This window comes from Arsenicibacter sp. R0_47 (assembly GCF_057652235.1).
In genome coordinates this window covers 1-112,298 of the sequence record NZ_JBYFCJ010000016.1, presented here as the reverse complement: position 1 = coordinate 112,298, position 112,298 = coordinate 1, and the positions used below count along the sequence as shown (strand labels likewise).

Sequence of the window (112,298 nt, the reverse complement as noted above, 5' to 3'; positions counted from 1 at the left end):
ACAAATACGGCTTCAGAAATAAATTTCATATAGTTTAGATAACAATCTTGTTAGTCTATCTAAAAGTAACTTTAAATGAACGCAGGTTGTAATAAATTTTACCCGTGCTTGTCTGGGTCTTCCGGTTTCCTACTCCAAATAACTCCAGTTTACGGCCTTCATAGAGAACGACTAACAAATCATAGTTTTCCGTCGTCGCTGTAAACCACTGCTTACCCTCAGGGTTCACTTCCGTTGGCTGGTGAAAACCAATCGCACAAAAATCGAACGTTACAAAGGGCGTTTTCCCTGCTGGTTCGACCAGTTTAATTGAAGAGGCTTTCCCAACGAACCCCTTCAGGTTCAAGGCGTCCAGGTTCTCTGTTACATACTCTTTGACTGGGGTTGCAGTAGGGGCAGTGCGATAGGTTTCTGTCGTTTCCATGATTGTAGGGGTGGGACTTGACGGCATCCCGGGCCGATGTTTGTGTCTCGATTACCTCATAAAGATAGTGGTTCTATGCTCCCTCTGCAATAGTAATACATTGACTATCAATATTTTATTGCCCAGTTGATTCGATCCGTTCGTTTTGGCATCTTCTGCTTTCCTCCCTGGGTCAGGTAATCGTCCCGGACAGCCTTTCGCTCATAAAAACCAACCAAGGCGTGAAAATGCCGGTTACAGTTCTACACAAATAAACAATTTGCTTTATTTTGGATTAAAAATTCATGTGTGATGGGAAAGCCATTGATTTCATTCGTCGCCAGTAATGACGGAACCCTCTGGCGGGGTAGTCCTGCTCTGATCGTAGGACTACCTATCGTCATCAGAGGTGGGCTGCTGCTGCTGGGCATATTTAAAGCCTGGAATTACCTGCTGCGACTCACGTATTTTGACTATCCTGACCTATTCCTGTCGATCCGGAAATGGGATGGCTACATCAATGGGTTATACGGGGTGGTTGCCCTGGTTTCTATTTATCAGCTAACGGCACTCATGTTAACTGAATACGAGGTATCATCAGAGCGGCTGATGTATGGCCGGGGTGTTTTTTCCAGAGTGACGGATCAACTTGAATTGTACAGGGTTCGTGATTACACGCTCGTAGAGCCGTTTCACCTCCGTATCTTCGGTTTAAGTAATATTATCCTGGTAAGCTCTGACCGGACGAACCCCCGGATGGTGCTGATAGGTATACGCTACGGGCGGGAAGTGCTGCAACTGATCCGGGATCGGGTCGAGTACCAACGACGAGTCAACCCGGCCACTGATTTTGACGTTGTTGGCTGGTAGCCTTATCAAAACAGGCCCTTATGAATCGAAATCAAATAAGCCGGATGTTTACGTTTCCGGCTTATTCGCGTTTCCTGCCTGAAAAAAAAGAACCCTGCATAGCCCTTTTGATTTGGCCCATTGACTCCCCTTGATAGGCATTTTGAAAATCGGCAGGGGTCGGGTATCCACACGCCCTGCCGTTGGATCGGGGCCGTACTCTTCACTGATCTATTAATAGAATTCATGGTCATCACCGGCCAGACGGGACAGGTAGTTTTGATACTGTATCGCCCATTGCCAGTCAATCCGGCTATGAATAGCCCGGTACACCGCCTGGATGTTCCGTACTGCCGCAATCGCGTAGGGTTCATCGGGTGTATTGAAGTGCAACATTTGAAAGCCACCTCCTTCGGACACAAACACATCAAAAATCTGGTTGAATGGAATAAAACTGCGGCAACCGCATACTTCAACCCAAACGCCCTGATGGGTAATAAATCCAAAGTCAATCTCTGGCTGTGACTCCCGAATATACCGAGGGTCAAGATCAATCGCCAACGCTCCGGCAGGAACGACCGAGGCTACGCGAACGGGGGCTTTTTTCTCGAATATACCAAACATAATCTACCTCACTTTCTGGCTTTTCTGGCCTTTTAAACTGTAATAAAGATACACCAATCGGGCAACAATAAAAAACTAACACACTGTAATACAAACCTTTATACTCCCTATTGAATCCCCCGGCGGGGGCTGCAAGGCCCCGCACCCACAGCTATTGAACGAATAGCCCCTATTTCCAACCCCGGGGGGTTGGCCACTTTTCATCTGATTCCTGAACGGGCACAAAAAAAGGGCGGGTAGCTGATGCCCCGCCCGTGTTCCTTTTTGCTGTCTGTACTGAAAAAATCGTTCGCGCCGGTCTGAGCCGACACGGTATCTAACTCTTGGCACTCTTTAGTTTGGAAATCTGTTCGATCACCTTTTTACTTTGCTTGGGATCGCCCAGATTAAAAGTCCCGGCGGCAATATCATTCATCAGCTTGCTGTAAGCCAGTTCGGTTACTGAAGTTGGCTTGGTGATGCCGGTTTTGTTTTTGCTGACAACGGTCTGTGCCAGGATTACCAGTTCCTTTGTCGTTTCGTTAAAGGTCCGCATCCGGGCCGTAATCTGATTGGCCAGATCCATCGGATTCTTGGAAGAAGGAATCGCTTTCAGATTCGTCATGTAGGCTTTATTGAGCACCTGTTCTCCCTGTGGGTCAAACTTAGCCAGAGCGGCTTTTAGTTTCAGGTACTCGATATTCTCCACATCTGCGGCCATCCGGGCCTCCTTCAGGGGTTCGCTGGGGGCGGCTGTCTGTGCCATTGTTGCTCCTCCCAGGCAGAGGATAAAGCAAACTAAAAGAAATCGTTTTAACATAGTAAAAAAGGCTTTTGATAATGTGTAATGGATGATACGATCCCAATAAACAGGTATTGAACTGTCTCAAAGGTATAACACCCAAAGGTAAATAAATAGTTTGATTTATATTAAAAAAAATGGTGTATTTTTCGTCAATTACCGGACTGGTCAACGCCGTTCCCGGCAAGCCGACAAAATATGAATGCAAGGAAACTCATTGCCCCCAACCAGAGTCAGTTAAGCCTCTTCGATCCCGTAGAAGATACAGCCGGTCCACTGGGCGGTGCTGTACTTTCCTCCTGCGGACTGTATCGGTATGCCTTATGGCGGTTTTGGGAAGGCTCTCACCAGGCTGATGCCCACCGGGCCGTTGTGTTTATTGGCCTGAATCCATCGACAGCGGACGCCAGTCAGGATGATCCAACGATTCGGCGCTGTCGTCGGTTCGCCCGGGAGTGGGGGTATCCAGGCATGATTATGCTTAATCTGTTTGCCTACCGGGCTACTGATCCTGGTGTGATGAAGGCCTTCGCCCGGGGTGGCGGGGATGCCGTTGGCCCGGATAACGATCAGATATTGCAGCATTATAATCAGCAGATTCTTTGCAGTACAAAACCCTTCACCCAGAATGAACCCGGAAGGTCAGGTTTGGTCGTGTTTGCCTGGGGTGTTGATGGTGAATTTATGAGCCGTGGTGCCGCTGTTGCAGCCATGTTTAATGAAGGGCATTGTCTGGGCAAAACCAAGATGGGACTTCCCCGGCATCCGCTTTTTGTGCCTGCCCGTCAACGACCCGAACGGGTTTAAATGGGTTTGAAATAAACAGATTAAAGGGGGGGCAAAAGATCATAATGATCTTTTGCCCCCCCTTTACGATGAGATGCCTCAGTCATTCGCCCTTTAATCGGTCGATAACAAGGGACAGTTTGTTCAAAGACTCTTTAGACAGCGGTTTTTCCTCATCAAGTTGCTTCAGTAGGTGTTCCAATTGCTGCCGGAATGAATGGAGGAGCGCAGTATCTATGTTCATTAGCTCATTCTGGGTCAATGGGCGATCAGGAATTTCCTTAAGTTCCTCCCCTTGTTGTGAGACAGGGGCCTCTGGAATTGCCGTTTCCGGGAGTGATGCAGGAGAAACGACCAACGTCTCCAGGTCTTCCAGGCGTTCAATAGGCGTTGCTGGCTTTGTTTTAGCCAGTTGTTGAACCTGCTTTTTAGAAACTTTGACCTTTCCCGTTAGAACCGCTTGCTGAAGCGGAGGAGTCATTTGTTGCAGTCCTTCCGCAAATTCAGCATCCCGTTTGATGGTCGCTTCTCCTACTCTATACTCATGGGCTAATTTTTGGGCGGTATTCACAGGGGGAGGGCCTTCGGGGGGCTGATTACGATCTCCTCCTTGTCGCCCTCTTTCGTTTAGATACCGTAGCCCTCTGAAGTACTGAATTTGCTGAGGGGTTAAGTTGCGCCGTCCAAGCTGCAAATCAATCATGAAATCCTTTACCGCCTTGAGGTCTGAGAAGCTCATAAGCTGTATGCGGAAGTCGATACCTTTCTTCTTGCAGATCCGGTGTCGGTTATGACCATCAACCAGCACATAGGCCGGTTGATCCGGGGTTTGGGTGTCGGGGTAGATAACGCCATGCGTCGTTTCCCAGACGATGAGCGCATCCCGGCATCCATTGACGACCAGGTTTGTTTCCAACTGTTTAACTTCTTCCTCGGTCGGGGACGGTATCCAGCTTCGCAGTTCATCCAGCTCGATCAACTGGGCCTTCTGTTCCTCCGTTGTCAGAAACGTCGTATTGGCGCTTTTTAGCTGGCTCGTAGCCAGGGCAAACAAATTAGGTTTCTTGGCCATTGGCTATTTCACGATTTGAAGATAGGCGATGTATTCATTGCAGAAATCCTCGTAGTTTTTGGCAGCAGGTGAATGGGGCGAAAAGTCGAAAATCGACTGCTGGGTGATCTGTGACTTCTGGTAGTCGATGAGTTCCCTGATTTCCGTGTTGTAGATATGGAGCATTCCCATCGTCGTGTGAATGACGTTTTTCATGGCATCATGCACCGTATTCTTTTTCACCATCGTAAACACAATCCCATCAATCGTCAGTGTCTCATTTTCGGTATTGCGAATCATGTGATAGCGGTTCAGCAAGGTATTGAGTCCCTTTACCGCCGAAATTTCGGGTTGAAGCGGGATGAGTACCCCATTGGCAGCAAACAGGGCCGACAGGGTGAGTTTACCCAGGGAAGGGGGGCAGTCGATCAGCACATAGTCATATTCGGAGAGCAGCGGGCTTAATTTTCGCCGTAACCGAAGGTCTCCTGCCGGTGCGTTATTCAGGTCCATTTCCTTGTCCGCCAGTTCGAGACTGGACGGAACCAGGTCCAGATTATCCACGATCCGAAGAACGGGTAGGGGATCGTTCGACAGAATCGTATCAGCAACACTCGTTTCGGGTTCCTCGATGCCCAGGATCTGGCTCAGGTTACTTTGCGGGTCAAGGTCAATCAGCAGGACCCGGAAGTTTTGCCGGGCAAGGGCGGCACCCAGGCAGGCCGTCGTAGTTGTTTTTCCTACGCCCCCTTTGTGATTGACGACCGCTGTTACCCGGGCTTTGTTGTAGAGGCCCTCGTTATACCCATACTTGTTGAGGATCGGTGTGAGCTTGAGCAGGTGGGTTGCGTTCAGCGTTCGGGAACCGGCCACGGCCTGGGTCAGGGTATTCTTGGATAAGCCTGCCTCTTTTTCAAGTGTACCAATCGTTAACGCCGGGTTGTGTTTGATGAACTGGAGGACTCGTTGATGTGTCAGCATGGTTAAGTTAAGAAATAACAACAATTTTGAGCAAATGAACGAACATTTGTTATCAAAACCAAACACTCCTAAAAAAGAACTGCTCGGTTAAATTTCCTCCAAATCCGGTTAAGTCCATGATAATGAGTGTAAAGTAGAGGGTAAGTGAACGATTCGCTGGCATTTCTGATCAGATCGCCGAAGGGATGGCCGGTATTACTTTGTTAAGAAAAGGCAACAAAAGGCAAAGATCGGATCGGTTAAGTCATTCTGAAGAGAAGCGGATGATTCCAGGTTAAGTAAAGAAACCCCTTCAGTACATGATCTTTTTTCAGGATAAGGAAGTGATGTAAAGCTAAGTCAAGAAGAAGGTAAGTCAAGAAGATGTACAGAAAAGGATAAGTCATACCTTCCAGGATAAGTCATCAAAAAGTTGAACGGATAAGTGAAGTACGGATAAGTGTAGTGAAGTGAAGTTAAGTCAGTCTGAAAAGAACGTTGAAGGTCTAAACGGATCATTCCAGGTTCAGTAAAATCAATGGTTCAGTAAATGATTGCTTTCCAGGATAAGGAAGTGAAATGAGATTATCGGATAAGTACCTGTGAAAAGGAAAGGATAAGTCTATCCCTCAACGATACGTTATGGCTATTCTAAACCCGGATAAGTGGTTGAAGTTAAGTCCTACGGAATGGTGATGTCCAGGTTAAGGAAGGGTCGGTATACCCGTTGAGTCAACAAGGGCTTAGGACACTGGATGACTACGGAATGGGTAAGTCCCAGACGGTCCTCCGCTGTGGTTGAGAAAGGAGAGGGTTGAGCAGGAATCGGGGGTTAAGGGGAATCGGTGATTGGGGAGGTTCCCGGAAGGCTGGGGTGGGAAAACACAACCACCTCGCCCGGGCCGGCAAAGCCCCCCCGTGGTGGCACCGGAGGTGCCTCACCGCCAAGCGGGGAGGGCGGAGCGGCCCTATCAAGACATACCCGCAGGGACCTGCCGGAGGCAGGGGGCGGCTGGCTGACGCCAGGAGGGCAGCGCCCAATAAAGCCATGCCGTCAGGCACCAGCGGAGCTGGTGGGCCGTAGGCCTAACGGTAATTGCCGCTATCGTTTCTCAGGGCGAAGACCTGAGAAACACACTCAGTCGCCGGGGGCGACTGAGTGTGTTCTATTAATTGTTTAATGTAAAATATGCGCTAAAAAAACGCGGTATTCCCGCCGGGTAACAAGGTGGGGTTAAGATACCCCGATGACCTCATCCAGAATCTCCCGGAGCTGGTTGATGTACACAAAACCGACCCTATCGACGCCGGATTCAAAGTAGCGGCCTTCCCGGGCCTCCGTCAGTATCCGCTCAATAATGGCTGGTTCGGCTTCAGTAGCAGGGTGGGGTAGTAGGACCTCCCGGCAGATTTCCTCCAATTGGCTCAGATACAAAAAGCCCTCGGTATCGACCCCGCTGGTGAACCGGCGGTTTGCTTCCGCCCGGGCCAGAATATCGTTTTTTAATTGAGAAAAGGTCATCGTTGGGAAAAAGGATCAGAAGGGGAGATCATCGGTTGGCTCCTCCACGATCAGGGGTTTCGGTTTAACGAGAATGTCTTTTAGCCAACGCCATCGTAGCGGATTAATCTGGAAAAGGGGTGGCACGTAAAAAGTGGGGGAGCTGCTGCGATAAATAACCCGGTTCAACAAAAAATGGTACAGTCGCAGGCAGGTCCATCTTATCCGCTTGTACACAAAGACAGGGGTTGCCAATAGCCCGTTGGGGCGGGTCCCCCAGCCGTGAATTTCGGCCACGATCAGCCCGAAATGATCTCGCCTGAACAGCAGAAATAACCAGAGCCGGGCTTCGTGGGAAAAACGTGTCTTCTGCTTTTTTAAAATACCCATGATGGGTGTTTGGGCCTGCAACAGGGATTTGAACGGCTGGGGAATCTGTTCTTCCCGGTAGCGGCCCTCGGGACGGTGAAACACAAACCGACCTAAGCGGAACCGGACCAGAATAACGTAAGCCCGGGGTAGGTAGATACCCGTTCCGCAGCATTCGGGACAGTCTTCATTCTCCTCCTCGTAGTCATTATTCTGGTCAACCCCCGTGCCTTTACAGGTGTAGCATATCTTGGCCGGCAATATCTGAACGTCATGGCCGTCCGCCACACCGTAGCGATTCAGCAACGTTTCTTTGAGGTCGTAAAACAACTCCTTCGCTTTACCCTGACCGGGATAGCGGTTGGCGTGAAAGAGCCAGAACCCCAGCCGGGTCAAGGCCCACTGTCTTAGTCGGGGGATCATTGGCCGTCGGTTTTGTTCGGAGAAATCATAAATCCGGTCCCCGGCTTATAATCCGCTGTGTAGCCATTCCGGCGAATCATCGTCAGTAACAACCCTTCAATGGTTTGCTGATCGGCACGGTCTTCGGCGGTCTGGTTAAATGACACGGTTCGACCCAGTGTATGCAAGGTCGCTACGTACACGTCAACGGCTCTGGGTTCGGTCTTGGGTGCTGCTAAATAGCCCATGAAAAGGATGCCAGATTACGCCCTGACAAGGCATTGGTGAATGATGAACCTATCCTAAAGATACCACAATTGTCCCCGTTAAACCAGTGTGTTCAGGCATTGCCGCCCCTTTTATCTCCCGCTTGATTTTTTCGTTTGTCGGGTGGGTCGATCCCGATACCGGAGGAGTTCGTTAGCCGTATAGAGCCGACACCACAACCCGTCGATAAAGGCCATTGCCTCCCTGAAGGGATCATCGGACCGGTGACTGATAGTCGCTGTGGCCATTGCCCAGGCCCGGAGTTCAGCGGCAATACGACGGCTGATCCGCCTTTTACGCGTACCGGCCTGGGGGGTTAGCGTTGCTTCCAGATACTGCATGGCCGACAGAAACCGATCCAGGCCGGCAGCGTCACCGGCATAGCGGAGGGCCGTCATTTCCTTGTCGGCCCGGATGAGTTGCAGGAGCATGGCCCGGGCTTGGGGCGAAAGGGTTTGACGCATTAGTATTAGTGAGGTTGGCTGGGCGTTTCTTCGACTCGCTGGGCAATCCGGTTCAGACACGTTTTACACAAGAACACCTGTACCGTCATTCCATTGGGATGCTTTTCGGAACAAGGATCGTTGAGCAACGCATACGGATGCACATTGTTAAGAATCGAGTTGCCCTTGTAGGGCAAAAACTGATGCGACATATAGTTGCGGAAATAGGCCGGTAGCTGCATCCGGTCGGTGATCCCCAGTAGCAACATGAGTTGCCGGTAATGCTTGACATCAAAAATCAGTTTAGGCTTTGTATCCAGCTTATGCACATTGCAGACCCCGCAAACAGCTTTTGGTGTCGTCCCGTACCGGACACGGGGTTGATGGTATCCGATGGCAAAGGCCGTCCAGGAATATCGTCCGCTGTGCAGCGGTTGCTGACCGGGCCGGGTATGCAGCTTCGATTCCGGAGTCCACATAATCCAGTTGACACTCGTCGGCTCGGGCTTGTCAGTAAACGTCTGGTGCCCGTAAGCCTCCTCAATAATCATTTCCGGTGGCTCGGTTAGGGCCAGCGTAACCAGTCTGTCCAACTGTCCCGTGAGCATGACTTTCAGTGTGGCGGTGTCTTCGTCGCATCGCTCCTGGAGCGTTTTAAGGTTTTCCTTGATGACCTTGGCTTCGTCATTTAATACGGTCCATTTCATCAGCGTATCCAAAGCCTCGGGTGTGGCCAGCCAGTTGGCATCGTATTGGGAGGCCTGTCTGACCATTCCGTAGTTTTTGGGGACCAACGCGGTCGATTCCCCGTTCACGGACTCAATAATTTCACTCGCCCGGTGTTGATGCACCTTTTTCCAGCCCGTGAACTCGCCCTCATTTTCGCCCGTCGCCGTATTGGCCATCGGGTCAAAATTGGCACCCTCCAGCAGTTTTTGATCCAGATACCGGGTAGCCAGCATGAGTCGATGGGAGGGGGGCTGGTACATGATCTCTTCCAGTAAGCGCTCAGCCAGCATCATCAGGTAAAGCCGTTCACCAACACTCATGCGGGTAACCGGAACCGGGAGAATGTCCGGAAAATAGATCAGGGAGACGACGATGGAATCGTCATCATAGACGGCCCAGCCAACGGTCATGCCGTCCCGCTGAAAGACGTATTCAGCCCTGGACGTGTTGATCAGCCGCTCGGGATAGGTCAGCCGGGCATGAGTGAAGGGGAGATTCTTTTCTCCAAGCGTCTGTCGGCCAATTTCCAACAGGGTATCCTCCCGATTCTGGTCCACCTCACCGACCCGGGCCTTGATTTCAGCTGCCGACCGGACAATCTGTTCGGTGGCATTATTGCGCAGAATGCCGCCGAACTCCTGTTTCAACTGGGGAAGCTGTTCGACCCACTCATACGGCAGACCGATATGTTCATAGTGGCTTTCCTTGTTGCGCTGCGGGTTTCGGGACGTGGCCCGGTTCTGAGGATTGTAAAACTTCAACTGATCGGTCGCCATCCAGATCGTTCCCTTGTAGTGAATACTGATGACAAAGCTCGCATAATGAGTGCTGACCGGATCAAGTTTGATAAACAGGGAGACAATGACCTCTTCCCGTTGGGCTAACCAGTTCGACTGCCTATCCAGAAAACCAAACCAGGCTTCCAGCGAATGGCTGATGCCAACGGTGGGATAAATCCGGTAGGGAACTTCCGGGTTGAGTGAATCGCCCCCCGCCTTGTACTGGTACAGCTTGAACAGGCGTTTGCTAAGGGCATCTTCAATGTCCATCATCAGGTAAGGGTAGAACGCCTTGGGATCGGCCAGTTCTTCCGCCGAAAACATCCAGCTCCTGCCGAATCGCTCCTGGTTTTCCTGTAGGGTCTGATCCCGGTAACGGACTCCCCGTTGCGCGATTTCCCGCAGTAACGGGAGGTAGGTCAACAGCTTGGGGGGATCATTGGTAAGCAGGTCCGCCCGGCTGAACGAATTGAGCCACGGCATCCAGGTCTCAATAACGCTCTCCATGTGGATCATGGCCATTTCCGGCTTGCCCAGCCCGAGTAATTCGTAAGCACGACGTAGTTCATGGTCGCCCGTATAGACTTTGGTAACGCCCGTTCTGGCCCCTTCCTGCCGCCTTTCGGTGAAGCCCGAAAGTCGCGCCATTTCGTCAATTAACTCTTCATCGGATGCTTCCTTATGCTGCATAATGTGTATTGATACCTGTAATTACGCTGTCTATTCTCATCTACTAAAATACTATATACTCAACTGTAAATCAAGAAGTTAAAACCAAAACCTATCCTTTTTCTACCCTTTTGATTCGTCAATTTCTTACCATTTCTCTGTGAAAAAAGAGGGAAAAACACACAGCTACAGGTAAGGAAAAAGCGGAAAAAACACACAGCTACAGGTAAGGAAAAAGAGGAAAAAACACACAGCTACAGATAAGGTAAAAGCGGGAAAAACACACAGCTACAGGTAAGGAAAAAGCGGAATAAACACACAGCTACAGGTAAGGTAAAAGAGGAAAGGAAAAACATACAGCTACAGGTAAGGTAAAAGAGGAAAAATACACAGCTACAGGTAAGGTAAAAGCGGGAAAAACACACAGCTACAGGTAAAGAAAAAGAGGGAAAAACACACAGCTACAGGTAAGGAAAAAGAGGAATAAACACATAAAGGCTAATTGACCAGGAGCATAGGTCCTCTCCATTGAAAAATCTGGCTCCGTTGATAGCAGGCGTTATGTGGCAAGAGTGTATAAGGTTATAGAGGGCATTTTTGTGGCTTCTGAGCAACGTTCGGACAGCCGATGATTGGTGTCATCAAATCAGAAAATAGCCTGTTTTTGAGCATTTTGGAGGGCAAATAATAAAGTTTCAAAAAACTCAAAACAGTGACTTGCCCCCCCCGCCTCCTTTTTTTTGGGGACTGCCCTTGCTTGGGCGCTACGAATGGGAACGATTTCGGCAATCAGAGTAGTACATTCGGGGTTTTCAGTCGGGATAATTTGATTCCGGCCAGGAACAGTATTGAAGCGGTGACTGATCTGCGATTTGAGTTTATGATCGAACGCCTGGCAAAGCAGGCAGGCGGACCGTAACGGGGGATTACCTCCATAACATTCGTTACAATCTGGAAGCGGCCATCCAATGTTTAGAAGCCAGTGGCATTCCGGCTCATGAAGTGTTTACCCGCTCGTCGGTTTTCCATTATTTTTATCTGGAAGCGCGTCAGCTTTAGCCTGAATATACTGGCTTTTCAACGGTCATCGAAATAGAAGATGTACTCTCACGGATCGACAGTCGGACTCGGGAAATTGAAGCTGAAATAGGTTTGCAAATAGGTGCCGAAAAAAAATAGAAAAAAACCGGAAAATATTTTGAACTGAGAAAAATAAAGTAGAATTTTGCCTCACTGAAATAACAGCAGTTTTATTCATGAAAGCGCAGCATACATATTGTTCCTTCTTTTTTTATTCGTCGTTCTACGATGATGGGGGAGGAGCGTTTGTATCATAAATGATATTTCTGACGCACAAAGGGCCTCCCGGATTTTTCGGTGAGGCCCTTTTTTTTGTCGTGTAGTTTTTGTCCCGCAGCTCATGCGGTTTGGGGCTTGTCTGCAAAACAAGTACTGCCGAGTTCGACTCTCGGGCGGGACTCTAAGTAGAATGAAAGTGATTGATAAGGAACTGTAGCTCAGTTAGGTAGAGCGCTGGTCTGAAGAGCCAGGCGTCGCGCGTTCGATCCGCGCCGGTTCCACCAATGAGATTGTAGACCGTAGATGGTAGCGGGCTGGACTGTAAATCCAGTGCTTTTTGCTCCGGTGGTTCGAGTCCACCCAGTCCCACTTTTTTTGATATGGAATAAGAAATCTGGAGGTAGTCTGAATGGACGAAGGAGCAGTCTTGAAAACTGTCGCTCGCGTCATGTGAGTTGGGGGTTCGATTCCCTCTGCCTCCGCTAAAATTTATCTCAAATGAATTGAATAGATGACAGAAAATAGTACATGATAAATTCGCTTTTTTTTAGAAAAATCACTCGAAGAAATACCCTTTAAATCTGGGTTTTCTTTTGAAAATTTATTGCCAAATTTTTTTAATTAATTTATCTACTTATAGAAAGAAAAAACTGCTGTTCCAATCGCTCTGAAGGGATGGAACAGCGGTTTTTTCTTTGGACCTGATCCACAATCTCAGCAGGCATTTCACTAAACCGTCTATGATGATTTCTCCATCGCCTTCCGCAGGGCATTCCAAATATAAAATTCGGTCTCTCCGGCGGTCATGAGTTGAGCCGGAGAGGCCAGAAACGGGGCGATAGGCAGGGTATATAGCCAGGCATCACGCGTTGGCTGTACAAGGGACGATTTGCTGAGGGTAGGAAGCTGGGCACAGAAACTGGTGACCATGCCCATTAATGCCGCTTTGTTTTCAGGGCTGAAACAGCAAACATTCATGAACAGCAGAGAATCGGTGTCCTGAAGAAACAGATCGAATATGGCACCTTCCGGGGCAAGGGTCACCCGGCAGGTGAACGGTGTTTTTTCGATGACAAGGGAATGCTGGCCCAATCCCAGCCGGGAAAAAGGCCGGAAATGGCGTTCCGTGACGGGGAGAATGGTCGATGTATCCCGGTCCTGACTATCTTGACTAAGTGCGGTAATGTGTTGAACAATCATTTGGTATTGTTTCGGTAAAGATAAAAAGAGAATAGGAGTCAATTTTCGGTTGCATTGGGATTAGTGTGGTTTAAGGGTTAGAGATTATCGTGCTGTTCCTGCCATGTCAACCCGCCGTACAGTTCTCGTTCTGCGGCATCGGACTCCGCTACGGCTCGTGATACTCCAAGTGCATCCTTTCGATTCCAGAACTCCTCAATACCTCCTCCTTTCCAGTCGTTCACCTCTACCGCTTGATAGGTGCATAGGCTAAGAAAGGCTTCTTGGAGCCTATACCGCTCCTGCTGGGTGAAGGTGGAAGTAATTTCCCGGGGTAGCTCTTCCCCAGCCTGGTAGGAAACCTTGCTCAAGAATATTTCGAGGTAAGTCCATGTGGGTTCGGTCATTTGAACAAAGTATAGTAGACTTTGGCCTTTACCGGCAGAGATCAAAAGCCAGATACTGGTTGGGGAAACGTTTTGCGGAAAATTCTTCGATACACCATACAGCTCGACCGTATAGATTTGGCCAGCATGTTCAAAGATTTTCGGCCAGTCAACTGCGACGTATGAATTGTTTGTGTACTCATCGCGGTTTTCGTAGTGAGAGATTTTACGCACATGAAAGGCTTGCATAGGATATTGGGGTTTTATTTACGATCCATCACGAATATGCCTCGTGGTGTAGTCCTTCCAGAAAAGCGTATTCAGTCGCAAGCCTGAATTTAACAGATTTTTCTTCTTCTACGTCCCGGAGCAGTACGGCGGCTCCTAATTCCATCAACAGTCCCTGGATAGAATCCTCTTTGGTTTTCCTCAGTTTCGTGATGTCAATTTCTTTATCCGGCTTTCGAATCCCCATCAGCGTTTCATGGCCCATTCGAAAATGTCTGTCGTAGGCATTCTGGCCTATTATAGCCAGAATGTCGTCTTTATTCATTAATGGTTTCATTTCAAAAGCGTAGAAAGGTTATCAATATTCTCTTTGCCTGCGATAGCCGAAAGGGGAACCCGCAGGTAAAGAACAGGCGAGGAATGGGTATCAAAATCCCCTCCAACACCGATCCCTATTGTTCCCTGGGAAAATAACTCATACCCATCAATGAGTACTCCGTTGGTAATGTATTCTGAACGGTGCAGGTGAATTTCGCTCAGTACAAAGCCTTTCGTACAGAAGGTCTGCCGAATATAAAGCCCATCGAATGTTGTTGTATCATTGCGGACTGTATCCCGAACCATTACCCGGACGGCGTTGGCCCAGCGATTCAGGAACGCAGCACTTATTGTCTCCAGATAAACCGACGAATTCTCATTACGGGAATAAGCCACTGGTGAATACGGCTCATATAGGTCCTCGTACCCGTAAAACTCCCTTTCACTGATTTTTTCAATGAACGCGGGTAACCCCGGGATTTCCCGGCTAATATAGTAAATCGGCGGGATCTCAGCCAGTTTGGCAAAACCATTGATACGCCCGATCCGCACAAAGTAGCCTATTTCGTCCGGAGCATAAGGATTGTGGTTAATGATTTCGCCCCGGTACTGCTTCCCGTCAGGCATGGATACCGTACAGTAAATGTCGGTGTCCTGGAGGGAAAAGTCCATCAGCGTTAGCTGATGCTCTTTTCCTGCTTTAATTGGTTCCATGTTATAAAGGTTTTTTGACTGTTGCGTTGCAACCCTCCTTTCTGTGGATCAAATAACCTTTCGGTCCCTACTGTGTGTTTAATGCGCTCGGTTAGTCCTGATACCGATACACTGGCTGGGATTCGACGGGAACCTGCGGGGCCATTTCGGACATGGCCTTCAGAGAAACCGCCGTATGATACGTTCCGTCAAGTGTGAGCAGATACCGAAGCTGCCGGTAATACTGGATGGTCTGACCCTGGCCGGGAGTCGATTGGCGAACGGAAAACAGAACCTCCACCGGGCAGGGACGGTTCGCTTTCAGATCGACGGCGCAATAGGACTGCCCCCGCTGGCTCAGCAAGGCATACGCGCCCACAACCGTTTGGGTTGGTTCTCCCGTTGCTACGCCAGACCCCGGCGCAAAGCTATTCAGCGACAGCTTCACACCCTTGACCATAGCCGCCCCGAATTGGGCTGCCGTTGCTGGTTCGGGTTGCATTTCGGCTTCCTCCAGACTTTGGTAAAACTCAAAAACCGGGGACCACTGATAATGGGAGCCACCTGATTCCGTCCGGTATTCCCATTCAATTTCAAAGCCCATATACCGCAGGCATTCAACCGGCGTAGTCAGACAACACGGCGAACCGGTGCCCAGACAGGAGGTAGGGGTTAGCCGGGCCTGAGCATTGAAATGAAGGGGCAGCACGTCACCCTCCCGGTAGAATCGTCGGGTGTCTCCGGCCAGAACGCCAAGGCTGAATTCAGGTAAGCCATCCCAATGCCACTTCCCGGGATCTGCCAGCACGACCACCGCTCCCCCACAAACCCGGGGGGGCTTCTGTCGTCCTGTTTTACGAATTAAATATAGCTCCTGAAGGAATTTATAGGTTGTGTAGGTAGTCTGTTTCAAGATGGCTGATATTAATTAATGTTCCATTTTTATACAGTAAATATAGCGCCAATCATATTAACACAAAAGTATAAAACACTGTATATCAAACTTTTATGTCCCATTTGATTCTTATTTACAATAAGGCATACCTTCACAAGCATAAATCAATCATTTAATTTCATAACACCTGGTAGACATTCCAGACAAATAAATCTTAAAACCCGTGTTAGAATGTCCAGTCAAATGTAGCAACTCCAGAATGTACAAAGAAGGCTATTTAGATGACTAATTAAGATTCCGCAAAATGGGAAAAAGATGGTCAGGCAGTGGGGTGATACTCCCCAATATACCGGTCAGTTCGTCTTCCAGTACAGCCTTCAGGGTTTTCTCCGTCAAACTATCCCAACGAGTCTGCCGATCTGCATGATCTACCGGCAAATCCCGGATCAGCGTCAGCGACAAGGCACTTGCTTCTCCTTCAAGTTTTAGGAATCGGTATCCGGTCGAGGTATTTAGTTCGACCACTAATGCCTTATGAACATTATCGGCATACAGACAGAGTAAGGGAAGCCGGGGCAGTCCCCGGGGGCGTAGCACCCGGTTAAGCAGCCAAAGCAGTTGCCAGATAACCGGTTCGACTGAATCGGTTTTCGCCTGATAGGAAAAGGTAGTTCGTTTTTTGGACATGATGGTTAAGCGGTTTGAAGGCACTGTTGACGGTACTCCATAGCTGCCGTTTCCATTTCGGTAACGGTGAGTGTTTCCAGAGCCATTAGTTTGCTCCGGATCGTGGCCGAATGCAGATTCCAGGGTCGGGCCTCTTCGAGCATTTTCTGGTATTGACGCTGGATGAACTGACCCAGCCCCTTGTGGGAGAAATGTTGGATTTTTTCGGGAATTGACCAATACACCGCAGGGTCGCTCCGGCGCAGGAATTCGGCTTCCGTTTTTGGCTGATCTGATCCCCCGTCAAAAACCCGGGTGAAACCTTTCCCGATCTGCCGGAACAGCGTAAAGCGGTAGCCATATTGTTTCACCAGCAAATGGTCACCCTCAATCCGCAGGATGCAGGAGGGGTCTACCGTAGCCCGTAACCAAGCATATTCTTTGGCATACCAGTTTATAAATTGTTCCTGTAGGGTCATCGTCTTGTGAGGTTGGTTAAATCGCTTACCAAAGATACCCAAACACGGCCCCTAAAAAAAGCACAACTCATTCGCAATCAATCCTTTACCTCCCTATTGATTCGTATCTTAATCACCCTGACAGACCTCTTAGGACAGGCATTGATGTGAACAGGTAGTTACCAGGTTCATGAGTCGGGCATGGACAGCAGTTCTTTTAAGCCCTCATTTAAGCCCCTAAATCTGGCCGTGGTGCCACGATCCTGGCATTTGCCTACCCTTGTATCGAAAAGGGCGCTAATCGCTTCTGTGGCCCTCTTTTTCGCTTTTTTAGTGGCTTTACCCAAACAAGCAAGCTCGTGTGGCCCGATGCAACGTTTTATCACTAAAATACTTAATTTAGTGACATCGGCTACAGGCTCAACAAAAAAGGGTGGTCGTTGAGAAAATGTTCCCTTGAAGCGAACGATCTTTTTTTTGTAGGGGCTTATCAACCCTTTTCTGCACAAAAAAAAGAGAAAATAAAGAAACAACAACAGCCTAACGCAGTACATTTTAATTGTTGTTGTCTTTTCTTATTAATTAAAAAAAATTTTACATAAGGCATTTACTAATATTAGAAGGCGCGTAAGTTACTGACTATCAGTAATTTATAAAGAGAAAAGTGGGAAATTTCCCCCCTTTAATGGGAAATTTCCCCCCCCTCGATGGAATATGTTACCTACAAAAATGGAATATGTTACCTATAAAAGTGGGTTTTGTTACCTACAAAAATGGAATATGTTACCTATAAAAGTGGGAAATTTCCCCTGCCTTTTATTGCCTATGTGGATAACATTGTCTACTTTTCGACTCAAAAACCGGCATGAAGTAGAGAATACGGGGGGAAATTGGCCTGTCAGGGTAGAAAAGTGGGAAATTTCCCCTGCTTTAATGGGAGATTTCCCCCGGGTAATAAGGTGCGCGAAAGGTGGGTGCAAAATGTGTTAAATGGGATATTTCACCCCCTTGGAATAAACACTTGTAACGTACTTTAGTGTCATAATAAATAGTTCGATTTATATTATAAAACTTTAAAAATGGCTGCTCAACTGGGACTAAAGTGGGAAAAAAGCCCCGTTTTTGTACGGACTGAAATCACGCATAAATTGCTGAATTACAAGAATATACAATCAAAAGCCAACACGTTTGTACAACATGGAAAAACAATTGACATTCATTAAGAAGTCAGGTGAGGTTGTGGGGGGCGCAACGAACTTAATGTATGGCCAGGGCGGCTCCTTCGGGAGGTGATCCGTATTCTGGTCTCTCTGGTGTTTGGGCAAATCTCCAAACCCTTAGATGATCCTGGTTACGTTCTGTTGACCTTCAACAAGGGATTGAGCAAGGAACTCTTCTATCTGACGCAGCAAATGGCCGAAAGTCATCAAAACGGGGCGCACTAACGTCTCGAAGCCCAACCTAAACAAACCAAGCGAATGGCAACTCCAAAAGACTCTAAACGGCAGGCTGTGAGTGCGGTAAAGGCCGCAAAAGTGTCCAGAAATACCAAATCGACCCGAAGCCAGAAGAAGAAGGATAAGTATAAGCAGCCGATGGTTATCAAGAAGTCCAATCGGATCATTGAGGCACGGTACTATCTGAGTTTGTGGGAGATGCGAATATTTCAGGAGATGATTGAACGTGTCCAGCCCAATGCTGAATCATTTGAACCGGCAGTTATTCCCATTAAACAGTTTTCGAAAAAGTTTGGCGTTACCGGTGGCAAGGCCTATGAACTGGTGAGGCTGGCTGCGATTGATCTGGCCAGGCGAGTAGTTCACCTGGTCGAAGAAGGTGAACATGGGCGACGGTTAGTAATGCGACCTCTGGCTGTACGGGTAGATATACCGGCAGACGCGTTTCCGCAAGGGGATGCCAACTCGTATGTCGTACTTAAATTCAATGATGAATTAAAGCCCGAACTCCTTCAACTCTCCAAGCACTACACCCAGTACATCGGCGAATGGACCACGCTGCTTAAGACCTCTTATGCCATTCGTATTTATGAGATAATGTGTATGATCCGTTTCCGCCGGGAGCGGGAATATACCCTGACTGAGTTTCGGGAAATGATTGGGGCGCTTTCCTATAAGGACAGTGGGATGAAATACAAGGATAAGGATGTTGCCAAAACCTATGCCGAACTTAATAGGAGTATTCTAAGACCATCCCATGCCCAGATTGTCGAAAAAACGGATATTCTCTTTGATTATGAACCAGTCTATGACTCATCGGGTCCTCATCTGAATAAGCCCGGAATTTCAGGTATCCGTTTTTTTAACATCCGACTGAAAACCGAAGGCAGTGGTATTGTTCTGCCTCCATCGAATGAAGAGGTAACGGAAATAGAAGAAACGAACCTGACACTCGAAGATATTATGTTTGGAGGGGGACGATCAGCCGCTGAACCGGCCTTGATAGAGGGGACGGAAGCTGAGATACGTCCCACGAATCTGTTTGGTGAGTACCAGCCGGAAGGCAAAAAGAAACCCGGTCGTAAAGCGAAAGTCAAATCCGATGATGAGGAGGTGAATCAACTCGGCGAAAGGGCTATAAAACTCGGCGTCACCCGGACGTATATGAACATCGCTCTGGAAACTCATCCTTTGGAACGGATTCGGGTGGCCCTGGAAATTCTGGCCGGAAAAAGTTCACAGACAGGTAAGGAAAAAATCGGCAATCCAACGGGCTATTTCTACAAACTCGTCAATACGGAAGGGCTGGAAGATCAGTATGGTGATTTGTTGAAGGCTCAGGAGGTAGCTCAGGAAAATATTGAGGAACAGAAACGCAAAGCCCAGGAGGTGGCCGAACTCAAGAAAGAGCTAAAACGACGGGAAGCGGAACGGGATCAGGCAAACTGGGATATTAATCAGGATCAGATCAATGCCCTGACGGAAATATTTTCGAACGATCCCGGTTTTCACCGGACGATCTATGATACAGTTACAGCACTGCCGTTCCTTCAAAAAGTGATTCCTCCTTTGCTCCAGAAATGCAAAAGCGAATATCTCTATGCGACCCAGTTGAGTACTTACTTCTTCAATGAGGCCTATAAACAACGGCCAATGGACCCTGTTTTTACTCCAGTACTGCTGTCGATGGAGCAAATGAACATCATCGAGCAACGGATTCAGGAAATCAATCGACTCCTGAGCCGGTAGCGGAACAGAGGGCACTGATTCGCAATTCGCGAATTGCGAATCAGTGCCGTGGCATCAAAAAAAGATGGAGTCAATTAGATTCTCACTCTGTCTTTAGGGCACGGCCTGAGTGATTCGGTTTTTTAAGTGTTCGACCAGACCTGTCCGGCAACAGGTTGGCTTTTCGGAATCAAATGTGCAACCCCTGTACTACTCCGTCAGGCATGGAAACGGTACAGCAAATGTCATATCATGGAGGTCAAAGTCAGTCAGTGTTAGCTGCCCCTTCCTGCTGTTATTGTGCTCAAAATGACAGTATTGGTTCTTGTTGTTGCACTATGCAACCCTGCTTAAAATGGATCGGGACAACACTCTCGCTACCTCAATCCTGATCCTGATGCCGATATACCGGTCTGGATTCAACCACTGAACAGGTAGCTGTTCAGGCTATTGCGTTTAGGGAACGAGCTGTATGAAACATTCAATCAGGGTTGAGTTAATACCGAAACTACCTGAAATACAATCCTGTCAGCTTCCCCTGGACCGGTACTGATTGTTGAACAGCATACAGAACCTCAACGGGATAGGGATGGTCAGTCTTCAAATCGTAAGCACAGCGCGAACGCAATCGCTTACCAGGCATGGCGTAGGCTCTGACTACAGTTTGAGTGATTTCACCGTCAACGTCTCCGGATGACGCTTCTGTTTAGTAGAAATATATCCGGAAGACTGCCTTTAGTCAATATCCCACTCAAAGTACTGCGAATTTTCATCGAACACAGACCGGGGATGAATCTTGGGAATATATGATTTTTTGTTCCTTTTCCTACGGTATTCCTCTTCGACTTGCTCATCTGTCTCAATGCCACTTTCATACCGTAAACTGTTAAACTCAAGAATTTCAAGTGTTTTATCCTGAAGTGCCTGCCCGGTCAAATTTTCAGAATTACGAATAATATCCCTCCTTAATCGAATTAACTGCCCGTAGCGAAATTTTCTCCTCGCATCCATTTCTTTTCCATTTGCAAGTAAAACCCGGTTTACTCTACAAAGTAAAAAAAACTCATCGTCTTCCTGTTCAGTCCACAAAGGTATACCGGAAATATCCGTAGACGTTTTAGCAAATAAAGGGCTTGTAACATATAATAATTTAAAATTATACATATCACCATCACTTATTTCCTTATCACCCAGCTTAGCATATAGCTTTTTATAGAGCGTCTCATCCCACTGATCTTTAATTTCATCAAAGAAAGATTCTTCGGGAAAGAATTTCGGGTCAGCAAATCGCCCACGGGATAAGGGATCAGTGTTACACAGCACTACCAACGGATCAATAGCTCTCAGTCTGGACCATGCTGCCATTATTCTTGGATTATAGCCATTATTGGTCTTATACAGCGATAATTCATCAGGATCTGCACCTTCACCCGGGAATGTTCTTCCCATCTCCAGTTCGAGGCGATGAAGCTGTTTTCGCATTAATTCCGTCCACATGAACCGGGATTCCTCAAGGGAAATCACGCCACCCAACTCATTTAAAGTTGAAACGCTGTTTATCTTGTTTTTCAGTGATACGGAAATTTCAGCCTCCCTGTATTGAGCATGCTCGTGTTTTAAGTTGTAGTACTTTTGAAGATCACCCTCACTACCTGCTCCGAATTCAACTACTATTTTATTAAATTCATATTCCCTACGCATTTCGTCTGTGTAGATATAAGCCCGGGGATATGAGGATTCAGCCGAGTCATTTTGAGGATTTATAGCAGCTAACCGGGAGAGCCTTTGTATTAACTCAGGAGCCATGTTACCATCCCATAGACATGTCAGTGAATCATATTCCATTTTTAGTAATATAAACTCATTCATATGCTTACGGGTCCAGTAATATTGTCTCTCTTCAGAAGTAAAAAGAGTATGGAGAAAATAATAGTTATCTGTACATGAAAATTTATGTTCTATAACCTTATCAATTGTATCATAAAGCGCCGGATTACGGGTAGTAAGCTCATCGAAAGCTTTTTTCTCTACAGAAGTGATACAGTTCAGTTCAAGTGCTTTTTTATAGTATGTATACAGAACTTCGTCTAAGGGTGTCCAGGAATAAGGCATAAATACAAAGATTGATTAGTTAAACTTAAGCACGTCTGGCATTTTGAATCTCATGTCTAATCCAGTTTTCAATAATATATCTCCGGAAAGCAAGAAATTCCCTATCAGGATCATTACTGTCAGCTATAAACCTTCTGATTATCGTTTGAATAGCTACTCCCTGTTCTTGTGCCGTGGCATTTTCTACGAAAGCAGACCTTAAATCTCTACGTAAATCATCAAGAATCTTTTTGCGCCTATCCTTGAGATATGTACGAAATATTTTACAAGTTTTTATAGTATAGTCCATTCTGGGATCGTCAGACCTCAGATTACCATCCTGATTAAATATAAGCAATCCGTAAGGGTCAGTAATTTCAGGATTAATCAGGACAGGTTTTTCCTCATCGTCATATATTCCACTTAATGTATTAATCTGATCATCATGTTCTGTTTTATACGATGCCCTGATCCCATTGATCTGAAATTGAACACCCTTATATTCATTACAATAATGGCAGGCACACAGTAAATTATCCCATGAAAAGGCAAGCCAGTAGTACGTTTGCTTGGGTCTGTAATGTTCTACATGAAATGATTCAACTATTTGCTCACAAAATGCACACTTGTAATTGTAAATGTTAATTAACGATTTTTTAATATCTTTCGATTTATATCTGGAATTATAAATCTTAGTATCTATATAAGCAGTTTTCGTAATGAGTTCCTGTCTCCTTTTACCGGTAGTAGAAGCAGTTCTGTGAATCTTTTTCTTGTCAAAAAATTCTTTTTTTGGTGGTCTCAATGATAGCGGTGTAGCAGACATTGAAATATTTTTTACAATCTTTATCATTTTTTAAGCAATTCCTCTTTTAATATAGTATCAACCAGAGTATCAATATCAGAGTCACTGAGAAAAACCTTTCCGTTTTCTTTTTGTCTTTGTAATTCAGCCATGACCCTCTTCTCAACCCTGCTCTGAATGTATGAATCACTTGTATCAACTGCGTCTGCCTCACTGGATACCCTGGCATCTTCTAATCCAAACAGAGGAGAGGTTACCAGCGAATTAAGCATAAGATGATCAAGATCTTTCTTATAATAGGCTTCACTCGAACGGGTACTGCCACTTTCTCGGTCACGATATATCTTGTAAATTACTGCCTCTTCGGATGCCCCCTGGATAATAGTTGGACTATGCGTGGTAAAAATAAACTGAATATTTGGAAAAAAATGCCTTAACTGACTGATAAACTTTCTTTGCCAGATCGGATGAAGGTGCAGCTCTATTTCGTCAACAAGGACCACTCCTTTAAAATCTTCAAGTTTATTTACTAGCGGTTGAGTCTTCTGAAAACGGTAAATTAAATCAGAGATCCAAATCATAATATTTTTATATCCTTCGGATAGCTGACTGAATGTAAGATTAAATCCTTTTTCAACAAACCGCACCTCGTTTATCGAAACTTTTATTTCAACGTTGTTTTCTAAAAGATTACTAAAAAGATTTATCAAAGTGTCAAGCGGAATAAATTCCGGCTTTAAGTATCTGCCATTCAATTCTGTATCTCTATTAGCTATTTTTTCTAAGCTAAAAGAATACGAATCTCTTAATAATCTTTCAGGGCTAAATAGTTGTAAATCAGTATCATATAAAGTCATGAATCCGTATTGTTCATATTTTTCACTGTTATACCTGCCACGATGAACCCCATAGGCATAAAAATTTTGCAAGAAAACCAATTTTTCCCCACCATAACTTGTACCATTAGTGTCCCTGGCATTAAAAATAAGATATTTATTTTCCTTTAAAATATCCCTTATTTTACCCGTATGTTCAAAAGTATACCTCTGATCAATATATCTGCCATTAAATGCCAGATGAAGTGCCATTAATACTAAAGATTTACCATCACCGTTTTCTCCCAAAAAATATACTTCTTTTGCTCCGTTTATTCCATCTAGATTAATATGATCAATTGAGTAAAATCTTTTGACATTTAAAGATTTAATATAAGAATAATTCTCATCTTGTATCTTTACTATAATTTTTTGAAGTTTTATATTACTTTTAAAAATGTTCCCCAAATTAATTAACAATTCGGACTTATATTTATAAACTATATAATTGTCCAGATTTAATTGCTCATTACTACTTATATAGTCCGTTAACTCTTTATCGTTTCCTGAATATATTTCCGTAAAAACAGGAATTTCTATCTTTAATAAATCCTTATCCTCATTTACAAAATTAATATACCGGTCCTTAACTTTAATATACATTCTGGACTCTTTATCCTCGTAAAGTTCAAAAGCAATACTCCATCCTTCACGGTCGAGAAGACTGTTTGCATATTTTTTTAGTTCGGTAATAAGATTTTGGATTTGCATGGCTGTATATATTAATTTTTCCTTTGTAATAAAAGTGTTAGAAACAAGAAATAATTGTTAGTTCAAACACTGTATTACTGATTTAACCGTTACATGGCACTGCTTTCTAAAAATGCAGCATTTGGTTGAATCGTTTTTATCTTATTGATCGTTTCTGACCAATTTTACTTTTCAGGTCAGCACCGACTGACAAAACCCGGTAGCCTCACCGGTTTTTGTGGTAAGACTTCAAGAGTCCCTGAAACCGGTCATTGTCCTTAGCTCGGTTTACTATATGCCCTCATTGTCTCCGTTGTAGAACTTTTTAATCATGGCAATATATGAAAACATAAAATTGATAGCATATAAATACTTCTGTTCATAACAATAGTAATGCAAAACAACGAATAACTGAAGAAGAATCAATCTTGTTAAGCAGACTGCGGGTTCACTTTTCAAATCTGCCTCACGACACTTGTAGTCAAAAAAACTGTGTTGAGGCACGAATCAATTCAGGTTGGCCAAAATGGAATAAGGCGTATCGCTGGGTTGGTTTGAGGGCTGGTCGTTGATGCCGAATACCTTGTGCAGTAACAGTTTCAGCGTTTCTTCAGTCAAGCTATCCCTGGTTTGCTGAGTCGTTGACGAGTCCTGGGGATCGTCGGTGGCAGATGGGTTCTTTATCAGCGACAGGGAGAAAGTCCCGGATTTGGCCTGAAGTCTTAACATCCGGTAGTAACGGTTATCCAGTACAGGGTATCAGAAGCAGAAGTTAGTCGTTGCTAAGCTCCATGAGCGGGTAGCCAATCAGCGAAAAGATTTCCTGCACAAAACATCAACTGAGATAGTCAATCAGTATGATACGGTTGTGCTGGAAGATTTGCATATCAAAGGCATGATTCGCAACCGCCACCTCAGCCGGGCTATTACAGATGTGGGCTGGTCGATGTTTGAGCGCTTTGTCCGCTACAAATGCGAATGGCAGGGCAAGCACTTCGTACAGATTGGCCGCTTCGAGCCTTCATCCCGAATGTGTTCAGGCTGTGGCCACCTAAAGGACGAACTGAGTCTATCCCAACGGGAATGGACGTGTGAAACGTGTCAGACCAAACACGATAGAGACCGTAATGCGGCCATCAACATTCGCAACATGGGTCTTTTGAAACTATTTCCGGGCGGGGACTCGCCCGTTGCAAGCTAAGACAAGCCAATAGGCTATATCTTTTGCAAGAATCCTCGATCATTTATGACGGGGAATAGTCAAGGTATTGAGTATATTCTGCGGCACGACAAGTTCTCCGGATACTAAGAGATACTCACCGAAAAGCCCGGCAACCATCGACCAGGCTTTTCGGTGAGTATCATCAAGACACGTTGAGAATATGCTCCCATTTAGTCGTATACTGCGGCGACATGAATTGCTGCCGGTGCTTCCAGGTGGGATCGTAGCCGGCGCTGGCCACGCGCACACGGTCACGGCCGAAACGTTCATTCAGTTTGTCCATTGCCTGAGAGGCCTTAAGCTGACGTTCGTCCGGTGGGTTCGTAAAGAAACTGCCCTGCTGAAAGTTAAGCGGAACAAAACCTGTCAGAATAACTCCGATCTTCTGATAATTATAGCCGAAGGCATAAATGGATTTCAGGGCTTCCTGCGCATAGACAATCAGCTCAGATGTGCTGGCCGAAGGATGGGGCAGCTCCACTGTCCGTGAATTATAATACTGCTTTGCCGGCAAACCGTTATGAGCAGTGCGGTGACGGTTTGTATGAACAAAGATAGTCATAACGCCGGCTGCTGTTTTCTGCTTTCTGAGTTTTTCAGCTGCTCTGCCAATGTAAGTTGAAAGGGCTTCCGACATGGTTTCCAGGTCCGGAACCATCCGTCCAAAGGAGGGAGCCACGCAGATGGCCTTTTTGGGGGCTGCTTCCGTTTCAATCATCTTACAAGGCGTTCCCCGCAGCTCATAGGCCATACGCAGGCCATTCACCGTCAGGTTATCGGAAATCCAGTCATCAGGCAGGTTCCTGAATTGCAGGGCCGTCCGGATCTGATTATGCTTAAGAAAGGCTGCATACCGGTGGCCAATCCCCCAGAGATCAGAAATATCATAACTATCCAGCGCGTTGAGTATCTTCTCGTCGGTATCGAGCAGATGCACGCCCTGATGCTCCGGATTCAGCTTGGCCAGCTTATTGGCGATTTTGGCCAGTGTTTTTGTCGGTGCAATACCAACGCTGGTAGGTATCCGTTGCCACCGGAGGACGGTACTCCGGATCTCTTTTGCCAGTGTTGTCAGATCCGGATAAGCAGATTCATAGCCGTACAGATTCAGGAAGGCTTCGTCGATGCTATAGACTTCAACATCTTCAACAAAACGGCCGAGGGTGGACATGATCCGGGCCGACATATCACCGTAAAGCGTGTAGTTACTGCTGAAAACCGAAATATCGTGACGGTCAATTAATTCCTTCAACTGAAAATAGGGGGTCCCCATTTTAATGCCGAGCGCTTTGGCTTCGTTGGAGCGGGCAATGGCACAGCCATCGTTATTACTCAGCACAATGACCGGCTTGTTTTCCAGTGACGGATTGAAGCTTCGCTCACAGCTTACGTAGAAATTATTGCAATCCAAAAGAGCGATCATACCGGCTTATGGATCACAAAGGTAACCACACCAAAAACACGGAAATCGTCGCCAGGGTGCACGTAAATCGGCTCGTATTTGGTATTGGAGGGCATCAGGATCACCATGTCGCCGGCGTAATGGATGCGCTTCACCGTATGGCCGCCGCTGTACCAGGCGATGACGATTTTGCCGTCCACTGCTTCGCGGGAACTATCCACAACCAGTACATCACCCGCTTCAATCCGGTCGCCGATCATAGAATCCGACGTTACCCGCACAAAGTAGGTGGATTCGGCGTTAGTCACGCACAGATCATTGAGATCGCAGACCTTTTCCAGATAGTTGTCGGCCGGACTGGGAAAGCCGGCCTGGACATAGGACGAGAAAAAAGGTATTTCGTAGCGTGTTTCAATACTGGCCTTGACAATATCGGCCGGATCGACATAATCTGAAATAGCTGTCATCATGCAGGATTTTACTGCTATGATAGCTATTAAAAGAAACTAAAGCAACGCAGGGCAGATGATATGATTGTTTTTTGATTGAACCCGGCGAGTTCGTCACCGATCCCGCCTGTGGTCAAAGCCGTGTCTGATGTTTTCACATCACACGGTTCCTCTGTGTAGTGGTGTCTGTCATTCACACCTCACTATTGACCCGTTACGGGGCCGATTTTGTGTCATGGCAGTGCAAGTACTATTTTTTGTGACCGCTGGAGTCGTTGCCCCAACGCACAGGCCTTTTTCCCCTTTGGGAAAGTTGCCACGATCCCTCCCCAGCCTAAAGGGTCTCCTCGCGGGTTTAGGCTGAATGTAGTTTGGTCAACCACAAAAGTAGGGCTTAGCACTACTTGCCTTTTTTTATGAGAAAGCCCTGCATTAAGTATTCAGAGCTTAAATTTGAAAAAGCATTAAGGGCTGAATATCAAAAAGTATTGGGGTCGCGATTCTCAATTCGCGAATCGCAAATACTCCAGCAACTGTACCTAATGAAAAACAAACTATACCCCGTTATTCAACTGGACTGGCAGGGGAATGATCGTATTCGTACATTATGTGAGCGGATCGTAGACTACGTGGACAGTCATCCCGAGACTGTTGAACCGATCACCTTCGAACGACTGGCTACAGTGACGGAAGGGACGTTCACGATTGTTGAACTCTTACAGGCCACGCAATACCTGAGTGGAGAACGGTGCCAGCTACTGGAATACGAATTCGCCTTTCGGGAGGAAGACCTGACCTATACCTACACCCGACAGGAGTTTACTGAACGCTACCAATCCGGCGATTTCCGGCATCCGTTAACGGGCGTACCTATGTCCCAGTCCGACTGGAAAAAGGTCGTATTTCCGGTGTTCAGGGTTGGGGCCGCTTACCGCTCCGGCCCGTCGCCCAGTAACCCACTTTCTTCATCGGCAGCGGTGGCCATATAGTCGGCTACCATCGGTTTATACCGGGTCGCTATTTCTTGGTTTACGCGCTGTAGTGCCTCGGGATCGTTTATATCATCCCGGGCCGCACGGATAAACCGGTCATAAAGTTTGTCGGGCACCCGGTAAATCAATCCGGAGTGGCAGTAAACAATTGTCTTCATGATTTTTGGGTTAGAACCTCCCGGAAATTTTCACCGAAAAGTTCGGTCAGCCGTCTTTCGTTTTCAACCGCCTGAGCGATCCGCTCTTTCAGGTGCTGCACCAGGCCGACCCGGCAACAGGTTGGCTTTTCGGGGTCAAACGTGCAAAGATCGTCGTCCGTCTTGACGTTTTTGCAGCAACCAAAAACACCCATCCAATCGGCCAACGTTTCAGACAGGTCTTCTACAGTTTCTATCGTCATAATGGTCCAAACGGGGTTTAAAGAATATTATTTGGAACTGATTTCGCCGGATAGAGAAAGTGATTCTCCAGTGAGAAAATACCAATAGTTTTGCAACTGGTCAAGATAAATCAGTCGTTCATCACTCACTGGAAAATCTACAGTACCCGGACCTAAAATCCATGAAATGAAAGCGAAGGGACACCCTTGTTTACAGGGGTGGTGAATCGCCGGTAAGTGGTGATTAAGTTATTGACTAATTGAAATAGGCATATCCGTCCTGGCGGTGGATGCGTCGGAGGTACTTGGGGTGCAGTTCGACGCGGACTCCCCGGGCATTGCATAGCACAAAGCTGGGGCGGTGGCGAATGGTGATCCGGCCCCGATGCGTCCCAGCATACTTCCCGACGGGCACCTTAGCTTCACCTATATCACCGGTTTGGTAGCCCATAAATGATTTGGCTCGTGGCCGGTAGCGAATAGGAAAACCGTATTTATCGGTGCGACACATCTGGCGCGATCCGTGACCGGTAGCCGTAATCCGCAAGGGCTTCAGACATTCCAAAAGAAAGACCTTCTCTCCCGAATCGCCCACACAGGCGGCATCTATCCAGTGGGCCTTCTGGTAGCCCTGCTCGGTACGGTTGTACTTGGTGCGGCCTCCGCTCCCTGTTTCGATGGGTAGGCCCAGGGTGGCTAATTCGTCCACGATCCGATACCGGGTGGCGTTGACGGCGGCTGCATCAGCTAAGGGCCGGGCGGCTCTGGCCGTAAGCTGAGGATGCCCGAACTCGGCGGCTGTGCGACTCCCTTTCTTCTGATTGCAGGGCTGACAAGCTAACGTCAGGTTGTTGACACTGTTGGAACCTCCACGGCTTCTGGGGTGCATGTGTTCGACCTGCAAGGGAACGTCCTTTTTACCACAGTAGGCACACTGGCGGTTCCATTTCTCCAAAAGGTACTCCCGCACTTCGTAGCCCTGTAACGTACCCTGTTGGTACTCGACCCCTTCGATCTCAGGATTCCGCAGCTTCTGCGTATCGAAGCGTACCCGTTCGACCGACAGGCCCGAAAGGGGTGTCAATATCTTCAGCCTCTTGGCCCACGTCTGCACGTTCAGGACGCGGCTGAGGGTTGAAGGGGGTAGCCAGCCCATTGGCCGTTTTCGATTGAGAAAACGCGGCTTGCGGTAGCGGGTCTTGCGATTCCGTCGGCCCCGTCGCAAGGCGCGTCGGCTCTCCAGACTGGCGCGAATGGCTTTGCCCCGGTGGGTGAGTTCAGCGGCCCAGACCACGCGGTTTCCTCGCTTTCCGGTGACAACAATAGCCATGCCGGTGGTCTGACTGCCGGGGTCGATCTTGAGGGCCACTGGCTGCGTACCGTCCGTGGTGGGCTGGCGGAGGATGATGGTAAACGGGTAGCGACGAAACACAGCCGCTTTGCCCTCGCGCATCAATTCTCTGGCTCTGGCCGGATGGCAGGGCATCAACGGGGTTTTGTCGGTAGCCAGCACGAAGACTCGATTCTGCATAAAAAGTACCCGTTACCGGGCGATTATCCCTTTACAGGGTTGAAGTTTACCTGAACAAGGTTAGAGCCGCTTGTTGGGACAACGACACTCGATCTGCCCAGATCGTGTTTAATCGCTGTCGATAGAGCGTCAGGCTGGTAATGCACCCAACGGTATCTTGACGGTACTAACGTAGCCCTCTGGGGCTTAGTTGGGTCAGCAAGGCTCTTTCACAAGCCTACCCCCGTTAGGGGGTGGGTCGCTGACGTTCGGCTTCGATATTCGGCTTGAAACCGCCACTCCAGATATTCGAGTAGTCGCTTCGGTTCCCGTTATAGGGGTTGAAGACCGTCTGGCTCTTGCCCTTCTCGTCCACATAAATCAGCCCCCAGTTAGGGGGTAGGTCGGTCTCCCGGATCAGGTCTGTCGGACAGCAATAAAAGCGGTAGGTTCCCATCCCCAGTTGGGGTTGTTGCCGAAAGGGCTTTCGTTTATCAGCTAGAAAATCGCTCCGCGAAACTTTACACTCGACCAGCACGGACATGCCTGAGCCAAACCCCAGCACATCCGGGTACTCCCCGTTGGTAGCCGCCGTGGTCAACTCCCGGACAGCCATTCCACAGGAAGTGGCCTTTAAAACCCAGCGGTAGGCCGACTGGACTAATTCTTGATGCGTCACGGCTGTAGAAGATTAAAGCTTATTTCGGCCTCACTGATTACTGCGTTCCAGGCCTCGGCTTTGCTACGACCGTGCTGATAGGCATCCAGCGCCAGTTTCTTAATGGCTTCAATGGTTTCGGCCTCCGTGTTGGGATCGAGGGGGCCGATTTTGGTTATCAGGTCAGCGATAATGGTCGTTGCCCGGTCGTGTAGACTCATCAGTCACAGTTTTTAAGGTTGAAATAGTCTTTCCAGTGCCAGAAACCCCATTCCCGTCGCCGTTTGCCCATCAGTACCAGCGTGATCGCTTTCCCGGGCCTTCCGTCGCGGTCGTTGTGGAGTTCGACTTGAAGTACTCCTTGCTAAAGCGTGGGAGATTCCTGGGCTACCACCTCCATAGGCGTGTATCTCTCCCAAGCTGACACGGCACCTCCTGCCGCCGGGAGGCCGGCCCCCTTATTCTTGATATTCTGTGCTGCATTCACATCCCGGTCATGGTGACGGCCACACTGAGGGCAAACCCACTCCCGTACTGAGAGCGTCAGGTCTGTTTTGCGATAGCCACACCCCGAGCAGGTTCTCGATATAACCGCGCCAGAGCACCAGCGTCAGAAAATCCCAGGGGTGATCGTGCCAATCGGGAAAGTCTGACCGATGGAATACATGGAGGCATAGCTGCCAGCTTCTTGCCTTGATTAGGACGTACCTCGTTAGATAGGGCAGAGCGGGAAAATCGCCCTCCCTGCCTGACCAGCCGTAAATGATCTTAGTCAGCATACGCCTTGGTTTGGTCGCCTGTTTCAAACAGACCAATGAACTCCCGGTAAACCGCAATCAGAGTTTTAGGTCGAAAATCCGTGTACAGCATAGGCCGTTCCAACGGCTCTCCATCGACCGATTCGACCCGGTATGAGCCTTCAGCGGTCAGACCCACAATCCGCACGTAGTTATAGGCATACGCGGGTTTGTCGCAAACGGGTACGTCAAGGGTCAAGTCCTGCCCGTTGGCCGCTTCGATGATGGCCGCTTGAACGGTGTCCAGTATGCCCGGCAGGGTGTCCAGTTCGTCCAGAAACCCTTCGCGGTGCTGCACTCCCAAGAGAACGGCCAGTGACAACGGCTCTCCAAGCGTTCCCGATTGACTGGCCCGGCGGATGAATTCTTCCTGTTGGGGCCGAAAACTGGCTATCAGTTCGTTGGCCGTTGGCCCGACGACATCCTTGTTCTGCTCTTTTATGTCATCCCAGAGGAGTTTGAATTCCCCGGGGGACATCGCGGCTAAGCGGCTCCGGAACGTGTTCAGCATGGTTGATTCTCGGTTCATGGGCTTGTTGTATGTTAAGCGGTTTAAGCCGCTAATACCGGGAATGAGTGACTGTATGGCTCTTTGTCGGAACCTGTTTCGCTTACATGAATCGACGCGGTTACGGCTTCCGAATCATCGGCAGTGAGACCAACGCCCTCGATGAGGTGTTGGAGCGTTAGCCCGATCTGATCAATTATGGTGGGTTCCTGGCCGGTAATGTCGTCGGTGAATTCGAGTTCAACGGTGAGTGAAAGGGTCGTTTTCATGAGATTAGAGTTGGGGTTAGTGGTTGATTGGGGTCGATGATCTCTGAACCGACTCCCAGAATAGACGACAAATCAATCTGATACCGCTCGTCGGCCAAATCCCAGCTTTGATCGGGGCCAATGGTGCCGGTGATCTGGCCCGAAAACTCGTCAGTAATCGTAACCTGAACCGACTGACTGGCCAGCGTCAACGCCTTGGCGAACCCCGCCAGATAGAGTTGTTCCGGTGTTGCGCCGGGATGCTGACGGATATATTCCTCGGCCAGCCGTTGACTTCGTGTTGTTGTCGTCTCTTCCATCAGTATAAAAATACAATCTTTGTCTACGACTTACAATGCTAATAATCAGGGCTTTATCCTTTTCATCTCCCGATTGATTCAGGCAGTTTGGCGTACAGGCCGGTTTTACTTATTTAATCAATTAAACATTAGATATATATCATATCAATACATGCTGTCTTTAGACGATAATACGGGTAAAAAGGAGCGAATAACCGCCCAAAATGGCCCCAATGATCATGTATAACGGTTTTAATCTCAGCCATAAGATATAAAACAATATATTTATACCTGACTTACGAGTCGTTGATTATTTCCCATATACTTATCAATCTCCGTTTTTAAGAAAAATGAAAAAGATCGTTTATTGTTTACTGATGGCGTTACTGGTTTTCTCCTGCCAACAGGATAAAGTAACCGCGCTCGTGCCCATGCAGGTGCCGTCGCAGGTACTCACGAATGAATTTATTGAGAGTCATCTGCCCTCCTCGTTCCGGGCTGATCTCGGCAAAAAAAGGAATACATGAGATTCCGTTGTCGGCGCTCAGTGCGCGGGATCGGTCGCGGTTGGTGTCGATGTTGAAGGTCAAGCCCGGATTGGTTCGCACGAATGCAGGATCAGCCACGGTGAAGGCCCGGCTTGGAGGCTGTGGCAGTAGTTAAGAGACGACCTGGTTCTATGGTCGGTTCTGTATTACCATTGATCTGAGTTCGCTTGGTGCCGGCATGAGTACGGTGTGTCTATGCCTTTACGCGCACCAGCTTCAGGTATGGGACTATACGGACTGTTACGACAAGGCCAATACCGGATTTTTGGTGGTCGATACCCTGGATTACCGCATTGAGGTGTGCGATAACCCGGCTCCAGTGATTTACCAGTAAAGCAGGGGTAGGTGTGGCCTGATTACCCTTTGATTGTGGAACCAGAAGAATGTGAAGGGCTGCTCCCGGTGGGGGTAGCCCTTTCTGGTATCAGGACGGAGTGGCCCGGTCAAGCAGGTAAAAGCACAACGGTGCCCACTGATCGCGTCCGCGTCGGTAGGATGCAGCCAAGCCCTGCTTCTCCAGCGAACGCATCGCTGACACAACGGCCACCCGGGAGGTGTTTAGTCCCCACGACAGTTCGTTCACCGACTGGCCCCCTTTCTGGGTCAGTCGTTCGACGCATTTTTTCTGAAACTCGGTCATGACACTCGATCTGCTAAGAATTATTCGTTTTAGGAACGCTTAGGGCTTTTGTAGTTCTTCCAGATAGCTTTCCCAGGGGTACAGGCAGTCCCCTGTGGTCCTGGGGAAGCTCCTGCATTTTTTGGGGTATCGGCGGTATGCTAATCGTTAATTCCATTAGTTATTGCCCTTGATCGAGGGTATTGGGTTTTGGTTGCATCGTTAGTTTTCCCATCCCGTTGTTCAGGCTGATATGAAGGGGATTGGTCAACACAAAGGTCCGGTAACCCCGTTTCTGAGGCACTTCATCTCCGGTGACAAACTGGAGCTTGCCAACCACGCATCGACCCGTCAAGGTATTCAGGGGTGGTTCGATGGGAAGTATGCAGGTTGATAGGCCGTCCGGCAAATCACGGGCATCGGTAAAGAAAAAATAGGCCGTCGGGTTGGTCTCCATTTTAATAAATTCCTGTACGTTCAGGAAAAAAGAAATGGCTACCTCGGGCAAATAGGGGATTGTGGTTGTCATAAATCAAAAGAAACGCCATCCGCGTCGTTTAGGCTACAGAGATCAGCCTGTTGAGCAAAATTAACCGATCCGAAGATCATCGAGTGTCGTGAGCGGTAATCCCCGTTCGGTCAGGGCCGCATCCAGGTAATAACCTATCGACTCCCGTACATCCGTGTCTGTTATCTCCGGAAACCGGAGGCTATATTGGGCGACTTCCTGCCGAAGGTAGGCCAGTGCGGGTTCCCGGTCGCCTTTCTGAAGGATTTGCTCACAAACCCGTCTCAGCAAGTCCGTAACGGCGGCATTGGCCTCCGTACTGAACAGATTATCAATCTCGATGGTCTCGACCTGCATCGGCTCATACAGCCCGTTTACATTACCAATAAAGAGCAGGAAATTACCGCAATCCGCCAGATACTCCCGGATCAGGTCCGGGTTTTTATCCCGAAGCGCTAAGAGTAATTTAGCTTTGTGGTATTCCAGTTCGACCAGCATTTCCGGAAGGGTGCCCCACGATTCCCAGTTGCCCTTCCGGGCGTTCTGATGTAGCTGGGTCTGCATGTCCCGGGCGAACCAGGCGACTTTGGGATGGATGGCAGGCGTACCGGAATCCGGCGTTGGGGGTAATGGAGAATCCATGCGTTTTTCGATTAAAAAAGACAAAACTGACCGTGACGGGATATTCGGGGCTGATCGGACGGTGGGGGGCTGGCTGCTGCCGGTGGGGCTTGCCGGACCGGAATAGGCGTGGTGCCGGTCGCGCCTTTGTGCCGGTGGAACCGCACCTCAGCCGGTGTCTCCTCAAGGCTGACCGGCTCTCCGCTCCGTCGGGCCGATACGATACAGGTATCTGCACTCGTACCGGACGATTTAAAGCTGTTTTTGGGCAGCGGAATAATGTTTCCATCCACAAGTCCATCCAGCAATCCCGGCTCCTGTTCGGCTTTCTGGGGTAGTACACACACGATCCGGCCTCCCGGTGCCAGATGGCGCACCATTTTCCGGAAATGGGTCAACCACTGGTTACCCGTAAAGGGTGGGTTGGCCAGAATGATGTCGTACTGCTGTTCCTCACTCAACTGCAAAAAGTCGGTGCCTACGCGTTCATAGCCCATTTCCCGGGGGACTCTGTTTTCCAGGCATACGTAATTGAATTCATCGAGTTCACACAGATGCACCGTTGATTTGGGAAGAAACTCGATACCTGTCCGGGATTCATTCAGACGTAACAGACCCGTGTAGAGCAGAATGTTCATCAGGATATTCCCGCGCCCGGCACTCGGTTCCAGAATGCGTTTTCCGTGCCAGAAATCAGAGCCGGTCGGTAAACAGTCGATCATCTGCTTGACGACCGGATGCGGAGTCGGGAAGTACTGGGTTAGCTGCTTCCACGAAATCCCCCGGTCGAGAATGAGTTGCAGAGCAGGGAGGGGATTGGCCGAAAAGAAAAAGCCTTTCCGTTTCCATTGCCCACCCAGATCCGTCAGCATCAGCTTGAATTTGGGGTAGTCCTCTACCTCGTAGTCCGGCGTATGCAGCCAGTACCCGTTTCCCTTGCTGTCCTTCTCCAGACGACAATCGGCAAGGGTCTGGCGGATAAATGCCTTTTTCGATTCGGTAACCATTAGCGACGAACGGTTATAGTGACCGTGGCCAGTGGCGTTCTGTCCGAATCCATCAGCGTAAACAGCAGATCGCCGGTTTGCTCCTGCCGCGTAACGCGACACGAATAAGGGGCCAACAAATCGACATTGCTCAACCCTTCGAGTTCCTGACGGCTCACCGTTTGGGTAAAACACAGCTTGTACTGGCCCGAAATCACCCACAACAACTTCTTAGACGACTGGTAAAATACGTTCAGCGCCGGAAACGACGCATAGTTAGTCTGGTTCTCTATGCGGGGTTCCCAGATGCGGCCATTGAAGGAAATATAGGCCAGCGGAGTACCGTTGACCAGACTGACCTGCCCACCTGACCAGTTGCCGCCACCCAGTTCGTTTTCGTCGATAAAATTCCGGCAAACCGTTACGGCCTCCCCCAGAGACCGAACCAATACCTTCTGATTTTTCACGCCCGGCAGCGGGCGGTCTGGATGCTGGCCAAAGTCAGGGTTGCCGACAGAAGCAAGCTGCACCATCAGCAGAAACGGGGCCGTATTCGCCGTTTTGGGGTTGAGAGTGTACAGGGTAGTCGTCATGACTGGGAGGGGTTAGGCATTGAATGATAGGGCGTAAAGGCGCTGGTAGTCAGCTTGGGCCATCACCCGGTCGAGTTTGCTGAAGGCAATCCCGTTGTTTGCACATAAATTACGGATGAACTGCGGGTAGGTGGGCGTAGTGGCGGTTGCCTTGGGCGGACGGTTGCTGGCGTTCATTGGACTACTGATTTTTTTAATCGTTTCCCAAGCTGCCATAGATAAGCCTCCTCGATACTGTGTTTGTCAGCGTATTTGCGGTATTCGGTGAAGGCCTCGTCACTGAGGTACATAGCCAGCCCGAAACACGCTTCCTGGTCGGCCAGCAGGCGGGGATACCGCTTTTGTATTTCCTTGAGAATGTACGCCTTGGCGTCTAACTCCCGGCTTCTTAATTGAGCACGCTGGATGTAACCCGGCACTATGCCATGATGGCGGTCGATCTTTCCGATACCCTCCCGCTGAGCATAGCGTAGGGTCCCTTGTGAAACCTCAGCATTCATCGTTCTATGGTTCCGGATTACGCCCCGGATGCGGCTTATTTGGTTAATCAAAGATAGAAAAACCGGGGAGCTTCGGCAACCCATTGCGGACATCACGACGCCTTTTCTATCCCACTTGATTTTTTCGTATGGCTAAGTCCCAATCCTGGTCGAATAGATTTCGTAAGTCAATGGTTAAAGCCTTGGCTACCAGTGCAATATTAATTAGGCTGGGATTGGTGACTCCCCTCTCTATACGGCTTATCTGACTATAGTCAAGCCCCGAGTGATAGGCTAAGTCTTCCATTGTCATTTGCTTTTCTTGCCTGATTTGCCGAATACGCTGGCCAAACTGTTTTAGCAGGTGGATGTCGCGTCTGTATTTATAATCTCTTGGCATTTGGTATATTTAATCTGAGTTCATGCCATTAATGAGCGGCCTAGAATGGTGAAGCTTGAATTGTTTGCCACCTGCCATTGACCAGGGCAATCTTTTGTTGTCGGTTTGCAGCAACCCACTCGATGAATAATTCCGTTTCTGCGATGCCTGCCTCTTTAGTAAGTTCCATGCCTAATGAAATTCTCATCTGCTGGGGATTCAACTTACCATCGTTATCATAGTACATTGGTTTGATGGCGGGTGCTTTTTTTATCTCTTCATTGATGTAGGCAATGAAGGCAAATTTATCGGTATCAGATGCTTCGCTGCCTTTCCGCTCGTAATAATCTGAAAGGAACAGTGGGAATTCGTCGGTAAGCCACTTCCTGATTTCGGTATCTTCCCGCTGGAGTCTGCGTTTTTCTGCTTCCTCCCATGCTTTTGCATTCTTGCGTTGGCTGAGTCCGCTTCCCAGCCCGTTTTTAAGTCCGGACTGGACATAGGCCAGGATACTTCGAATCTGAATGCCTTTCTTTTTCTCCTGCTGGGCATATATCAGCACATCCATCAGGTCGCTTTCCTCGACCCCTGATTTCTCGACAAAGGCGTCGATCTCTGCGTCGGTCAGGGAAGCATCAATCTCTTTGAAGAGGGTATGGACGGGGGAGGGTTGGGTGTCAACAATGATAATGGGTTGGATGGGAAGTTGTTCGACAGGAGGGGGGCTGGTTATTTCCACCCCTTGATCGTTATTGTTTGAATGGATCAAAAATCGCAATCTCACAACGGATTTGCCTTCGCGGATTTCTTCATAATCAAAAGAAATATCCGTTGTTTTAGCAAGTTCCCGTTTGGCAACCTCCAGCACAGCACTCTTAAAATCAGCATATCGGGCGTATTTGCCTTCCAGGTTCAGAATGTCCTTTAGCCCCTGCACTGTAAATTCACGATACTTTATCTTCTCATACTGTTTAAGTAGTTCATAGAGCCGGACGGTATTGTAGGAGCGTAGTGAAATAATGTGACGGATGTCATATTGGGTGAATGCTTCCTTTAGATTCAGCAGAAAGGGTTTTAGCTTCGGATCAAAGGATAATTCGACATAACTCCTGCCTGCTACGTATTCGGCGCTACTGATGTAACCAATCACCAGAAAGCTGCCATCGGGCTGAACTTGTTTGAATTGTTTTTTAGCCAGACCCTCAGCTACCTGCCGAAGAAGACCGTGATTGCCGTGGCCTTTCAACCCAACCAGATCCATAAACTTCTTTACTTCGATCCGGTATGTTTTGAAATCCTCATCGTCTTTTTCGATCTGGGCAACCATACTCAGAAAAACCCGTGCTTCTGCGAGGCCCAGTGTATGGCGAAAATTCAGAAACTGATTGCTTTGTACGACAAGATGTGGGTTACTATTCTTCTTTTTCGTCGCCATGTCATGTTACGAGAGAAACGGGGTGAACGTAGAGAGATTTAGGCTATTTAGTTCCAAAATGATATTTTAACATAACAGTAATGCGTGAACAAAAAATACTATAGTACTGTAAATTAATAAGTTAGGTAAATTTTGAGCCGTTTTGCAGTTCCTAAATACCCTTTTTCTCTCCACGTTAGGGAAAATGGCTTAAGACCTATATCTAAAATGGCTCGTTTATTCAAAAAATCAAATATAAACTCATAAAAAGTCAATTAAAGCGGCTGTTAACCTCTTAAAATGCCTTATTCAGTCCCCAAATGTATCTATTTCTGTCCTTTTTCTCTCCACGGTTACCCTTTTTCTCTCCACGGTAATCCCGTTTTTCCCGGAATTAACCCTGTTTCTCTCTACGTTGATCCCTTTTTTCTCTATGTTAATCCTGTTTCTCTCTACGTTGATCCCTTTTCTCTCTATGTTAGTATACTTAATGTATTGTATATCAATAAGTTGTTCTAACTGAAAACATTTTAAAACGTAAAAAACAACACAACACCTTAAACCGGAAATACCTATTGTGTGTGAGACGTTTTTTTTACAATAGGTCACTGATTGCTGCCTACCGGTTGCTAATAACTTTCCTTAAATCCCCCCTTTGCGCGCCCCCCCCCTTTAATGGTTTTCATTTTGGGGCAATTCTGATCTGGCAACACCTTGATTTACTGATCTATTCTCCTGGAAAGATCAGTCATAACTTCACACGTCAAATGCCTAATACTGGACATGATAGTATTTTTGGGCAATGGTCTTGTTCAGTCCGAAATCACAGATGACCGGTTTCCCATTACGCATTCCCCAGGATGATTCCTCGGAAATATCAAAGGGTTCCATATCAAACCTTTCGATAAACCGGGTCAACTTGAGAAAAAATGCGTTTTTCCAGGTGTGGGAGCCGAACCGGAGACAAAAGAAAAAATTGCCGGCATCATGCCTCAGCCAGTCTTCGAATTGATCGAGATCAAGGGGGGAAACGCGTTCCTGGATTATCCAGTGACCCGCCGGGTGGGCCGCTACGACCTGGGCCAGAAATTCGCGTGGCTCCCCATCCTGACAGACCTGCCACTCCAGACGATTTTGGGCGATTCCCTTTTTATTCCGGGCAACTTTCAGAACAAAGCCATCATTGAGGGCAAACACACGACGGCCCGAACCCTGACCAACCCGGCTGAAGTGGCCCGAAAGCGTGGACATCTTCAGCCGGGTATTGGGTTGACTCTCCAGACTTTTCAGAATGGACCAAAACGGCTCCTTGTTTAGGTCTACCCCGTGCATCAGGAAAAGAGGGTGAGGGGTTGTGCGGTCTGTACCAGGTCGGCAAAATTCAACCGCTTTGTCGAATGAACAGGAGCCGGGGTATAGTCTCCGGCGATCTTGTAGAAGGTGATGACAAACAAGGCCGAATCAATGTAAATGTCCTCCTTGTTGTGGCTGGGGCGAATGTTCACCTTTTCCGGTTTACACCGTGAGTAGGTTTGATTGGCCAGCGCAAACTGATGGCTGAGGTGTTCATACACCATCTGAGGGTCTTCCACCGTTTTCTTCTCGATGTCTTTGACTGTTTTTTCAAGGTACTTTTGCAGACTGTTGGTGGCTCTCCAGGAGGAGGTAATTTTTGCGAAATACATGGCGTTAGGGGGATATGGGCTATAAATCCGGTTTTCTGAATGGATGAATACGATTTAAAAGGTGGGGTCACTGTATTCCCGGGCAACGCCAAAAACAATACTGATTTTGCTGAATTTTTGGGCGGCTCTGGTTTTTCCCGCAACCAGTTGCAGACTGCCGGGGGTATCGCCCCACAACTCGGCCTGTAAGGCTTCGTCGCTATTAAACTGGTGCTCGTTAGCCTCGATCCAGGTGGCAAAGGATTTGGTGAAGGCCACGTGATGATGAACCTGATACCAGCCGTTTTTACGATACTCGATCTGCATCCGTTCGCCCGTCAGCTCTGTCAGATCATACGTCTGATCCTCACTGATTCCGTTGCTATCAGTGCGTTTGGCATCATACCGTTGCAGGGTTGCTTTCAGGCCGTCGTCACTAACCTCCGTCACCAGATAGGCATGACGGTCGCTATACAGGAGTAGGGTTGCTCCCTGCCCCTTTTCGGGCCGGGTCTGATTATTACCGTAGATGTAATTGACCAGACTGCCGGTAGTAACTCCGGCGATAGAGGTCTGCACGGGAAGGGGGGAAACTGCGGGGGGCATAGCGATGGCTCTTTCTGATTTTGTTTCTATAAAGATACCACGGAAACCTCCGCTAATGAATACGTAAACTATTGATAGACATCTTTTTATGCCCTGTTGATTGATAATTTCTATTTTTTTCTTTTCGCTTTTTGTCAACCTTCCCCTTGATTCGGTTCAGAAGTACGATGGGATTCCGGGGGCGTTTTCTGGTTCTTGGCTTTGGGTGAATTGACAATAAAAAAGGCGCGAGGAACCTTGCGGAACCTCGCACCTAAGATCAGCCGACTATCGGCTTATGGCATACCAGTACGAGATAGCGGCCTGGGACCGGCTCTTATAGGTGTGGCCACAGCGCCGACATCGGCAAACAATTGAATCGCCTTTACGCTCAATGGCTTCGACCGCCCTCCATAAGAGTAGCTCAGGCGGGTAATTGGCGCGACGATAGGCTGTATTATGCTGGTCGTAACACCGTTTACAGCGAAGCGAGTGGCGAGGTTTGGAGCGTCCCATGCGTTTTTTTGGGGGATCGTTTGGGTTTGGGTTCGACAAACCCGAATGGAATATTCTCGTTCAGGTGATCGTATTCATTGCCACAGCGGCCTTTGATATTATACCCTACATCCCGAATCCAGATGGGGGTAAGCAGGTTACGCAGAAAACACCTCAGCGTCCGCAGGGCATGGCGGGTCTGGCTGTTACTGTACACATAGCCGTACTTTTCGGTAAACTGGGCATAATTAATGCCAATGACCTCCCCGTTGTAGTTCTCAACATAGTCCATCCAGACCCGAAGTTTTTCGGTTTCAAAGCGTTCATTGGTCCAGGTCTCGTCAATGCCTTCCCGCTGACAGAACTCGTTCCACAATCGTTCCTGAATGGCGATATTCTCCGGCTCCTTACTCGGATCGGTCAAATCGACCAGCAGGTGTTTCTTTCGCCGGGCTTCGCGCCACGTCCGAACGGTATAGGGGGACCGGAAGGAATAGGTGCGGAAATTACGCCGGGCCAGCGGATTTTCCTTCGTACCGTCTCCAAACATCAGTACCTGAACCCAGCACGAATTCATCTGAATGCTGACAGTATATCTTTTGACCCGAAATACCCACTCCCCAACATTGCGGCCTTTCTCGCCGTTCCGGGGTGGCCCGAACCGGTTGCAGAGATAAAAGAAGGCACTGAAATACATATCCTCGGTAAAGGTCGTATCGTCCTGATTCGGTTCGTACCCCCAGGCTTCGGCAATGACCTCCCGGATCAGTTCATTGCCCTGAAAGATATTGAACTGAGCCGGGGTATTGTTTTTTCGTTTCTTCTTGGGCATAATGAATGGAAATTAATTGCACCAGCCGATATGGGCATTGTCCAGCACAAATACAGGTAGCTCGGGTTGACCAGAATGTTCATGTGCCCCGGGCTGAGTCTGGTCAACAAGGCTCTTTCACAAGCCTACCTTCTTCAGGAGGTGGGTAGCTGACAAATCGTTTAGTATTCGGCTTGCTCCCTTGTATCCGCAGGCGCGGTATCGTCCCGGCGTGAACGAATGGCGCTTTACGGGGGAGTATTGTAAAGCGCCGGTTGGCTGTTCCTCTGTCACGTCGAGGATAAACATGGCATCTTTCATCGCCGGTCTTTAAGGTTTATTAAAGATACCAACTTACGCGAAAAACTACAATGGAATGCTGTCTGATTTAAACTCTTTATCTCCCTTTTGATTATTGTTTATTTGGCAGTATTTGTTATGGGCCGAATTAATATTTCCTAATTAGAAACTAAGCAAAACATTCTCCGTTGCACTGAAAGCAAATCCCATTCTGAACGTGCTCATATTGCGGTAGGTAACCGCTTCCGTTGCACTTATCACATAGGGTTAAATAGCGACATTCAGTTTTGCTATTATTACTATAAACAGGTATTTTTTCATGTTGATGAATATGGGCATGACAAAGGTGGCAAAGAAATTGAAGATCCTCCTGTGGATATTGCCAGGGTAGTCTGCCCGAAATATAGTAAGTATGATGAACATGCCCGATTCGGGGTTCTTCCATTTTAATACGTTTCAATACCTCAATAGTATAAATGCCAACTATTTCTCCAAAGTGATATATTTCTTTTTCAACCTCAACAAATACTTCTATTATTGGTACATCCAGAATTGATCTCTTTTTGGTTTTTGGGTCTTTTACGTACATTAGCTTATACCCATCATTACATCTTTTATTACAGTGCTGACAAGTATTTTTTTCTCTTCGCTGTACACTATTTCTGAATTGTTTCCACTCATGAGTTTTCAGTAATATAGTGTAAGGAATTGCTGACGAATCTGTATATTCTAAAAGTATATCTGCTAATGAGTTAAATGTATGCATCAGTTAACGCTATAGGTTTAATATATTACAAAAGAGCATACGGACAGCAATATACTGCCTGTATGCTCTTTTGTGGTTAAAATGTAGAGTATCCCTTAGGAATTATTAATTCAAATTGGCCTATACAAGCTGAACCTGCTGGTTTACCGATTCCGAGCAATTTAAGTTGTTTACTTTTGGGAATCGAACTATTTGTTACCTCTATTTTTTCCTTAGAAAACGTACTACCCATTATGTAATAATTACAATCGGGGTTTTTGGCATCCAGTTGAACCATAAAAGGCTGACCATATTGCAAATCAATTGGGTCACTGTTCTTTTTAACTGTCTTCGTGCCGAATTCACGACAGTGGAGGATGAATGTATAATTCAATTCATTTTCCCCGTCATACTTTAAACTGAGATCTACCACCCGACGGCCCTCGCTAAACACTGTTTGTACATTGCTAACCCAACGGCATTGTCCGGAACAAGCATCTTTCACTATATCAATAACCTGAAAATCAGGGACACGTACTGTTTTTTTGTAGTAGCATGGTTTATCCGTACTACATTCCCCTTTTTTATAGGTAACAGATTCGTTCCGCAGTAAGGGTGCTTCAGTGGTTTCTAAGATCTGCTCAGTAACTGTAACTGTAGCAGCTACAATCGGCATCAGAATTACGTCAAATGATGTCTTATATTCTGATGTGTCATCTTTAATAATCCCTTTTTTCTTGATTCTTGTTTTAACTGTCACAGGAACAGTTACAATTGAATCTTTCTTGAAACGATTAATTATCAGGTTGTTCGGGATCTTGATAATCATTCCACGCCGTATAGTAGGATCAAGATTTTTATCCTCAAGCTTTGTTGTGCCAATATACACCTCAGACGTATAGCTGTAATCGCTGTTATTCAGACCAAAACCAATACCAGTTATTTTGATGGTATAATCTGAATTTTTATACAGAAATGTGTTTCCTATAATTGAACTGATATAATATTGAGAAGAACGATCCAGTATTTTAATTTTTTGTGTAAGAACCATTAAATCAAGGTTAACCAATTCCGTTAACTCGTATGCTTTGCCTGACATATTGTTTGTTTCAGTAATAATCTCATTCAAACTTGAAAAGAGGTTCTGCTCACGTGGACTGAGATCATCAAAAATTTGCCGGCGATTTTTGTCAAAATAATAAACAAGATTTTGTGATGCTACATGGAGTTCATTACCACCACTAGTAATTAATGCATTGCCTGCTTCTTGGCCTTCACGTATTAAACGGGATGAAGTCTTCTCAAAATCATCAAGAATATTTTTGACCTTGCGGCCAATTAACGGAACTGTTACAACGGATTGGCTATAGGTTAACTGTGGAATTGCTGCCAGCAAAAATGCCAGAATAAAGAACGTTTTCATACTACAGAAGTTGTTGAGTTTTAGTTAAACATAGTACGTCGAGACCCTGTTAATAGATAGATTAATCAGGTAATAGTAAGAGCAACCCAAAGTACGTTTCATACTTTTAAGTGCATAACGGATTCATTTTTTTTATGTTTTATACTTGTTGCTAAAATTTCGTAATTTTTTTTAATAATTATTTAAGAACAGTTTTGTATTACACAATTTTATTGATTGTCAATTCTAGTAACAAAAAATAAGGTATACGAAAGACACTATGTCGATAGTATACCTTAAACAGTGACTTCATTCTTAGCAGATTAAGCCGTTTGCCGTAAGCCCAGTGTTGATGGTTGTTTTCCCAAACCAATAACTAGTTGCAGAAATGAATGAAAACCCATCTTCGCTGAAACTTCACTAACAGGTTCAACACGGTAGGGTTGCTGGCCGGTTTGCCGAACCTCATACCCGGTTTCAAATACGTCTTTTGCCGTTGGATAAACCGGGTAGGTCTCCGTATCGGTGTGCAGGGTTGCTTTCGCTGGTAGGGTTTCCAGCCAATCCCAGACGCACAGATCATCAATAAGCTCTTGGCGGGTGGGTAGTTGGGTGTACCGTTTTTTAATTGAAAACAGGGCACTCCCTTTTTCCATTTCCAGGGTCCAGCCGTTTCCCTCGTTGGCTACGTTATGCGGCCCGATCATGCCCCGAACCTGTAGGGTAAACTGGCTGGCATAGGGTTCCGCCTTCACCATGACCCCTATACGTTTATCTCCACCATAGTCCCGCTCACGAATCTGAATCATCGCCTTGCGGACAGACGCTTCGGTAAAATCGGTATAATACTCGTCAACGACCGCAATGGCGGCATCTTTAATATCGTGACTCAGCCGGATCGAGGCTTTTTTAGCCGGGGCCTCCACCCAGATTTTCCGTGCGACCGATGTCCCTATCCACCGTTTTTGGGCGATGTGGCGGCTTTCCTGATGTTGGTTTTTCACGGCCCGGGCATACGTCTCGAAGTCAGGGTAATTCAGCACCCGTTCGTCCCGAATGATGCCACCTTCCATCAGCGTTCTCACGCTCAGGACCCCGGCCTTAGCCAGCACCGCTTTCCGTTCGGCCACCGTCAGACTCAACCCGTTCTTAAAAGAAAAAGCACCATACACGTCCTCTATGCTCTGGTCCGATGGCTCCTGAATCCAGAACTTCAGCAGTTCAAACGGCAGATCACGCGCCGTTACCGTGCCTTGCGCTGGCTGACTGAATAAATCATACAGGGGGGTAGGGGCTTCCCGGGTTTTTCTGTTCGATCTGGGTTGAGCGGTTACGCGTGTCATGGTCTTTGGGGTTGTTGGCTATAGGATAAAAATACAGCCTTTTGCGCTGACAGACAAAGGGTTATCTATCAGGTTTACCTTTTTATTGCCCACTTGATTCCTGCGGGCCGAAAACGGGCCAGCCTTACTGATGAGGGATTTCGTCCAGAATCCAGTCAATCAGGACCAACGGGGGGGCCTCGTTGCCAATGGCATCGGAAAATTTATGCCAATAGTGCGTCTTGAAGTACTCCCCGCTAAAGCCTGGGAGATTCCTGGGCTACCACCTCCATAGGCGTGTATCTCTCCCAAGCTGACACGGCACCTCCTGCCGCCGGGAGGCCGGCCCCCTTATTCTTGATATTCTGTGCTGCATTCACATCCCGGTCATGGTAACGGCCACACTGAGGGCAAACCCACTCCCGTACTGAGAGCGTCAGGTCTGTTTTGCGATAGCCACACCCCGAACAATCCTGCGAGGTGTGCCGGGCGTTGACCTTTTCAACTGTCCGGCCATACCAGCGGGCCTTATAGTCGAGCATTTGCGTTAGCTGATACCATCCGGCATCCGATATGGATTTTGCCAGATGGTGATTCCCTAACATATTCTTAATCTGCAACGATTCGACTGATATAGATTGGTTCTCTCTAATCAGTCGGGTCGTTAGTTTATGATGGAAGTCTTTTCGCGTGTTGGCTACTTTCTGGTGCTGACGAGCCAACTTCTGAACCGCTTTCTTGCGGTTGGCCGACCCCTTCTTTTTGCGGGATACCGACCGCTGGAGTCGCTTTAACTTCTTTTCTGCTTTATAGAGGTGTTTAGGGTTTTCAATCGTTTCACCGTTTGAGGTGACTAAGAGCGATTTGATACCAACGTCAATACCGATACTATTTTGACGTTGGGGCAGTGGTTGTATATCGGTCTCACAGGTCAGACAGACGTACCAGCCATCGGCACATTCCCGAACTGTCGCCCGTTTGATCGTACCTGTACAGGCTTGAGAATTTCGGTACTTGATCTTACCCAACTTAGGCAGTTGCACATGAGTAGGGGAAATCTTAACACCCTGTTTGAACGAGAAGGATTGATACTGACCCTTTCGGGCTAACTTAGGAAAGCCCTTGCCCTGCTTAAAGAAGCCCTCGTAGGCATAAAAACGCGGTCAGTCACCTCTTGCAGGGTTTGGGAATGGACAAGGCCTATCCAGGGGGTTTCTTTAGCAATGGGAGCCAGTTCTTTTTGTAGCTCATTCTTGCCAATACTGATTTTACTATGCTCCCACAGGGTCTTTTTGTAGGACAGAGACAGGTTATAGACATACCGACAGGCACCCAACCACTGGCTCAATGCCTTGTGTTGACTTGGAGTGGGCTCAAGTTTGTAGCGGTATGTTTTGACCGCGCGGCGGACCGTCTGTATCATCACTTAAATATACTATAAATCAGCGACTTATCAAAATAGAATGGCTCACAAATTGACATTGGCCTACGGCCTGCCGCTTATATCTCCCAGCTAAAGCTGGGCAGCTTTACGCGGGTACGTCACGTAATCCGGATAGTACGAGTCCTCGACAGGCAGAAACGTGGCAGGCAGGTTGACAAAACCTCGTTGTACAAACCGCCAACGGGCAGGATCAGGTTGTCTGTCTTGATGGCATGGCCCAGGGTATTGAGCACCTGATAGGCAACCTCAATGGGCAGACCGATAATGATCAGTTCCGGGTGGTTGTAGTGGATATGCAGGCCAATTGTGTAGGCAAAAGAAGGCGAAGTAGGGCTGCTGCCGATGGCCATTACGGCAAAGCCTTCTTTGGCAATGGTTCTTTTTGTCTTCTCAAAGGCATTGTTAAACATAGTCTTGGGGGGAATGGGGCTAATAATAAGAAAATAGGCCGATTAGCTGAAGAATCGACGTACCTGGTGCTGAATCCGGGTTGCATGGTCCAATACCTCCTGTGTAGTCCTACAGGGTTGAGCGGGAAGCTTCGAAGGAGACACAACTGGCTGAGAGGCCTCTTCATGGGGGCGTCGGTTCAGTGCCGATGCGGGAACAGGGGACCGGTGAAAACAGGCCCGATTACCTGGATGGGGGAATGCCCCGTCCATCCAGCCAAACGCCCTACTGGCATCCAGATTCAGTAGCTCTTCATAGGATACCCGCCCTCTCAGCATCGGCACATCGGTCAGCGTCATGGCGGCATGGGCGTCGGTCATTTTTCCGACTACCAGTGAAGGAAAACGGTTCCTTTCGAGTAGTCTTCGCAGGGAATAGCTGTCGGAACGGAATCTGCCGGCGCGACCGCGTACCAGCCCTTTGTGAGCGGCCTGAGCGGCATCCGGATAAACCAGCGGGAAGGCGTCGAGGCCATCGAGGTAAATCCGGTCGCGATTCTGTCGTCCCAGATAATCCAGGGCAGAAAACGCATAGAGACTCAGCAGAACGGATGTGGCCGGCGTGTTGGACTGACTCACTACCCGGCTGGGGAAAGGCCCGTCAGTATCCGTTTCGGGGCAGGTTACCCAGTACACCCAAGGGGTACGAAGTTGGTTCATATCGGCCCGTAAGAGGGGGCCAAGCTCGTCTGCGGATTGAAGCATTCGCTGACTGATGCGTTGCCCCCACTGATCGGAAGAAGGGGCACTCAGCTTGTTCACAATATGGTTTATCGGGTACTGAATTACCTCCAGATAATGAGGTAGTGAACAGAACAGGTCCGGACCGCTGATCGTATGAGAACGGGTCGGTGTGAGCTGAAAGGGGTTGAGCCGGTCGAGTCCTTTGAGAATAAAAGCTACACTGGATTTTAACAGATCGGCGTGTTCGGGTGCTGGTCTGCCGCCGAAATAGCCTGTCTTTTCCGGATACAGCAGACCCGCCAGACCATCCAGGTCGAGCGAGGTCCAGTACCGGATCGTCCGAAGCGGATTGTAGGCTTGCGTGGGGTGGCCCGTAGAAAAGGCCGGTTGGTCGAGATGAATCACCAGATCGCCGGGATGGAAAGGTGGCAACCGCCGGGGTTGAAGGCCCACATAGTAGATGGGGGTTCGGCCCTCCGACATAAGGCACTGATCCCAGAAGTCGGGAATGGGAGAATCCCTCTCACCGATGAACAGCAGATTACTGGCGGTGGCATCCTGGGGCCTGACGTGGCCCGACCGGCGAATGGCTTGCCGAATCCCCGGGGGGAAATGCTCACCCAATCGGGCACGGAAGCCGGAGAATAGGTTGGTGATCATGATAGACGAATAAATCGAATGGTTTCGATGCCCCAGAAAATCAGGAACAGCAGACAGAGTGTTTGTAAACCAGCATGGGAGGCCCAGCAGTACCCCGCTATGAGCAAGGCAAGGCCGATGAGGTTTGTCAGCAGAAAGCTGGTCTGGAGCGGACTTTTAGGTAATGTATGCTCGGCAAGGGCCTGGGTGGAAAACAGAAACGTCCGGGTCTCCTCTACCTCTTTGAGGGCATACTGGTAATAGACTTCCCCCAGCGAAAACCGGTTTTGCAGGTTCGGTTTGTAATTGATAACGACCTGAGCGATGCGCTCCAGCGTCAGGAGCTGATTGGTGAGTTTCTGCGGGTCAAGGTCGGATTTTCCGGCGATCTGGCGGACCGGCTGGATGCGTAAACGTAACAGCAGGGTCACGGGCCGCTGGTCGGTTGCCAGACCCGAAATTTTGGATAACCAATCCATACTGAAGGCCAGTGATTCGACCAGGCCGTTGATCTGGAGATTAAGCGCATTGACAGACTGGGCAATTTCAGCAGGACACTGTTCGAGGGGTGCCAGTTCATGAATCGACTCCCGGATGCTGACTTGCAGTGTTTCAGCTGTTCTGAGGAGCTTCAGGAGTTTTTGTTTGTTGTACCGCAGTTCCTTCTGCTCCCGGCGAAGGGCAGTGGCCCGTTCCCGGATCAGATCGAAGAGCGCAAGCCGGGTCCTGTTGTAACGAATCCGGAGAATGACCTGTACGTATAAAAACAGGCTTACTCCCCGCCTGAATGGTGAAAGCCAGCTCCCTGGTTTACTGAATGAAAAATCAGGCATTTTTTTAATATATTCATTGGACTCCTTTAGCAGCCCTGCCATTTCCCTGAATTGGTTATTACACTTGAATACCAATTTTTTATAGGCTATTTTATAGCATTCGCTCTGCGTATGGATTTCTGTATGTGTCATGGGCGTAAGACGATTTTTGGAGCTAAGCCGTAATATTACACAAAGAAAAAACAAAAGATTTATCTTTTAGTTTTTGACGCGATAATCCAGGCTACGGCTATGGAAAACCGTGGCTTCAGGAAACCCAAAAAAAGAAGACAATTGCTTCGGGATTATTCAGACGTTGTTTCTTCGAATTTTGCTGACAGGATAAAGCCGTAATTATGGATCACTACGTCCGGACTGATCCGGCGGACTTTTCCCCTCAGACCGCTGTCGGCAGGCCCCAGAATGCCGATTTCCAGTTCGTCAGGATGGGCGGGCATAGGTGGCATCAGGATCTGAGCCTTTACATGTTTTTCCTCGACCAGAGCCTCAATCACGTCCATTCTCGTTAATGGACGGACAGGAATAGAAAATTCCGGGTAATTAGCCTGAATCATAGCCTCGATGGTCTCGAAAAGCGGAGCCGGTGAGTACAGGCCGTCGATGTAATCGTCTGATATATCCTTAGTTCCGAGATTAATTTGCAGGGCGACACTTGGAAAGTTACGCTCACGTTGGTTAATCAGCCACCCCCGGCAAATTGAGCCATCATTTTTATGGCAGCGGTAAATTGCACCTAACAAATCGCGGTCCTTCTCCAGTAATCGTTCAAATTCCTCCACCGCCCATAACTGCCGCTTGGCATCGACCCGGTATGGACAACTGTTACAGGGGTGGTCTCCGCAGAATAAGGGTCTTTGATTAGTAGTGCTCATAAAACGATAATGATCATGACCGGATTACGCCCCGGCCTGGCCTTGGGTAATGAATAAAGATACGCATTTGGCCCCGCTTGGGCAAGCACCAGCCCCGGCAGAGGCATCCTTTATACCCCAATTGATTCCAATATTTATTTACTCTGACAACTTAACGTGGTATGAACAGAGGACACTGGCTCACTAAAGTAGTTTTTGTTCAACATAACGGGTATACCAGTCTGGAACTAATTTTGCTGTCACAGTTAAGGTTCCGTTTTCTAAACGGGCTACCTCAATTGATTTACTTCCGTCTGTTGAGTTGTCATACAAATAAGCAATATCAGCCAGTTTTAAAGCATCTGCAAGATTGTTTAAAGAGCGCCAGTAACGGTCGTGAATTTTTTCTAAAGACACAAAATGCCCACCTTTCTTTAATCGGTTATGTACCCGCGAAACATTTATTTCCGGATCGCGGGTAGTAATGTAAAAGAGCTGGATCACATATCCCGCCTCTCGCGCCCGCCGGATGGTATCAATCTTATCGGCTGACGACATGACTGTCTCAAAGGCAAATGACTTTTCTTCCCTGATAAGCATTTGTCTTATAAAGTCGGTTATAAGTGCGGCTGTATAAGCATTTGATACACCTGCACTAACCGGCTCAATTAGACCATCTGTTTCATTCAGCCAAAGAGAATCAGTTAGACGCTCTAACGTAATTCTTTCATCTGCACAAATTTTACGGGCTAAAGTTGATTGTTGCAGGAAATCTTTCCAATCCTTCTGAGTAGGGTGGATGTCAAATGACTTGATAAATGCAAACCCCGGTGATATGAGATCTTGCTCGATCTCGTCAGGATTGAGATAGTGCTCAAATATTGCAGGCGATGTTTCCCGTAAGTGATTTGTAATGGTTGTTTTACCTGAACCATTTGGGCCTGCGAAGATAGTGAGTGTTTTCAACGGATGCGAATAGTTCGTTTGGCAGGTATTTTAAGTGGTGTTAATTCTTTACCAACTCTTTTCGTGCCGTCAAAACGAAAATCAATTATATAATCTCCTTCGGTAACAGTTACAGTTAATCCTTTTAGCAAAGATTCTTCGCAAGCCGAGCGCACAGCTTCAGTAGCTTGCTCAGTGATGGATTTGGGATTATCGGTATTAACAGCGACGGCCATATACGGATTAGTTTATTGTTTCAACTAAGTAAATAAACAAAAAAAAGAGTTAAGTCGTTTGCAAATCAATATATTCATACATTTCAATAAAGGCATTATGCACCCCCCCCCGCTCGCCCATTGGCATCTGCTTTCATAATGAATAATCGTTTCAGCCGTTGTGGTTAGGAATTGCGGAGTACTTTATCATTTTGGATTGTCTCAATACGTTTTTGAAGTTCTTTACCGCTGAGGCAAAAGGGCATTGCTCCTTTATAGCGGACCATATAATAGCCCTCTGCCTCTGCCATGACTTTCAGATAAGAATCTGCGCCAATCTTGAATTTGGTGCCTACCGCGTACAGGGGTCCTTTTTTTTTGGACTCAGCCATAGCTCTTATTCGAACAGGGTTAAATTGATCAGTGATTGTTCCTGTCTCCTGGCCAGCAAATATAGGTAAACTGACAATGCCGCCATCGCATCGCCGAGGGCAGAATGCGCCGGGTGTCTCCACTGGTGCCCCACTTGCTGGGCTGCAACGGCGAGGGAATGTCGTTTCCAGTCGTTGTATTTGGTAGACCATTCTCCTCTAAAACGGCTGAACTCCTGCATGATGCACTGCATGGGTGCTATGTCCGGTTGCAGGACGGGTTCCAGGAACTTGCCGTCAAAATCGGCCCCGTAAGCGTAAACCGGGTAACCACGCAGGATGTCGTTCAACCGGGATGCCAGCTCAGTTAGCGTAGGAAATCCCGGCTTCGGCTGATTGAAAATGTGCTCGGGCGTGATTCTATGAATACCCTGTGCCCGCTCCCAGTTCCTTTTACGAACGGGTGTCAGACAGGTATCCAGCAGAACGGTTCCATCCTGATCAATGACGGCAATGCTCAGGATCTCATCATCCTGCCGGTCCAGGCCCGTCGTTTCCGTATCGAGTATGCGAAAGGGTGAGTGCATGTTAGTTTAGTTCAAAAGGCCGGTCAAAGCCGTAGTCATCAATCTCACTAAGGGCTTCGAGTCGGGCCTGTATATCCGGCTCTTCCTCCACCTGAGCGGTCCGGATCGCCCGAATGCGGTGGGGTTGAACGGCTCCCGAAACAGATAAAAGAACCTGTGTCGTATCGACCGACAGAATCTCTTCCCAAACTAATGACTGCTCCGTGGTAATTCCGTCTTCATCGGGTTCAGTCATAGAGGCCTGTTTGGCTCCGGTAAGATCGGCTGTGGTAAACGGGTATTGCCCGTAATGGCCGACAATCAGGGTTTGAAGCGTAGGTTGATGGTTCATTGGTGCTGTTGGTTATGTTGTTTACTCCAGTTTTGTAGATCCAGAAGGCTTTGCCGGGCTGCTTCCTCTTCCTGCTGCCGGATGCGCTCCACAGCTTGCCGGAGTTCCGGTTGGGAGGTGACCGGTATGCCCTGGTAAAAGACCGGGTAACCCATGTGTGTCAGTATTTCGACTACAACCGGGTGATAATTCCATCCTGCACGGTCAGCATCCTCGTTGTACATGATCAGGTTTATCTCTTCCAGAAAGATCTGGTCGGAATCACTGGAACGGTAATAAACGGCATAGGGCTTGAGATAAATCCAGTCGTCGGCATCAATTCCATGTTCGACCCGTAGCCTGCCCTGAACGATCTCCACCGTCAGCGTTTCCTTACCGATGCCAGGTGGTATGAGTGTCAGATCGACGGTCAGGTCCACGTCGGGTGTTGCTTCGCCGTGGTGATCGGTTTCAGGCTGATCCAGCAGCGCATTCAGGTCGGCCAGTAGTTTGGGCAGGATAGCCACAGGAACGCGTTGCCAGACCAGTATCCAGCCGGTGCCATCCCAACGAAACTGCCGGTCCCTGATCCAGTTATTGGCTCCTTCATGGCGGGGAAACCGCAGTTGCAGAAATGGTTCGGGTGGTTTTCCCGGAGCGGTCCGGTTCTGTACTTTCCGGACTTCGACCTTACCCTGTTTTCCTGATAGCGATTCCAGGGCGGTATCAAAGGCTTTTCGATGGACTTCTGCCGGATGGCTCTCTGAGGAGCGTTGCCTTGTCGGGGTTTCCCCCGCCAAAAGACCTGGGATGTCGGCCAGCAATTTTTGTAAATCGGTCTGGCGTGATCCGGCGACCAACCACTGCTTTCGGCCCTGATTCCAGCGACCGCCCACCGACCGTAGACGCTCGTTGACGGCTATCGACCGTGGCCCTTGCAGCCAGTAGGTATCGGTTTTTTCCTCATAGCCGACCTGATAGGTCCCACAGGGGCCAGTGAGGTGTTCGCGGCTCCCCGGCACTCCCCCGGGTGGTGTTGCGTTCGCTGACATAGGCTTTCGGCTAATTAATCGGCCCGTTGGCTGGCGTTCTGATTCCAGACAATGACCAGTCGGTTATATTGCTGATTCGGCAACACGCCCTTCAGCCGGATTACTTCCCCCACACACGAAGCCCAAATCTCTTGTTTGCCGTCATCCAGCACGTAGTAGTAGTAGTAGTCACCATCCACGACTTCGACAAGCCGGTACATGGCAAAGCCGTATAAAACCAGGGTATTCTGAAACGGCTGAATAGTTTCCTGTAGTTTCTCCAAAACGGTTTTTTGAGAAACTACAGCAGACGGTTGGCTCTGGGCAGTGTTTGGGGTTTCGTTCATGTCGATTAGGCGGGGCAAAGTTGATTCGTTGGCTCGGCATACCGCTGGATCAGTTCGGCCACACTGCGCCCATCCATAAACGAGTCTACGGGTGGGAAAAAGGATTGACCGACAAACTGGGTATAAAAGCTATTTTTCGATCCCCAGATGACGGTTCCCTCCGCCACCAGCATACAAACGGTTGCCTGACCGTTGGTGTAGAGCGGGGTTTCATCACTCGCCGTAAGTTCTCCGGCAAACAGGCTGTGACTTTGGGGATAGATGCACACATTCCGGCGACTATCGGCCTGGGTTAAAAACCACGCCACATTTGACGCGTCAGGTGCCTTTTTCATGTAATAGGAGCGGTCCTGGTCTTTGCGCCAGCCATTCACCGTTGTAACCGTTACGGTCCGGTATCCTATTCCAGTCGAACAAATTGCGAGTAAATTTTTCATGTTTATAAGGGTTTCTCTGTGCCTTTATGATGGTATAAAATTAGCCAAATCCCCCCTTCTTTGCAATCGCAATAAGCTGTATATCAGCCTTTTATATCCCAATTGATTCTCTTGGAAATTTCTCAATTGAACTTCTTGTTTACCCGTCGGGCATTTTATGGAGGGGGCTTTCGAGCTTCTGCATGGCGGTCTCCAGCACCAGTTCGTAGGTGCGGACAAGACTTTCCAGCCGGTCGAGTTCGGCGAATACCGTTTTGATGGCCTGGGGGTTTCCTCTTTCAAGGGCATCCATGATACTCGCTTTCTGAGCAGTAGAGAGATGAAGTACTGCCCGCTAAAGCGTGGGAGATTCCTGGGCTACCACCTCCATAGGCGTGTATCTCTCCCAAGCTGACACGGCACCTCCTACCGCATCCTTCCGCTTTTGCTGCTCCCCTTGATTCGAAAGGTTTCTAAAAAAAACACGCCTGACCAGTTGATTAGGCGTGTTTCGTTGTACAACGCAATCCGAATCGTGCAACTACTATCTACGTTCTACCTATGAATTTGGGTATCAGTGGGATAAAATAAAGCAAATTATTTATCAATATCAAAAAAATAAGTGAAACCAGCGATTTCACTTATTCAGACTATTCCTAAACCCTTAACCTTTTTACATGAAAAACGTAATTACCCATCTCAAGACCGCACCCTGCCAAGTAATCCGGCCTTGAATAGAACAAATATACATCGACTACTACCAATAAAGCAAATGATTTATTTAAAATATTGTTATCAGGTAATCAGCCTTGATGAGCGGTAGAACAAATTATATTAATACTCCCTGGCAATGTTTAAACCGGACAGGAGGTTGTCCATTTCGTCAGGGGATAAATCAAACGATTCCAGATACGCTTCGCCCTGAAAAGCAGCCTGGGTCAACAACTCAATATCGTCCCGCTTGAAAACCGGATGCGGGTTATAGCGTCTGGCTAATGCCAGTGCCTTTTCTTGGTAGGTTGGGATTGCATTTTGGGGTTGGAACGTTTCGTGATAATACCGGACAGCATCCGAATCCCAATCCGTCTGCATGGCCCAGCCAAGTTGGTTCCCCCGTTTCCAGGCATCGACTATATGCTGTTTTTCTTCTGCCAATAGCTCGGCGGCTTTGAGGATAAAGGGTTCCTTTTGGTTCTCCGTCAGCTTTAGCTCCTGGACAACCCAATCAATGAGTTGTTGGACGGGTGTTTGTATTGTCGCCATTTTGCTCAATAGGGTACGTCGTAATCAATCCACATCGTTCCTTCGAAAACCTCCGACAATCCAACAGCTTCGCTTTTTGGAATTCGATAAGTTTGGTCGCCATTCGAGTAGGTAACTCGCCAGTAGGGCAGGCTGGTGGTGTGCGCTCTCCACCAAATCCCGAGTCGTCTAAGTTTCTCTTTCATTGGAGATAATCAGTAAGTTGAACGGGGTCTAAACGGAATAAGCCTTCTGATTGAGTCAGATCAACACGCATTCGACCCCATTGCATGTCACAACAGGTTAGAATAAAGTTTGTCTCGATGGCCTTCAGCACCGCAACGACATGGGTGTCAACACAGCGATTCAGGTAGGAGGAGAGGGATTCCGGTAGCTGGCCTGAGCAATCACAATATAGAATATCCTTGACTTCCCGCAGACCCGCCTGTTCCAAAGCCTGCACAATCTGATACAGGGAACCGTGATGATTTTCCGTGTACATGGCCCAGGTTGTGATACAATAGCTCCCGGTAAATAACTGATCCAATAAATCGTTCAGATCGGTCTGCGCGATATGGGTCATTGTCTGCATGGTACGCAGATAGTCCGAAGTAAGGCCACCTTGTTTCAACGCCTGCCAGGCATAATCTGATGTTGTTTTAGCATTCTCCGGGCTATCGTTGTCCAGGAAAATGAGCGGCTTTTTCTCGGAGGATGCCGGGGTATTCCCGTCAGGGAGGGGCGCTACCTGGCTATCGGTTGAAGTGATTAATACGGTCTGCATGGTTTCAGGTTTAATTTGTCTTCGTTGGATTGCGTTTTTTTCTCTATTGAACGTCCTTATTACCGATCAGCGAAAAGACGCTGACCCGCTGAAGGGGTTCGGACGGTTTTTCTATGGACTCCCTGGAGCCGCAACCCGTGCATTTGTAGATGCTCATTGACCAGCCCAGCGCATTCGTGGTTTTGCGGACCCAGCGAAGCGGACTATCACAGATCGAGCAGTATTTGCGTTCCCGGGGCATTGGTAGCAGAGGAATTAAGTGAGCGTTCAAAATCAACCCGGATGCCTTTCAGGCTCCGTTTCGTGCGTTTGAGCTGGAGAATCAGTTCTTCGACAAACCGATCCGGGTTGCGCTCGGGAACCCGGATCGAAAAGTGGCCGGCCAGTGCCTCCAATTCTTCAATAGTCCAGGCATCGACGGTGACCACACCAAACCCTTGTGGCACCCGGTCGTACACCGTTGCCCGTTGCCACTTCGACCACATGAGCTGTGTTTGCTTCTGGGGTAGGCCCATCCGGTTCAGCTTCTGGGCAACGCGGAGGCTGATAGTCAGGTCCGGCGTTTCGGTTGGGTGCTGCTCCATGCTCATCAGTCTCGCTTGAAGCGTTCCAGGGTGGCCAGACATTGTTTACAAGTGGGAATAGGCTGGGTGCCGTCGCTATCCAGTACATGGGTTCCCCGGCCCAGATTATTGCTCCAGTTGCCACCCGAAGTCGATTGGCTCTGAGAGCATAGATAATCGCCCGCTTGGCGCGTTAAGCGTCCGTGTCTGTAGTCCTCCTGAAGGAAAACATGGTACACGGTATTGCGTCGCTGCCCATCTCCGTTGGAGTTGGCACCCAAACCCGACAGGACCTCTTTGACCTCGATGGAAAATTGGAAAGGCACTGCGTAGCGGCCATAAAAAGCCTTGCTCAGGGCGATCCGCTGTTGCTGGCGTTCCAGGGCCTGCCGCGCCCGTTCGGCCTGCTGGGCCTCTCTCTCGCGCTCTGCGGCCTGTAGCCACGCCCGATGGTCGGATTCATATTCGAGTTCGACAAACATCCGCCCGATACGAAGCAAAGCCGTTTCGCCGACCCGTAGAGGTGGGGTAACGGCTATCAGCTTATTGTGGCCTACCACGACCATATTTGGGTCGGTAACCTCCATTCGGTGAACCCGTTCGAGTGCCCGCATCATGAACGGATCAATGGATTCAGGGTAGCGAAGAGAGTGGATAATTCGTTCCATGACAGTTTCGATTAAGGGTGGTTCAGGCAAACAAATAAAGTTGTGATGGGGGAGCCGTTGGCACCCGATGGCTCCGGCCCTGCCGTAGTTGGGGGACAGGGTTTCCCTGTAGCTCCCCCGCAATCGACTCATACCGCCGGATATGCTGACGGGTCTGCTCTACATACAGCGCCGTCCGGACTGGACACACCGTATTTCCATTGCCAAGGATACCATGCCCCGGCATGGACACCCATTCGATATGTTCCCTGAGCCGGGTTTTCTGCTGCTCAATAAAAGCGAATGCAACCGCTTTCTTTTCCTCGGTATCAATTCTCGAAAGGATCAGTTGGCGAAATTCATCCGTAAACGGCACTAACTTCGCCGGTTGGCCTTTCTCGCTCTTGCGGATTGTCCCGCTGGCGGTGGCGTGACAGACTGAGGCTACCCGGTTCTGTATGTCTTCGATCTGCTGTTGGCGAATCTGGTTATCAGTCAGTGTTTTTTCAATTAAAAACTCAATGTCTGACAGCGTAATCAATACGTCCTCAAATCGGTCGCTGAATTTCTTGATGATAACCGGCTCATAGTCTTCACCCGTGACGGGGTGGGCCTGTAGCCACTTCAGGGAGGAACTGAACATATTGTCGGCAATGGCACCGCCCCCGGCCTTAATCGAATAATCCTCATCGACCGTCAGAATCATCGCCCGTTTAACCTGCTCCCGGCTCGGCTGACGAATGGTGCCAAACCAGTGCCGCAGTTCAGCCAGGGTAGTAAGGGGGTCGCCCAGGTTCCGCAGGAAAAACAGATTGGCCCGGTTCCGGTACAGGAACAACGAATCAGCCTTCGCTGCTTTCTGCATCGGGGCCGGTAAGGTATTGAGGTGATAGACTGCTCCGGAAGGTGCCGTTAATACTGATTTCCTGTTGCTCATGTCGGGCCTTTATTTCTTCTTAAAGATACCGGAATTGGCTACCTTGAACAAGTCTATATCCTTCACTGTGAGCCTTTTATGCCCCGTTTGATTCGATTTGATAGGCTACAGGCTACACCTCCTGAAGCAGCGTTTTACGCGCCAGATGGAGCCGGTTTTTGACTGTGCCGCAGGGGATTTGAAGAGCCTCGGCAATCTCTTCGTATTTCATGCCTTTCATCCGCGATTCTACGATAACGAGTAGTTCTGGCTTTAGCCGGGTCAGTAGCCGGTTTACTTCAGCCTCGGCCAGCAGGGCGGGGCCAAGGTTGGGCGTAGAGAAATCAGAAATCCCTGTATCGACCAGGATCTCATTCAGATCAACCGTCGCGCCCCGGCGTTTGCTCACCCGGTACTGATTGATAAAGGTGTTATGCATAATCGTTGACAACCACCCGCGTAGGTTGCTGCCAGCGATAAAGAGGTGTTCGCTACTGAGGGCTTTCAACAGCACGTCGGAGGCCAGATCATGCTGATCCTCCTCATCGGTCTGATACCGCCTGGCGATCCGGCGCAAATACGGAATCTGCTCGGCAAGCAGATCACCAAACGATGGTGTTTTTTTGAATTTTGTTATCATGACAAGTATCTCACACTATGGGGTTCGTGTTTTTGGACCGGAACGGCTATCATCTTATGTGTCAGCAGGGGCCGCTATGACGGACCATCCGGTTGGGATAAACGGTGTCAGTTAACGGACTAACGGCCTTGTTGATGAGTCAGGGACTTAATAGCTTCACCTGATTCCGGTTTCAAATTCTCCAATGCTATAAATGTAAGCAATTGAGAGTGATTAACGTAATATAAAATGAACGATTTATAAAAAAATATTTCCCGTGTCTATCTTCCATTCAGAGCCGTAACAGGCCAATACAGGCCAAAACGCATAGTGATGAAACATCGAAGCGTTTATTGTGAGGCATAGATTAAGTAAATAACAACTGTTTAAGGATGAATATCTCTTATATTCATAGATAGAGTGGATTTTTGATGATTGTTTATCTTTATAATCTATTGATAATTAAGTTATTATTCTATAAAAAATAAAATGATTTATAAGAGTTCATAATTTCCCTGTAATACCCTAAAATGGCACCATATTTGACAAACAGTAGGTGGATCAATTATTGTCAATGACCGTGATCGGAACCTACTTCCTGCAACTGCTTAACAACCTCAATCAGCGGCTTCTGCTGTTGGGTTGTTTGCTGGCCTGTCCGGGCCTGGCCTTGACAGATTGTCTGGCTGCGGGGGATACCCTTTCCCATCGCTTCACCCGCACCGAACTTCGCCCTTCGGCTCAGGATGGAACCGAACTGTTTCTGGGCATCGCGTCAGGCCTACCCGGAGCGACCTATATGGTTCGCGATACCTTGCCTTTCACCCGTCAGTCGGGGATGCTGCGGCTCCTGAATACCCCGGTGGGTAGTCTGAGTCTACAGGAAGGCACCTCGGCTTCGGGTCAGCCCGAAACGTATGTGCTGTGGCAGTTTACCTACTCGGATGGAGCCGTCCTGCACTGGTCGGTACGGAACCTGCCAACGGGCATTTACAACGCCCGGGGAAGTGTCTACAGTGCGGCCGGTATCCTGCTGGATTGGGATCAGGCCTGCGTGTCAGTCAAGGCTATTGTCTGCCGTTCTGAACCGTATGCGTGGGTACTGCGGGGACCCGGGGGGCTAAGTCAGTACCGATGGTATCGGGATGACATCCTGATCGAGGCCGCAACCGGCGATTCGCTGGTCTGTAACCGACCAGGGCGTTACCGGATGGCCTCCTCTGATCCCTGTGTACTCGGGATGTGTTGTCCTTTCATTGTTGAAGAGGACTCGCTACCCACGTTGTCCATCAAAACGGTGCCTGCTACCTGCGGAGGTAGCTCCGATCTGGGTGACGGCAGTCTGGATGTTGCCGTAGGAGAAATGCCGGAGCTGGCCCTGGTCACCGTACAGGTCTATTCAGACCGGAATGAATTAATCCTGGAAACCCAGATGGGTAGTTTACAAAACGCCCGTCTGACCAATACACTATCCGCCGGAAACTACCGGCTCCGGCTTCGGTCGGAGTCCGGGTGTGTGCTGGAACGGACGTTTCGTATCGACAGGGGGGAGTGTTGCTTTAGGGCCTGCCCTGTTTTTACTATCACCAAGCGCCCGGCGAGGCCCTGAAGCATGACTCAATAAGCAAGTGTAGTTCGGATGAAGCCCGTTGTCCATAGCGACGGGCTTTCTTGTTATCCGACGCTATGGGCATACGGGGGGGGCACTCAGGATCTGGCCGGTGAGCCAAGCCAACGGTTGGGCGACTGATTCCATTGATCCTCAATTTGTTTCGCCCCTGAACCAGCGCTTTTACTCTCAATCAGTTCGATATGGGGCGTTGTCGGTACGAAATCCGCTGGCACCAGCCGGGTCGGAATTTTCAGATTGCGCGTCGTGCGGGTTACCGCTACGTACAGGGCGTTGACCTCTTCCAATACGGACTCGGCATCATGGCCATTGGCAATGGTATAGGCAATGACTTTCTCAATATCGTCAGGCCCGGCAAAATCATCACAGATTTCCACGGAACGGTATTCCATCCCTTTCGACCGGTGGACAGTCGAAAAGATGCAGTCAGCCATGTCCCGGCTGGGGCTAAGGTGATTGCGGATGATGGCCAGGTACATTGGCAGGTCGTTCCCGTATTTCTGAACCACCTCCACCAGCAGGGCAAGCTGCCGGTCTTCGGTCAGTTCAATGTAGTCCTGTAAGTCCCGGAATGTGCCCATACTGGCAATAAGCGGATCTCGGATCAGGCCGTTCTTGCACAAGAACAAATTGAGCACATCGTACAGCGACCCTCCGGCATCCGAGTACACATACGAATTGAAATTGCCTTCGAAATACAGGGAGTCAATTTCTGCCTTTTCAATCAGGTACTCAATGGCTTTAACCAGAATGCCCACGTTTGTTCGACCGATTACGGCCTGACCACGGACTGACTCATTGGTGCCATTGCCTTCGAGCATGGGTGTTTTGATGCCAAACTGGTTCTTGACCTGTAGAATTGACGAAGCCAGTTGGGCAATATAGCCCGGAAAGCGGTAAGACGTATTGAGATCAAATGACGGGTAATCGACAAGCCGCAGCGAGTTGATCGCGTAGCGCCAGCCGTAAATCTGCTGATGCGAATCACCCACAATGACCTTTGTCCCGGACTGCCGCAGAAACACGTCGAGCATGACGGGTGAAGCATCCTGCCCTTCGTCAAACAGGATGGCATCGTAATCCAGCACGGGATTTCCCAACTGAAACAGTTTGAGGTAAAAGTCATGAATGACCTCGAACTTGCCCCGGAGCATCCCCTCCAGAATGAGCCGGGTATTGGTGAGAATACTTCCGTAGTGAAGTTCAACGAACTGCCTGGCCTGTTTGTCACTCACAAAGTCCAGGTAGTTCAGTTCCTGCACTTTCCGGGCCGTGCTGTTACAGAACAGTGTGATAAACTTGCCGACGTGGTTGGCTACGGCAAGACGATCCTGGGTCGTGCCCTGAAAAGTCATGAGTTCGGCCAGTTCCGCTGTTTTGTAGCCATTGGCCCTTAACTTCTGCTTACCCCCCTTCATCGTGGCCGAATACGCCAGCGAATGCGCCGTCTCGATTCGGGTGTTGGATATGCCATGCTTAAGAAAGGTGTTGATCGCCTCATCTTTGACGGTTCGGTTAAACCCAATATAAAGAAGCCGTTGCCGGGAACGTTTCCGGGCATACTCGCGGAGCGTGGTTGTTTTACCGGCTCCGGCGACGGCATTAATTTTTGCATCACTGCCAGAACTGACAATGGCTTGTTGCTGATAGGATAACTGCATAATCAGAGGGATGAATAGGGGTGGGGCCGCAAAAGCGGCAGGGGGGAGGGCGGTAGGTTGGCCGGATTTATCCCGACAACGCACCTTCCCAGTGGGGGGCGTGGACCCTCGTTGGCGCGTAGACAAGCAACCGGCTCAGCAGAGGCATGAGCGCATCGGTCGGTATATCCTCTGGCTCGATCACCGATAGGGTTGCTTTTGCTGTGTCCAGCACCAGCGGCCCCCGGTCGGATGCCCCGATGATCTGTTCGCCCTGCTCTGCCCATTCGGGCAACAGGTGGACGTATTCAAACCCCTGGCGGCTCAGCGGCTCTTTTTGCGTCAGGGCCGAAAGGAATCCCTGCGGCTTCCGCGTAAACAGAATGAGTTGATCGGTTTTCAGGGGAACCAGTTGAAGCTGAATGCTTCCGATGAGTTCCGTTCGCAAGGCATTCAGCCGTTCTTCTATCTGGTCCAGATAGCTGTCTGACGAAACCGGGTGGATACTGGCTCCATTGGTAAAAAAGCCGGTCGTCCCGTCTTCGCTCAGAAATGCGCCACTTGGCTGACGGGGGCAAACGGGGATGAGGTCTACGTCTGCCGTGACAAAACCAAAAGCGAGACAGGCCGTTAGAGCGGCACCCACTGAACCGGCGTTCACCAGCAGGGGAAAGGAGTGTTCACGGGGCGTGAGGGCCACCGCAGTAAAGAGTGAGTTCATACGCAGTACCGGCTGTAACGCCACCGGATCGCTTCGTTTTTACGCGGATTGAGGGAGGTACGCTTAGGGAGCCGCCACCGGCTCTACATCAAAAACACTACATTCGGGGACGGTAGCCCAAAGCATTTCCGATAGGGTGACGGTTATTGGCGGGGCGTCAATCAGCTCCAGAAAAGCATATTTATCGTTCAGAGACATTTCATTCAGGTCGGCTAATGAAACTGAGCCGGAAAACCGTTCGACGAGTGGGCCACGGTTACAAAGGCCAAATACTTTATCATAGCTGACAGCGGGGGCAAAGTTTATCAGAACACTTTCACAATCCCCCAATTCTAAGGCATTGTTTGATTCAACCATATCCAGATACCCGTGAGGGTCACTGGTAAATACGAACAGTTCCCGGTCAGCCAACCGATTCGCTACCTCCTTAATGGCAGCATTCATGTTTTCTTTCAGGGCATCGAAGGCGGCATTTATTTTCCCGTACCGGCCCTGGTATTCAGGTGATACCCCGCCCAACTCCGGCCAGACTTCTTCTGGTAAGGACATAATAAGATTGGGGCTTGGCACCATGCCCAGCAACTCGTCCAGTACCGTTTCATCCCCTTGGACTAAATCGTCCTTGATCGACCCGATTACCAGGTCAATCAGCGTCTCTTTGGTTTGGGTTGTGTTTGTCGTTTCCATAGCATAAAGATAGCCTTAAAAGCGGGCAAAAACAATCGTAAACGACTTAATATCAACATTTTATTTTCCCTTTTGATTGATTTAAAACCGCCCCTGCTACCCCTTCAATTCAGCTTGTTCCGGGGGGATTCCCAGCATTTTTACGGCAAACTGAGCAAACTGACTATTCATCCCCAGATACTTGGTTTGGAGGTAATCCAGGAAAGCAATCTCCAGTGTGGGACTGACACTGCTGCCATTTTTCCAGGTCCCGTTCTGATCGCGAAAAATGCTGCGATAGGGATAGTTAACTGACCACTTATGGTTGCCTCCTACGGTATAAATCTTTACTTCATCGGTGGATACAACCACCTCCTCAACTCGTTTTTCACGGGCGACCGCTTCGATCAGTTCCCGGTCCTGCTGGCTTCGCTGGAAGGCCTCGTGGCTGCGTTCCAGAAAACCCGTCATGACATTCTTCGGAATGCCGGATAAGTCGCTTTGATCGACTAAACGCTGTAATTGTTCTTTTTTCATGTTGACCAAAATTAGTTGATTGGACTCTCTGAGCAAACCGTTTGTCCGTCCGGACTGGCAAGCGGCTCCCAGCTCAAGGCGATTATGCCGGGGTTACTGTCCCAGCTTCCAGCCCATACCTTTAGGCATAGGTGCTGCGTTTCTCGTTGCCAACAACGGAAAACAGAATGGTCGTCGGACGAATGCCGCAGTTTTTAAGGTCAATAAGCAGGGCCGTACTATCGACCCCTAAACCATAGAAAACGATTATTGGCCAGGGGTTGGGAAACAGTGTATCCATGATGGGCAGCGTACCCGTCTGCCTCGGCAGACGGTGGGTTTTGTTTCCTGAAATTACCACAATTTGGCGGCAAGCTAAAGCACAAGCAATTGTTAGTCAGTCTTTTGTAGCCCTGTTGATTCGTTTCTGCGGCTTGGCTGGTGCAGAAAAACCTGGGGGTTACGCAGGTCGGATCACAGTGTATGGGTAGGGTATTGTATGCTGTTAATTGCGGATCTGCTGGCCAAGGGTTCAGAGCAGGGAGTCCGGGGTTTTTGAATTCTTTCCCGGAAGTCGGTCAACGATGTCTCGGGTAGACAGGGTATGGGGGCAGGGTATTGTAAATCCGGGGTGATAAATCCCTAGAGCTGGTTCAATCTCGAATTTAACCCGTTGGTAGTTATGTACGGAATTAGCCCTTACTAGGAATGGCTTACATTTTTAAGTCGAAATCAACTAACTGGCTATTTTTCCTAAGTACTTATTCTCCAAGAAATAAAGAAATACTATTTCAAATGTAGGACCATTTGAATCACACCTTTTCCATTTACCATCCAAGTATAAAATTGAGCGATATGTTAACTTTTTTTACCCATACTTCTTTTCTGCCGATAGTATAAATTTTAACATCTTCCGTTGATGATACTACACTTTCTATTTGTAAATCTACGGAAATAGACTCTATCAGGGCCAGTGGTTTACCTGTATCGTTTTTGATCTTCCTTACTCCAGTCGATAAAGCCTGACATCATTTTTATCTGAATGATTGAAAATTTACTCTGACCTTCAAAATTCTTTTTTTTGAATGCTCATACTTTTAGTTTGTCAAGTGGATTGCAATACTCAATCAATATCACGGTTAATGTCTGTGTTACAATTGAATGTAAATAATACCTAAAAGTACTTTGAACGTTAAAGATATATAGATATAGGTAACTTATTATCAGAATTGTATTGTTTGTTAAGCCTTAGGGATTTATATGGTATATAGGATATATATAATATATACAATAAATTATTTTAATATTTATTAAGGAGACAACAATTTGTTAATAAAAACTTACTTATAAAAAAGGGTATTTTTCCCGTTTTATTATAGAATTAAAGTATATTAATTGCAATTATAAATAAACAGCCTGATGTGTACTAAAGCATGTGAAGTGTATATTAATGTACTGCTTCGAAAAAGATATGCCTTGGTTGTCGCAAGTTTTAAACAATTTCATTCGAAAATAATAGTTAAATGATTTAGCTTGTTTAAAGCTGTGATTATAATAAAAAACAGGTTTGTTAATTCTGAATTTAACATTTAAACTTCTTTAAATAATGGCAGATCAATTTGGGATTAATCTAAATATTTTAGATTTGCAGGAGCCCCTGTTAAGTAATTTCAAAGTAAAATCAAATAGTGAATATCCTGAACTCAGTTATTGGCAGACTGATCCTTTATTGAATCAAGGTACTGATTTAATCGAACAGTGCATAGCAGATGCCAAGGAATTAATTAATTTACGATATACTTTTAATTCGCTACTTCAAGGTTTTATTTCTGAAGGGAATATCCTTAGATTAGATGATAATCGGCAGGCTGGAAACGCTCTGAAAACACCGCCACAAGTTAATGCTTTCCATAGAAATTATCATATTTTAACTAAGGAGGGTGATTCACTTAGAAATCAAAAATCATTTCTTGAGAAAGCTTCTGAGGCTGCAAAAACAGTAGAAAATGTTTTCCCTAAAAATTCAGTAGATGGATATAGATCAGAACAAAATTATGAGGAAGTTGCTACGCAATTAGAGGAAATAAATTATGCTATATCTTCAAACGATTTGTTAGCTAAATGGGCACATGAGGATATAGATTATAATGAAAATATTTATCAAAATAGGGTTGATAATTTTAAAATTAACTTTGAATGGTTTAAGATTACATATAGTAACCTTATATATGAACCAATAAAAAAAATTGAGTCAAATTACCTGAATGCAGTTATAAGATTAAAAAAAGCAAGTGAAGGTCTCAGGAAGATATATAATTATAAAGTAGATATTCCTGAAACTGAAGGTGATATAACTCTTGATACTATTTCAAAAATTGTAGATTGGTCACGGAATGCCATAGCTTATTTATCAGCTTATCAACAACGGGATCAGTTATTTACTTATGTTATATCTCTTCGTGATATACTAGCTTCGAACTGGAATAAACTTGAAACATCAAATGTAAGTTTTTCAATTTTAATTGACGACATAAAATCTCATAAGAATATCCGCTTTAGGGGGGTAAGTGCAACAATTTTAGGGAAAGCAGGAATGATTCCGTGGACTATAGGCTTAAAATTTCCAGCTAAAACTGTTTATTCCCAAGATACTAACTCAGTTGATCAAAGCAAAATTCCTGTTTGCCATTTAGGTCGGGTGGAAAATATACTTTCAAATCGACCGGTTGATATATGTGGCATTTTATCACTATTTAATGCAGGAATAATAAGTGCGACCTCTAGTGATGTGTTTACAATAAAGTTAACCAAGACAGTATCTTCTGAACAATTTAATAGTATTGAAACAATTTTACTTGAGTTTAAACTTGTAGGTATACCATTGACTACTCTGTGAATTTGATATTACTAATCTAAACTTCAACGTCAATGCGACTTCCTGTTTTTACTTCTGATATTATTCAGGAACATCAAGTTATAAACTTTGAGATAAATAGTCTGGATAAAAACTTTACCATTAACGAGTTTGCATTATTAGTCCATAACAATGATCCAGAATATTCTGTATATTTTTTAAAGAAAAGAAATAAAAACGAAGAATGGATCAAGGAAGCTTTTACTGATCATAGAATGGAGTTACTCAGGCAGTTCGTTCCCGATATTGATTTTTGGGATGCCAGTTTTAAGCAACAGGCTCTCTCACAGGTCCCTGTGGTCGTACCTTCTAAGGTTAATGTACCTTCAAACATGAGAGAAGCTTGGAAATGGGTTAGTATTGGGCAATTGATTGCGAAGGTCAGTAATAAGAGTGATTGGGATTTTAAGCAAAAGGGTTATTTTTTGCAGGATTTTGGTAACTGGCACTTTGGTGTTATTACAAAAGTTATGGGATTACCAAGACCCATTCCAGAAATAGGTGCTGGTGTTGCTCAAATGTTAGCTGGAACATCATCTGAGATCACTTTTAATTTGACGGCGCTTCTCAAACCTCCTTATGGGGATGATCCAAGGGATAATACATGGATAAATCAGGGCTATTTTTTCACTGAAAGGTTGAGGGAGATTGCTGGTAGAGCGCGATATTATATGCGAATGCAAATGAATCAGACCCCAAGTTCTTACGGGACCGAAGTTTCTATCACACCCCAAACTACAGGTGATTCAGGTGATTCATTTGAAGATCCTACTACTCATAGTCAAAATGGTACAAATCCTGGTCGTAATAATAATCCTACAAGCTCACATGGGCCATCATCTGAAAGTGACCCTGATGACCCTGATGACCCTGATGACCCTGATAACCCTGATGACCCTGATGACCCTAATGACCCTGATGACCCTGAGAACAATAGTTAAGGTTTAGGTCCAGTTTTTTCTTTACTATTTTAATCTAAGTTGCATGAAAGAGGGTAATACGAACACAAAAAAGACATAGCGTAGATTAGGCGTACCTTTGAGGTACGAAAACATTGATAACCCGCTCTGGCTATGTTTGAAAAAGTGTTGGCAATTTACTGTCGCTTCGGCGCTCCGATTTCTGGATGACTTTTTCTGAAAACTAATCATCCTAGCTCCTGCAAACTAATCGACCCGCTTCTTTGAAGGGAATCAGGCTTCGGTTATGTGCTATATGTCTGAAAGACAAGGAGTTGTAATACTTTAAAAGTCTGCCTTCAACCGAAGTTTGCATCGACTGACCCACACGCTGAGCGCGTTGTTTTATTATCTGGCTGACTTCTTTAAGGACTTCAACTTGAGCGCAGAGTACTTGATTGATTCGTTTTATGTTGAACATGCAATAGGGGGCTTAAAACGCTACCATTATTTGAGTGATCGTTTACGCACATACAATATTCAGCTTTACGAGTTATCTATGGTTGTTTGCGCAAGCATTTGGAACTTCTTTTTGACTAACTAGCCATTTATCACCTTTGCAACAAATCTAAGAATATGTTTGGGAATAATTACCCCCTTATAAATCAATGCGTTGTAGTATAATTTGAATATTGATCAGTGTTAACCAATTCATGGTAGACGATACAGTATGTTCATAATCTTTCGTCGTTCTTCTAAAGAAATTTGTCCATGCAATTGTCCGTTCTACAACCCACCGCTTAGCCACAGGAACAAATCCTTTTTGAGATTCAGACCGCGACGCTTTTTCAAATTTAAGCCCTAAATACTTAATGCCTTCTGCAAAAACACCATTGTAGGCTTGATCGCCATATATCTTTTCTAAACGGCAATTTTGCTCAGTAAGCTCAGCACTCAGATTTAACGCAGCTTGCCCATCAGCCATATTCGCTGCATGAACAAAGGCATACCAAATCCGGCCACTGGTATCCACTAAAAGCTGACGTTTCCTACCATTTACTTTTTTGTTGGCGTCAAGCCCACGGTCTTCACAAATCATTGGCGAAAGCTTAACACTCTGGCTATCAATACAAAAAACGGATGGATTTTCATTTCTACCTTCCCGTTTCCGGTCGAGTTGGTTCAAATGAATATTAATTAATGAGAGTAGGTTTTGCTTTTTCCACTGTGAAAAATACCAGTACACAGCTTGCCAGGGAGGGAAGCAATCCGGTAAATTCCGCCACTGGCAGCCCGTACGCAAAATGTATAGTAAAGCGTTTATAATTGTCCGCAAATCGTGTTTTCGCTTGCGTTTATGATCAAAAAATCCCGAAATTGCTGCCCATTGGGGATCGGACAGTCTACTGTACTGTTTTATCAACTCTTTACTGTTTAGTCACTGCAAAGATGCGACGATCCCCTTTCTTTTGCTTCATTTTCCTGATTTAGCCGCCACCACATTTAATTTTGCACAGCAACTCGATTTAAAGACTAATATCCTGTATATCAATTTATAATATTCCCAAACACATTCTAATGTTATGTAACACGTATTTAATTGTCATAATATGGAATATAAAGCACAGAATCTTCAGGAGTTTAAAAGTCTTCTTGCTAATAATGTTCAACTTCAGGATGCATTTAAACAAGATCCTTTAGGGGCTTTAAATAAAATTGAGGACACCTCCAGCTTGCCTGACAACTGGGTTTATCGGATTGTTGTGGGATCTTTGGGTTTAGTAATACTTATTATCACTACGGGAATAGTCTGGCGTGTTGCTACCGGTGCAAATATTGATGATAAAAATGTCCCTACTATACTTACTGCTCTTGGGTCCGCAGCTGTAGGTGCATTGGCAGGGCTTCTTGCACCAAGCCCTGCACGTAAATAGCAAATCTATTTTAAGTAGATAATTTTTTAAATAAATAGACCTGCTGATAATGCAGGTTTTTTTACGTGGCTTCAAACCAGCGGGTTTAGTGTAAAAGAATTTAATTGCGGATCTGCTGGCCAAGGGTCCAGAGCAGGGAGTCCGGGGTTTTTGAATTCTTTCCCGGAAGTCGGTCAACGATGTCTCGGGTAGACAGGGTATGGGGGCAGGGTATTGTAAATCCGGGGTGATAAATCCCTAGAGCTGGTTCAATCTCGAATTTAACCCGTTGGTAGTTATGCACGGATTGTCCGTACATAACAGACACATTGATCCCTGCCCATTCGGCCCGCAGATAGGGATAGCTTTGCTCGTTTTCTTCGAAGTATTCGAGTTGCTCGAAGATAAACGAGTACGCATCATCTACGTCATCGTGGGTGGTTTCACTGTAGCCGGTTTTCTTGCCGTTTCTGGTCGTGGTAGCCAGTACTTTTGCCGCCCCGTTGTAGGCATTCGCGAGTTGCCAGGCTAAATCGTTGAGCTGGTTGATTTTGAGGTCTTCCAGACAAAGGGCGTTTCGTTCGCCAGTATAAAGCTGTAGGATCGGTTCTTCCGAATCGGGGTTTGGAATGGCCCGCAGCGAAACAAAAAAATCAATGTCATAATCCGATTCAACCAGTGGAAACAAAAATGCCCTCTTTTGGGTGGCCAGTATGGCTTGTTTCAACCGTTGATAGATACTTGCCTGGAACGGAGACAAAAATGCCTGAATTTCACCTGACAGTGCAGCAAAGGGAGCGTTGGGCATCGTTTTGAGTTGAGTTTGCTTGGTCATATGGGTGAAAATGTAGTACGGCCATTTTCCTGCCGGTTTAGTTTTTGCACGATTGATTGTATGGATCTTCTATGAGAGCGCCCGCCCGGGCGATCTAACGCAGGAAGCGGCCTGTGGGCCGGGTTGCGTAGCAATGAGGTTGGTTGGAATCATGGTTGTTTTTTTCTGGTGGGTTTACCCCGTTGGGTGGTCTATACTTACCCTGTTTTGGGATACTGTAAATGTATGTTTTTTTTCGCATGGCCGAACGCTTATTAAGAGTAAAAGATAACGAACAGATCGTAAAAAAGCTGAACTAAAAAAAGTGGGTTTATCGTATCCCAATACTGCTTCCCGGTTGTGCATTCTGCTGGCAGACTGCCCCCTTACTGATGGGTTAATTGACCGGATCGGCAAGCGGTTGTCTTGTCAGGGAATTGTTTCTTAGACTACAGGCTTTGCAAAAGGGCACTGTCACGGCAGAAATTTTTTTTTGTCGTCCCGGTTTTCAGAGCAGCAAATAGCTGCCGGCATAGTGACGGCGAATTAGCCGGGTCTGCCGGGTGGTCGGAATCGACAGTCGGGTAATGTCCCCAAACAGCATTGGTGAAAGCCATTCGTTACCGATCTGGTACGACACTTCCCCGGTTGGGGTGCAATAAATGGAAAGGTCGGCGGCTTCAAGGGGCGTTTTAGCCCAGGTATTGTACCGATGGAGTGCCAGGGCCGGTGCCGGGCCTGTAGCCCACAGAATAGCCTGTTGCGTTGCGAACAATGAATGCAGTTCTGCCTTAGTATAAGTTTTAATGGTAAACGTCAACAGTATGCCGGTGAACGTTCGCAGGAACGTAAACCGGGCAACGCAGAGGTCAGTAAAGATCGTTAGGTTCTGCATACAATTCTGGTACGGTTGTCTCTCCCAAAGAGAGGGTCTTTAGGAGGGATCAGAGGATGATTTGTTTAGGCACGTATACAAGATAGAGCCAGACCTGAAACCAGGATTCAGTGGTTACCTGTACCTGGGTAGGCAGATCCCGGCCTTTCGTTTCGAGGTTGATGACCAGGCTGTCCTCTGGTTTCTGGTGGCTATAGAGAGCCAGATACTGCTTTCCGATACCGGCAATCTGTTCGGTATTCTGGTCCGTTTTGAACGCATTCAACAGGGTCATCACCGTACTGTTGAGTTCCTGGTTCACTACATCGTGGGGTAGCGTGAGCGCCTGGAGTTCCTGCTGCGTCAGCGGTCGGGTCTGCTCTTCGTTGATGCGCGTATTCCCGGCGCTGATGGTGGCTTTCTGGAGATCGGGTATGGTATTGAGCTGCTCCCACACCCGCTCGTGAGCAAGCTCGATGGTGCCGGCGCGGGTTAAGAGTATGATTAGGTTGGTCTGCACCATTGTGGTTGGTTTGGCCGTAGTTGAAGCGGTTGAACAGGATAGAGCGGGGAGGCTGATAGCCACCGGGGTTTCCCGGCGGCTACGAAAGTGTCTACAGAGTGTCTTCCTCGTCGTCAGAAGTTGAGGGATCAGTATCAGCCTCCTGCTCCTGATCGTTATTGTCGTCTGACTCGTTCTCAATCAGCCCATCCGGCGAGTCTTCATCCGGGGAGGAAGCTCTGCCACCTTCCAGAAAGACCTGCTGGTGGAGCGCATCGACCGCTGAGGAAAGTTCCTCGCACGTATCAAGGGTCGGAGAGGATTTTCTGAACTTTTTGACTATGGCTTCCAGATTCTTAAGCAGTTCCTGAACCACTGCGGACATCGGCGCTTCTGCCTTGTGCCCAGTCGGATTGATCCCATGTGCGCTCAGCACTTCATCCAGTTCATTCTCATCGCGGATTTTTTCCGGTACATCGGGCAGGGAACCCAGGGTAACAAGTTTTTCGGTAATGCCTTTTTTGTTGCCGCTGAGTACGCTCGTTTTAAACTCAGGGTCCAGGCGCTCGACACCATCCGCAAACTTCTCGTTTTTGCGGACCGATTTGCCCGACATTTTATGTTCCCTGCCGAGCTGTTCGGCGGTCGTGTTGTCCTCGGGATCATGGTTTTTTTTGCCTTTCCCCTTTTTTCGGCCTTTTTCGTTCTCGTCGGCAGCTAACGACTCCTCGGATTCGGGATATTTCAGCTTGCCCCCGCCCTTTTTGGCTGAGGAGCCAAAGCCCGAACCGCTCCGGCCACTGTTGGCTTCGCGGTTGAACCGGGCCACAAGAATATCGTCTTCGTCCCGGGCATCGAGCCAGTCCGAAGATGCCCCCGGGTTTTCATACAGCGGTGCCTGTTTGTCGGAATCGGCAAAGGTCTGACCCACCTGCATGAACGGATCGTCCGAATCCGATTTGGTAAATCCGTCGCCGGTCGAAGGTGTTTCAGTTAGCGATTCCTCCACGGTGGCTTCGGAATCGATGCCGAATCCTGACTCGTCTGCCTCGGGTTCCGCTTCGACCGGTTTGGCTTTCCGTTCGTAGGTGCCCTTGCGTTGTTTGAGGGATTTGTATTTGAGACCGATAAGGTATTTCTGCTGCTCGGGGGTGAGGTTCCGGCGACCAAGCTGGTTGTCAATCATAAAGTCCCGGACATCCTGCATCGACCCGAACGACTGAATGTAGATGTTGTAGGGGAGGTTATTTTTTTCGCAGATGCCATGCCGGTTGTGGCCGTCAATCAGAACCAGCCGGGGCTGGTCTCCTTCCTCACCGATTTGGTCGGCGGTCGTTTCCCACAACATAAGGGCTTCCCGGCAACCGTAGTCGATGATGTTTTTTTCAAGCTGGTCCAGCTCTTCGGCGGAAAGTGGTGGGATTAAAGCCCTGAGTTCTTCCAGAATGACGATCTGGTCCCGGAAGGGTTCCGCTTCCTCACCCCTTAATAATTGATTAGTTGCCCTTGCTGTCATATCATTTATGATCTTTTAGGGCTTAAAAATAAAAAAAATAAATCAAACTATTAATCTAATGATTGTGGAATCTATTGGCAAGGCCTTTTTTGGGTTAAAATTTGCAAAAATTACTATTTTCCTTTGAATATCAATAAGTTAACAATATCTTTGAGTATTGGGCTTTTTTACCGCCTTTCAGGGTCAATAACCGGATTTGATGTAACAGGTGTCAAAATGGGAGCCGGTTGTTAACCTGTTGGAATGGTATAAAATGGCTCATTTTGCCTTGATTAAAGGGGTAGCCAGTCCTGGTGATGAGACTGGCTACCCCTTTTGGTTAGCCAACACCAACGGGGCGTTCTATCCAGATAAAGCAATATGATTATGATGGATAATCGCCCGGCGCTGGCCCGTAGGAGTCAGCACTGGAAGTGCCCCTTAAAAACCCCCTTCCGAATATCCTGCTCCAGATAACTGACGGAACGGAAATCATACGAGAAATCAGGGGTTGACCGCACAAACGTAAGCATGGTTTCATCCTGTTGATCCTCTCCGAACGCCCCCAGATCAATCCCGTTTGCATTGAGCAGGTAAATGTATCCACTCTCGTCAACATGATAGACAATTGCCTCTGTCAGCGGGGCTTCCCCAAAGAATGGGCGCAGTACTTGCACCACATCACCGGGCTGATACCGGGCCTTGGGCAGGGGCCGTTGCCGGGTGGAGCGATCCGGAACGGGTTCTTCTTCTGGATGAAGGAGAGTATAGGCCGATTCGAGTAAATCGTTGCCGATGATGTCATCATCTTCCTGCTCCCGGGTGGTGGCTTCATGCAGGCGGTCCATCCGGTCCAGCATAAAATCCGTCAGGTCAAGCTGTACATCGACAGGTTCGCCCTGGGGCCATGCGGCCACATAAAGCTGCTTGAAATCCTGATAAACGGCCTGTGCTTTGAAGGCGTTGCCGAAGGCAAACAGACAGATTGCCAACGCAAGCTGGGCGGGACCGCTACCACCGTAGCCGTACTCGAATCCGTCCGGGCTATGATTGCTGATGGCCTGAGAAGGGCCGGGGTCGAGTGGCTGACCGTTGATCCGGGCCAGAACCCTCCCGGATTCGTTGGCCGGGGTAATCTGAAGATGGAACTGTAGCGTGTACATGGGACAAAGATTGATGTTTTTCCGTTCAGGATGCCGGTTGGAACCTTAGAACAGGGATAGTTGAACGGTTTTCCCGATGAGTTTGTCGAGTAGCGTCGTCGCACGGGCCTCAATGACCAGCCCGCTCTGTTTGCCATACTGCACGGCATGGTGCAACGCTTCCTCACGGCTTCCATAGGTGCAGCTTTTTCCCGAAACGCTGAAGCTATGGCCAGCGTTGGAAGTCGATACGGAAAAGCCAAATCCCCATTGACCAGCGGGGGTTGCTGCCAGACTGATTTCGATCTCAACCTTGTTCTCCTTCAGCGTCAGCACCTCGGGATTGATACAACAGTTGTGGCGATTAAAACTGAATGGCCCTTTAAACCCATAATAGGGGCTGAACAGCCGGATCAGTTCCAGCAACAGGGGCGATTCGCGTGTATCATCCCCGCCCATTTCTGCCTCCTTCAACCACTTGGATACCCAGTTATGCGCTGACCATAACGCGTCCCACTCTTGCCGGAAGCCGCCCATCAGACCGCTGTCGCCCGGAATGATGGTTTTATCGTAGTCCTTACCATCCAGCCGGGCGACAGCCTCATAGCCGATGGGGTAAGCATCGGGCGCATCGGGATAAGAAAACAGGCTGATTTGCCAATAGGAGTCTCCATGCTCCCGACGACAGGAAGTTAGGGCAGTTGCTTGTAGTGTCGTTTCCATTTATGTAGTATCCGTGATTACGCCCCGGATCTGGCCTTGTGTGATCGTATAGTAAAGATACGGCTCCCCTCACTCTCCGGCAATCTGAACCCCTCCAACACCGCCCTTTTTTGACCCTGTTGATTGGCTTGTTTTTTGTAAATAAAACGATTGTTTTAACTTTGGTGCTCCAGTCTTTTCAATCTGGGGCAAAGTTTATGAGAAAGACAATCTGGCAGGTCGGGTTGGTATCGGCGGGAGTGGAGATATTAATGCGTATCGGTCTGTACACAACCGGGCTAACGGCCCCGACTTACTGGCCCCTTGATTATGTTCTGGCCCTGGTATTAGGGGGCGGAATGGCCGTTGCCCTCGACAATGAAGCCTCTTTTTTCGGGCAAACCGGGCAATGGAACTTTCGAACAGCCTTTCAATCGGCGGTGGCTACCGCTTTCTTTACCTATGCGCTGGTGGTGATCCACCTGTTTCTTTATCATGGGTTTATTTCTTCGGAGCCACTTCGGCAATACATTGCCGGTCAGGTAAATCTGATTCTGGCCAATCCCGGTGATCCGACCGGAGAGCTGGCCGTCAATCAGATGGTACTGGTGATGAACTCGTGGGAAGGATTCGTCGTGGTGCTTCTGAAAGGATGGGGAGTACTGCTGTTGCCTTCTGCCTTTGGGGCGTGGCTGTCGGCGGTCGTGCGTAGCCTGCCGCGCCCGTTACGGGTGAAAACCCCGGTTGCGGCCCTGAAAAAATAGGCCCATCGACCGATCTGCCGTGGCGGATATGCAAGAAGCCGACAACCGGTAGAACCGTTGTCGGCTTCTTTGTTTTAAAATCGCTGCTGTCAGTTTGCTTCCCCGGTAAAATAGGAAATCAGGGGCGGCACGGTCCCTCTAATCCATGCAGGGAATGGGGTTTCGAGGGTGATGGCGATGCTATTCGTTTTGAAAAACCGAAGCCAGAAAACGGTCGCATCAACGGTGCGCCGGTACTGAATCCTGGGTAAATCCCGGGGGTTATCGGCAAAGGTTCGCAGGGAAAGCGAAGTCGCTCTCATGCGCTCGATCAGGCGTTGGTGAGCTTCTTCGGCACTGTTGTCGGGGTTGAACGTAAACGTCAAGGGGCCTTCGTGATACTGTAACAACAGATCATCTCCCCAGGCATTACCCACCAGGGTCATCATCTGGCGTACACTCAGCACCAGTGTATGTAGTACGAGTTTGGGTCGTTCTGCGTCAGGCCGGGTCTCCAATATCCCGGAAGGATTGGGTAGGTTCGTCATTTTTTTTCGTTCTGCGTGATTCGCCTGAGCGAGTGATCAAAGAATCTCGGTTACTTTTCCGTAAATGGCCCGTGTCCACCCATTGACATGCCCTTTGTTGTTGGCAATCTGACAACCCTTGCGGGGGTCAGTGGCGACGACCTTATGGGTGTAGAACTGCCCTTTCACCTTGCAGTACACTATATCACCGACTGCCACGTTTTCGACCGTAGCCGGAGCCAGCCGGTGTTTCTGGCCGGATGCAATCAGCGGTAGCATCGAATTGCCCTTTTCGCAGGTAATAAAGGTCTCGCCGGCCTGTAGGCGTTCCAACTTGAAATGCTTATTCATAGTGCCAGCTACCGTCAAAACTGGGTTCCGGTTCTTCGAGAACGCCCCCAATCTGAATGTGAACGTACACGGTCTTACTGGTCTGGTCTTTATAGCTGCCCGTAAGCTGGTGGCCGTAGATACCGAGTGTTGCATCCCGGTTTGTTAGTTCCAGATAGGCCTTTTGTGCGTACAGTTCTTCCAGTGCCCGTGTTGTATTTTCAAAGGTGCCAAAGACCCGTGTTGTATCCGATACCTCTACGGCTCCGTCCCAGGCCTGGGGCAGGTGGGAAACCAGATTAAACAGGTCATTAATCTGTAGCTGCTCCAGCGATAACTGGTTGCCGAAATGCGAGTAGATCGTTGCGCCGGTTACCGCTCCGTCTTCGGCCCGGTCAACACCCAGACAGGTGATGTAATCCAGGATGGAATCATCCGCATAGGTAGCACCCAGAAGAAGTCGATCCTTGCCCTCCACCGAAAACAGCAGGAGCGGCTGCGGCCCCGTCGCCAGTCCTGACAGAATTGTGGTGATCAGTTCCCGTTTCAGGTTGACCATTTTCAGAGACAGCCGCGCGGCAACGGGAGGGAGTGTTTCCAGTACGGCCAATACGTCGGCGGGTTGCTGGCCTTCGCATAGATCAAAGACCTCTTCGGCCAGTTGCAAATCACCACCGGTCAGTTCCAGAAAGTCCCGGTAGGTGTATCCGCCCTCTTCGACAGAGGTGGTGTTTTCGGGAACATAACATATGCCGGTATGGGCATCAAAAGCAGATTTATTCTTCAAGGTTATTGGGTGTTATTGGTTTGGTGAATGGGTTTGGTGTACGAATTAATTACGGCCCTCAAAGGTCTTTTCAGCCAGCGCGAAATGGGGTTGAAAAATCCCATCCTTGTGCATGAGTGCGAGTAATTCCGGGTTCTGGCTTTCACTGCCGACCGTCATTCGGGTATCCAAAATTCTGTCGGGTTGGGGATTGGTGATCACCTGTTGCGCGACCTGGCCGTCCCGGTCAATCATATACAGCCGGTTATCGGTTTCAACCCGCACGATATAGACCATACGGCCTGAATCAAACCGGTAAATATTCCCGGGTTTGAGAATGATTGGGGTCTCGTCCGTGTCCAGCATGGTATCTTCGACCGCTTCGCACATCACGCCGGTTGCCAGTGCCAGATCAAACATTGGCTTAGGTATCGGAGGGTATCCCGCTAACACATTGTTGTCGCCCTCGATGGTCAATGGAGACATTGGAAGTTGCATGTCATTGGTCAGATTACGCCCTGCCCTGGCATCACTGGTACACTGCACGATTCCGGCCCGATTAAAAAAGGAAGAATCTTCCGTTTTCGTTTTTTTTTGGGGTTGGCAACTCTCCGGGGCTTCGTTTTTTCTTTTATAAAGATCGCTCTTCTCCCCCCCAATAACAAGTTCGCACGCGCAAAGCCTGTTCTTTTCTGACCCTGTTGATTCGATTGTCCGGCAGGAGGAAATCAGGCCCTGCCCTCTGTACTTAAGCTGGAGATCGGGCAGGTTTGCCCGCCATTTCTTCAATTTTTTTCAGGCCTTGCCGGATCGTTTTTTCCAGCCTTTTAGGTGAATCGCTTAATTTGTCTATGCGGGTTTTGTCCCTGCAAATCCATACGCTCTGAACGGGTGACACATTGGGGTATTGGGCAACGTCCAGTACTTCCAGTGAATAGTTTGTATAGTCCGGATGAGTTATTGTTCTGATTTTCCGGGGGTTTTTGATGGTTTTGACGGGTGCCATGTACAGTGAGCGATTAACGGAACGCTCTGCCTCTTGGGATGCTACTAAAAATGAAATTCAAATCTAAAACAATTGATTTATTGCTAAAGTTGGTTCGCGCAAAGCCGTCTTCAAGTTTGTGGTCGCTTTAATAGTCGCCCCCAGCTCCACCTCCTCCTGTCGAACCCCCGTCATTGTTACTGCTATAGTCTGTCACGGAAGAACCTGAAGACCAGGTGCTGAATGATGAACCGGAATGGTAACTGTTTCGACGGTCATCCTCTTCCTGTTGGCGACGGCGTTCTGCCGCCTGACGATCACTCTCTGCCTGACTAATATCCCGCGCGATCTGCTGGTTGAAGGTCTCAACTTCCTGTTGAATACCCGTTAGGCGCGTTGTCAGGTCGATCCAGTTTACCATTGTGCCGGTTTCCTGCCGGGTTAGTTCCAGAAGTGTATTCCGGGCATTGATGACCTTGTTGCGGGTTTGGGCGGATACATCCGAGTGCTTCAACGTCTGGTCAATCTCACTCAGGATTTTCATGACTGTAGCTTTACTCTGGTTGTAGTTACCTTTCGCCCATTCAAACTTTACCAGTAGCTCATGCAGGCTTTCTGCCAGGGAGGAGGCTTTGTAGAGCAGGCTGTCAATTTGCTCAATCGTTTTACCGGCCTTGACAAAGGAGCCATCCGTATAATTTTGGTTGAGTTCTACCTGCTGATGGATGTCATTCTGCCGAACTGCGGTTTCCAGCAAGATATTGAACGCAGCGCAGTCGGGCAGTTCTGGAAACTGAGAACGGAGCGACTCCGGTAATGTTTTACCGGCTGGACCATTGCGGATTTTGTTGTACTCGTCTAAAAGCAATTGATAGGCTTCGCTTCCGCTTCGATCAAGTAAGAGCCGGTCAAGTTTCTGTTTCTGTTTCTGGTGTTGTTCAATGGTGTTTGCACAACGTTTCAATTGCTCTTTGGCCACTTTCACCAGGTCTGCAACCTTAGGATAAGTGTCCAGGTTCTCCACCAGGGTTCTTTTAGGAACAGCGTTCAGATGTTCCTGTAATTTAAGCAGGTCGGCTATTTCCGGACACGGGTGGTAAGACTCGTTCTTATAGATACCGACAATCTTCGCCCTACAATCTTCCACCTCATACCAAAGGTTTTCAGCATGACTGATTGTAGATTCTGTATCTACATAGTGGTTTAGACTCTGCTTCAGCTCACGAAGATAGGATAGCAGTTCTTCCGGGTTTTCAGCGATTTTGACCGCCAGTGTACGTTCGAGGTCTCCGAGGAAAGTCGCCAAGTCCTGGAGAATCAAGGTTTGATGGGCGACTACTAATCGGGGTGGGGTAAGGCCGTGTATCTGGTATATTTTGGTGGCCAGATCAATCTGACTGGCTAATTTGGTAATGTGGGGGAATTGAGCAAGAGCTTCCTCTGCAATGGTCTCCACCTGCTGATACAACGCATTCAGGTCAGACTCATACCCATCCGCTAAGACGCTGATTTGTTCATACAGTCTGTTGCAATCCTTCTCCAAACTGTCAGATTGATAGCCCTTCACCAACCCGTCGATTTCTGCTTTGAGGGTCACAACCTTTTCTAGGATCTGCTGGTACAACGCATCTCCTTTAGGGGCGATCCAGGCAGGCAGGTCGGTTCGCTTAATGGAAATCGCTGGTATCCTTTTTTCCTGCTGAGTAAGTTTCGTCTTCAGCTTTTTTTGTTTTTCAGGTATCCATAGCGCCCTATAATACCATAGTACAATGAAGTTGAGATAGCCTCTTCCATACAATATCATCAAACCTGGCAAACCAAGGATCAACAGCAACAATAAAGTTAGGCTATCGGGAATTTCCTGCTTACGGACTTCCTGATACTTTTTCTGGACGTCTTGCTGCTGTTGTGCCAATGGAGCCTCCTTTTGTACCTCCAGCATGATCCCATCAACGGCGGTCCGGTAAGCCTGTTCAAATTCGTTCGCTTTCAGGTAGGGGATGCAGTTCTGATAGATATGACGGGCAGTTATATCGGGTATCATGCCTTCGGTTCCATAACCGGTTGCGATGCAGAATTTCCGGTGTATTGGGTCGTGAAGGATCAATATGCCGTTATTAGCTCCTTTCAGGCCAATACCATAGGCATTGAAGTAAGCGACGGCCAGATCATTGTACTCATCTATGGCGTAGCCGTACTTCGTTATGTCGCAGATTAGTACAATGATACTGACTGCTCCAGCCTGCCTGCTGTTAATATACACTGATAGCTGTTCTTCCTGTGTATCGTTCAGTACACCGGCATCATCAACAATTAACGAAGTATTGCTGTACTTAGGAGGAAGAGACTGGCTGGTCTGAGCGGATAGATTGAGACTAACCAGGATTGTGATTAAAAGAGTCAGGATTGATTTCATGATAACAAGCCAGATTACGGGCTGGCTCCCTTTTAGACCCTGGCACTGTTTGGATACCTGTATTTTTATTATTTTGCGTTTATAGTCTTAAAGCTGTGTAGGCCAATGATAGTGAGCCAGGTGTACCGATGGAAAGTGAGCCACTTGTGGATAAGTAGTAATGAAGCGTTACAAAGGTAGTTATTGTCTGTTTTTTTCTTCCCCTTTCATCCGTTTTCTCATGGATTCTCCCTTCAACTCGATTCGGTGTGCCTGATGCACCAATCGATCCAGTAAGGCATCCGCCAAGGTTGCATCGGCCAGATAGTCATGCCAGGCGCTGACGGGTAGCTGAGAGGTAATGATCGTACTACTCCGGCCATGACGATCCTCCATGATCTGCATCAGCGTTAGTCGTTCCGCCAACGAGAGGCTTTGTAAGCCCCAATCATCCAGGATCAGCAACTGCTGTTTCTCCAGTTTAGTCATCTCTTTCAAATACGACCCATCACCCTGTGCTAAGTGTAACTTCTGGAACAACTTCGGTAGGGAGAAGTAAGCTACGCGAAGGCCCATTTGGCAAGCCTGATACCCGAAGGCCGAGGCCAGAAAGCTCTTACCACAACCGGTAGCACCCGTAATGAGTAGGTTTTCTGCCCGATTGATGAATGATAGATCGGCCAGCCGAAGGAGCTGGTTTTTATCCAGATTGCGATCCGGCAGATAGTGGATTTCCTCAATAGCGGCCTGATAGCGGAAATGGGCCTCCCGGATGGCCCGCTGTGTTTTACGATGCTGACGACTAGCATCTTCAGCCTGGATGAGTTGAGCCACTACCATGTCGGTAGTAGGGTGGTGATCCAGGGGTAGCCGCAGCAGGCTCTCAAAGTGTTGGGCCATGCCCCAGAGACTGAGTTTACGCATGGCCGTTAAGGTGGCTTGATTATTCATATTTAGTTAATTTATAGGTTATTGGTAAGCTTTTGCACCCCGGATGTTTTCATGCGTCAAGATTGATTGGGCTATGACCGCCGGTTGACTATCCAGCTCCAGCCGATCCATATCCCGCTCCAGGATCGTTCGCACAAAGCGATAATTGGTGGCTTGAAAGTGCAAGGCGCGTTGACAGGCGCGTTCCAGTCGGTCGTTACCATACTTTTTGGCCAGCGACAAGATACCGCTGCATGAGCGATAAGCCTGTGGGGCGTAGCTGTGCGTAGCCAGTAGTTGCTCGACTAGCTGGCGTGTGAAAGGGCCAATCTGGCTGGCTTGTTCGCAAAAGAACAACGGCGAGTGTTGGCTAAGCCACTGATGGTGGGGATGTAAATGCTCTCGCATGGTCGTGTATTGACTGGGGGTAGCCTGTCGCTGGTGAACAGCTACCCGCTCATAGTGGTGATAAAGCTCGACGGTCTGCTGACTATAAATCAGTTTGAGCACTTTGCCTATCAGCTGGTAAGGCACCGAGTAAAAGTGCTTATCAGCCACCAACTGCACATGCCCGTTTTGGTTGACTTTAGCCTGGGCATAATGCCGTAACTCATAGGCCTGAGTGGGTAAGCCTGCCAACAGCTCCTTTTCTATTTGTTCAAAGCGTTGCTGACGGCTATATCCTTTTGCCTGCAATGGGGTGCGGTTGTGCTGGTCTACCAACTGAGCAATAGCCTCATTAAGACTCGATAGACTATAAAAGTTCTGGTTCCGCAGGGGGGCATAAACGCGTTGGTAGATGAGCCGGACTGCATTCTCTACCAAGGCTTTATCCCGGGGTTTACGGGCCCTGGCCGGAAAAATTACTGTCTGATAATGAGAGGCAAAGTCCTGTAGTGTCTGATTAATGGTGGGTTCATAACGATCTGCCCGGGTAACAGCCGCTTTGAGGTTGTCGGGCACAATGGCCTGTGGTACACCGCCTAGTGTCTGAAGACAGCTCTGTAAGGCATGGATAAAATCATCCTGCCGTTGACTATCAACTGCCTGCACATAGGTCAGTTGCGAACAAGGTAAGATAGCTACAAACACGTCAACCGTTCGTTTTTGACCATTAGCCGTGTCAGTCAGTTCCAGTTTATCTCCCGCAAAGTCGATAAATAGCTGTTCTCCCGCTTTGTGCTCTAAATGCATGACCACTTTCTGACTGCCTTGCCAGGCACGCAGTAGATTATTGAATTGGGAATAGCGGACGCCCTGGGGGTATTGCTGTCGGTATTCCAGCCAGAGCTGCTGGCGGGTGACACCCGGCCGAGCCAGTTCCTGTTCGTAGGATGGAAACAGGCCGATGAGTTCAGTATGCCTGCTGACGGCAGGCACCGGTGTGGTTAACAAGCGGTTTAACTGAGCATCATCCCAGTCAAGCAAGCTTGCTAAGTCCGGGAAATGGGCTTCTAATTGTGTCAGATAGTGCTGGACGGTATTGCGGGACATGGCCAGCAATCGCGCCAGATTGCGTTTGGAAACCCCTTGTAAACGCAGTTCGATGAGTCGACGAATTTGGAACATAGCGATTCGAGTATTTGCCATCTTCTTCCCGGACAGTTGTCAAAGACTGTCGGGACAAAGAAAGACTTTCACGCTTCACGAATCCACTTATCCACAGGTGGCTCACTTTCCATCGGTATGGGTGGCTCTGCTTGCAGTGGCGCACATGGCTCACTTTACATTGGCCTATTCATAAAGCAATGTTAAAGCGATTGATGAGGTGGTTGACTTCGGCGGTGACTGGTGGTTTCGGACGCGTTTTATTGAGTGAAAACAAACCTGATGCCTTGGGACTCAGCCCTGATTTAACCGGTGTCCCGTGGCCCGATCCGTCGAACGATATTCCGTCCGTAGCCCATCTCTATGGCCTTTTACCGCCAGAAGAAGGGGAAGAAAAGCCAACGTATATCTTCCCCTCTAAGCCACCGGATTTTGACCCTCCTGCTTCGTCTGCTTAGCTCTCTATAGGGTTTAAGCAGTATGGACCTGATCACAAGACCAGCCCTCGGTTCTAAGAGCGCGTGTCAGACCTGAAAGGTCAGTGGTACACCAGCCTTTCCAGTTTCCTTCTTCTTCAACCTCCGTGTCGTGATACCACACAATACCGGCCCCACTCAGAGAGCCAAACAGGCGTTCGGGTAGTCGGCTGGAAAGTTTATAATACCGGATACCCGTTTCCCAGCACTCATATTTGGTTAACTGGAGGAGCTTGCTGGCGATCTGACGGCGGATAGTTTCCTGCTCATAATCCCGCACGTCGAACCCATCTTCGTTCCGGCCCATAGTCAGGATGCACGATTTCAGGAGGGGGTCGGCCATGATCAGCCGCATATCGCCGTACTCATCCATACTGTGATCGACCTGCTGAGTAACGGCCTCTACCTGCATACCAGCCCGGATGATCCGGTCTTTGGCGAACAGGGGTTTACCGTGGGCAAGGACATACATTCCCTCTACAAGCCTGCACCCGCTCATACTGGATTCTTCACCATCGGGCTTTATGATAAAAGCCTTAAACGTATCTGTACTCCGATGTTTATCGGGGTCCTTGTAGAAGGCGAAGCAGGCTTTCGCATCGGCAAGGTGAGTAAATAAATGGACCTCGTTCGATACGTCGTCGGGCAGAGAGACCGCAAGGAATTCGACCAGGTAGGCCGGTTCTTCTGTTAAATCTTCGCCAATCAGGGTTACCGGGTAAAGCTCCAGGTCAAAACCGTTGTCTTTGACCTGGTTCAACCGGTCTCCCTTGATAAGCTGGCTAATCCGGTGTACCCGGTTTTTAGGCAGTCCTTTTTCGTAGTAAGTCCAGATGCTCCGGATGCGGTCTGCTTCCTTATAAGGAGCCGGTTTGAATTGTTGCCAGAGGGTTTTGCGGATTGCCGCGTCAGTGTTGTGGGGGTTAAGCCGAAGACCTGCCTCTTGCCGTTTCTTGTAAGCAGTCCAGGCCTTTTCTTTAATTTCCAGCTTATCCAATGCCTTTTCGAGCACTTTCAACGTATTGTCGGAAACTTTTAGTAAAGCCTTTTGGGTAGGTGACGTTTCTGCGATAGCTTGTTTTATGTCAAAATCTGACAGGGATTCATCAAGAACGTATTCACGTAGTTTTTGCTCGTATGCGGCTTTGGTCGTGGCCAGTAACGCTTCATCCTGCCCCAGCAAATAACAGGCCCGATGATAAATATCATACCGGTCATATTTTTCAGGAAACTGATTGAACATTATCGACTCTAGCCCAAGTTGTTCAAACCACTCGTCTTTTCCCAACGGACGGTTCCATCGTTTGATCCAGTTTTGAGCGGCCCGTTCTGCGCAGCTTTCAATGGCAGCATATACCTGGTCAAGGACTCCGAAATAGTACAACATGAAGTTCTGAGAATTAATCTCAGGATAATCGTAAATATACATGGCCGTTCCCTCAGCCTCTTCTGGTCTCAGTTCGGTCGAAGTCCACCGGTCGATATAGCTGTCAATGGCAATCTGTGACAGGGCTTTATCATCCGCTATAGCCGAATAGGAATTTGATGGGGAACTAAAGTCACTTAAGGCAGAGGGATATATATGGTCTTTCAGGGTTAACTCGTGAATGCCTCGTCGGTAGAGAATCGTTTTGATCAGATATTCATCGCCCTTACGGGCCTGATCTTCGACGTTTTGGGTTTGCATGGTTAAAATAAGGTTAGTGAATTGTTGGTGTCAGGAATTTCGATACCCAGTATTTCTTTGTATCGTGCAGTACTACTACGGGCTGGCTCCCACATTTTGCTGACTTAAAAATACAAAATAATGGAGGTATTGACATCACAAATACGCTCTACCAATATCTTTTCTATTCCCTTTTGATTCGATTTAAATACTTATTTTATGGCGATATATACATCGCTTTTCAAAATATATTCTTTAATAACATGATTCATTTTTAGCTAAATTTGCTTAAAAGCCAGTTTTGATGGTGTGTGTTTTCTTGCGGATTGAAATAGTAACAAAGGGTATTCATTTAAGATTATGCAGATCTTTGATGAAAAAGTCATATTAAAGTTTGCAACGCAACATTCATTTGTTTAATTTTGAATCAGATGTTAAAGTATTTGCAACCCGGGTAAAAACTTTGAACATCCTTAAATGGTGTGGATATAGTCGGAACGCCTGATTGGTTTCAATCAGGCGTTTTTGTTTACATCGGATATTGGACTTATTTTAGATTATGCATATTAGTTTGATTGATCATCTGGTCTGTTGAAATTGTGGCGATAATGTGGTCTATTACCCTGTTTACTTCATCCGGACCTGCATATTCACTATCCTGTTTTTTGCAAATATCTCTGATTAACTCAGCGGTTAGATGATTAATGCTGATACTGCGAATACCATATATGATGTTAGTTCGTGAATGAATAAGGAATAATGTAATTAAATTATGCTTGCTGTTGAGCCACTTGTCAACCTTAGACTGATCCATTGCATTAATATTCATCGAAACGTCAAAGTTGAAATGCTTCGAAAAATCAACAATAAAGAATGGTATTGATGATTTTTCGAAAACACCATATCTCATTAATCCTTTGGTAAACACAGCTTTGTCTTCATCAGGGCTATCAGAGAAAAAAAGAATATCAAACAGGCCTGATGTAAACATTATTATCGGACCCTCCTCTACATTTGCCTTGTACTCCGAATAAGGAAACTCTTTTCCAACTTCGTATTTTATCATTATATTTTATAATAAAACAGGTCAAAACTTTAAGCCCAAAGGGCGGACATATAAAGTCCGCCCTTTGGGCTTAAATATCCGTTTCTGAACCGGTTGAGTGGTTATTCTACAGAAGATTCAATACTTTTTGGTTTACGGCCTCTTTTTTTACCTGTATATTCAACACCCTTTTTGGGGTTTTCAGTTTCATGAATAGTAAGCTGCATACCTATTGATTCATCATATTTGAAGGACAGTATAGAAAAAGTGTACTTTTTCTTGTCAAAGGTAACGCCTCCGTTCATGAGTATTTCTCCCAGTGAGATTATATATCCTCTGGGGGTTTCTTCTACCGGAAACCCATTTTCTGCATTCGTAAAGGGTAAAATATATAATTTTTTGATTTTGGTTTTACCTTCTTCAACCGCAATCCTTACTTTAGTTTCTTTTAATGAAACAGGTAGCGAGGTTTGAATTGCAGGAGGAAATACCAGTTTACCCGATCTTGATATGTATCCAGAAAGAATTGTTTCGTTATTTTTTGTTTTTTTAGCTTGCTTTTCAACATTATCAGATGGAGAAAAGAAATGGAAATTAACTGTACTCTTGCTCATTCGCTTTATCGTTTAACTACATTATTAATATTAGACACCTTTAGTTAGGTGTCATTTGTCGTATGACATATGAACGCGGCAATATAATCATTTATTATGATTAATTGTTTCCCTATTAATTGACTTCTTATGGAACATATAAAAGGCCGGCAACTTCTCTATAGGTAGCTTTCTTGCTATAATTTCCTTTCGCTTATTTAATACATATAAAACGGGCGTTGCATCAACATCATATTGATTGTAAAAATTGGTATCGCGCTGTGCATCAAAGGCATTGATCCAGTCGCTGACTCCAAATGTCCGGATATACGATAACCACGGTTTACCGGTGTTTGTGGTTGGTATAGCTAGTATCTTTACACCATCTGCTTTTCTGCCGGTGGCAAATGCTTTCAGCTCCTGAGTTGCCTGTCTGCAATGCGCACATTCCGGATCATAGAGAAATACGATCAGAAAGGGGGAGTCAATGCTATTAAAGGCGATGGGTTTACCCGATGGATCGGACAGGGTTGGAGTAGGAAAAGGTTTTCCGGTCAGGAGCGGTTTGAGGGTATTGACCCGTTCGACATAACGGCGGTAGCTAGCCGTATCCTGAAGGGGAATTGAACGGGTAAGGATGTACGTCTCAACTACATGAATGAATGCACCTTCTGTACCAAGTTGTTGGGGACGCTCGTAATTCTGGATAAAGTAGTAGGCCAGGAACTGACGCATATCAGCGTTGGTGCCGGCCTTTCTGATCAAATAGTCAGCGCACCCGGCCAGTGAGTCCGGTTTCTGAGGGGTCAGTTTCTGCACATACAGACTAAGCCGGTTGCGGAAAAAAGGGGTACGAAGCATTCGTTCATCCGAGAGGTCCAGGTTATCCCAGTAGTGGGAACGGGAGGCATAGAATGCCGCCATCGAATCCCGGTTGGCCACGGCCTTTGTTGATGGAATATACAGGCGCGGTTCCTCGGCGGCTTTGAGCAGCTTGACAGTGAAGCTGTTTGGGTTCTGCCCAAAAAATGAACTACGGAACGCTTCGGAAGCCCGGGCAATATCTTCGGTATTTTTAAAGCCCCTCGCCTGCGACTCCAGAAAGAACCGGATCATCGTTTGCTGGTAGGCATAAAACCGGGTATTTTCCTCGGAGCCGGTAATAGTCATTTTCCGAACCGGATCATCGACGCTGGTTGCAAAGCGGAAATGCTGATTCTCGTCAAGAATCAGTTCGACCACCTTGCCGCTGGGCAGGATGACAATGTACAAGCCCTGTGGAAGGGGCTTGCCCCCCCGGAACACGGCGTAGCCATCGGCAGTGGTACGGGCGGAATCCCGTGTTACGTATTCCTTGGGGGTATACCAATAGGCTAATTTGAGCGTCTGATTTTCGGCCCCTTTAATCTGGCCGGTTATGGAATAGCCGGTGGGTTTGGGGGCGGGGTGATACTCCATGCGCTGTCCACGCAGGGTCGTTGTGCTGAGCAACAACAGTATACTGACAAGTGCTTTTTCCATTTTTTTATGGATGTTTGGGGGTTGTGTACGAACGAGGTAAGCGGCACCTCAGAGCCGTTTCGGGATATAGGGCCGGAGGTAATCCTGGATTTCCCGGATGGAGAGGGGGACAGGAATCCATTCGGAATCTTCTTTCTCTGACACGACGGACCAGTAGAAGAATGCGTCAGCCAGGCCGGGATCACCTTTCCAGTGATGAAGTGCCCGGCGAATCCGCTCCAGCTCCACCCGGTCCGGGGGGCTGGGTGGCAAGAGATTCTGACGGGTGAAGCGGATGTCTGTTTCGGTGCTGGTCTGGCAGAATTGCAACCGTTCAGCAAGGCCATAGGCCATGTTTTCCGTCAGGGTGAAGTGTGCCAGCAGATACGTGGCAATCTGGCTGTGACGATGTGCGTGAAGCTGTTGCCGGATGGTTTGGCGGAATGAGTCGAAATAGGCATTCAGGAGGGGAAATATATGGGCATCCTGTCGATTGATCGTTGTATCAGGCCGGTGTGCCCGTTCCAGCAACGTAGCCCGGGCTGAATCGGCGATGGTAAGTACCTCGCGCAGGGACCGCCCCGTTTTACTAGAAATCTGAATTTCCGGCTCCCCCTGTAACTGCATAGACAGGATCATCATGGCCGGCAGGAGGGGGTCTGAGTGCAGGAGTTCTTCGCTGGCCGTAAAACCATCCATTGCCGTTTCGATGAGCAGTGCCTGATTGGATTCAGGCTGTTGAGCAGCCTGTTGGCACTGGGCCAGTAGCGGAGCCAGCATCGTTTTAATACGCAGAAGGTTTCGGGGGGGCAGCGCATAGGGGTCGTTTTTTTGCCGACAGTAGAGACGCCAGAAATAGATCGCTTCACTTTCATAGAGAGAGCCGTAACCCAGTTCATCAATGGCTTCGTTGACTCGTTCTGACCAGCCCAGGTAGCTGGGATCGTAGTCGATCAGGAAGGCCGAAAAGACGGGATGATCGGCGGGTATCAGGCCCGGAACCCGTCCCGAAACCAGGTATAGCACCAATCGGGGCAGAATGCCTACGACCATACCCCCCTGAGACTCGATGTAGGTATTCAGCAGGGTATTCGCCTGCTGTGTCATTTTGGTGATAAGCCGGATTCGGTCGTCTTCCCGGGTGATTCGCGCCAGGTCCTCAGCCATACGAACCCATTCCTCCCCAGGAATATGCTCAGGATGTTGGATGGCAAAATAGTGAACGAGCAGGGTTTGGACCAGGGAGCGGTCCTTCCGGATTTGAGACAGGGTTATCTGCCCAAAGCGGGCAATTAAATCCGTTTCGGGCATTCCCTTATGGTATTCCAGAAATGGCGGTAACAAGCCAAGAACCTCGTTCATGGGTTGCTCAAAACTTGAAGGCAGGATATTTTCCATAATGACTCTATGGGTAGATGCTGTTTTTTCCAGGCTACGGAGTAGGAGGAGGTATTGGAACGCTCCGGCAAAGAACGGCATCGTCAGTCTACAAATGGTCTCAGATTAACGGAACTGATAGTACGTAGTTTGACCCCTTAACGGGGTTGTAAAACAACGGGTTACCGTTGCTGTGAATACATATTCCGAGGGGCACCGATGGGGGCTACAGCCCCCTGATTCCGCCAATCAACTTCAGGATTAGCTGCCGGTCGGCCTCTCCCAGCAAATCAAGAATGCTGGGGGATAGAAGTGAACCTGTGGTGTTCTCCTGGCTTTTCTCCGCTTGTTGGCGGATCATTCTAAGCCAGAATTTCAGATCATGCTCAATCTCGTCGGCCCACATCAGGTCCCGTGCCTTATAAGCGGTCAGAAAAGTATAAATGAGTGACCCCGAAAGCGTTGGCTCCCCGGCAATACCTCCGATCATCGGGGCGGGGGTGTTTTCCCAGAGTGCCATCAGAAACGGATCGCCCTTGGCATTGAAAACCCGGTTTTGGGGAGTCAGTTTAGTCATGCCCGGCGGAAAAACGGACGAATGAATCAGGTACTCCCAAAACGCCGGATTTCGGGATGATCCGTAATGACGGACGGCCTTTCCCCCGATGAGCACCCCTTCTTTGGCAAATGCCGGTACGTGGTTCTCCAGACTGGTAATCATTTCGGGCAGGTATTTTTCCAGATCAGCCACATAATCATACTCAACGGTGACCAGCCACCAACGGCCCTCTTTGAGGTCGGCGGGGTCAGGCAGGGTAAGCGAATGGGCCTGAAGGTTATATACCTGAATGTCGGCGAACGGTAGCTCATGGTGGTACAGCAGTAAGCGGACGACCAGCGGAACCAGGTGTTCATGTACTTTGCGGAGGTCGGTCCGGTGAAGGACATTCCGTAAGGCTTCGCGGCATAGCGTGATGACCTGTTCTTTGTTGATCTGTCGGATCAGGCTACGTTGTCTCACGGTAGGCGTTAGCTTGACCGTTTTACCCCGCACAATGCTGTAGTTGATCAGCAGACGTGGATAGGGCTGGCCGTCGAGAAGAGCCATCGTAATCCTTTCTGCATCGTCGGGTGTATCAGCCTGAACGGCCATTTGCATACTGTTCTTCATTGCGCTGGGTTTGCCCGGACAGCGGGGGCCGGGATGGGGACTTAAAACGGCAAATCTGACGGTTCATCGTCCCGGTTGGGATAAGGTGGGGGTGTTATGGCTTCGATTTTAACCGAATCGTCCCCGCTTGCCTTGCTACCCTCTGCCTTGCGGCTTTCTAGCTTGGCGAATTTTGAAATTTCAAAATAATGGACAGTTTGTTTTTGGCCATTGGCATCATCGTACTGATCCTGCCGGTAACGACCCTCCACAAACAGCTCGCTGCCTTTTTTAACGTTTTGGTCCTGAAGCTGTTTAACCAGCCGGTTCCAGAATACCAGGTTTACCCATGTTGTATTTTCTTGCCAATCGTCTCCCTTCTTGAAGGACTCGTTGACGGCCAGCGTAGTCCGGCCAACGACGGCTCCGTTATTCCCTACCGCTTTGGTTTCCAGGTCTCTAACGATACGACCAACAAACTGAACTAAATTCTTTTGCATAATTCAAAAGTTTTATATTATGAAAATAACTCTCTGTTTTGGGGCTAAAATTAAAGGAAATAATATATTTTCCCAAATCAATATATTGTTTATCAGGTATATATTACTGCAAGATTGGCAAAAATCATAAAAAAACGAATGTTTTTTTTAATTAAAATACTGTTGTTTTTACTGGGATTATAAACTACCTGTTCCCAGTGCGATTCCCTCGTGTAGTGGCCTTCGATGAGTTGCGGGGCCTCCTCCAGCAGATCTTCGAGTTCGTCCGTGTCGAGTAAGCCCATCCAGCTGCCTGACCGCCCAAAAAATACAAGCTTGCTGAATTCGTATACGTCGAGGCCGTGCCCTGGCTCCTGACGGGTGTTGAGGTTGGTACAGGGTTTTGTGAGGGCTGTTTTCCATGCGTCAGCCTGTTCGGGACCTGCCTTGCCTCCGGGTGTGATCTGGCCTGTGGTTAGTGCCAGCAAGTAGGAGCGGCATGTTCCGATCCATTCGTCCCAAACCAACTGCATTTGGCGTTATCAGTTCCTCTTCAAGTACGGACAGATCGCTTTCCGATCCAATCAGGGGTCGGCAGAGTGCCAGCGCATCCGGGGCTGACAAGGCCCAATGAAGGTTCATCCGGAGTTTTATGAGGATGGCAATAAATTCACCCTCGCCCTGATAGGTTCGAATTGACAGGCAATCGCGCAAGGAAACAAGCGTCTGAATGGCAGGAGCAGCGAAGTCAAGAATGAGTTGACGGGTATCCATCGGTTTTTGTACCAGTTGTACGGCCTGATTTGCCATTTTTCTGAATTTCAATAGTTAAAGATACACTGGGAAACGTCAATATTAAACCATCTCCGGCGACACATTTGCCTTTACTGACCCAATTGATTGAGTTATTCCTGATTTTTTACGTACAAAAACAGGACAAGTTAGATCTGGCAATTTATCAAGTAGCAGCTTTGGAGCGAATGTTCCGGGCTACTTTTTTATCTTGACCGGTGGGCTGCAATACTCCCGCTTTGCTAAGCCACTTCAACCGGCAATCACTGTTGATATAGACGATGTTGGGGATAGCCATGCTATTGGTTTCAGGTAGAATAAAGTGTGTTAGGTGTATTTTGTTCCAGAACGGGCGGGGTTGCTGCGGATCAAACTGAGCATCGGATAGAACCAGAAGCTCGTCGGCCCCCAGTTTTTCGCGTTCCATAAACCGGCGGAGGAATTGCCTGATCTGCCACTGCTGATAGCAGGTATAGTTTACGTCGTCCTGATAATCCGAATGAAAATCCAGTTCAGGTTTGTCGGCTTCGGGGGTTTCTACGACGGTATGATTGCCCTTGATGGGCTGACCGCACTGGTCACAGAATTTAGTAACTACCCGGACCCATTGGTAGGATGTTTTTCGCATGATATTGCCTGTTTCAAAGGGGGTTATTGTCTATTAAACGTCCTTTTTCTCCGGGTTTTGGTTATTTCCGGCCATAATCAGCGGGGTTTTCTCCCCACTCTGTTGTCTCCCATTTAAGCACCCGCACCCCCGTTAGCGCCGTTTCCCTTAGCCATTGTTCGGCGGCAACGATGCGGGTAAGTATCTGTTTTTGCTCTTCGGGCATACCGAACAAAGACCCTTCCCGGATGTTGGTTCGGCAATATTTGTCCCGATACCAGGCTAGCGCGGTTTTGCTGTCGGTGTAGATAGGACAGTTCAGCCTATGCTTCAATACATACCTGGCTGCACTGACCAGCGCCAGAAACTCGCCGATGTTACCCGTTGCTCCTGCCACAGGCTGGGAAGCAAAAATGGTTTTACGCTCGGGCAAGGCAATACACTGGTATTCCATCAGTCCGGTATTGCCCATAAACGAAGCATCCACGACCAGACATGGCATTTCGGCCCCCGGACTACTGAACAGGGTAGGAGCTTGTGACTTTTCGGATTTAGCGGGTCTGCCTGCCAGCATGGGCAAAGCTTGCTTCCACTGATCTGCACCGGCCTTCAGGGCGATCTCTGCCTGCTGACGGGTATCAAACGATTTATAGCGGGGACGGGGAAACTCGTGAATCTGGCGTTTGCAGGTTTCCCAATCGGTAAAGATGCCGGTTTCGCGGCCATGCCAGACAACATAAAACTTGGCCATGTTCAGGTGAACAGGTAACGCCCTGTTCAGGCAATGTGTAAAGCAAATATAGCCGTTTACAGCCAGAAAATCAATCCATAAAGACGTGGGTCATTGGAGCCACTGCCAGTACTTTTTTGGTAAACTGCGTACAAACCATCGGTCGGATAGGTTTCATACGGTTCAATGGAAACTCACTCGAATTCAATGGAATCGACCAACAGACCGTTTGGGGTGAAACCAACAACATCTTCTTCGGCATACAATAAGAGAGGGTCGTTCTTAAAACCTGGTTCCTGATCCGGGACAAAGTAACGGTTCGCTCCGTTGCCGATGGCTTTCTGCTGTAGGAACTGGATGATCTGCTGGCGTATCGTTAACAGGCCAACTCCAAGAGCGTCTGTTTTGTCGGTATAGAGGGGGGGGGCAGTGTTGTGGTTACAGGCATCGTAGTCAGTTATTTAAAGACTAAAATAAGCATAAAGCGCCACATTCAGAACCCTCTATCAGGACAGAAAAAACTCTTATGTCCCAGTTGATTAAGTTGGTTTTGGAGTAGATGCCTGGTAAGGGGTTGTATCTCCCCTTGATTCGGGGTGGCTCTCCACCTTTTCTCACAGGTGGGAAAGCCGACCGATCAGTTCGCCAGAATGGGCATGACGGTTTGGGCCTGACTCATTCCCCAGTTTCGGGATGCTGGCCGCTGGCCGGCCTGTAGTTCGGGGTGAAGGGCCGGATCGGTCTGATAGGTCAGGCTGACGAGCCGGACTTCATCCAAAAAGACCTCCCGCACAATCGGGCCTGTCTGTTGAGGTAACCAATAGCGAACAACTAAGCCGTTGCCGGGTAATTCATCCAGTACGCTCGCATGAATGACCTGTCCTGGCTCCTGTAGGAAACTAAAGCGCATTTCGCCCCGTAACCGGATGGCCTGACCCCGAAGCGGGTAAAGCTGATTCAGCAGATGGCGGTAACGCTGGCGCATCATCCGGAACTCACACGTTCGTAACCGCCGTTCGTCTGGGTCTTCGTTGGTTTCATAGACCGGATAGGAGTCTAATTTCAGTTCGCACTGGGTAATGAATTCATCGAGGTTTTTGAAGTAAACCGGTTCGCCAAAAAGATCAAAAATCTGGTACGATTGATACATGAAATGACTGGGAGTTGTTGTTTACTGGGGTATTTAATATAGGCAAAAATTCATTCCAAAACAAGGTAAACCTATTGAAATATAGGCAAGTATGGGATTGATTCGGGGGCTTTAATCCCTGGCAAACACCCATTTTTTGATTGAGAACACGATTCCCCGGCTGGCCCGGTTGTCAGTGTCCTAAAGATACCACCCTTCGTCGGGGGGATCAATGCCTTGACCACCGAGGGTGAACTTTGATGCCCACTTGGTTCGGACCTGGTTTTGTTACCCCTTGATTCGACCGGACTGGGTAGCTGCTGCGTCCGGTGGGCTACTTCCGGTGGCCGGTTATATGTTCCGGTCGGTCCCAAAAAAAACGGCTACTCAATCCGGTAGCCGTTTTTGGTTTATAAAGCACTAATTGACTTTTTTTATGCCGCCTGTTCCAGAGCTTCCGGCTGAGGTTCGGCCTTTAGAGCCACTACGCCCGATTCTTCCTGCAACTGGCGTTCGAGTTCCTTCACCCGTCCCCGTAAGATCGTCAGTTGCTCGGCTCCGGCGAATGGCTGGGAAAGAATCTGGGAATACTGCTCGATCAGTTTGTTTTGCCTGTCGATGCTGGCCAGTGTGTGTTCGGTTATGCCGAAAAAACGGCTGATGCTGATTTCGATGGACTGAGTAAGTCGGCCCGGCACTTGTACAACTCCGTCCAGGTGACCCCAGTAATATTCTACAACGGCTTCGGTCTGACCCTCAGAAAACCGCTTGTTGCCTTTAAGCGTAAAGAGAACGCCGTTTACCTTGATATGGGCCGTACCGGAGCCATACCGCCGGAAATTATAGTGAATCTTTTCAAAAACGGGTTTCAGGGCTTTTCCAAACTCAGTGGTAAATACCTCGCCGTCAATTTCAATCGCTGTTACGGTTCCCGATTTGTCGAAGTGGTTGTTGAGTACCATTTCTTCGGCCTGTACTTTCGGCAACCGGTCGCTGTAATCGTTCAGGCGGGTATTGGCCTGATAAATCTGCCAGTTGGCCTCTTTCATCCGGCGTATGTAGTTTTTCTCGCTTTGTTCGAGCCGGTTGAGTTCTAAACGCTGACTGACGTACAACAGGGCTGTTTGGGAGCCGCTGAGGGTAGCCATCATTTCATCAAAACTCATGGCCGAAAATTCGTCCTCGCCCGAAACGTCGGTACAGGTGTTTTCCTGCAACTGACCTTTTAAAAGCTGGTTGATGAATTTCTGTTTGAGGGCCAGCCGTCCGTAGGCCGTTGCATCCATTGTCCGGCGAACCCCGTAGGTCAGAATTTCCATCGGTCTGCCCATTGTCGCCAACATATTGCCCTGACGCAATCCACGCCCGTTGCGTTGCTCAAAATCAGTAGGGCGGTTCGGCGCGTCCAGGTGGTGAATCCCACATACCCGGTCCTGCACGTTCACCCCGACACCCATCCGCTCGGTACTTCCCATCAGTACCCGAACGGCACCCGTCCGTACTTTGGCAAAAACAGCCTCCCGTTTTTCGGCCTGTTGGGGTGTAGTAGCTATTTCGTGTTCGGGTATGCCCAGGTTCACCAACAGTCGTTTGAGTTCATCGAAGGCGTTAAAGACCAGATATTCACCCGTCGATGTACCCTCAGCCAGTTCTTCCCCATCCTCCGAATACAGATCGGTAGTCCCGCTGGTGGCTAAAACGGGGGGCGATTGAAATACATCACTAAAGACTAACTGAGTACCGTAGTAGTCGTTGCTTTCGGTATAGAGCCGGTAAATTTCCCGGGCCGCAAACATCAGTTTACCGTTCGTTTCTCCGGCTAAGCGGGGGTCGATCAGCCGGGGGTCAATAGTCACCTTCCGGGCCTGACCGAACATGACCAGGGGGATATGCCCGTTATCACGCTTATCTTTACCAGACAGTTTCTCAAACCATTCCAGGGTAGCTTTGATACGGTTTAACTGGTTGCAAACCTCGTCGGTCATATCAAGCTGAATGCTGGTGTATTTACCGTCTTTAAGCGCGGGAATCAGGTTCGAGCCGTTCGACAGCTTAAACTCGTCTACCTCGTCATTCAGCACTATATCAACGTGTGAGCGGAAAATGTCAATCAACGTCCGCACGTTAATGAATTTGGCAAACCGTTCGACGGCCTTAAACTGGCCTGTCGGTGTCAGTTCAAAGCTGGGTACGACCTGACCGAACGACCCGGCGAAATGGTCAAAGGTGTCGATGTTGGACATTTTCAGCCGGTCGGGGGCAACGTACCGTAACAGCGTCCATGCCTCGGCCATTGTGTTGGAAATCGGCGTTCCCGTTGCCAGTACTACCCGTCCGCCCCGGTTTTGCACTGACCGAATCTTGCACATGGCACTTAACGCCTGTTCACTGCCCTGCGTGTCGATACCTTTAATGCGGGTCCGGTTGGTTACCAGCCCCAGCCGCTTGTAGTTGTGGGCTTCGTCAATGAACAGCGCGTCAATACCCAGTTGCTCAAACGACAGCATATCGTCCGTTTTCCGTAGGGCCTGATTGCTTCGCCGTGCTTCAATCCGTTCTTTGAGGGCGTTCAGCCGCTTTACTGTCCGTTTGGTGGCGGTTCCCCGGCGGCTTTCTTCGGCTTCCATAAGGGCTTCCATGCGTTCAGCTTCTTCGCTGATAAACTCGACCAGGGAAGCTAACTCGTCTGGTATGAGTCGCATCATGCTTTGCGGAATCACCACCGCGTCAACGTCACAATGGGCGACGCGTTGCAGGAATACCCGCCGACCCTCTTTGCTGAAATCGCTGGCAGTCGGGTACATCACGGCGGCATCGGGGTACAATCCTTTCCACGATTCGACAAAGTTTTCCAGCGTGGAGTTCTGAACAACGACCAGAGACTTATTCGCCAGTTTCAGCCGCTTCAATTCCATTGCGCCGGTAACGATGGTGTAGGTATTGTGGGTGACAATATAATCATCTGTCACATATAGCCGCGAGTCGTGAGCAACCGAAATACATTGTGCGTATTTTCTCCCTACCGACCGGACTTCGACAATATAGCGGGTCGGTTTACTATGAGTTCTAGGTTTAAGTTTATTCTGTTTGCGCGCTAGAGTCGTAAAAGGTATTGTTTCAGGGAGATTAATCGTAATTGTGTACGCTTTTTTTCCTTTTTTACGCTCTCCTTTATAACTGTAAGACGACTCCTTTTCCCAGACTGTTGCTACACCACCCAGACTTTGTACTAAGGCAACAACGTCTTTTGCCAGTTGGGTAGAAATTGTAGTATAACTAAGGGTATTTTTTCGTTCATCGGCGTAACCATCGGAGTCGATTAAACCTTGTAATAACCTGATGCGTTTTTCAGTACTATTAATCAGGTAAGCAGTTGGGATAAATTTATCTGCCGCCGTTTTTCCCATTAATCCCAACAGTTTCAAGGATTGACGAATACAGTTTTTAAAGCTATTTTCTTCCTTACCCTGTAATCGGTAATCATATGCTTCTATATGTTTTACCAAAATTGAATCTGGGACCAATTCAGTGATTCGCGTAATAATTTCTTCGTCAGCACTTGAAAAACCCACATATTTTCCCGATAATGAACCGTCACCAAGTAGTATTCCGAGCAGATAAGGATGTATAAGTAATGGTTTCTCGTTAAAAGCAACTGGGTTAACCAAAGGAATCGAGTGGTTTTTTACACCCATCCGACCAACCAAAGTATCTCTAATTTCTTTCAGGGAACGGACTTTTGCTTTAGCACAATCCCATGATTTACCAGCCGTGTTTGAATGACTTTGTTTGGTCCGTTCATAGTAGGTTTGGGTTAACCACAAATGCTCTTCACAACACTCGGCTTTACTTCCATCGGAAAAAATGACTTCAAAAATTTCTTTTTCACCCTGCGGAAAAACTCCTGTTACACAAGTTGGCTTTCCATCAACCGAAATAACCTGGTCGCCAATTTGAATATCACCCATTTTTTTCCATCCATCAGGCGTTAACACGTTTGCGTCTAAGGGTTGAGCTTTCCCGCTTCCAACACCGTGCGCCAAACAAGTGTCCTGCGCCTTAATCCGTTCTACTCCCCGTTTCTGGTGCTTGCGTAGGGTAATACTGGTGACGGCTCCGGGATAGTGCTGTTTTTGGGGTAACTCATAAGGCCGGTCAACCCAAACGTTAAACGTTTCGTTGTATGCCGTTTCGACGGCGGATTGCCAGTTTCCGGTAACGTACTCGGTAAAGAGTTCATTAAGGGCTTCCTGCTGGCCAATGGCTTCGGCGGTGGCCTCGGGGTCGTTAACCTGTTTTGGCTTTCCATCCTCCCCGTACACCGTTTTGGTGACGTTCACCGAACGGCCATTGAGTGCCTTTTCAAGCAATTCATGGGCGGGTAGTTCTTTGGTGCCAAGCGTTTTGTTCTCTACCGAACCCGAATAATCACAGTCTTTTAATTCAAATAACCGGCTCCGCTCGTTATAGGTCACTACGCCTTTTTCAATCTTTAACACCGTCTGCACGAACCCCGTAAATACTTCGGTCGGAATCCAGCTTGACGACAGCGTAAAGGTCAACAGCATGAACGGAATCGGCATGGGCCGGGCGGCTTCCAGTGCTTCTACATTGCGCTCAAACCGGCTATCGGTCTGGGCGGCATTCCGGGCCGCTTTGATCTTCTCGACCACATTGCCCGATAAATAGTCGGTTCTGGCAATCAGTCGGTTTGGCTGGCCGGGGGTACGGAAGGCATGATTTGCCTTAATCAGACCCTCAATCACCTCGTCGGCGCTGATCGACAGCCACCCGGCCATACGTTCCGTATGCAGATACCCGTATTGCCAGGCTGACAGAGTAATCGCATCCTCCAGGGATGAAACCGTAGTCACCGGTCCTTCCCCCTGTAGGGAGTGAAAGAAAATGTCTGACTTCGCCCAGCGGCCCCCTTTCTGTACTTCCAGGGCTTGAATCAGGGCAAAATAAGGGTCGTAGCTATGGAGAAACTTTAACGCTTTGTTTTTGCTGAGAACCCCGAAATGGGCCACAAACGTATCGTACTGAGCCGTCAGGGCTTCGCGGTAGGTTTCACTCTGCGCCCCGCCTTCGGCTGACCGTAGATCAAAATAGGCCGTCTTGATCGCTTCGTACTTCTCAATGATAAAGCTCTGCCGGTACATATGGCTCCCGATCTTGACCATTGCGGTAAACGTTCCGGCCTTTTCCTTGTCCCGCTTGATCTTGACAATCCGTTGAGTGTCGAGTTCGGGCAGGGCTTCAATGGCGGGGGTCAGATCAACTAAAGCCGGTTGTTCATGGTAACAAATCACATGATCGCCCCGGTACATACCACCCCCGATTTCACTATTGAGTACCAGATTGCCAAGTACCTGACCGGGGTTTTGCTCATAATACTCATTGGCAAAAATCTGCTTGACCCGTGCTGGCTCATTGAGGTCAAGGCTGGTATCAATAACCGAACGAATCAGGGAGATACGGCCATAAGGGTTATTAAACCGCCGGGCAATACCCGACTGTTTAACCAGAAACAGCACATCGGTACTCACTTCTGTACCGGCATCGGCCTTGAAATAACCCGATGGTAGGCGGAACCCTCCGGCCAGCTCCATGCGGCCTTCACTTGCCAGCCATTGCCGGAACCCGGCATCTTTGTTGTCCATCGTTCCCGTTGAGGTAACGACGGCCATAATACCACCCTCCCGTAATAACAGGGCCGACTTGCCAATAAAATAGTTGTGAATGTCAAACTTGGTCAGGTGCCGGTAGTTGGCATCTGAAACGCGCAACTGCCCGAAAGGAACATTTGTAATCACCAGATCGAAGCTCTCCGGCTCTACATCAGCCCCTTCAAACGGGCCAATCTGTACGTTGGCATCCGGAAAAAGCATCTGGCAAATCTGGCCGCTCATTTTATCTTTTTCCACCGCAGTAACCCGGCTCCGGCGTACCAGTTCCTCCGGCATTAGCCCCAGATAATACCCGATGCCGCAAGCTGGCTCTAAAATGTCGCCCCCCTGAAAACCCAGCCGCTGAACCCCTTTCCACATGGCCTCAATGAGGGCGGGTGGGGTGTAATAGGCTGTTAGGGTTGAGGATTCAGCCGCTTTGTACTCGTCCGGGGTCAACGTCGATTTCAACAACATTGCCGCCGAACCATATTCTTTCACCCATGAAGCCAAAGCACCATACGGCTCCTTGTTCTGCTCCTGACAATATTGCCAGTCTTTGAAATGAATACCATTGAACACGTTCGCCAGACCGCCCCAGCCAACAAAACGCATCAGCGCGTCTTTATCGGTGCTATTTCCCGACCGCACCGCTTCAATCGCCCGTAGGTTGGCCGCAAGCCGGGCCGAATCGGACTTAGGAATAAAATTGGCGGGAAAAAATGTCCAGTTCAGGGGTTTGTCGGATGCCGCTAAAGCCTCGATGATGGGACTTTCCTGCTGACTGCTGATCGCCTGATTTAGATTCAGGGTATCAATTCCGGCAAAAAGATCGAAAAGTGAATACTGGCCGGGTGTCGCCAGAATGCTTCCTTTTTTTGTCTTAACGGTCATAATGAACGGGGTTCTTTAGTGCTTTGTGTTTACCTTTTCAACACTATAAAGATACCCCCGAAATGACCCCAAAACAATGCTAACTAATTGTATATCAACTTTTTATCTCCCTGTTGTTTCTCTTTTGATTGGCGGGGTTAGGACATAGATTTCGCGTTAAGCAGACCCCGCCCCGGCAAGGATCATTCATCATAATGCCTAGTATTGGTGCCCCTTGATTCGCTACCCCGCCGTAGCGATCTGAAGAGATCCAGCCTCCACCTGTGCCTTTCAACCCCCAACTGAACCGGCTGCTCCGGTGTCGTTTGGCCACCCGGAACGGGTTACAAAACTGGTGACCCATTCCGGCGCAAAATCGCGGGTCTCGTTCGTGATTTTGTCACATTTCGGACCGGGATTTGGGGAGCAACTGGCTTTTTGGGGGCGGCAATCCGAACGGTTCAATGCAGATTGAACATTGGCAAGCACCGGGCCACGCTTATTTTAAAAAAGAGTAAGTATCCGATAACGAGGCATATGTGATCATTGCTCAGTCATTCCCTATGTAAATCGAAACCGGAAATGTGACAGGACATGCGTTGTGTCACACGTCAGGAGATGAATGCGTGATTTTGCCACTTTTGCCAAGAAAAAAAGGATATAAAGAGCTTATATATAGCTTATTACGGTTACAGTGCCCGGCATAACGCTTCAGCATAACTGCGTTAATTCCGCCCATTCGGCTAGGGTATCTCCGTGGCAGGCGAGGGGTTTGCACCAGCATCCCAGGATCTGGCCGGCGAGGGTGGGCAGGCGTTCGATCAGCTCCGGCTGATACAGTAGGAACTGCCGGTGGCTGGCAATAGCTTCCTCACGGGTGGCGACCTTGTATTGGGCCTGGGTGTCTTTTTGCTGTTGATGGGTAAACGGGTTGCCCCAAATCGAGGGTCGGCCAATCTGGACCGTACAGGGGCTTTTCTTTTGATGGACCACTTTGGTTGTGAAAGCCCCTTCGCGATGATTGAGCAGATGAGCCAGCATCGCGGCTTGATTGATGGGCGACCGGGCAAAGCAATCTGTCAGTAGTCCGCCCTTTGCCAGGCCCTTGCTGCGAAGTTCCTCCATCAGAAGGGGATTTAGCGCGGTCCAGGTGCGCCATAGTTCGTAATAGAACAGGGTTTGCTGGAGTCGGCTGATGGGGTGTCGGGGGGGCTTGGCTTTGCCGGACCGGACATCGGTATACCCTTTTACGCCTATCTGGTAGACCTCTTCAATCGTTGCCTGTTGGCGTAAGGGGCGGATGGCGGTGGGTAAACAGACCTGGGTGCCTTTAGGCAATACGGCCCAGAACGCACTAAACCGTCGATCTCCCCGGCTGGACACTTCATAACCGTCCGTGTGGCCTTCAAGCCAGCGAAAGGGGTAGCGACGGGGTTGGGAGGAGGCTGCGTCCTCCGGAAAGAGTAGTAGTTGCGTGTGTTCTGCCATCAGCGGTTTAGGTAAGGTCTGGCACAACAATGCCGTTCCGGTTCATCCAGTAGATCACTTCGCCCTGTGGCGATAGGTCTCGGCATTGTTGTGCTTCAGTACTGGCTCCCTTGTGGATCTATACACCGTTAGTTGCAGGCCTTTGCGCCCTTTTCCGGGCCTGCGGAGTCTGCCGATCTTGCGGTCGGTGTTAACCACTGTGGATTCCACGACCGCCAGGTATCTGGCCTCTTCCAGAATCCGGGCCAGGGCCTTCAGACTATATCGACGGGCTTTGGCTGGGTACATGGCCTACTTGATGGTCGTTCACGAAACCTTCCAGGAATCCCATCCGAAATTGGCTTCTCAGTCCAACCTGACTCACCCAGCGATCCAGAGCGGGGAGGATTTGTTGACAGAAAAGGAGGTTGGCCCTGATCCATTCGGGGGTCAATACAATACCGCTGAGAATGATTTCAACGGCAAGGGGGGTAAGATTGTCTATATTTTCCAGAACAGTCGCTTGAAACGCTTCGCCGTTTCCTTCGGTGGTGAGCAGCTCGTTTAGCTTCTGGCATTGGTCCCAGTTCATGATGTCTTTTTCGTTAGATGGTGATAGTTTTGCTGTCAGACCAGTGCTGCTACCGGATAGATGGCTTGTAGGGCCTGATACAGGCGTTCGGTCTGCTTGTACAGGTAGGTGTTGGTGCCCGTCAGAAACGGCATCTGGTGCGGAATATCCCGCAGTATTCGAACCGCCCTGCGGCCTACTATGGCCGGGTCTGCCCCTAATAACCGGCTCAGGTTATCGCTGAGGCAGCACAACCGAATCGTTGCAGCCGCTTCGCTCAGTGGCTTTGCATAGAGGGGCTGGTCCTCTACCCGTTCGGAATAATCCCGGGATTGAACGTGCGGAAGCTGCGGATAATACGGATCGTGTATCTCATCCAGTAAACGCCAGGCAATCGCCAGCGACTCTGCCCGATTTCGGGAGTTCCGGTACAGGCAATCCAGAAAGGCAATCAGGTCATCCTGTGTCAGCAGACTATCGTAAAGCAGATCGTGAAAGGCCGCAACCGGTACGGCCATTGATTCCTCGCCGAGATATAGGCGGACCTGATCCGTGACGGCCCGAACATGGTCGATAAAGGGATGGTGACCAGCCATCAGTTGTACGTCTGAATGGTAAAGGGTGGCCAGTTGAAGGCAGGCCTCTGTTCTTGGTGAAAATACATCCATGAGCATGAAAGGGTTAATTCCGGCAATTGGTACAGGTTTCTGTGGGTTCGTCCATATCGTCCAGTAGTTCATACGAATCGACCCACCAGCCGCAGGTTGGGCAACATTCCAGGTTGCGTTCCGCCATCGATTCCTCTACGTCTTCGATGTCACAATCCAGTTCAAAGCAGTCAAGAGCTGCCTGCGCCGAGTTAGCCGTCCCCTGCAAAAACGCATGAATCTCTATCCACTTATCGTCGGCCGTTTGTTGGGTTGGTTTATTTTCCATCGCACGTTGTGTCAAAGCCCACAATGCCCATATTCAATATATGAATAATCTGGGAGTTTATGATTTGTAAAATTCAATAAATGTTGGTAAAAATTTAATGTGATCCTCCTCTATAAAACAAATGATTTATTAAATCTGGCTTCGCAACCAGGCAACTCAACTGTTGGTTCCTCTGCGAGGTGATTTCCAGTAAGGTTGAGGTTTTACTGGGTCAACAGGATGGCCGTCGGATGTGCGTAGGAAGACTTCTGGAAGCGGGGTGTTCCGTGGACGGTGAGGGAAAAAGCAGCCATCCTTGTTACTTTTTCGTTTATGGAGTATATAGTAAGCATAGTAGAGTAGAATTTAAAGTGCATGAAAATTTTATGGGTTAGGGTACAAAACCCCGCTTCGGTTGAAGGCGGGTTTTTTTGATGGCTTTCAGAGACATCGGAAACGGTTAACAAACCGGGTGGCGATGCGCTGACCGGAATAGGAATTCTCCCAGACGCTGAGGGATTCGTCCCACGTCGGCTCAGTAAACGACTCCCGCTGGGTGTCCAATTCATTCAGCCGTTTACTGAGCTGGTAATGCATTAGTTTTCATAGGCAAATGTTGCTGACCGGATTACGCCCCGGATCGGGCTTTATTGGTTTATCTATATAACGTCTCGCTGGCCCGTTCCTATCCCTGAATAGGCCGATATAAATTGAGCCATGTGCGCCGATTGAATCAGATCCTGCAGTGGCGCACATTGCTCACTTTACGCTGGCCTAATCATTTATGGAGCGGATTAGTTAAAAAAATGAATTCAAGCCAGATTTAACGTAACACAGTCACATATCCTTTATAAACAATTCCTCCTGGTGATGTTTGAATTTGATATACAAAAACGCCTACATCCACAAAATCTCCCTCATATTTCCCATCCCAAAAAATCATTGATTTAGTCGATGTAAATATTTTCCCCCCCCACCTGTTGAACACACTAATTTCAATTTGAGGATACTGGCTTATATTCTTGATTTCCCATATATCGTTTATACCATCACCGTTAGGAGTAAAGACAGAAGGAATAAAAATAGTTGTAGGTAAACAATCAGATCGATAGCTAATTCTGTATGGCAAGGAAAGAGTAATGCAATTATATTCATTTTTTACTTTTATATTATATATACCACTATCTTTAGCCATAATAGTTGACGTTAATCCTACAATATTACCATTATGGTACCATTGGTAGGTCCATCCAACCTGATTTGGAACTTGCAGTTGAAAAGTATCTTGTGGACAAGTTTCTAATGATACTGGTTGTGGTAATTGCGGTGCTGGCACTTGATTTAGATTAAGACTGTCACTAGGAAATCTACACGACCCATTTGTCATAGTTGCCATTAATACATAAGTACCTGGTTGGTCTACTGTCAGTGAAGCTTGGTTAGATAATAATATATTCTGCCGATACCAAGCAATTGTAAATGAAGTAAGTAATGTCGTTGTCAGCGTTATGGATTCGCCTTCACAGAGGTTTTTAGAAGAAGTGCTTATTTTTGGTACGTCTGATGGAACATATCGTTCTACCAATACATCTTTCGAAACAGTATCACTAATACATCCTTTACTAGATTCTTTCCTTACTCTATATATACCAGGTTGAGAAACCCAAATCCCTGTCCCAATTGCGTTTAACAATGGTTTTTGGTCACGTTCCCATTGTATTAACCAGTTGTTACTGTTATTCGTTGTTAAAAGAATACTATCTCCTAAACAAAGTGACAATTTTTGAACAGGATTTCCCTTGTTAGAGATAATAGGTACAGCATCAGATATACAATTTGTTACTGGTATTTGAAACTCATGCCGAACACTACCAATTTTTTCCCCATTACGATATTTTTCACAAATTACTGCAATGGAGTAGGAGCCTATCTGATTAGGATTCATACTTAATATACCTGTATTTTCCCCAATAGTTACGGGGTTTTTACTCGGAATTAGATTGGTAATACTATAACCTGTTGCATATGGCAGTGTTTGGTAAGGACCAGGTTGTGGAAAACCAATCGGGTTATTAATTGTCGTAAATCCTTTTAGAGGTTCAACTAAACGGTATGTCAACTGATCGCCATCCGAATCATTGGCTTGAAAATTATAGGTAAATGATTTCCCATTACAAGCAATTCCCCCAGAAAAGACAGGAAACTCAGGTAGTGAGAAAGCAACAGGCTGACCATTTACCGACAACCTTGGTAATTCAGCTTCAAGCAACATATTTGCTAACTCAGAATTGGCAATATTCGTCACTCCTTGATTACGACAACATCGGTCCCAAATCATATAGTATCCATCCTTGTCTTCATAATCAGCGGGATTCAATGTAACAACAGCATCGTATGTAAAAGCTCGAACAGACAGCCCTAAGCTATCCGCACAGCCTTTTTTAGCATAAACGATATCGTCATATCTACGAAAAGACAAATAAAAATATGAGACTGCCTTATTGTCGCTTTTTCGAAAAACTTGCATGTCATGATTCCCAATCTCAAGATAATCTTGATCTATTAATGTTAATTTATTTATATCTACATAAATACGCACTTTCACTTCAAACTTAAATCCACCTAGGTCAAGTTGTTTCATACCTACTGTAGCTCCGTATATGTAATTTGCATAACAACTATATGAAGGCAGTAGTACGCTAAAAAAAATAAACAATTTTAACCGTAAAGTATAAAAAAACAACTCTCTCATAATCAATTATTTATTGATAAATACTTGCGTTCTAAAAAATATCTTTACATAAAATTAAGTAACCAACTTGACATATAATAATATTGTAAGTAGTATTACTAAAAAAAAGGTAACTATAGTCCATGCTTTAACTCTAGAATAAGTAACCATTCCATAATCACATGAAGACTAATATCCACAGTATTTTAATAATCTACTTGTTGTTTATAGCTATCAACCCTTCTAAAGCAGTTGCTGACGTTAGAACTTTAGGTAAAGTTGCAAAAGAAATAGGTCGATATTCTGACGAAAAACCCGACGAAAAAGTAAAATACAGCATTAATCCAATACAGATTAAAGCACCGTTACCTATAAAGCCAAATTTACGCCTTTCGCCAGACCCTATCCGATTTTCAATTCAGTGTGACAAGGATAGTATTACTAAAGGTGAGTTATTTACAATCACGTTAACAGCGGAATTATTACCAATTACTTCTTCAATGCTTTTCTTTTTTGAAGAGCAAAAGGGATTTAGTTTAAATCTACTGCTACCTAAGGGTTTTGTTCAGACTGGCGGGGACTATTTCCCTTATATAAGTGACAAGTTGTCTCCCGACAGTAAAAAAAGTATCAGTTATACGGTAAAAGGCTATCTTGATGATGTAAGTCAATCAGCAACTTTTACTCTTTTGCGAGGCCCAAAAGATGCTACTTCAAATAGTTTATTTGAGAGAAAAGGAGCAGTTACATTATGGCAGAAATACACTTCTATAAATTCGGGAAAGCCAGCTAGCCGCCAAGCCTTAGTATGCACAGTTAAAGATCAAATTGATGGGTTATTATTTGGAAAAAACCAGCAAGGTCTTTTTGTAATCAAAGTCTTAACTAAATCAAGTGCTTCTGGTATCGTTTATAGTTTGGATAACGCTAATTTTCAAACAAGCAATATCTTAACGACCTCTGCAATTGCAGGTAAAGTTTATTTTAGATACGCAGCAGATACGGCTTGTAAATCCAGCTTAAACTTTAACCTAGTTCCTTTTATAAGCTCCAACAATTCCTCAACAATAAATAAAACTGCAGGTACTTGTGGAGTTGAAGGGTTTTCTGTTTCCCCTTATCCTATTTGCAAACTGAATAATAATGAATTTACAATAAGTTCTGTTTTAAATAATTGGTCAGGTTGTTCAGAATTAAGTGTGCAACAAATTCAAAACGGAGTTCTAAGCATAATCAAAACATTAACCGCCGGAGATTTGATCAACAATCAAGGCTTCATACAATTATCTTTCCAAGGTACTGTACCTGAAACAATCATTTTTCGATGTGATTGTTCTGGTAATTATCAAGGCTGGTTTGTAGATCTTGGAAATTTAAGTGTTACTACTCCAAACGATCAAGTAGTTACATTATCAGATGGTCTCCCTGCATCTCGTAGTGGATGCCAAAGCGTAACTTTTAATGTTAGTGGATGTGCCAATAACTCCGTATATCTTTTACGTAAACCAAATAACACTTATACAGAAATAAACAGTACAGGTGTATTCACTATAGCGCCTGGAGCCACTGGGAGTTTCCCATATAGTATTGAATGTCTTGATGCTTGTGGGCAGTTCACATCAAATCCCCTTAACGTTACCGCTAATATTACTCATCTCAACTCCCCTACTATTGCTTCTAGTTCAAGTAACACCTTAAGTATTGGGAGTACTTTATCGCTTACAGCAACTGGAAGCTGTTCTAATGGAACAATTACCTGGTATAGAGGTAACTCCCTTTCAATTGCTACTGGTCCAGTCCTGAGTTATACGGGTATTCAAACAACTACTTTTTTTGCCCGTTGCATCCAAAATCAATGTAGTAGTCCAAATTCAAATAGCATTACTATTACTGTTTTACCTTTTTCTGTTAGCCCAAGCTCGTTAAATATCTGTCCAGGATCACTATTTACACTAACATCATCTGGGTGTGGGGTAGGAATAACTTGGTATAATGTAACAGATGACGTGGTCTATACAAACACGACGTCAAGCCTTAGCACATCATTAACTATTACTAGTCTTATAAAAGCAACCTGTGGAAGCGGACAAAATGCACCGAATGCTTTTATACAGGTAACCATGAGCTCCCCTAATATAGCCTTTACCTCAACAACGGCTTGTACAGGCAGCCCTGCCGGGCAAATATCAGTAGGAATTTCAAATCCAAGTAACGATTTTATTGATTACAGGTATCGATTAGAAAGTTTAGATGGCCAGACTGTTTTTACCAATTGGGGTATAAATCCAAATGCATTTACATATACATTCTCAAACTTAGTAAATGGCAGCTATCGCATAAAGGTAGTCAAAGGCAGTCCAACAGATTGTGCCGCTTCAGCTATTGTAACAATTAATTGCGAGTGCGGAATTACCGTTAATGGTTTGCCTGCTTCTAATACTGTTTTAATTGGCAATCTATTAAGCCTTACGGCAGTCCGACCCCAAGGTATGGGTTCTTCCACTCCATTAATTTGGTCTGGACCAACTGGAAGTAATTTTTTTGTCCAAAGTCCAACTAATACCACAGTAACTAGCTATTCAATTCTTGGCGATATCGCTTACATAGCACCTAATGCTATTGGAACCTTTAAATTAAGAATAAGTAATCAAGCTGTACCGTCCTGTTACAATGATTATTCCCTGACTGTTCTGCCATTTGCCTGTGGTTGCACCGATTGTGATCTTCCAGCATTAGTCAATACTGATAATTTATCTGTGTTCCATGCTGCATCTACCAATCAAAACTTCGTTGTAGAAACGGTTTACCTCAATACCGCTGGTTCTCATTTCAATCAGACAGTTTCTTATTTTGATGGATTAGGACGTCCAACCCAACAAGTACAGATTGCTTCTGGCGGTAGTGCTTATACCCAGAGTGGTCCGGGTCAAGATATTGTCACCATACAGGAATACGACACAGTTGGGCGACAGGTCAGGAAATACTTACCGATTACTCAGTCAAGTAACAGTGGTGCATTCAGGACAACCATACAGGCTTCAACGATTAACTCCTACTATAATAACACTCTTGAAAGACCAGGTAACGCGTTTACTAGTATAAACTATGAAGCTTCTCCACTTAATCGCGTATTAAGCCAAACTGCTCCTGGAAGTACTACAGTGGTGACAATGACTCAGCGAACTAATTCAACAGCTGATGCGGTAAAGTTACTTACTTATGTATTTTCGACTTCTACTGTAAATGTTTCAAGCTATAGTGCTAACGCATTAATAGTCACTGAAATCACAAACGAAAATAATCAGAAGACAACAGAATATAAGGATAAACAGGGAAGAGTTATCTGCCGTGATATTGCAGGACTCAAAACATATTATTGTTACGACGATATAGGTCAACTACGATGCGTTATACCTCCTAAAGCCATAGGCTTATTAAACAATACAAGCATAACTCCTTTTGATGGTGCTAATGATCTTTTGTTTGCCTATTATTATGATAATCGAGGGAGACTTACAAGAAAAAAAGTACCTGGTTCAGGGATTACTACTCTTGCCTATGATAATCAGGATCGCCTTATAAACACTACATGTCCTTACCCCGTTATATGAGCCAGTTTTGACTGGAGTTTAAGCCGCCTGTCGGTATTCGACCGGTGTCATAAACT

Annotated in this window: 124 protein-coding genes, 3 tRNA genes and 2 pseudogenes (1 of these 129 running past the window's edge); 16 read left to right on the top strand and 113 right to left on the bottom strand. The window is 47.7% G+C overall.

What is annotated here, in order from left to right; translation table 11 throughout:
• Together AC23NW_RS22850 and AC23NW_RS22845 are read right to left on the bottom strand one after the other, a co-directional pair.
• Window positions 1-29, bottom strand: the 5' portion of a protein-coding gene (locus AC23NW_RS22850) for a hypothetical protein (RefSeq protein WP_487452311.1). Its footprint begins 439 nt before the window's first position; only the first 29 of its 468 coding nucleotides appear in the window; the start codon lies at window positions 27-29; the stop codon falls past the left edge of the window.
• A gap of 26 nt (window positions 30-55) precedes the next feature.
• Window positions 56-424 (bottom strand): hypothetical protein, encoded by a 369-nt coding sequence (locus AC23NW_RS22845; protein WP_487452309.1) that lies wholly within the window; start codon window positions 422-424, stop codon window positions 56-58.
• Window positions 425-715: 291 nt separating this feature from the next.
• On the opposite strand from AC23NW_RS22845, the gene AC23NW_RS22840 reads away from it, so the two are divergent.
• Window positions 716-1,273 carry a PH domain-containing protein gene (locus AC23NW_RS22840; protein WP_487452307.1) on the top strand — a complete coding sequence of 186 codons (558 nt, stop codon included), beginning with the start codon at window positions 716-718 and terminating at the stop codon, window positions 1,271-1,273.
• 213 nt (window positions 1,274-1,486) lie between these two features.
• On the opposite strand, the gene AC23NW_RS22835 is transcribed toward AC23NW_RS22840, so the two are convergent.
• Together AC23NW_RS22835 and AC23NW_RS22830 are read right to left on the bottom strand one after the other, a co-directional pair.
• Window positions 1,487-1,876 (bottom strand): hypothetical protein, encoded by a 390-nt coding sequence (locus AC23NW_RS22835; RefSeq protein ID WP_487452306.1) that lies wholly within the window; start codon window positions 1,874-1,876, stop codon window positions 1,487-1,489.
• Window positions 1,877-2,192: 316 nt separating this feature from the next.
• Entirely contained in the window at window positions 2,193-2,675 is a 483-nt protein-coding gene (locus AC23NW_RS22830; RefSeq protein WP_487452305.1) for a hypothetical protein, read from the bottom strand.
• 180 nt (window positions 2,676-2,855) lie between these two features.
• On the opposite strand from AC23NW_RS22830, the gene AC23NW_RS22825 reads away from it, so the two are divergent.
• Window positions 2,856-3,464 (top strand): DUF1643 domain-containing protein, encoded by a 609-nt coding sequence (locus AC23NW_RS22825; protein ID WP_487452303.1) that lies wholly within the window; start codon window positions 2,856-2,858, stop codon window positions 3,462-3,464.
• Window positions 3,465-3,546: 82 nt separating this feature from the next.
• Here the strand turns inward: AC23NW_RS22825 and AC23NW_RS22820 are convergent, their stop codons facing one another.
• The 7 genes from AC23NW_RS22820 to AC23NW_RS22790 form a co-directional block, all read right to left on the bottom strand.
• Window positions 3,547-4,515: a hypothetical protein gene (locus AC23NW_RS22820; protein ID WP_487452302.1), complete on the bottom strand. Its 969-nt coding sequence runs from the start codon at window positions 4,513-4,515 to the stop codon at window positions 3,547-3,549.
• Between the two features lie 3 nt (window positions 4,516-4,518).
• Complete coding sequence (locus tag AC23NW_RS22815) at window positions 4,519-5,475, bottom strand: AAA family ATPase (RefSeq protein WP_487452300.1); 957 nt, start codon at window positions 5,473-5,475, stop codon at window positions 4,519-4,521.
• Between the two features lie 1,213 nt (window positions 5,476-6,688).
• Window positions 6,689-6,976 carry a hypothetical protein gene (locus tag AC23NW_RS22810; RefSeq protein ID WP_487452299.1) on the bottom strand — a complete coding sequence of 96 codons (288 nt, stop codon included), beginning with the start codon at window positions 6,974-6,976 and terminating at the stop codon, window positions 6,689-6,691.
• 15 nt (window positions 6,977-6,991) lie between these two features.
• Window positions 6,992-7,747, bottom strand: a complete 756-nt coding sequence (locus tag AC23NW_RS22805; RefSeq protein WP_487452297.1) for a hypothetical protein — start codon at window positions 7,745-7,747, stop codon at window positions 6,992-6,994.
• Complete coding sequence (locus AC23NW_RS22800; protein WP_487452295.1) at window positions 7,744-7,974, bottom strand: hypothetical protein; 231 nt, start codon at window positions 7,972-7,974, stop codon at window positions 7,744-7,746. Before AC23NW_RS22800 ends, AC23NW_RS22805 begins: the two co-directional genes overlap by 4 nt.
• Window positions 7,975-8,085: 111 nt before the next feature.
• Window positions 8,086-8,457: a hypothetical protein gene (locus tag AC23NW_RS22795; protein ID WP_487452293.1), complete on the bottom strand. Its 372-nt coding sequence runs from the start codon at window positions 8,455-8,457 to the stop codon at window positions 8,086-8,088.
• Between the two features lie 5 nt (window positions 8,458-8,462).
• Window positions 8,463-10,634: a hypothetical protein gene (locus AC23NW_RS22790; protein WP_487452292.1), complete on the bottom strand. Its 2,172-nt coding sequence runs from the start codon at window positions 10,632-10,634 to the stop codon at window positions 8,463-8,465.
• A 1,485-nt stretch (window positions 10,635-12,119) separates the two neighbouring features.
• Between AC23NW_RS22790 and AC23NW_RS22785 the strand changes: the two genes are divergently transcribed.
• From AC23NW_RS22785 to AC23NW_RS22775, 3 genes are all read left to right on the top strand, one after another.
• Window positions 12,120-12,196, top strand: a tRNA-Phe gene (locus AC23NW_RS22785).
• A gap of 2 nt (window positions 12,197-12,198) precedes the next feature.
• Window positions 12,199-12,281: transfer RNA gene (locus tag AC23NW_RS22780), tRNA-Tyr, on the top strand.
• A 27-nt stretch (window positions 12,282-12,308) separates the two neighbouring features.
• Window positions 12,309-12,394: transfer RNA gene (locus AC23NW_RS22775), tRNA-Ser, on the top strand.
• Window positions 12,395-12,650: 256 nt separating this feature from the next.
• On the opposite strand, the gene AC23NW_RS22770 is transcribed toward AC23NW_RS22775, so the two are convergent.
• The 7 genes from AC23NW_RS22770 to AC23NW_RS22740 all read right to left on the bottom strand — a co-directional run bounded on the left by AC23NW_RS22770 (window position 12,651) and on the right by AC23NW_RS22740 (window position 16,756).
• Entirely contained in the window at window positions 12,651-13,112 is a 462-nt protein-coding gene (locus AC23NW_RS22770; RefSeq protein ID WP_487452291.1) for a hypothetical protein, read from the bottom strand.
• Window positions 13,113-13,189: 77 nt separating this feature from the next.
• Window positions 13,190-13,726 carry a hypothetical protein gene (locus AC23NW_RS22765; RefSeq protein WP_487452289.1) on the bottom strand — a complete coding sequence of 179 codons (537 nt, stop codon included), beginning with the start codon at window positions 13,724-13,726 and terminating at the stop codon, window positions 13,190-13,192.
• Between the two features lie 28 nt (window positions 13,727-13,754).
• Entirely contained in the window at window positions 13,755-14,042 is a 288-nt protein-coding gene (locus AC23NW_RS22760; protein ID WP_487452287.1) for a hypothetical protein, read from the bottom strand.
• Window positions 14,039-14,737 carry a hypothetical protein gene (locus AC23NW_RS22755; protein WP_487452285.1) on the bottom strand — a complete coding sequence of 233 codons (699 nt, stop codon included), beginning with the start codon at window positions 14,735-14,737 and terminating at the stop codon, window positions 14,039-14,041. The genes AC23NW_RS22760 and AC23NW_RS22755 overlap by 4 nt, the downstream gene beginning before the upstream one ends.
• A gap of 91 nt (window positions 14,738-14,828) precedes the next feature.
• The gene (locus AC23NW_RS22750; protein WP_487452283.1) at window positions 14,829-15,629 is read right to left on the bottom strand and encodes a hypothetical protein; all 801 of its coding nucleotides are present in this window, start codon (window positions 15,627-15,629) and stop codon (window positions 14,829-14,831) included.
• A gap of 267 nt (window positions 15,630-15,896) precedes the next feature.
• Complete coding sequence (locus tag AC23NW_RS22745) at window positions 15,897-16,298, bottom strand: hypothetical protein (protein ID WP_487452281.1); 402 nt, start codon at window positions 16,296-16,298, stop codon at window positions 15,897-15,899.
• Window positions 16,299-16,303: 5 nt separating this feature from the next.
• Window positions 16,304-16,756 (bottom strand): hypothetical protein, encoded by a 453-nt coding sequence (locus AC23NW_RS22740; protein ID WP_487452279.1) that lies wholly within the window; start codon window positions 16,754-16,756, stop codon window positions 16,304-16,306.
• Window positions 16,757-18,213: 1,457 nt separating this feature from the next.
• Here AC23NW_RS22740 and AC23NW_RS22735 point away from each other — a divergent pair.
• Entirely contained in the window at window positions 18,214-19,941 is a 1,728-nt protein-coding gene (locus AC23NW_RS22735) for a replication initiation protein (RefSeq protein WP_487452277.1), read from the top strand.
• Window positions 19,942-20,655: 714 nt separating this feature from the next.
• Here the strand turns inward: AC23NW_RS22735 and AC23NW_RS22730 are convergent.
• The 4 genes from AC23NW_RS22730 to AC23NW_RS22715 form a co-directional block, all read right to left on the bottom strand.
• Window positions 20,656-22,032: a hypothetical protein gene (locus AC23NW_RS22730; protein ID WP_487452275.1), complete on the bottom strand. Its 1,377-nt coding sequence runs from the start codon at window positions 22,030-22,032 to the stop codon at window positions 20,656-20,658.
• A 25-nt stretch (window positions 22,033-22,057) separates the two neighbouring features.
• Entirely contained in the window at window positions 22,058-22,864 is an 807-nt protein-coding gene (locus AC23NW_RS22725) for a hypothetical protein (protein ID WP_487452274.1), read from the bottom strand.
• The gene (locus AC23NW_RS22720) at window positions 22,861-24,402 is read right to left on the bottom strand and encodes an AAA family ATPase (RefSeq protein ID WP_487452272.1); all 1,542 of its coding nucleotides are present in this window, start codon (window positions 24,400-24,402) and stop codon (window positions 22,861-22,863) included. Before AC23NW_RS22720 ends, AC23NW_RS22725 begins: the two co-directional genes overlap by 4 nt.
• A 486-nt stretch (window positions 24,403-24,888) precedes the next feature.
• On the bottom strand, window positions 24,889-25,110 hold the full coding sequence (locus AC23NW_RS22715) for a hypothetical protein (protein WP_487452270.1): 222 nt from the start codon (window positions 25,108-25,110) through the stop codon (window positions 24,889-24,891).
• 31 nt (window positions 25,111-25,141) lie between these two features.
• Here AC23NW_RS22715 and AC23NW_RS22710 point away from each other — a divergent pair.
• Window positions 25,142-25,582: pseudogene (locus tag AC23NW_RS22710) on the top strand (RNA-guided endonuclease TnpB family protein); the annotation flags it as partial.
• 163 nt (window positions 25,583-25,745) lie between these two features.
• Here the strand turns inward: AC23NW_RS22710 and AC23NW_RS22705 are convergent.
• Both AC23NW_RS22705 and AC23NW_RS22700 read right to left on the bottom strand, forming a co-directional pair.
• Entirely contained in the window at window positions 25,746-27,026 is a 1,281-nt protein-coding gene (locus tag AC23NW_RS22705) for a Y-family DNA polymerase (RefSeq protein ID WP_487452269.1), read from the bottom strand.
• A complete protein-coding gene (locus AC23NW_RS22700; protein WP_487452268.1) occupies window positions 27,023-27,475 on the bottom strand; it encodes a LexA family protein in 453 nt (150 codons plus the stop codon). Before AC23NW_RS22700 ends, AC23NW_RS22705 begins: the two co-directional genes overlap by 4 nt.
• Before the next feature lie 521 nt (window positions 27,476-27,996).
• On the opposite strand from AC23NW_RS22700, the gene AC23NW_RS22695 reads away from it, so the two are divergent.
• Entirely contained in the window at window positions 27,997-28,443 is a 447-nt protein-coding gene (locus AC23NW_RS22695) for a hypothetical protein (RefSeq protein WP_487452267.1), read from the top strand.
• Here the strand turns inward: AC23NW_RS22695 and AC23NW_RS22690 are convergent.
• The 10 genes from AC23NW_RS22690 to AC23NW_RS22645 all read right to left on the bottom strand — a co-directional run bounded on the left by AC23NW_RS22690 (window position 28,383) and on the right by AC23NW_RS22645 (window position 33,471).
• Complete coding sequence (locus AC23NW_RS22690; RefSeq protein WP_487452266.1) at window positions 28,383-28,604, bottom strand: hypothetical protein; 222 nt, start codon at window positions 28,602-28,604, stop codon at window positions 28,383-28,385. The two genes, AC23NW_RS22695 and AC23NW_RS22690, sit on opposite strands and share 61 nt — an antisense overlap.
• Window positions 28,601-28,846, bottom strand: coding sequence for a hypothetical protein (locus AC23NW_RS22685; RefSeq protein ID WP_487452265.1), 246 nt, complete (start codon window positions 28,844-28,846; stop codon window positions 28,601-28,603). The genes AC23NW_RS22690 and AC23NW_RS22685 overlap by 4 nt, the downstream gene beginning before the upstream one ends.
• Window positions 28,847-29,081: 235 nt before the next feature.
• Window positions 29,082-30,311: an RNA-guided endonuclease IscB gene (iscB, locus tag AC23NW_RS22680; RefSeq protein ID WP_487452417.1), complete on the bottom strand. Its 1,230-nt coding sequence runs from the start codon at window positions 30,309-30,311 to the stop codon at window positions 29,082-29,084.
• A gap of 271 nt (window positions 30,312-30,582) precedes the next feature.
• Window positions 30,583-31,014 carry a hypothetical protein gene (locus AC23NW_RS22675; RefSeq protein WP_487452263.1) on the bottom strand — a complete coding sequence of 144 codons (432 nt, stop codon included), beginning with the start codon at window positions 31,012-31,014 and terminating at the stop codon, window positions 30,583-30,585.
• Window positions 31,011-31,214, bottom strand: a complete 204-nt coding sequence (locus tag AC23NW_RS22670; protein ID WP_487452262.1) for a hypothetical protein — start codon at window positions 31,212-31,214, stop codon at window positions 31,011-31,013. Before AC23NW_RS22670 ends, AC23NW_RS22675 begins: the two co-directional genes overlap by 4 nt.
• Window positions 31,215-31,357: 143 nt before the next feature.
• On the bottom strand, window positions 31,358-31,582 hold the full coding sequence (locus AC23NW_RS22665) for a zinc ribbon domain-containing protein (RefSeq protein WP_487452416.1): 225 nt from the start codon (window positions 31,580-31,582) through the stop codon (window positions 31,358-31,360).
• A gap of 179 nt (window positions 31,583-31,761) precedes the next feature.
• Window positions 31,762-32,319 (bottom strand): hypothetical protein, encoded by a 558-nt coding sequence (locus tag AC23NW_RS22660; protein WP_487452260.1) that lies wholly within the window; start codon window positions 32,317-32,319, stop codon window positions 31,762-31,764.
• A 23-nt stretch (window positions 32,320-32,342) separates the two neighbouring features.
• Complete coding sequence (locus AC23NW_RS22655; protein ID WP_487452258.1) at window positions 32,343-32,567, bottom strand: hypothetical protein; 225 nt, start codon at window positions 32,565-32,567, stop codon at window positions 32,343-32,345.
• Complete coding sequence (locus AC23NW_RS22650; RefSeq protein WP_487452257.1) at window positions 32,564-32,866, bottom strand: hypothetical protein; 303 nt, start codon at window positions 32,864-32,866, stop codon at window positions 32,564-32,566. Before AC23NW_RS22650 ends, AC23NW_RS22655 begins: the two co-directional genes overlap by 4 nt.
• Window positions 32,867-33,228: 362 nt before the next feature.
• Entirely contained in the window at window positions 33,229-33,471 is a 243-nt protein-coding gene (locus AC23NW_RS22645; RefSeq protein WP_487452255.1) for a hypothetical protein, read from the bottom strand.
• 100 nt (window positions 33,472-33,571) lie between these two features.
• On the opposite strand from AC23NW_RS22645, the gene AC23NW_RS22640 reads away from it, so the two are divergent.
• Window positions 33,572-33,727 (top strand): hypothetical protein, encoded by a 156-nt coding sequence (locus tag AC23NW_RS22640; RefSeq protein WP_487452253.1) that lies wholly within the window; start codon window positions 33,572-33,574, stop codon window positions 33,725-33,727.
• 90 nt (window positions 33,728-33,817) lie between these two features.
• On the opposite strand, the gene AC23NW_RS22635 is transcribed toward AC23NW_RS22640, so the two are convergent.
• The 39 genes and pseudogenes from AC23NW_RS22635 to AC23NW_RS22445 all read right to left on the bottom strand — a co-directional run bounded on the left by AC23NW_RS22635 (window position 33,818) and on the right by AC23NW_RS22445 (window position 60,230).
• A complete protein-coding gene (locus AC23NW_RS22635; protein WP_487452252.1) occupies window positions 33,818-34,033 on the bottom strand; it encodes a hypothetical protein in 216 nt (71 codons plus the stop codon).
• Between the two features lie 160 nt (window positions 34,034-34,193).
• The gene (locus AC23NW_RS22630) at window positions 34,194-34,541 is read right to left on the bottom strand and encodes a hypothetical protein (RefSeq protein WP_487452251.1); all 348 of its coding nucleotides are present in this window, start codon (window positions 34,539-34,541) and stop codon (window positions 34,194-34,196) included.
• 60 nt (window positions 34,542-34,601) lie between these two features.
• Window positions 34,602-35,162, bottom strand: a complete 561-nt coding sequence (locus tag AC23NW_RS22625; protein WP_487452250.1) for a hypothetical protein — start codon at window positions 35,160-35,162, stop codon at window positions 34,602-34,604.
• A gap of 11 nt (window positions 35,163-35,173) precedes the next feature.
• Complete coding sequence (locus AC23NW_RS22620) at window positions 35,174-36,148, bottom strand: DNA methyltransferase family protein (protein WP_487452249.1); 975 nt, start codon at window positions 36,146-36,148, stop codon at window positions 35,174-35,176.
• On the bottom strand, window positions 36,148-36,720 hold the full coding sequence (locus AC23NW_RS22615) for a hypothetical protein (protein ID WP_487452247.1): 573 nt from the start codon (window positions 36,718-36,720) through the stop codon (window positions 36,148-36,150). Before AC23NW_RS22615 ends, AC23NW_RS22620 begins: the two co-directional genes overlap by 1 nt.
• Window positions 36,721-36,732: 12 nt before the next feature.
• Window positions 36,733-36,897, bottom strand: a complete 165-nt coding sequence (locus AC23NW_RS22610) for a hypothetical protein (RefSeq protein WP_487452245.1) — start codon at window positions 36,895-36,897, stop codon at window positions 36,733-36,735.
• Complete coding sequence (locus AC23NW_RS22605) at window positions 36,894-37,220, bottom strand: hypothetical protein (protein WP_487452243.1); 327 nt, start codon at window positions 37,218-37,220, stop codon at window positions 36,894-36,896. The genes AC23NW_RS22610 and AC23NW_RS22605 overlap by 4 nt, the downstream gene beginning before the upstream one ends.
• Window positions 37,221-37,326: 106 nt before the next feature.
• Window positions 37,327-37,599 (bottom strand): helix-turn-helix domain-containing protein, encoded by a 273-nt coding sequence (locus AC23NW_RS22600; protein WP_487452242.1) that lies wholly within the window; start codon window positions 37,597-37,599, stop codon window positions 37,327-37,329.
• Window positions 37,600-37,639: 40 nt separating this feature from the next.
• The gene (locus AC23NW_RS22595) at window positions 37,640-39,013 is read right to left on the bottom strand and encodes a replication initiation protein (RefSeq protein ID WP_487452241.1); all 1,374 of its coding nucleotides are present in this window, start codon (window positions 39,011-39,013) and stop codon (window positions 37,640-37,642) included.
• A gap of 750 nt (window positions 39,014-39,763) precedes the next feature.
• The gene (locus tag AC23NW_RS22590; protein WP_487452240.1) at window positions 39,764-40,324 is read right to left on the bottom strand and encodes a hypothetical protein; all 561 of its coding nucleotides are present in this window, start codon (window positions 40,322-40,324) and stop codon (window positions 39,764-39,766) included.
• Window positions 40,324-40,677 (bottom strand): hypothetical protein, encoded by a 354-nt coding sequence (locus tag AC23NW_RS22585; protein WP_487452238.1) that lies wholly within the window; start codon window positions 40,675-40,677, stop codon window positions 40,324-40,326. The genes AC23NW_RS22590 and AC23NW_RS22585 overlap by 1 nt, the downstream gene beginning before the upstream one ends.
• A gap of 54 nt (window positions 40,678-40,731) precedes the next feature.
• Entirely contained in the window at window positions 40,732-41,235 is a 504-nt protein-coding gene (locus tag AC23NW_RS22580) for a hypothetical protein (RefSeq protein WP_487452236.1), read from the bottom strand.
• A 484-nt stretch (window positions 41,236-41,719) separates the two neighbouring features.
• A complete protein-coding gene (locus AC23NW_RS22575; RefSeq protein WP_487452234.1) occupies window positions 41,720-42,568 on the bottom strand; it encodes a hypothetical protein in 849 nt (282 codons plus the stop codon).
• 117 nt (window positions 42,569-42,685) lie between these two features.
• On the bottom strand, window positions 42,686-42,868 hold the full coding sequence (locus AC23NW_RS22570; RefSeq protein ID WP_487452233.1) for a hypothetical protein: 183 nt from the start codon (window positions 42,866-42,868) through the stop codon (window positions 42,686-42,688).
• Window positions 42,869-43,016: 148 nt separating this feature from the next.
• Window positions 43,017-43,613, bottom strand: a complete 597-nt coding sequence (locus AC23NW_RS22565) for a hypothetical protein (RefSeq protein ID WP_487452232.1) — start codon at window positions 43,611-43,613, stop codon at window positions 43,017-43,019.
• A gap of 76 nt (window positions 43,614-43,689) precedes the next feature.
• Window positions 43,690-45,015, bottom strand: coding sequence for a hypothetical protein (locus AC23NW_RS22560; RefSeq protein WP_487452231.1), 1,326 nt, complete (start codon window positions 45,013-45,015; stop codon window positions 43,690-43,692).
• Between the two features lie 302 nt (window positions 45,016-45,317).
• Window positions 45,318-46,337 (bottom strand): hypothetical protein, encoded by a 1,020-nt coding sequence (locus AC23NW_RS22555; RefSeq protein WP_487452230.1) that lies wholly within the window; start codon window positions 46,335-46,337, stop codon window positions 45,318-45,320.
• Between the two features lie 236 nt (window positions 46,338-46,573).
• Window positions 46,574-47,455 (bottom strand): annotated as a pseudogene (locus AC23NW_RS22550) (RNA-guided endonuclease TnpB family protein); the annotation flags it as partial.
• Window positions 47,422-47,739, bottom strand: a complete 318-nt coding sequence (locus tag AC23NW_RS22545; RefSeq protein WP_487452229.1) for a helix-turn-helix domain-containing protein — start codon at window positions 47,737-47,739, stop codon at window positions 47,422-47,424. The pseudogene AC23NW_RS22550 and the gene AC23NW_RS22545, both read right to left, overlap by 34 nt.
• A gap of 119 nt (window positions 47,740-47,858) precedes the next feature.
• Window positions 47,859-48,170, bottom strand: coding sequence for a DUF4262 domain-containing protein (locus AC23NW_RS22540; RefSeq protein WP_487452228.1), 312 nt, complete (start codon window positions 48,168-48,170; stop codon window positions 47,859-47,861).
• Window positions 48,171-48,212: 42 nt separating this feature from the next.
• Complete coding sequence (locus AC23NW_RS22535; protein ID WP_487452227.1) at window positions 48,213-49,553, bottom strand: hypothetical protein; 1,341 nt, start codon at window positions 49,551-49,553, stop codon at window positions 48,213-48,215.
• Window positions 49,550-50,497 carry a hypothetical protein gene (locus AC23NW_RS22530; RefSeq protein WP_487452225.1) on the bottom strand — a complete coding sequence of 316 codons (948 nt, stop codon included), beginning with the start codon at window positions 50,495-50,497 and terminating at the stop codon, window positions 49,550-49,552. Before AC23NW_RS22530 ends, AC23NW_RS22535 begins: the two co-directional genes overlap by 4 nt.
• Window positions 50,498-50,649: 152 nt before the next feature.
• Complete coding sequence (locus tag AC23NW_RS22525) at window positions 50,650-51,237, bottom strand: DUF6283 family protein (RefSeq protein WP_487452223.1); 588 nt, start codon at window positions 51,235-51,237, stop codon at window positions 50,650-50,652.
• A 183-nt stretch (window positions 51,238-51,420) separates the two neighbouring features.
• Complete coding sequence (locus AC23NW_RS22520; RefSeq protein WP_487452221.1) at window positions 51,421-52,182, bottom strand: ATPase; 762 nt, start codon at window positions 52,180-52,182, stop codon at window positions 51,421-51,423.
• Window positions 52,179-52,397 carry a hypothetical protein gene (locus AC23NW_RS22515; protein WP_487452219.1) on the bottom strand — a complete coding sequence of 73 codons (219 nt, stop codon included), beginning with the start codon at window positions 52,395-52,397 and terminating at the stop codon, window positions 52,179-52,181. Before AC23NW_RS22515 ends, AC23NW_RS22520 begins: the two co-directional genes overlap by 4 nt.
• A gap of 164 nt (window positions 52,398-52,561) precedes the next feature.
• On the bottom strand, window positions 52,562-52,768 hold the full coding sequence (locus AC23NW_RS22510; RefSeq protein ID WP_487452217.1) for a hypothetical protein: 207 nt from the start codon (window positions 52,766-52,768) through the stop codon (window positions 52,562-52,564).
• Between the two features lie 5 nt (window positions 52,769-52,773).
• On the bottom strand, window positions 52,774-53,334 hold the full coding sequence (locus AC23NW_RS22505) for a 3'-5' exonuclease (RefSeq protein WP_487452216.1): 561 nt from the start codon (window positions 53,332-53,334) through the stop codon (window positions 52,774-52,776).
• 1 nt (window position 53,335) lies between these two features.
• Window positions 53,336-53,665 carry a hypothetical protein gene (locus AC23NW_RS22500; protein WP_487452215.1) on the bottom strand — a complete coding sequence of 110 codons (330 nt, stop codon included), beginning with the start codon at window positions 53,663-53,665 and terminating at the stop codon, window positions 53,336-53,338.
• Complete coding sequence (locus tag AC23NW_RS22495; RefSeq protein WP_487452214.1) at window positions 53,662-54,696, bottom strand: hypothetical protein; 1,035 nt, start codon at window positions 54,694-54,696, stop codon at window positions 53,662-53,664. The genes AC23NW_RS22500 and AC23NW_RS22495 overlap by 4 nt, the downstream gene beginning before the upstream one ends.
• A 14-nt stretch (window positions 54,697-54,710) precedes the next feature.
• Window positions 54,711-54,959: a hypothetical protein gene (locus AC23NW_RS22490; RefSeq protein WP_487452212.1), complete on the bottom strand. Its 249-nt coding sequence runs from the start codon at window positions 54,957-54,959 to the stop codon at window positions 54,711-54,713.
• A 68-nt stretch (window positions 54,960-55,027) separates the two neighbouring features.
• Window positions 55,028-55,459, bottom strand: coding sequence for a hypothetical protein (locus AC23NW_RS22485; RefSeq protein WP_487452211.1), 432 nt, complete (start codon window positions 55,457-55,459; stop codon window positions 55,028-55,030).
• Window positions 55,460-55,598: 139 nt separating this feature from the next.
• Entirely contained in the window at window positions 55,599-55,751 is a 153-nt protein-coding gene (locus AC23NW_RS22480; protein ID WP_487452209.1) for a hypothetical protein, read from the bottom strand.
• 521 nt (window positions 55,752-56,272) lie between these two features.
• Window positions 56,273-56,701 carry a hypothetical protein gene (locus AC23NW_RS22475; RefSeq protein ID WP_487452207.1) on the bottom strand — a complete coding sequence of 143 codons (429 nt, stop codon included), beginning with the start codon at window positions 56,699-56,701 and terminating at the stop codon, window positions 56,273-56,275.
• Window positions 56,702-56,882: 181 nt separating this feature from the next.
• Window positions 56,883-57,464, bottom strand: coding sequence for a hypothetical protein (locus tag AC23NW_RS22470; protein WP_487452205.1), 582 nt, complete (start codon window positions 57,462-57,464; stop codon window positions 56,883-56,885).
• A 43-nt stretch (window positions 57,465-57,507) separates the two neighbouring features.
• Window positions 57,508-57,705, bottom strand: a complete 198-nt coding sequence (locus AC23NW_RS22465; RefSeq protein ID WP_487452204.1) for a hypothetical protein — start codon at window positions 57,703-57,705, stop codon at window positions 57,508-57,510.
• Window positions 57,671-58,048: a hypothetical protein gene (locus tag AC23NW_RS22460; protein WP_487452202.1), complete on the bottom strand. Its 378-nt coding sequence runs from the start codon at window positions 58,046-58,048 to the stop codon at window positions 57,671-57,673. Before AC23NW_RS22460 ends, AC23NW_RS22465 begins: the two co-directional genes overlap by 35 nt.
• A 5-nt stretch (window positions 58,049-58,053) precedes the next feature.
• Complete coding sequence (locus tag AC23NW_RS22455; protein ID WP_487452201.1) at window positions 58,054-58,695, bottom strand: hypothetical protein; 642 nt, start codon at window positions 58,693-58,695, stop codon at window positions 58,054-58,056.
• 22 nt (window positions 58,696-58,717) lie between these two features.
• Window positions 58,718-59,611 carry a hypothetical protein gene (locus AC23NW_RS22450; RefSeq protein WP_487452199.1) on the bottom strand — a complete coding sequence of 298 codons (894 nt, stop codon included), beginning with the start codon at window positions 59,609-59,611 and terminating at the stop codon, window positions 58,718-58,720.
• Window positions 59,612-59,723: 112 nt separating this feature from the next.
• Entirely contained in the window at window positions 59,724-60,230 is a 507-nt protein-coding gene (locus tag AC23NW_RS22445) for an RNA polymerase sigma factor (protein ID WP_487452198.1), read from the bottom strand.
• 559 nt (window positions 60,231-60,789) lie between these two features.
• Here AC23NW_RS22445 and AC23NW_RS22440 point away from each other — a divergent pair.
• Window positions 60,790-61,818 (top strand): hypothetical protein, encoded by a 1,029-nt coding sequence (locus AC23NW_RS22440; protein ID WP_487452196.1) that lies wholly within the window; start codon window positions 60,790-60,792, stop codon window positions 61,816-61,818.
• A gap of 98 nt (window positions 61,819-61,916) precedes the next feature.
• On the opposite strand, the gene AC23NW_RS22435 is transcribed toward AC23NW_RS22440, so the two are convergent.
• The 5 genes from AC23NW_RS22435 to AC23NW_RS22415 all read right to left on the bottom strand — a co-directional run bounded on the left by AC23NW_RS22435 (window position 61,917) and on the right by AC23NW_RS22415 (window position 65,683).
• Window positions 61,917-63,500 carry a UvrD-helicase domain-containing protein gene (locus AC23NW_RS22435; protein ID WP_487452194.1) on the bottom strand — a complete coding sequence of 528 codons (1,584 nt, stop codon included), beginning with the start codon at window positions 63,498-63,500 and terminating at the stop codon, window positions 61,917-61,919.
• 67 nt (window positions 63,501-63,567) lie between these two features.
• Complete coding sequence (locus AC23NW_RS22430) at window positions 63,568-64,200, bottom strand: hypothetical protein (RefSeq protein ID WP_487452192.1); 633 nt, start codon at window positions 64,198-64,200, stop codon at window positions 63,568-63,570.
• A gap of 63 nt (window positions 64,201-64,263) precedes the next feature.
• Window positions 64,264-64,887, bottom strand: coding sequence for a hypothetical protein (locus AC23NW_RS22425; protein ID WP_487452191.1), 624 nt, complete (start codon window positions 64,885-64,887; stop codon window positions 64,264-64,266).
• Window positions 64,888-64,983: 96 nt separating this feature from the next.
• Window positions 64,984-65,403, bottom strand: coding sequence for a hypothetical protein (locus AC23NW_RS22420; protein ID WP_487452190.1), 420 nt, complete (start codon window positions 65,401-65,403; stop codon window positions 64,984-64,986).
• Between the two features lie 121 nt (window positions 65,404-65,524).
• Window positions 65,525-65,683: a hypothetical protein gene (locus AC23NW_RS22415; protein WP_487452189.1), complete on the bottom strand. Its 159-nt coding sequence runs from the start codon at window positions 65,681-65,683 to the stop codon at window positions 65,525-65,527.
• A gap of 1,305 nt (window positions 65,684-66,988) precedes the next feature.
• Here AC23NW_RS22415 and AC23NW_RS22410 point away from each other — a divergent pair.
• Together AC23NW_RS22410 and AC23NW_RS22405 are read left to right on the top strand one after the other, a co-directional pair.
• Window positions 66,989-68,278 carry a hypothetical protein gene (locus AC23NW_RS22410; protein WP_487452187.1) on the top strand — a complete coding sequence of 430 codons (1,290 nt, stop codon included), beginning with the start codon at window positions 66,989-66,991 and terminating at the stop codon, window positions 68,276-68,278.
• A gap of 32 nt (window positions 68,279-68,310) precedes the next feature.
• Window positions 68,311-69,237 carry a hypothetical protein gene (locus tag AC23NW_RS22405; RefSeq protein WP_487452185.1) on the top strand — a complete coding sequence of 309 codons (927 nt, stop codon included), beginning with the start codon at window positions 68,311-68,313 and terminating at the stop codon, window positions 69,235-69,237.
• A 616-nt stretch (window positions 69,238-69,853) separates the two neighbouring features.
• Here AC23NW_RS22405 and AC23NW_RS22400 read toward each other — a convergent pair.
• Entirely contained in the window at window positions 69,854-70,618 is a 765-nt protein-coding gene (locus AC23NW_RS22400) for an IS5 family transposase (RefSeq protein WP_487452184.1), read from the bottom strand.
• A 187-nt stretch (window positions 70,619-70,805) separates the two neighbouring features.
• Between AC23NW_RS22400 and AC23NW_RS22395 the strand changes: the two genes are divergently transcribed.
• A complete protein-coding gene (locus AC23NW_RS22395; RefSeq protein WP_487452183.1) occupies window positions 70,806-71,129 on the top strand; it encodes a hypothetical protein in 324 nt (107 codons plus the stop codon).
• A gap of 100 nt (window positions 71,130-71,229) precedes the next feature.
• Here the strand turns inward: AC23NW_RS22395 and AC23NW_RS22390 are convergent, their stop codons facing one another.
• From AC23NW_RS22390 to AC23NW_RS22365, 6 genes are all read right to left on the bottom strand, one after another.
• Window positions 71,230-71,943: a hypothetical protein gene (locus tag AC23NW_RS22390; protein ID WP_487452181.1), complete on the bottom strand. Its 714-nt coding sequence runs from the start codon at window positions 71,941-71,943 to the stop codon at window positions 71,230-71,232.
• A 487-nt stretch (window positions 71,944-72,430) separates the two neighbouring features.
• A complete protein-coding gene (locus tag AC23NW_RS22385; protein ID WP_487452180.1) occupies window positions 72,431-72,817 on the bottom strand; it encodes a hypothetical protein in 387 nt (128 codons plus the stop codon).
• Window positions 72,818-72,866: 49 nt separating this feature from the next.
• Window positions 72,867-73,319, bottom strand: a complete 453-nt coding sequence (locus AC23NW_RS22380) for a hypothetical protein (protein ID WP_487452178.1) — start codon at window positions 73,317-73,319, stop codon at window positions 72,867-72,869.
• A 91-nt stretch (window positions 73,320-73,410) separates the two neighbouring features.
• Window positions 73,411-74,814: a hypothetical protein gene (locus AC23NW_RS22375; protein WP_487452177.1), complete on the bottom strand. Its 1,404-nt coding sequence runs from the start codon at window positions 74,812-74,814 to the stop codon at window positions 73,411-73,413.
• 401 nt (window positions 74,815-75,215) lie between these two features.
• Window positions 75,216-75,956, bottom strand: coding sequence for a DUF6166 domain-containing protein (locus AC23NW_RS22370; RefSeq protein WP_487452175.1), 741 nt, complete (start codon window positions 75,954-75,956; stop codon window positions 75,216-75,218).
• Between the two features lie 45 nt (window positions 75,957-76,001).
• Window positions 76,002-76,658: a hypothetical protein gene (locus AC23NW_RS22365; RefSeq protein ID WP_487452174.1), complete on the bottom strand. Its 657-nt coding sequence runs from the start codon at window positions 76,656-76,658 to the stop codon at window positions 76,002-76,004.
• A 197-nt stretch (window positions 76,659-76,855) separates the two neighbouring features.
• On the opposite strand from AC23NW_RS22365, the gene AC23NW_RS22360 reads away from it, so the two are divergent.
• Window positions 76,856-77,401, top strand: a complete 546-nt coding sequence (locus AC23NW_RS22360; protein ID WP_487452172.1) for a hypothetical protein — start codon at window positions 76,856-76,858, stop codon at window positions 77,399-77,401.
• Between the two features lie 89 nt (window positions 77,402-77,490).
• Here the strand turns inward: AC23NW_RS22360 and AC23NW_RS22355 are convergent, their stop codons facing one another.
• From AC23NW_RS22355 to istA, 8 genes are all read right to left on the bottom strand, one after another.
• The gene (locus AC23NW_RS22355; protein ID WP_487452170.1) at window positions 77,491-77,928 is read right to left on the bottom strand and encodes a hypothetical protein; all 438 of its coding nucleotides are present in this window, start codon (window positions 77,926-77,928) and stop codon (window positions 77,491-77,493) included.
• Window positions 77,929-77,964: 36 nt separating this feature from the next.
• Window positions 77,965-78,258 (bottom strand): hypothetical protein, encoded by a 294-nt coding sequence (locus tag AC23NW_RS22350; protein WP_487452168.1) that lies wholly within the window; start codon window positions 78,256-78,258, stop codon window positions 77,965-77,967.
• Window positions 78,251-79,024 (bottom strand): hypothetical protein, encoded by a 774-nt coding sequence (locus AC23NW_RS22345; protein WP_487452166.1) that lies wholly within the window; start codon window positions 79,022-79,024, stop codon window positions 78,251-78,253. Before AC23NW_RS22345 ends, AC23NW_RS22350 begins: the two co-directional genes overlap by 8 nt.
• Before the next feature lie 45 nt (window positions 79,025-79,069).
• The gene (locus tag AC23NW_RS22340; protein WP_487452164.1) at window positions 79,070-79,792 is read right to left on the bottom strand and encodes a hypothetical protein; all 723 of its coding nucleotides are present in this window, start codon (window positions 79,790-79,792) and stop codon (window positions 79,070-79,072) included.
• On the bottom strand, window positions 79,752-80,009 hold the full coding sequence (locus AC23NW_RS22335) for a hypothetical protein (RefSeq protein WP_487452162.1): 258 nt from the start codon (window positions 80,007-80,009) through the stop codon (window positions 79,752-79,754). Before AC23NW_RS22335 ends, AC23NW_RS22340 begins: the two co-directional genes overlap by 41 nt.
• A gap of 127 nt (window positions 80,010-80,136) precedes the next feature.
• On the bottom strand, window positions 80,137-82,404 hold the full coding sequence (locus AC23NW_RS22330) for a TPM domain-containing protein (protein WP_487452160.1): 2,268 nt from the start codon (window positions 82,402-82,404) through the stop codon (window positions 80,137-80,139).
• A gap of 180 nt (window positions 82,405-82,584) precedes the next feature.
• Entirely contained in the window at window positions 82,585-83,334 is a 750-nt protein-coding gene (gene istB / locus AC23NW_RS22325) for an IS21-like element helper ATPase IstB (RefSeq protein WP_487452158.1), read from the bottom strand.
• Window positions 83,335-83,352: 18 nt separating this feature from the next.
• A complete protein-coding gene (gene istA, locus AC23NW_RS22320) occupies window positions 83,353-84,882 on the bottom strand; it encodes an IS21 family transposase (RefSeq protein ID WP_487452157.1) in 1,530 nt (509 codons plus the stop codon).
• Between the two features lie 194 nt (window positions 84,883-85,076).
• Between istA and AC23NW_RS22315 the strand changes: the two genes are divergently transcribed.
• The gene (locus AC23NW_RS22315) at window positions 85,077-85,319 is read left to right on the top strand and encodes a hypothetical protein (RefSeq protein ID WP_487452155.1); all 243 of its coding nucleotides are present in this window, start codon (window positions 85,077-85,079) and stop codon (window positions 85,317-85,319) included.
• 13 nt (window positions 85,320-85,332) lie between these two features.
• Here the strand turns inward: AC23NW_RS22315 and AC23NW_RS22310 are convergent, their stop codons facing one another.
• From AC23NW_RS22310 to AC23NW_RS22215, 20 genes are all read right to left on the bottom strand, one after another.
• Complete coding sequence (locus AC23NW_RS22310) at window positions 85,333-87,024, bottom strand: hypothetical protein (protein WP_487452153.1); 1,692 nt, start codon at window positions 87,022-87,024, stop codon at window positions 85,333-85,335.
• Window positions 87,025-87,550: 526 nt separating this feature from the next.
• On the bottom strand, window positions 87,551-88,069 hold the full coding sequence (locus AC23NW_RS22305) for a hypothetical protein (RefSeq protein ID WP_487452151.1): 519 nt from the start codon (window positions 88,067-88,069) through the stop codon (window positions 87,551-87,553).
• A 101-nt stretch (window positions 88,070-88,170) separates the two neighbouring features.
• Window positions 88,171-88,662 carry a hypothetical protein gene (locus AC23NW_RS22300; RefSeq protein ID WP_487452150.1) on the bottom strand — a complete coding sequence of 164 codons (492 nt, stop codon included), beginning with the start codon at window positions 88,660-88,662 and terminating at the stop codon, window positions 88,171-88,173.
• Between the two features lie 87 nt (window positions 88,663-88,749).
• The gene (locus tag AC23NW_RS22295) at window positions 88,750-90,162 is read right to left on the bottom strand and encodes a DUF5106 domain-containing protein (RefSeq protein ID WP_487452149.1); all 1,413 of its coding nucleotides are present in this window, start codon (window positions 90,160-90,162) and stop codon (window positions 88,750-88,752) included.
• 48 nt (window positions 90,163-90,210) lie between these two features.
• On the bottom strand, window positions 90,211-91,503 hold the full coding sequence (locus AC23NW_RS22290) for a hypothetical protein (protein ID WP_487452148.1): 1,293 nt from the start codon (window positions 91,501-91,503) through the stop codon (window positions 90,211-90,213).
• Between the two features lie 241 nt (window positions 91,504-91,744).
• Window positions 91,745-92,689, bottom strand: coding sequence for a hypothetical protein (locus AC23NW_RS22285; RefSeq protein WP_487452147.1), 945 nt, complete (start codon window positions 92,687-92,689; stop codon window positions 91,745-91,747).
• A gap of 41 nt (window positions 92,690-92,730) precedes the next feature.
• Window positions 92,731-93,168: a single-stranded DNA-binding protein gene (locus tag AC23NW_RS22280; RefSeq protein WP_487452145.1), complete on the bottom strand. Its 438-nt coding sequence runs from the start codon at window positions 93,166-93,168 to the stop codon at window positions 92,731-92,733.
• Between the two features lie 92 nt (window positions 93,169-93,260).
• Complete coding sequence (locus AC23NW_RS22275) at window positions 93,261-93,680, bottom strand: hypothetical protein (protein WP_487452143.1); 420 nt, start codon at window positions 93,678-93,680, stop codon at window positions 93,261-93,263.
• A gap of 425 nt (window positions 93,681-94,105) precedes the next feature.
• On the bottom strand, window positions 94,106-94,567 hold the full coding sequence (locus AC23NW_RS22270) for a hypothetical protein (protein ID WP_487452141.1): 462 nt from the start codon (window positions 94,565-94,567) through the stop codon (window positions 94,106-94,108).
• 61 nt (window positions 94,568-94,628) lie between these two features.
• The gene (locus AC23NW_RS22265) at window positions 94,629-95,297 is read right to left on the bottom strand and encodes a ribonuclease H1 domain-containing protein (RefSeq protein WP_487452139.1); all 669 of its coding nucleotides are present in this window, start codon (window positions 95,295-95,297) and stop codon (window positions 94,629-94,631) included.
• A gap of 616 nt (window positions 95,298-95,913) precedes the next feature.
• Window positions 95,914-96,426: a hypothetical protein gene (locus AC23NW_RS22260; protein WP_487452137.1), complete on the bottom strand. Its 513-nt coding sequence runs from the start codon at window positions 96,424-96,426 to the stop codon at window positions 95,914-95,916.
• Between the two features lie 413 nt (window positions 96,427-96,839).
• A complete protein-coding gene (locus AC23NW_RS22255; protein ID WP_487452135.1) occupies window positions 96,840-102,968 on the bottom strand; it encodes an LAGLIDADG family homing endonuclease in 6,129 nt (2,042 codons plus the stop codon).
• A gap of 690 nt (window positions 102,969-103,658) precedes the next feature.
• Window positions 103,659-104,435 (bottom strand): DUF4326 domain-containing protein, encoded by a 777-nt coding sequence (locus AC23NW_RS22250; RefSeq protein ID WP_487452133.1) that lies wholly within the window; start codon window positions 104,433-104,435, stop codon window positions 103,659-103,661.
• A 54-nt stretch (window positions 104,436-104,489) separates the two neighbouring features.
• Window positions 104,490-104,723, bottom strand: coding sequence for a hypothetical protein (locus tag AC23NW_RS22245; RefSeq protein ID WP_487452132.1), 234 nt, complete (start codon window positions 104,721-104,723; stop codon window positions 104,490-104,492).
• On the bottom strand, window positions 104,695-105,006 hold the full coding sequence (locus AC23NW_RS22240; RefSeq protein ID WP_487452130.1) for a hypothetical protein: 312 nt from the start codon (window positions 105,004-105,006) through the stop codon (window positions 104,695-104,697). The genes AC23NW_RS22245 and AC23NW_RS22240 overlap by 29 nt, the downstream gene beginning before the upstream one ends.
• A 35-nt stretch (window positions 105,007-105,041) precedes the next feature.
• Entirely contained in the window at window positions 105,042-105,653 is a 612-nt protein-coding gene (locus AC23NW_RS22235; protein ID WP_487452129.1) for a hypothetical protein, read from the bottom strand.
• Window positions 105,654-105,666: 13 nt separating this feature from the next.
• Window positions 105,667-105,921, bottom strand: coding sequence for a hypothetical protein (locus tag AC23NW_RS22230; RefSeq protein WP_487452127.1), 255 nt, complete (start codon window positions 105,919-105,921; stop codon window positions 105,667-105,669).
• Window positions 105,922-106,124: 203 nt separating this feature from the next.
• Window positions 106,125-106,253, bottom strand: coding sequence for a hypothetical protein (locus AC23NW_RS22225; protein ID WP_487452126.1), 129 nt, complete (start codon window positions 106,251-106,253; stop codon window positions 106,125-106,127).
• A gap of 88 nt (window positions 106,254-106,341) precedes the next feature.
• Window positions 106,342-106,497 carry a hypothetical protein gene (locus tag AC23NW_RS22220; protein WP_487452124.1) on the bottom strand — a complete coding sequence of 52 codons (156 nt, stop codon included), beginning with the start codon at window positions 106,495-106,497 and terminating at the stop codon, window positions 106,342-106,344.
• Window positions 106,498-106,723: 226 nt separating this feature from the next.
• The gene (locus tag AC23NW_RS22215; RefSeq protein ID WP_487452122.1) at window positions 106,724-108,652 is read right to left on the bottom strand and encodes a T9SS type B sorting domain-containing protein; all 1,929 of its coding nucleotides are present in this window, start codon (window positions 108,650-108,652) and stop codon (window positions 106,724-106,726) included.
• A 161-nt stretch (window positions 108,653-108,813) separates the two neighbouring features.
• Between AC23NW_RS22215 and AC23NW_RS22210 the strand changes: the two genes are divergently transcribed.
• Complete coding sequence (locus AC23NW_RS22210; RefSeq protein ID WP_487452120.1) at window positions 108,814-112,242, top strand: DUF6443 domain-containing protein; 3,429 nt, start codon at window positions 108,814-108,816, stop codon at window positions 112,240-112,242.
• Window positions 112,243-112,298 lie beyond the last annotated feature (56 nt).

Bases quoted from the DNA above. Each gene is read 5' to 3' on its own strand.
- istA (WP_487452157.1), bottom strand. From the start codon at position 84,882: ATGTTCCAAATTCGTCGACTCATCGAACTGCGTTTACAAGGGGTTTCC.
- AC23NW_RS22460 (WP_487452202.1), bottom strand. From the start codon at position 58,048: ATGGAGCAGCACCCAACCGAAACGCCGGACCTGACTATCAGCCTCCGC.
- AC23NW_RS22730 (WP_487452275.1), bottom strand. From the start codon at position 22,032: ATGCCTTATTCCTGGACACCCTTAGACGAAGTTCTGTATACATACTAT.
- AC23NW_RS22650 (WP_487452257.1), bottom strand. From the start codon at position 32,866: ATGGAAGAGACGACAACAACACGAAGTCAACGGCTGGCCGAGGAATAT.
- AC23NW_RS22840 (WP_487452307.1), top strand. From the start codon at position 716: ATGGGAAAGCCATTGATTTCATTCGTCGCCAGTAATGACGGAACCCTC.
- AC23NW_RS22335 (WP_487452162.1), bottom strand. From the start codon at position 80,009: ATGGCACCCGTCAAAACCATCAAAAACCCCCGGAAAATCAGAACAATA.
- AC23NW_RS22395 (WP_487452183.1), top strand. From the start codon at position 70,806: ATGGAATATAAAGCACAGAATCTTCAGGAGTTTAAAAGTCTTCTTGCT.
- AC23NW_RS22455 (WP_487452201.1), bottom strand. From the start codon at position 58,695: ATGGAACGAATTATCCACTCTCTTCGCTACCCTGAATCCATTGATCCG.
- AC23NW_RS22225 (WP_487452126.1), bottom strand. From the start codon at position 106,253: ATGCTTACTATATACTCCATAAACGAAAAAGTAACAAGGATGGCTGCT.
- AC23NW_RS22565 (WP_487452232.1), bottom strand. From the start codon at position 43,613: ATGCATACATTTAACTCATTAGCAGATATACTTTTAGAATATACAGAT.
- AC23NW_RS22690 (WP_487452266.1), bottom strand. From the start codon at position 28,604: ATGAAGACAATTGTTTACTGCCACTCCGGATTGATTTACCGGGTGCCC.
- AC23NW_RS22385 (WP_487452180.1), bottom strand. From the start codon at position 72,817: ATGCAGAACCTAACGATCTTTACTGACCTCTGCGTTGCCCGGTTTACG.
- AC23NW_RS22365 (WP_487452174.1), bottom strand. From the start codon at position 76,658: ATGGAAACGACACTACAAGCAACTGCCCTAACTTCCTGTCGTCGGGAG.
- AC23NW_RS22660 (WP_487452260.1), bottom strand. From the start codon at position 32,319: ATGAACCGAGAATCAACCATGCTGAACACGTTCCGGAGCCGCTTAGCC.
- AC23NW_RS22530 (WP_487452225.1), bottom strand. From the start codon at position 50,497: ATGACACATACAGAAATCCATACGCAGAGCGAATGCTATAAAATAGCC.
- AC23NW_RS22480 (WP_487452209.1), bottom strand. From the start codon at position 55,751: ATGGATGCCCTTGAAAGAGGAAACCCCCAGGCCATCAAAACGGTATTC.
- AC23NW_RS22245 (WP_487452132.1), bottom strand. From the start codon at position 104,723: ATGTACCCAGCCAAAGCCCGTCGATATAGTCTGAAGGCCCTGGCCCGG.
- AC23NW_RS22790 (WP_487452292.1), bottom strand. From the start codon at position 10,634: ATGCAGCATAAGGAAGCATCCGATGAAGAGTTAATTGACGAAATGGCG.
- AC23NW_RS22220 (WP_487452124.1), bottom strand. From the start codon at position 106,497: ATGCATTACCAGCTCAGTAAACGGCTGAATGAATTGGACACCCAGCGG.
- AC23NW_RS22735 (WP_487452277.1), top strand. From the start codon at position 18,214: ATGGCAACTCCAAAAGACTCTAAACGGCAGGCTGTGAGTGCGGTAAAG.
- AC23NW_RS22500 (WP_487452215.1), bottom strand. From the start codon at position 53,665: ATGAACCATCAACCTACGCTTCAAACCCTGATTGTCGGCCATTACGGG.
- AC23NW_RS22595 (WP_487452241.1), bottom strand. From the start codon at position 39,013: ATGGCGACGAAAAAGAAGAATAGTAACCCACATCTTGTCGTACAAAGC.
- AC23NW_RS22390 (WP_487452181.1), bottom strand. From the start codon at position 71,943: ATGACCAAGCAAACTCAACTCAAAACGATGCCCAACGCTCCCTTTGCT.
- AC23NW_RS22640 (WP_487452253.1), top strand. From the start codon at position 33,572: ATGAGTACGGTGTGTCTATGCCTTTACGCGCACCAGCTTCAGGTATGG.
- AC23NW_RS22210 (WP_487452120.1), top strand. From the start codon at position 108,814: ATGAAGACTAATATCCACAGTATTTTAATAATCTACTTGTTGTTTATA.
- AC23NW_RS22830 (WP_487452305.1), bottom strand. From the start codon at position 2,675: ATGTTAAAACGATTTCTTTTAGTTTGCTTTATCCTCTGCCTGGGAGGA.
- AC23NW_RS22290 (WP_487452148.1), bottom strand. From the start codon at position 91,503: ATGAACGAGGTTCTTGGCTTGTTACCGCCATTTCTGGAATACCATAAG.
- AC23NW_RS22755 (WP_487452285.1), bottom strand. From the start codon at position 14,737: ATGGAACCAATTAAAGCAGGAAAAGAGCATCAGCTAACGCTGATGGAC.
- AC23NW_RS22545 (WP_487452229.1), bottom strand. From the start codon at position 47,739: ATGATACAGACGGTCCGCCGCGCGGTCAAAACATACCGCTACAAACTT.
- AC23NW_RS22350 (WP_487452168.1), bottom strand. From the start codon at position 78,258: ATGAATAAGCATTTCAAGTTGGAACGCCTACAGGCCGGCGAGACCTTT.
- AC23NW_RS22420 (WP_487452190.1), bottom strand. From the start codon at position 65,403: ATGAAAAAAGAACAATTACAGCGTTTAGTCGATCAAAGCGACTTATCC.
- AC23NW_RS22275 (WP_487452143.1), bottom strand. From the start codon at position 93,680: ATGCAGTTGGTTTGGGACGAATGGATCGGAACATGCCGCTCCTACTTG.
- AC23NW_RS22845 (WP_487452309.1), bottom strand. From the start codon at position 424: ATGGAAACGACAGAAACCTATCGCACTGCCCCTACTGCAACCCCAGTC.
- istB (WP_487452158.1), bottom strand. From the start codon at position 83,334: ATGAATAATCAAGCCACCTTAACGGCCATGCGTAAACTCAGTCTCTGG.
- AC23NW_RS22605 (WP_487452243.1), bottom strand. From the start codon at position 37,220: ATGAATGCTGAGGTTTCACAAGGGACCCTACGCTATGCTCAGCGGGAG.
- AC23NW_RS22815 (WP_487452300.1), bottom strand. From the start codon at position 5,475: ATGCTGACACATCAACGAGTCCTCCAGTTCATCAAACACAACCCGGCG.
- AC23NW_RS22600 (WP_487452242.1), bottom strand. From the start codon at position 37,599: ATGCCAAGAGATTATAAATACAGACGCGACATCCACCTGCTAAAACAG.
- AC23NW_RS22445 (WP_487452198.1), bottom strand. From the start codon at position 60,230: ATGATAACAAAATTCAAAAAAACACCATCGTTTGGTGATCTGCTTGCC.
- AC23NW_RS22720 (WP_487452272.1), bottom strand. From the start codon at position 24,402: ATGCAAATCCAAAATCTTATTACCGAACTAAAAAAATATGCAAACAGT.
- AC23NW_RS22635 (WP_487452252.1), bottom strand. From the start codon at position 34,033: ATGACCGAGTTTCAGAAAAAATGCGTCGAACGACTGACCCAGAAAGGG.
- AC23NW_RS22250 (WP_487452133.1), bottom strand. From the start codon at position 104,435: ATGGCAGAACACACGCAACTACTACTCTTTCCGGAGGACGCAGCCTCC.
- AC23NW_RS22630 (WP_487452251.1), bottom strand. From the start codon at position 34,541: ATGACAACCACAATCCCCTATTTGCCCGAGGTAGCCATTTCTTTTTTC.
- AC23NW_RS22610 (WP_487452245.1), bottom strand. From the start codon at position 36,897: ATGAACGCCAGCAACCGTCCGCCCAAGGCAACCGCCACTACGCCCACC.
- AC23NW_RS22585 (WP_487452238.1), bottom strand. From the start codon at position 40,677: ATGTATTTCGCAAAAATTACCTCCTCCTGGAGAGCCACCAACAGTCTG.
- AC23NW_RS22465 (WP_487452204.1), bottom strand. From the start codon at position 57,705: ATGCCCCGGGAACGCAAATACTGCTCGATCTGTGATAGTCCGCTTCGC.
- AC23NW_RS22495 (WP_487452214.1), bottom strand. From the start codon at position 54,696: ATGTCAGCGAACGCAACACCACCCGGGGGAGTGCCGGGGAGCCGCGAA.
- AC23NW_RS22375 (WP_487452177.1), bottom strand. From the start codon at position 74,814: ATGACAGCAAGGGCAACTAATCAATTATTAAGGGGTGAGGAAGCGGAA.
- AC23NW_RS22260 (WP_487452137.1), bottom strand. From the start codon at position 96,426: ATGTATCAATCGTACCAGATTTTTGATCTTTTTGGCGAACCGGTTTAC.
- AC23NW_RS22590 (WP_487452240.1), bottom strand. From the start codon at position 40,324: ATGCACGGGGTAGACCTAAACAAGGAGCCGTTTTGGTCCATTCTGAAA.
- AC23NW_RS22265 (WP_487452139.1), bottom strand. From the start codon at position 95,297: ATGGCCAAGTTTTATGTTGTCTGGCATGGCCGCGAAACCGGCATCTTT.
- AC23NW_RS22515 (WP_487452219.1), bottom strand. From the start codon at position 52,397: ATGGCCGTCGCTGTTAATACCGATAATCCCAAATCCATCACTGAGCAA.
- AC23NW_RS22450 (WP_487452199.1), bottom strand. From the start codon at position 59,611: ATGAGCAACAGGAAATCAGTATTAACGGCACCTTCCGGAGCAGTCTAT.
- AC23NW_RS22555 (WP_487452230.1), bottom strand. From the start codon at position 46,337: ATGACACGCGTAACCGCTCAACCCAGATCGAACAGAAAAACCCGGGAA.
- AC23NW_RS22700 (WP_487452268.1), bottom strand. From the start codon at position 27,475: ATGATGACAGCTATTTCAGATTATGTCGATCCGGCCGATATTGTCAAG.
- AC23NW_RS22380 (WP_487452178.1), bottom strand. From the start codon at position 73,319: ATGGTGCAGACCAACCTAATCATACTCTTAACCCGCGCCGGCACCATC.
- AC23NW_RS22805 (WP_487452297.1), bottom strand. From the start codon at position 7,747: ATGATCCCCCGACTAAGACAGTGGGCCTTGACCCGGCTGGGGTTCTGG.
- AC23NW_RS22800 (WP_487452295.1), bottom strand. From the start codon at position 7,974: ATGGGCTATTTAGCAGCACCCAAGACCGAACCCAGAGCCGTTGACGTG.
- AC23NW_RS22370 (WP_487452175.1), bottom strand. From the start codon at position 75,956: ATGTACACGCTACAGTTCCATCTTCAGATTACCCCGGCCAACGAATCC.
- AC23NW_RS22430 (WP_487452192.1), bottom strand. From the start codon at position 64,200: ATGAACTCACTCTTTACTGCGGTGGCCCTCACGCCCCGTGAACACTCC.
- AC23NW_RS22410 (WP_487452187.1), top strand. From the start codon at position 66,989: ATGGCAGATCAATTTGGGATTAATCTAAATATTTTAGATTTGCAGGAG.
- AC23NW_RS22315 (WP_487452155.1), top strand. From the start codon at position 85,077: ATGAGGTGGTTGACTTCGGCGGTGACTGGTGGTTTCGGACGCGTTTTA.
- iscB (WP_487452417.1), bottom strand. From the start codon at position 30,311: ATGCCCTGCCATCCGGCCAGAGCCAGAGAATTGATGCGCGAGGGCAAA.
- AC23NW_RS22230 (WP_487452127.1), bottom strand. From the start codon at position 105,921: ATGGAAAATAAACCAACCCAACAAACGGCCGACGATAAGTGGATAGAG.
- AC23NW_RS22615 (WP_487452247.1), bottom strand. From the start codon at position 36,720: ATGACGACTACCCTGTACACTCTCAACCCCAAAACGGCGAATACGGCC.
- AC23NW_RS22745 (WP_487452281.1), bottom strand. From the start codon at position 16,298: ATGTCCAAAAAACGAACTACCTTTTCCTATCAGGCGAAAACCGATTCA.
- AC23NW_RS22725 (WP_487452274.1), bottom strand. From the start codon at position 22,864: ATGATAAAGATTGTAAAAAATATTTCAATGTCTGCTACACCGCTATCA.
- AC23NW_RS22510 (WP_487452217.1), bottom strand. From the start codon at position 52,768: ATGGCTGAGTCCAAAAAAAAAGGACCCCTGTACGCGGTAGGCACCAAA.
- AC23NW_RS22770 (WP_487452291.1), bottom strand. From the start codon at position 13,112: ATGATTGTTCAACACATTACCGCACTTAGTCAAGATAGTCAGGACCGG.
- AC23NW_RS22795 (WP_487452293.1), bottom strand. From the start codon at position 8,457: ATGCGTCAAACCCTTTCGCCCCAAGCCCGGGCCATGCTCCTGCAACTC.
- AC23NW_RS22285 (WP_487452147.1), bottom strand. From the start codon at position 92,689: ATGAAGAACAGTATGCAAATGGCCGTTCAGGCTGATACACCCGACGAT.
- AC23NW_RS22765 (WP_487452289.1), bottom strand. From the start codon at position 13,726: ATGCAAGCCTTTCATGTGCGTAAAATCTCTCACTACGAAAACCGCGAT.
- AC23NW_RS22540 (WP_487452228.1), bottom strand. From the start codon at position 48,170: ATGTTTAACAATGCCTTTGAGAAGACAAAAAGAACCATTGCCAAAGAA.
- AC23NW_RS22300 (WP_487452150.1), bottom strand. From the start codon at position 88,662: ATGAGCAAGAGTACAGTTAATTTCCATTTCTTTTCTCCATCTGATAAT.
- AC23NW_RS22305 (WP_487452151.1), bottom strand. From the start codon at position 88,069: ATGATAAAATACGAAGTTGGAAAAGAGTTTCCTTATTCGGAGTACAAG.
- AC23NW_RS22655 (WP_487452258.1), bottom strand. From the start codon at position 32,567: ATGAAAACGACCCTTTCACTCACCGTTGAACTCGAATTCACCGACGAC.
- AC23NW_RS22235 (WP_487452129.1), bottom strand. From the start codon at position 105,653: ATGGATGTATTTTCACCAAGAACAGAGGCCTGCCTTCAACTGGCCACC.
- AC23NW_RS22760 (WP_487452287.1), bottom strand. From the start codon at position 14,042: ATGAAACCATTAATGAATAAAGACGACATTCTGGCTATAATAGGCCAG.
- AC23NW_RS22695 (WP_487452267.1), top strand. From the start codon at position 27,997: ATGAAAAACAAACTATACCCCGTTATTCAACTGGACTGGCAGGGGAAT.
- AC23NW_RS22715 (WP_487452270.1), bottom strand. From the start codon at position 25,110: ATGTTAAGACTTCAGGCCAAATCCGGGACTTTCTCCCTGTCGCTGATA.
- AC23NW_RS22435 (WP_487452194.1), bottom strand. From the start codon at position 63,500: ATGCAGTTATCCTATCAGCAACAAGCCATTGTCAGTTCTGGCAGTGAT.
- AC23NW_RS22255 (WP_487452135.1), bottom strand. From the start codon at position 102,968: ATGACCGTTAAGACAAAAAAAGGAAGCATTCTGGCGACACCCGGCCAG.
- AC23NW_RS22310 (WP_487452153.1), bottom strand. From the start codon at position 87,024: ATGCAAACCCAAAACGTCGAAGATCAGGCCCGTAAGGGCGATGAATAT.
- AC23NW_RS22825 (WP_487452303.1), top strand. From the start codon at position 2,856: ATGAATGCAAGGAAACTCATTGCCCCCAACCAGAGTCAGTTAAGCCTC.
- AC23NW_RS22570 (WP_487452233.1), bottom strand. From the start codon at position 42,868: ATGAAAGATGCCATGTTTATCCTCGACGTGACAGAGGAACAGCCAACC.
- AC23NW_RS22575 (WP_487452234.1), bottom strand. From the start codon at position 42,568: ATGCCCAAGAAGAAACGAAAAAACAATACCCCGGCTCAGTTCAATATC.
- AC23NW_RS22330 (WP_487452160.1), bottom strand. From the start codon at position 82,404: ATGAAATCAATCCTGACTCTTTTAATCACAATCCTGGTTAGTCTCAAT.
- AC23NW_RS22295 (WP_487452149.1), bottom strand. From the start codon at position 90,162: ATGGAAAAAGCACTTGTCAGTATACTGTTGTTGCTCAGCACAACGACC.
- AC23NW_RS22705 (WP_487452269.1), bottom strand. From the start codon at position 27,026: ATGATCGCTCTTTTGGATTGCAATAATTTCTACGTAAGCTGTGAGCGA.
- AC23NW_RS22620 (WP_487452249.1), bottom strand. From the start codon at position 36,148: ATGGTTACCGAATCGAAAAAGGCATTTATCCGCCAGACCCTTGCCGAT.
- AC23NW_RS22810 (WP_487452299.1), bottom strand. From the start codon at position 6,976: ATGACCTTTTCTCAATTAAAAAACGATATTCTGGCCCGGGCGGAAGCA.
- AC23NW_RS22355 (WP_487452170.1), bottom strand. From the start codon at position 77,928: ATGACGAACCTACCCAATCCTTCCGGGATATTGGAGACCCGGCCTGAC.
- AC23NW_RS22525 (WP_487452223.1), bottom strand. From the start codon at position 51,237: ATGAGCACTACTAATCAAAGACCCTTATTCTGCGGAGACCACCCCTGT.
- AC23NW_RS22560 (WP_487452231.1), bottom strand. From the start codon at position 45,015: ATGAAAACGTTCTTTATTCTGGCATTTTTGCTGGCAGCAATTCCACAG.
- AC23NW_RS22685 (WP_487452265.1), bottom strand. From the start codon at position 28,846: ATGACGATAGAAACTGTAGAAGACCTGTCTGAAACGTTGGCCGATTGG.
- AC23NW_RS22820 (WP_487452302.1), bottom strand. From the start codon at position 4,515: ATGGCCAAGAAACCTAATTTGTTTGCCCTGGCTACGAGCCAGCTAAAA.
- AC23NW_RS22625 (WP_487452250.1), bottom strand. From the start codon at position 35,162: ATGGATTCTCCATTACCCCCAACGCCGGATTCCGGTACGCCTGCCATC.
- AC23NW_RS22740 (WP_487452279.1), bottom strand. From the start codon at position 16,756: ATGACCCTACAGGAACAATTTATAAACTGGTATGCCAAAGAATATGCT.
- AC23NW_RS22280 (WP_487452145.1), bottom strand. From the start codon at position 93,168: ATGCAAAAGAATTTAGTTCAGTTTGTTGGTCGTATCGTTAGAGACCTG.
- AC23NW_RS22240 (WP_487452130.1), bottom strand. From the start codon at position 105,006: ATGAACTGGGACCAATGCCAGAAGCTAAACGAGCTGCTCACCACCGAA.
- AC23NW_RS22505 (WP_487452216.1), bottom strand. From the start codon at position 53,334: ATGCACTCACCCTTTCGCATACTCGATACGGAAACGACGGGCCTGGAC.
- AC23NW_RS22470 (WP_487452205.1), bottom strand. From the start codon at position 57,464: ATGCAGACCGTATTAATCACTTCAACCGATAGCCAGGTAGCGCCCCTC.
- AC23NW_RS22475 (WP_487452207.1), bottom strand. From the start codon at position 56,701: ATGGCGACAATACAAACACCCGTCCAACAACTCATTGATTGGGTTGTC.
- AC23NW_RS22535 (WP_487452227.1), bottom strand. From the start codon at position 49,553: ATGATCACCAACCTATTCTCCGGCTTCCGTGCCCGATTGGGTGAGCAT.
- AC23NW_RS22425 (WP_487452191.1), bottom strand. From the start codon at position 64,887: ATGGAAACGACAAACACAACCCAAACCAAAGAGACGCTGATTGACCTG.
- AC23NW_RS22405 (WP_487452185.1), top strand. From the start codon at position 68,311: ATGCGACTTCCTGTTTTTACTTCTGATATTATTCAGGAACATCAAGTT.
- AC23NW_RS22215 (WP_487452122.1), bottom strand. From the start codon at position 108,652: ATGAGAGAGTTGTTTTTTTATACTTTACGGTTAAAATTGTTTATTTTT.
- AC23NW_RS22670 (WP_487452262.1), bottom strand. From the start codon at position 31,214: ATGAGTCTACACGACCGGGCAACGACCATTATCGCTGACCTGATAACC.
- AC23NW_RS22835 (WP_487452306.1), bottom strand. From the start codon at position 1,876: ATGTTTGGTATATTCGAGAAAAAAGCCCCCGTTCGCGTAGCCTCGGTC.
- AC23NW_RS22485 (WP_487452211.1), bottom strand. From the start codon at position 55,459: ATGAAAAATTTACTCGCAATTTGTTCGACTGGAATAGGATACCGGACC.
- AC23NW_RS22360 (WP_487452172.1), top strand. From the start codon at position 76,856: ATGAGAAAGACAATCTGGCAGGTCGGGTTGGTATCGGCGGGAGTGGAG.
- AC23NW_RS22270 (WP_487452141.1), bottom strand. From the start codon at position 94,567: ATGCGAAAAACATCCTACCAATGGGTCCGGGTAGTTACTAAATTCTGT.
- AC23NW_RS22415 (WP_487452189.1), bottom strand. From the start codon at position 65,683: ATGGATACACTGTTTCCCAACCCCTGGCCAATAATCGTTTTCTATGGT.